The organism is Larkinella ripae, assembly GCF_054780775.1.
The window spans coordinates 861,846-977,188 of sequence record NZ_BAAGVR010000001.1 but is presented as its reverse complement, the minus strand read 5'-3'; the positions used below and the strand labels follow the sequence as shown (position 1 = coordinate 977,188).

General features: G+C 55.6%; 76 protein-coding genes (2 of these 76 cut by a window edge). 49 read left to right on the top strand and 27 right to left on the bottom strand.

From position 1 onward, the window contains the following. The 3 genes from ACYVHX_RS03920 to ACYVHX_RS03910 form a co-directional block, all read left to right on the top strand. A protein-coding gene (locus ACYVHX_RS03920) for a PVC-type heme-binding CxxCH protein (protein ID WP_460670287.1) crosses the window boundary here: on the top strand, positions 1-438 show its 3' portion. The gene continues 2,529 nt to the left of window position 1, outside the view; 438 of the gene's 2,967 nt are visible here — the last part of the coding sequence; its start codon lies beyond the left edge, outside the window; it ends in the stop codon at positions 436-438. Between the two features lie 71 nt (positions 439-509). Beyond that, positions 510-1,421 (top strand): helix-turn-helix domain-containing protein, encoded by a 912-nt coding sequence (locus ACYVHX_RS03915; RefSeq protein WP_460670286.1) that lies wholly within the window; start codon positions 510-512, stop codon positions 1,419-1,421. A 92-nt stretch (positions 1,422-1,513) separates the two neighbouring features. Then, positions 1,514-2,278, top strand: a complete 765-nt coding sequence (locus ACYVHX_RS03910) for an SDR family NAD(P)-dependent oxidoreductase (protein WP_460670285.1) — start codon at positions 1,514-1,516, stop codon at positions 2,276-2,278. A 54-nt stretch (positions 2,279-2,332) separates the two neighbouring features. On the opposite strand, the gene ACYVHX_RS03905 is transcribed toward ACYVHX_RS03910, so the two are convergent. From ACYVHX_RS03905 to ACYVHX_RS03890, 4 genes are all read right to left on the bottom strand, one after another. Next, a complete protein-coding gene (locus ACYVHX_RS03905; RefSeq protein ID WP_460670284.1) occupies positions 2,333-2,773 on the bottom strand; it encodes a VOC family protein in 441 nt (146 codons plus the stop codon). Between the two features lie 119 nt (positions 2,774-2,892). Further along, on the bottom strand, positions 2,893-3,519 hold the full coding sequence (locus ACYVHX_RS03900) for an NAD(P)-dependent oxidoreductase (protein ID WP_460670283.1): 627 nt from the start codon (positions 3,517-3,519) through the stop codon (positions 2,893-2,895). Between the two features lie 76 nt (positions 3,520-3,595). After that, complete coding sequence (locus tag ACYVHX_RS03895) at positions 3,596-4,399, bottom strand: helix-turn-helix domain-containing protein (RefSeq protein ID WP_460670282.1); 804 nt, start codon at positions 4,397-4,399, stop codon at positions 3,596-3,598. Between the two features lie 117 nt (positions 4,400-4,516). Further along, a complete protein-coding gene (locus ACYVHX_RS03890; RefSeq protein WP_460670281.1) occupies positions 4,517-8,584 on the bottom strand; it encodes a two-component regulator propeller domain-containing protein in 4,068 nt (1,355 codons plus the stop codon). 82 nt (positions 8,585-8,666) lie between these two features. Between ACYVHX_RS03890 and ACYVHX_RS03885 the strand changes: the two genes are divergently transcribed. The 3 genes from ACYVHX_RS03885 (at position 8,667) to ACYVHX_RS03875 (ending at position 13,814) form a co-directional block, all read left to right on the top strand. Beyond that, a complete protein-coding gene (locus ACYVHX_RS03885) occupies positions 8,667-11,963 on the top strand; it encodes a SusC/RagA family TonB-linked outer membrane protein (RefSeq protein ID WP_460670280.1) in 3,297 nt (1,098 codons plus the stop codon). Between the two features lie 9 nt (positions 11,964-11,972). After that, the gene (locus tag ACYVHX_RS03880) at positions 11,973-13,475 is read left to right on the top strand and encodes a RagB/SusD family nutrient uptake outer membrane protein (RefSeq protein WP_460670279.1); all 1,503 of its coding nucleotides are present in this window, start codon (positions 11,973-11,975) and stop codon (positions 13,473-13,475) included. A gap of 141 nt (positions 13,476-13,616) precedes the next feature. Next, complete coding sequence (locus tag ACYVHX_RS03875; RefSeq protein ID WP_460670278.1) at positions 13,617-13,814, top strand: helix-hairpin-helix domain-containing protein; 198 nt, start codon at positions 13,617-13,619, stop codon at positions 13,812-13,814. A 29-nt stretch (positions 13,815-13,843) separates the two neighbouring features. On the opposite strand, the gene ACYVHX_RS03870 is transcribed toward ACYVHX_RS03875, so the two are convergent. Continuing rightward, complete coding sequence (locus tag ACYVHX_RS03870; protein ID WP_460670277.1) at positions 13,844-13,984, bottom strand: hypothetical protein; 141 nt, start codon at positions 13,982-13,984, stop codon at positions 13,844-13,846. On the opposite strand from ACYVHX_RS03870, the gene ACYVHX_RS03865 reads away from it, so the two are divergent. The 3 genes from ACYVHX_RS03865 (at position 13,974) to ACYVHX_RS03855 (ending at position 18,681) form a co-directional block, all read left to right on the top strand. Then, a complete protein-coding gene (locus tag ACYVHX_RS03865; RefSeq protein WP_460670276.1) occupies positions 13,974-14,120 on the top strand; it encodes a hypothetical protein in 147 nt (48 codons plus the stop codon). The genes ACYVHX_RS03870 and ACYVHX_RS03865 overlap by 11 nt on opposite strands. 93 nt (positions 14,121-14,213) lie before the next feature. Beyond that, the gene (locus tag ACYVHX_RS03860; protein WP_460670275.1) at positions 14,214-15,176 is read left to right on the top strand and encodes a GntR family transcriptional regulator; all 963 of its coding nucleotides are present in this window, start codon (positions 14,214-14,216) and stop codon (positions 15,174-15,176) included. 19 nt (positions 15,177-15,195) lie between these two features. Next, positions 15,196-18,681 carry a VCBS repeat-containing protein gene (locus ACYVHX_RS03855; RefSeq protein WP_460670274.1) on the top strand — a complete coding sequence of 1,162 codons (3,486 nt, stop codon included), beginning with the start codon at positions 15,196-15,198 and terminating at the stop codon, positions 18,679-18,681. A gap of 120 nt (positions 18,682-18,801) precedes the next feature. Here the strand turns inward: ACYVHX_RS03855 and ACYVHX_RS03850 are convergent, their stop codons facing one another. From ACYVHX_RS03850 to ACYVHX_RS03830, 5 genes are read right to left on the bottom strand one after another with little or no spacing between them, the layout of a single operon-like run. Beyond that, positions 18,802-20,466: a sensor histidine kinase gene (locus tag ACYVHX_RS03850; RefSeq protein ID WP_460670273.1), complete on the bottom strand. Its 1,665-nt coding sequence runs from the start codon at positions 20,464-20,466 to the stop codon at positions 18,802-18,804. Between the two features lie 4 nt (positions 20,467-20,470). Continuing rightward, a complete protein-coding gene (locus ACYVHX_RS03845; protein ID WP_460670272.1) occupies positions 20,471-21,484 on the bottom strand; it encodes an ATP-binding SpoIIE family protein phosphatase in 1,014 nt (337 codons plus the stop codon). Then, positions 21,477-21,917 carry an anti-sigma regulatory factor gene (locus ACYVHX_RS03840; RefSeq protein ID WP_460670271.1) on the bottom strand — a complete coding sequence of 147 codons (441 nt, stop codon included), beginning with the start codon at positions 21,915-21,917 and terminating at the stop codon, positions 21,477-21,479. The genes ACYVHX_RS03845 and ACYVHX_RS03840 overlap by 8 nt, the downstream gene beginning before the upstream one ends. Beyond that, on the bottom strand, positions 21,871-22,275 hold the full coding sequence (locus ACYVHX_RS03835) for an STAS domain-containing protein (RefSeq protein WP_460670270.1): 405 nt from the start codon (positions 22,273-22,275) through the stop codon (positions 21,871-21,873). Before ACYVHX_RS03835 ends, ACYVHX_RS03840 begins: the two co-directional genes overlap by 47 nt. Positions 22,276-22,287: 12 nt before the next feature. Beyond that, a complete protein-coding gene (locus ACYVHX_RS03830; protein ID WP_460670269.1) occupies positions 22,288-23,142 on the bottom strand; it encodes an STAS domain-containing protein in 855 nt (284 codons plus the stop codon). A 229-nt stretch (positions 23,143-23,371) separates the two neighbouring features. On the opposite strand from ACYVHX_RS03830, the gene ACYVHX_RS03825 reads away from it, so the two are divergent. Next, positions 23,372-25,105, top strand: coding sequence for a family 43 glycosylhydrolase (locus ACYVHX_RS03825; RefSeq protein WP_460670420.1), 1,734 nt, complete (start codon positions 23,372-23,374; stop codon positions 25,103-25,105). A 61-nt stretch (positions 25,106-25,166) separates the two neighbouring features. Here ACYVHX_RS03825 and ACYVHX_RS03820 read toward each other — a convergent pair whose 3' ends face one another. Further along, positions 25,167-25,457 carry a hypothetical protein gene (locus ACYVHX_RS03820; protein ID WP_460670268.1) on the bottom strand — a complete coding sequence of 97 codons (291 nt, stop codon included), beginning with the start codon at positions 25,455-25,457 and terminating at the stop codon, positions 25,167-25,169. A gap of 126 nt (positions 25,458-25,583) precedes the next feature. On the opposite strand from ACYVHX_RS03820, the gene ACYVHX_RS03815 reads away from it, so the two are divergent. Beyond that, positions 25,584-26,267, top strand: a complete 684-nt coding sequence (locus ACYVHX_RS03815) for a 3-keto-disaccharide hydrolase (protein ID WP_460670267.1) — start codon at positions 25,584-25,586, stop codon at positions 26,265-26,267. A gap of 187 nt (positions 26,268-26,454) precedes the next feature. On the opposite strand, the gene ACYVHX_RS03810 is transcribed toward ACYVHX_RS03815, so the two are convergent. Beyond that, complete coding sequence (locus tag ACYVHX_RS03810; protein ID WP_460670266.1) at positions 26,455-28,653, bottom strand: bifunctional alpha,alpha-trehalose-phosphate synthase (UDP-forming)/trehalose-phosphatase; 2,199 nt, start codon at positions 28,651-28,653, stop codon at positions 26,455-26,457. A gap of 129 nt (positions 28,654-28,782) precedes the next feature. Then, the gene (gene treS, locus ACYVHX_RS03805) at positions 28,783-32,094 is read right to left on the bottom strand and encodes a maltose alpha-D-glucosyltransferase (RefSeq protein WP_460670265.1); all 3,312 of its coding nucleotides are present in this window, start codon (positions 32,092-32,094) and stop codon (positions 28,783-28,785) included. Between the two features lie 162 nt (positions 32,095-32,256). Between treS and treF the strand changes: the two genes are divergently transcribed. After that, positions 32,257-33,813, top strand: coding sequence for an alpha,alpha-trehalase TreF (gene treF, locus ACYVHX_RS03800; protein WP_460670264.1), 1,557 nt, complete (start codon positions 32,257-32,259; stop codon positions 33,811-33,813). 140 nt (positions 33,814-33,953) lie between these two features. Further along, positions 33,954-35,393 carry a pyruvate kinase gene (gene pyk / locus ACYVHX_RS03795; protein ID WP_460670263.1) on the top strand — a complete coding sequence of 480 codons (1,440 nt, stop codon included), beginning with the start codon at positions 33,954-33,956 and terminating at the stop codon, positions 35,391-35,393. 79 nt (positions 35,394-35,472) lie between these two features. Here pyk and ACYVHX_RS03790 read toward each other — a convergent pair whose 3' ends face one another. Further along, positions 35,473-36,762, bottom strand: a complete 1,290-nt coding sequence (locus ACYVHX_RS03790) for a DUF5690 family protein (RefSeq protein WP_460670262.1) — start codon at positions 36,760-36,762, stop codon at positions 35,473-35,475. Positions 36,763-36,919: 157 nt separating this feature from the next. On the opposite strand from ACYVHX_RS03790, the gene ACYVHX_RS03785 reads away from it, so the two are divergent. Then, positions 36,920-37,522 (top strand): YqgE/AlgH family protein, encoded by a 603-nt coding sequence (locus ACYVHX_RS03785; protein ID WP_460670261.1) that lies wholly within the window; start codon positions 36,920-36,922, stop codon positions 37,520-37,522. Positions 37,523-37,762: 240 nt separating this feature from the next. Then, entirely contained in the window at positions 37,763-38,341 is a 579-nt protein-coding gene (locus ACYVHX_RS03780; RefSeq protein WP_460670260.1) for a porin family protein, read from the top strand. A 12-nt stretch (positions 38,342-38,353) separates the two neighbouring features. On the opposite strand, the gene ACYVHX_RS03775 is transcribed toward ACYVHX_RS03780, so the two are convergent. Further along, entirely contained in the window at positions 38,354-39,265 is a 912-nt protein-coding gene (locus tag ACYVHX_RS03775) for a metallophosphoesterase family protein (protein WP_460670259.1), read from the bottom strand. A gap of 108 nt (positions 39,266-39,373) precedes the next feature. Here ACYVHX_RS03775 and ACYVHX_RS03770 point away from each other — a divergent pair, with 108 nt between their 5' ends. Further along, positions 39,374-39,904: a 3'-5' exonuclease gene (locus ACYVHX_RS03770; protein WP_460670258.1), complete on the top strand. Its 531-nt coding sequence runs from the start codon at positions 39,374-39,376 to the stop codon at positions 39,902-39,904. 15 nt (positions 39,905-39,919) lie between these two features. Here ACYVHX_RS03770 and ACYVHX_RS03765 read toward each other — a convergent pair whose 3' ends face one another. Continuing rightward, a complete protein-coding gene (locus ACYVHX_RS03765) occupies positions 39,920-40,585 on the bottom strand; it encodes a M15 family metallopeptidase (RefSeq protein ID WP_460670257.1) in 666 nt (221 codons plus the stop codon). 174 nt (positions 40,586-40,759) lie between these two features. On the opposite strand from ACYVHX_RS03765, the gene ACYVHX_RS03760 reads away from it, so the two are divergent. From ACYVHX_RS03760 to ACYVHX_RS03735, 6 genes are all read left to right on the top strand, one after another. Beyond that, entirely contained in the window at positions 40,760-41,995 is a 1,236-nt protein-coding gene (locus ACYVHX_RS03760; protein ID WP_460670256.1) for a nucleoside recognition domain-containing protein, read from the top strand. Positions 41,996-42,068: 73 nt separating this feature from the next. After that, positions 42,069-42,239: a hypothetical protein gene (locus ACYVHX_RS03755; RefSeq protein WP_460670255.1), complete on the top strand. Its 171-nt coding sequence runs from the start codon at positions 42,069-42,071 to the stop codon at positions 42,237-42,239. A gap of 12 nt (positions 42,240-42,251) precedes the next feature. Next, complete coding sequence (locus ACYVHX_RS03750; RefSeq protein ID WP_460670254.1) at positions 42,252-43,583, top strand: APC family permease; 1,332 nt, start codon at positions 42,252-42,254, stop codon at positions 43,581-43,583. Between the two features lie 86 nt (positions 43,584-43,669). Next, positions 43,670-44,830 (top strand): trans-sulfuration enzyme family protein, encoded by a 1,161-nt coding sequence (locus ACYVHX_RS03745; RefSeq protein ID WP_460670253.1) that lies wholly within the window; start codon positions 43,670-43,672, stop codon positions 44,828-44,830. Between the two features lie 44 nt (positions 44,831-44,874). Further along, positions 44,875-47,871: a glycoside hydrolase family 3 N-terminal domain-containing protein gene (locus ACYVHX_RS03740; RefSeq protein ID WP_460670252.1), complete on the top strand. Its 2,997-nt coding sequence runs from the start codon at positions 44,875-44,877 to the stop codon at positions 47,869-47,871. Positions 47,872-47,927: 56 nt separating this feature from the next. Then, complete coding sequence (locus ACYVHX_RS03735; protein WP_460670251.1) at positions 47,928-48,374, top strand: DinB family protein; 447 nt, start codon at positions 47,928-47,930, stop codon at positions 48,372-48,374. A 13-nt stretch (positions 48,375-48,387) separates the two neighbouring features. Here the strand turns inward: ACYVHX_RS03735 and ACYVHX_RS03730 are convergent, their stop codons facing one another. Beyond that, a complete protein-coding gene (locus ACYVHX_RS03730; protein WP_460670250.1) occupies positions 48,388-49,716 on the bottom strand; it encodes a sensor histidine kinase in 1,329 nt (442 codons plus the stop codon). A 55-nt stretch (positions 49,717-49,771) separates the two neighbouring features. Between ACYVHX_RS03730 and ACYVHX_RS03725 the strand changes: the two genes are divergently transcribed. Next, on the top strand, positions 49,772-49,996 hold the full coding sequence (locus ACYVHX_RS03725) for a hypothetical protein (RefSeq protein ID WP_460670249.1): 225 nt from the start codon (positions 49,772-49,774) through the stop codon (positions 49,994-49,996). A gap of 328 nt (positions 49,997-50,324) precedes the next feature. Here ACYVHX_RS03725 and ACYVHX_RS03720 read toward each other — a convergent pair whose 3' ends face one another. Beyond that, positions 50,325-51,704 (bottom strand): sigma-54-dependent transcriptional regulator, encoded by a 1,380-nt coding sequence (locus ACYVHX_RS03720; protein WP_460670248.1) that lies wholly within the window; start codon positions 51,702-51,704, stop codon positions 50,325-50,327. A gap of 333 nt (positions 51,705-52,037) precedes the next feature. On the opposite strand from ACYVHX_RS03720, the gene ACYVHX_RS03715 reads away from it, so the two are divergent. Beyond that, positions 52,038-53,285: an efflux RND transporter periplasmic adaptor subunit gene (locus ACYVHX_RS03715; RefSeq protein ID WP_460670247.1), complete on the top strand. Its 1,248-nt coding sequence runs from the start codon at positions 52,038-52,040 to the stop codon at positions 53,283-53,285. Positions 53,286-53,365: 80 nt separating this feature from the next. Here ACYVHX_RS03715 and ACYVHX_RS03710 read toward each other — a convergent pair whose 3' ends face one another. Continuing rightward, the gene (locus ACYVHX_RS03710; protein WP_460670246.1) at positions 53,366-53,725 is read right to left on the bottom strand and encodes a four helix bundle protein; all 360 of its coding nucleotides are present in this window, start codon (positions 53,723-53,725) and stop codon (positions 53,366-53,368) included. Positions 53,726-53,851: 126 nt separating this feature from the next. On the opposite strand from ACYVHX_RS03710, the gene ACYVHX_RS03705 reads away from it, so the two are divergent. From ACYVHX_RS03705 to ACYVHX_RS03655, 11 genes are all read left to right on the top strand, one after another. Next, on the top strand, positions 53,852-54,529 hold the full coding sequence (locus ACYVHX_RS03705) for an ABC transporter ATP-binding protein (protein ID WP_460670245.1): 678 nt from the start codon (positions 53,852-53,854) through the stop codon (positions 54,527-54,529). 146 nt (positions 54,530-54,675) lie between these two features. Next, positions 54,676-54,873, top strand: coding sequence for a hypothetical protein (locus ACYVHX_RS03700; RefSeq protein WP_460670244.1), 198 nt, complete (start codon positions 54,676-54,678; stop codon positions 54,871-54,873). 28 nt (positions 54,874-54,901) lie between these two features. Continuing rightward, positions 54,902-57,322 carry an ABC transporter permease gene (locus ACYVHX_RS03695; RefSeq protein ID WP_460670243.1) on the top strand — a complete coding sequence of 807 codons (2,421 nt, stop codon included), beginning with the start codon at positions 54,902-54,904 and terminating at the stop codon, positions 57,320-57,322. A 72-nt stretch (positions 57,323-57,394) separates the two neighbouring features. Beyond that, positions 57,395-59,860, top strand: coding sequence for an ABC transporter permease (locus ACYVHX_RS03690; RefSeq protein ID WP_460670242.1), 2,466 nt, complete (start codon positions 57,395-57,397; stop codon positions 59,858-59,860). Positions 59,861-60,071: 211 nt separating this feature from the next. Next, on the top strand, positions 60,072-62,483 hold the full coding sequence (locus ACYVHX_RS03685) for an ABC transporter permease (protein ID WP_460670241.1): 2,412 nt from the start codon (positions 60,072-60,074) through the stop codon (positions 62,481-62,483). A 73-nt stretch (positions 62,484-62,556) separates the two neighbouring features. Beyond that, positions 62,557-64,965: an ABC transporter permease gene (locus ACYVHX_RS03680; RefSeq protein ID WP_460670240.1), complete on the top strand. Its 2,409-nt coding sequence runs from the start codon at positions 62,557-62,559 to the stop codon at positions 64,963-64,965. 203 nt (positions 64,966-65,168) lie between these two features. Then, positions 65,169-66,359 (top strand): formaldehyde dehydrogenase, glutathione-independent, encoded by a 1,191-nt coding sequence (gene fdhA / locus ACYVHX_RS03675; protein WP_460670239.1) that lies wholly within the window; start codon positions 65,169-65,171, stop codon positions 66,357-66,359. A 213-nt stretch (positions 66,360-66,572) separates the two neighbouring features. Then, positions 66,573-68,948 (top strand): ABC transporter permease, encoded by a 2,376-nt coding sequence (locus ACYVHX_RS03670; RefSeq protein WP_460670238.1) that lies wholly within the window; start codon positions 66,573-66,575, stop codon positions 68,946-68,948. A gap of 60 nt (positions 68,949-69,008) precedes the next feature. After that, positions 69,009-71,459 (top strand): ABC transporter permease, encoded by a 2,451-nt coding sequence (locus ACYVHX_RS03665; protein ID WP_460670237.1) that lies wholly within the window; start codon positions 69,009-69,011, stop codon positions 71,457-71,459. Between the two features lie 74 nt (positions 71,460-71,533). Further along, positions 71,534-73,966 (top strand): ABC transporter permease, encoded by a 2,433-nt coding sequence (locus tag ACYVHX_RS03660; protein WP_460670236.1) that lies wholly within the window; start codon positions 71,534-71,536, stop codon positions 73,964-73,966. Positions 73,967-74,058: 92 nt separating this feature from the next. Then, positions 74,059-74,352, top strand: coding sequence for a hypothetical protein (locus ACYVHX_RS03655; protein ID WP_460670235.1), 294 nt, complete (start codon positions 74,059-74,061; stop codon positions 74,350-74,352). Positions 74,353-74,437: 85 nt separating this feature from the next. On the opposite strand, the gene ACYVHX_RS03650 is transcribed toward ACYVHX_RS03655, so the two are convergent. After that, complete coding sequence (locus ACYVHX_RS03650; protein WP_460670234.1) at positions 74,438-76,015, bottom strand: SusD/RagB family nutrient-binding outer membrane lipoprotein; 1,578 nt, start codon at positions 76,013-76,015, stop codon at positions 74,438-74,440. Between the two features lie 57 nt (positions 76,016-76,072). Beyond that, complete coding sequence (locus tag ACYVHX_RS03645) at positions 76,073-79,195, bottom strand: SusC/RagA family TonB-linked outer membrane protein (RefSeq protein ID WP_460670233.1); 3,123 nt, start codon at positions 79,193-79,195, stop codon at positions 76,073-76,075. 395 nt (positions 79,196-79,590) lie between these two features. Between ACYVHX_RS03645 and ACYVHX_RS03640 the strand changes: the two genes are divergently transcribed. The 4 genes from ACYVHX_RS03640 to ACYVHX_RS03625 all read left to right on the top strand — a co-directional run bounded on the left by ACYVHX_RS03640 (position 79,591) and on the right by ACYVHX_RS03625 (position 86,269). Continuing rightward, on the top strand, positions 79,591-80,088 hold the full coding sequence (locus tag ACYVHX_RS03640; RefSeq protein WP_460670232.1) for a hypothetical protein: 498 nt from the start codon (positions 79,591-79,593) through the stop codon (positions 80,086-80,088). A gap of 152 nt (positions 80,089-80,240) precedes the next feature. Then, positions 80,241-81,137, top strand: a complete 897-nt coding sequence (locus ACYVHX_RS03635; protein WP_460670231.1) for a winged helix-turn-helix domain-containing protein — start codon at positions 80,241-80,243, stop codon at positions 81,135-81,137. Between the two features lie 60 nt (positions 81,138-81,197). Then, the gene (locus tag ACYVHX_RS03630) at positions 81,198-83,621 is read left to right on the top strand and encodes an ABC transporter permease (RefSeq protein WP_460670230.1); all 2,424 of its coding nucleotides are present in this window, start codon (positions 81,198-81,200) and stop codon (positions 83,619-83,621) included. 239 nt (positions 83,622-83,860) lie between these two features. Then, positions 83,861-86,269 carry an ABC transporter permease gene (locus tag ACYVHX_RS03625; RefSeq protein WP_460670229.1) on the top strand — a complete coding sequence of 803 codons (2,409 nt, stop codon included), beginning with the start codon at positions 83,861-83,863 and terminating at the stop codon, positions 86,267-86,269. 63 nt (positions 86,270-86,332) lie between these two features. Here ACYVHX_RS03625 and ACYVHX_RS03620 read toward each other — a convergent pair whose 3' ends face one another. Beyond that, complete coding sequence (locus ACYVHX_RS03620) at positions 86,333-88,294, bottom strand: glycoside hydrolase family 97 protein (RefSeq protein WP_460670228.1); 1,962 nt, start codon at positions 88,292-88,294, stop codon at positions 86,333-86,335. A gap of 509 nt (positions 88,295-88,803) precedes the next feature. Here ACYVHX_RS03620 and lepB point away from each other — a divergent pair. The 5 genes from lepB to ACYVHX_RS03595 all read left to right on the top strand — a co-directional run bounded on the left by lepB (position 88,804) and on the right by ACYVHX_RS03595 (position 93,430). Continuing rightward, positions 88,804-89,967 carry a signal peptidase I gene (gene lepB, locus ACYVHX_RS03615; RefSeq protein ID WP_460670227.1) on the top strand — a complete coding sequence of 388 codons (1,164 nt, stop codon included), beginning with the start codon at positions 88,804-88,806 and terminating at the stop codon, positions 89,965-89,967. An 81-nt stretch (positions 89,968-90,048) separates the two neighbouring features. Beyond that, on the top strand, positions 90,049-90,351 hold the full coding sequence (locus ACYVHX_RS03610; protein ID WP_460670226.1) for a DUF1330 domain-containing protein: 303 nt from the start codon (positions 90,049-90,051) through the stop codon (positions 90,349-90,351). 273 nt (positions 90,352-90,624) lie between these two features. Next, positions 90,625-91,473 (top strand): hypothetical protein, encoded by an 849-nt coding sequence (locus ACYVHX_RS03605; RefSeq protein ID WP_460670225.1) that lies wholly within the window; start codon positions 90,625-90,627, stop codon positions 91,471-91,473. Between the two features lie 23 nt (positions 91,474-91,496). Continuing rightward, a complete protein-coding gene (locus ACYVHX_RS03600) occupies positions 91,497-92,357 on the top strand; it encodes an alpha/beta fold hydrolase (protein WP_460670224.1) in 861 nt (286 codons plus the stop codon). A 152-nt stretch (positions 92,358-92,509) separates the two neighbouring features. After that, entirely contained in the window at positions 92,510-93,430 is a 921-nt protein-coding gene (locus tag ACYVHX_RS03595) for a bestrophin family protein (RefSeq protein WP_460670223.1), read from the top strand. Positions 93,431-93,448: 18 nt separating this feature from the next. On the opposite strand, the gene ACYVHX_RS03590 is transcribed toward ACYVHX_RS03595, so the two are convergent. The 5 genes from ACYVHX_RS03590 to ACYVHX_RS03570 all read right to left on the bottom strand — a co-directional run bounded on the left by ACYVHX_RS03590 (position 93,449) and on the right by ACYVHX_RS03570 (position 104,082). Continuing rightward, a complete protein-coding gene (locus ACYVHX_RS03590) occupies positions 93,449-94,747 on the bottom strand; it encodes a vanadium-dependent haloperoxidase (RefSeq protein ID WP_460670222.1) in 1,299 nt (432 codons plus the stop codon). A 58-nt stretch (positions 94,748-94,805) separates the two neighbouring features. Beyond that, on the bottom strand, positions 94,806-98,168 hold the full coding sequence (locus ACYVHX_RS03585; RefSeq protein ID WP_460670221.1) for a VCBS repeat-containing protein: 3,363 nt from the start codon (positions 98,166-98,168) through the stop codon (positions 94,806-94,808). 117 nt (positions 98,169-98,285) lie between these two features. Then, the gene (locus ACYVHX_RS03580) at positions 98,286-98,996 is read right to left on the bottom strand and encodes a hypothetical protein (protein WP_460670220.1); all 711 of its coding nucleotides are present in this window, start codon (positions 98,994-98,996) and stop codon (positions 98,286-98,288) included. A 90-nt stretch (positions 98,997-99,086) separates the two neighbouring features. Next, a complete protein-coding gene (locus tag ACYVHX_RS03575) occupies positions 99,087-100,949 on the bottom strand; it encodes a RagB/SusD family nutrient uptake outer membrane protein (protein WP_460670219.1) in 1,863 nt (620 codons plus the stop codon). 13 nt (positions 100,950-100,962) lie between these two features. Then, on the bottom strand, positions 100,963-104,082 hold the full coding sequence (locus ACYVHX_RS03570) for a SusC/RagA family TonB-linked outer membrane protein (RefSeq protein WP_460670218.1): 3,120 nt from the start codon (positions 104,080-104,082) through the stop codon (positions 100,963-100,965). 823 nt (positions 104,083-104,905) lie between these two features. Between ACYVHX_RS03570 and ACYVHX_RS03565 the strand changes: the two genes are divergently transcribed. The 5 genes from ACYVHX_RS03565 to ACYVHX_RS03545 all read left to right on the top strand — a co-directional run. Then, the gene (locus ACYVHX_RS03565; RefSeq protein WP_460670217.1) at positions 104,906-107,365 is read left to right on the top strand and encodes an ABC transporter permease; all 2,460 of its coding nucleotides are present in this window, start codon (positions 104,906-104,908) and stop codon (positions 107,363-107,365) included. 106 nt (positions 107,366-107,471) lie between these two features. Further along, positions 107,472-109,874 carry an ABC transporter permease gene (locus tag ACYVHX_RS03560; protein WP_460670216.1) on the top strand — a complete coding sequence of 801 codons (2,403 nt, stop codon included), beginning with the start codon at positions 107,472-107,474 and terminating at the stop codon, positions 109,872-109,874. Positions 109,875-110,129: 255 nt separating this feature from the next. Continuing rightward, positions 110,130-112,484, top strand: a complete 2,355-nt coding sequence (locus tag ACYVHX_RS03555; RefSeq protein WP_460670215.1) for an ABC transporter permease — start codon at positions 110,130-110,132, stop codon at positions 112,482-112,484. Between the two features lie 91 nt (positions 112,485-112,575). Further along, positions 112,576-113,169, top strand: coding sequence for a hypothetical protein (locus tag ACYVHX_RS03550; RefSeq protein WP_460670214.1), 594 nt, complete (start codon positions 112,576-112,578; stop codon positions 113,167-113,169). A 182-nt stretch (positions 113,170-113,351) separates the two neighbouring features. Beyond that, positions 113,352-115,343: the 5' portion of an ABC transporter permease gene (locus ACYVHX_RS03545; protein ID WP_460670213.1), read on the top strand. The gene runs 474 nt beyond the window's last position; 1,992 of the gene's 2,466 nt are visible here — the first part of the coding sequence; the start codon lies at positions 113,352-113,354; its stop codon lies beyond the right edge, outside the window.

Below are 115,343 nucleotides of genomic sequence, written 5' to 3'. Positions count from 1 at the left end.
CTGCCACCGGTTTATCTGCTTGTGCACGAAAAAGGCGTGGTGAGCCGCGGGCGGGCGGTTTTTGTTCAGAATTGCCAGCCGTGTCACCGGGTGCAGCAGTCGGGCGTACTGTTCGGGCCGGAACTGTCGAAAATCGGGGCCAAATTATCGAAGGAAGGATTGTACCGGGCCATTTTGTATCCCGACGAGGGCATCAATCACGGTTACGAAACCCACCAGCTTCAGACGCAGGATGGGGGCCAGTTGAGGGGGCTAATAGGCAGTGAATCGAACGACGAGCTGGTGTTGAAATTACCCGGCGGGTTGACGCAGAAAATCCGTAAAGCCGATATAAAAGCGCGAAGCCAGGCCCCGCAGTCGATGATGCCGCCGTTTGGCGAAGTGCTGTCGAAGCCGGAACTGGTGGACCTGGTCGAATACCTCGGAACGTTGAAGTAGCGGTTTTTCGCGGTCCGCTCGGACGGGGTGCGCTTTTTGCCTACATTTGATTTTTGCAAATCAGCGCGAAAATGGAACCAACGACTCTGGAACGGTTTTACACGGAAACGGCGGCCCTGGTGCCCCGGGATATCAACAAGGAAATCGGTCATTTCAACGTCTTCAAAATTGACGAGTTACACGCAAAAAACCGGAAAAATCCCAAACCGGTGATGCCGTACAACCGGCGGGCGTACTACAAAATCAGTCTGATCAGCGGGCGGAACCGGGCCGAATACGCCGATAAAGTGATCGACATTGAAACGAATGCCCTGCTGTTTGCGACGCCCAAAATTCCGTATCATTACGTGCCGCAGGATGATAATCAGACGGGGTACTTCTGCATTTTTACGAGCGATTTTCTGGTGCAGAGCAAAAGCGGGGTGGTACTCGACGACCTGCCGATCTATCATCCCGGGGGCTACCCCATCTTCCTGCTTTCGGACGAGAAAGTGGATGAGCTGACGTCTATTTTCCAGAAAATGTACCGGGAGCTATCGTCCGAATACGCCTATAAATACGATTTGCTGCGAAATTACGTCCTAGAGGTGATTCATTACGGTCAAAAATTGCAACCCGCAACGGCCTTGTACCCAACGCATAATGCGTCGGCCCGGGTTTCGTCCCTGTTTGTCGAACTGCTCGAACGGCAGTTCCCGATTGAGTCGCCCCAGCAGAAACTAAACCTTCGCATGGCCCGGGATTTTGCCGACCGGCTGGCCGTTCACGTCAATCACCTCAACAAAGTTTTAAAGGAAAATACCGGCAAAACCACCACCGACCTCATTCGCGGCCGGATTGTGCAGGAAGCCAAAATCCTGCTGAAACAAACCGACTGGAACATCTCCGAAATTGCCTATTCGCTCGGTTTTGAAGAAGTGGCCCATTTCTCCAACTTTTTCAAAAAGCAGACTTCGTTCGCTCCGTTGGCTTTTCGTGCCTGATCCGGTTTGAATTTTGCAAATCCTGGATTGATCCTTGCAAACAACCCGCTGGCCGGCTGCGCTACTTTTGTGTCATCACAATTTGATAAAAAATGATGCACACTAGAAAGATTGCCTTAGTTACCGGCGGTAGCCGCGGCCTGGGGAAAAACATGGCCTTGCACCTGGCCCAAAAAGGAATCGATGTCATTCTGACTTATAACAGCCAGCGGGAAGACGCCCGGGCGGTGGTTGCCGAAATTGAAGAATTGGGACAAACCGCCGTGGCTTTGCAACTCAACACCGCTGACAACCGCCAGTTTGACGGTTTTTTTCGGGAGGTCGCTGCGGTTTTGAAAGACCGTTTTAAAGCCGACCGGTTTGATTTTCTGGTGAACAACGCCGGAATCGGAGTGCACGCTCCGTTTGCCGAAACGACCGAAGAACAATTTGATCAGTTGATGGATATTCACCTGAAAGGCGTTTATTTTCTGACCCAAAAAGCCCTGCCGCTGCTCAACGACGGTGGGCGGATCATCAACCTGTCAACGGGTCTCGCCCGGTTTTCCACGCCCGGTTATTCGGCCTACGCGGCCATGAAAGGGGCCATTGAAACCCTGACCCGCTACCTGGCGAAGGAATTGGGCAGCCGGGGAATTGCCGTTAACGTGGTGGCGCCCGGTGCCATTGAAACCGATTTTGGCGGGGGTGGGGTTCGCGATAACGCCCAGCTGAATCAGTGGGTGGCCGGGGTCACGGCTTTGGGCCGCGCGGGTTTGCCCGACGACATCGGCGGGGTGGTGGCTTTCCTGTGTTCTGAGGAGGCCCGCTGGATCAACGCGCAACGCATCGAGGTGTCGGGCGGGATGAATCTGTGAAAAAAACCGGCTCCCGTTTTGCATTCCAGACCGGGAGCCGGTTTTTAATCTGAATTACAGATCATCGATGTTGTGGTGCGTAACGACATTGCGGACTTCATCGAGCGGAATATACGGGTTGTAGGCGATCTCCAGAACGTTGCCCTCCACATCCGAGAAGTAGAAAAAGTAGCCCCCAAAAAAGGTTTCCGTCGGTTCCTGGTGAATCGAGACGCCTTTCGCTTTCAGGGTTTCAAACCAGTCGTCGACTTCCGGTTTGGTCGGAACGTTGTACCCGAATGTAAAGGAGCGAAAACCGGTTCCGTCGGGCCTGACACCAATCAGCGGGGCGAGTTGTTCTCTTTTCCCGATGCTGAACAGAAATCCGTTGCACTTGAAAAAGATGATATCCCCATTTTCGGCAACAGGCTGCCAGCCCAAGGTTTCGACGTAAAATTCGCGCATGGCCGACAGGTTGTCAGCGGCTAACGTGATCACACTGAGTCGTTGTTCCATTGTTCAATTCGTGATTTGTTGCCAATGTAACCCGCTGGAGCACCCGAGGGTTTTGCCTTGCGGTTGAACTCCTGGTGGTAGTACAAGGCGCATCCGGCCTGGACAATGCCCCGTTGGTTTCAATACGAAAGTCCCGGCGTTTTTTTCAGGTAATCGGTGGTGGACAACTGGCGCAGGAGAAATCCGGCCACGTCGGCGCGGGAAATCTTTAACGTCAGCGATTCGGCATCCGCCGAAAAACCGTGTTGGTAGTGTCCCGTTGCCCCGCCGTTCGTAAAAGCCGCCGGCCGAACGATGGTCCAGTCGAGCCGGCTTTGCTGCACATACTGCTCCTGGAGTTCGTGGTCTTTCATGGCGTTTCGGAGCAGAAAACCGAACATGACGTACTTCCAGAAGAAATTCAGGTTGCCCTTGCTGTCGCCAGCCCCCAGCGTTGTCTGGCAAATCAGGCGTTTAACCCCGGTTTTTTCCATTGCCCGGATGATGTTCTTCGTGCCTTCGGCGCGCACCCTTCCCTTGCTGCCAGCCCCCAGGACGCACAAAACCGTATCGTGTCCGGTTACCGCCCGCTCCACCGATGCCGGATCCAGAACGTCGCCCTGATGGATTTGTAAATGAGCGTGCTGCAACGCCTGAAGCGCGGCCGGATGGCGGGCAAACGCCGTAACGTGATGACCTTCTGCGAGTGCCTGAACGACCAGCTGGCGGCCGATGCTTCCTGTTGAACCGAAAATGAGGAGTTTCATCGTGTTTGTCTTTTTGGTTGAGACAAAACTAGGGCGACTCCACCGCCCAAAATAGAACGAAACCGACAACGGGATGCTAATACGCAAAAGACCGGTTTTCGGCAAACGGGTCGGGGTTCTGGCGAAGTTTAAGCGGAGAAAAACCGGTGAATTCCTTGAAGGTGCGGATAAAATGGGACTGGTCGGCGTAGCCGTTATCAAACGCCAGATCGGAAAGTTTTCCGTACTGACGGTTTTTCAACTGGGCCAGCGTGGACTGAAACCGGCAGATTCGGGCCAACAGCCGGGGTGAAATGCCGACGTATTGTTCAAACCGCCGTTCGAACGTCCGTTCCGAAATTTGCAACGTCTTTTGCAGTTCACTCAGGGACACATCGCCCTGGGCCGCCAGAATCCGGCTGACGGCAAAATCGAGCGCCCGATCAGCTTTGGGGTGATTCAGCCGCAGCATTCGCAGCAAACAGGACGTGATACTTTCAACCTGATCGGTTACCGAATCCGTATGGAGCAGCTGCTCCTGCAACGAACAACCGGAAACCGTCGGCAATAGGTTTAAATCGAAGCAGTTATCGGTCAGTTCGTCGGCTTTAATCCCCAGCAGGGGCCTGATGGCGTGCGGGTACAGGAAGAAAATTACCATCCGAAACCGGCCTTTGGGAACGATGTGAACCGGTTTTAGGGTCTGGCCGTACAGCAGGATGGACGTCTGCGGGTACGCATGTTCATTCAGCAAAATTCCCTGCGTCGATTGCTGAAACAGAATGCCCGGGCAGCCGTCGGCGAAAAACCGGAAGGATTCCGAGGAGCGGACCTGCTCGCAACCTTCCAGCACCAGAATGTCTTTCAGATAGGGCCGTAAAACCGGGTGACGAAGGATCATTTGCTGTACCATAGGCTTCACACGAATGTTTCCAAAATTACATAAATGAAAACGTCACCGCAACGGATTCGGGTTAAACGGTGGTTTTGGTAGCCTGGTGTTACGCAGGCTATCCGCTTACACCCGCGTCAGAAATTCCTGGGGTGACTTCCCGAATTCTTTCCGGAAACAACGACTGAAATAGGCCGGATCGTTGAAACCGACCTGCCAGGCGACTTCCGACACGTTGTAGTGGCCGCTTTCGAGCAACTGAACCGCCCGTTTCAGCCGAACCTGCCGGATAAATTCGGTGCCCGACAGGTTAACGATGCTTTTCAGTTTCCGGTAAAACTGCATCCGGCTCATGTTCATGGCCTGTTCGAGTTGCTCGGCGTCAAAATGGGCGTCGTCGATGTGCGCTTCGATGATGGCAATGGCTTTCTGAATAAACTGTTCTTCCATCGGCGGAAGCTGGAGTTCGGAGGGCGAGGTCAGCAGCTTTTTGCTCCATTTTTCGCGCAGCAGCTGCCGGTTTTGAATCAGGCTTTTCACCTTTGTCTCCAGAACCGCCAGGTTGAACGGTTTGGTCATGTAATCGTCGATGCCGGTGCCGAACGCGCTGATCTGGCTTTGGTTGGCCGAGCGTGAGGTCAGCAGCAGAAACGGGATGTGGCTGGTTTTTTCGTTGGTCCGAATGGCCTGGCAAAGCTCCGTTCCGTCGATTTCGGGGCCGGTCCCCGACTGGACGGGCATCAGCCAGTCCGACAGAATCAGGTCGGGAATGTGCTTCTGGGCCAGCGAAATAGCCTGCTGGCCGTTGGCCGCCGTCAGGATGTGGTACGAGGGCGCGAAGCTTTCTTTCAAGTACTGCCGCAGTTCCTCGTTGTCTTCCACAATCAGCAGAATGGGTAGCGCTTTGGTCGGCAAAACCGTCGGTCGCTCCGGGACCAGAACCGGCAAAACCGGCTGAACGGCCTCGATGGGCAGGTCGGACGGCTGCGAAAGCCATTCGGGCGGGAAGGCGGTTTCGCCCAGCGGCAAGGTTACCGAAAACGTTGTGCCGACGTTTTCGGTGCTTGCCACGGCAATGGTGCCCCGGTGCAATTCGACCAGTTCGCGGGTCAGCGCCAGGCCAATGCCGCTGCCCGATTTTTTCGGTGTGTGCTGCTCGTTCACCTGATAAAACCGTTCGAAAATATGGGCCTGGGCTTCTTCCGAAATACCGATACCGGTGTCTTTCACCGTAAACAAAACCTTCTTGTCGGCGGGATCGATGGTCAGGCTGACGCGAATTTCACCACCGGCTGCGGTAAATTTGAAGGCGTTCGACAGCAAATTATAAACGATTTTTTCAACCATATCCGGATCGAAAAAACCGTCGAACGCGTCAAAGTTAGCCCAGAATAGCAAGCCGATCTGTTTATCTTCAGCCAGTTCAGCAAAAGAGTCCACGATTCGGTCGACAAAGGGCACCAGGTCGTTGCGCGTGATGTCGGGCTGCAAACTCTGGCTTTCGAGTTTCGATAAATCCAGCAATTGATTGATCAGCCGCAGCAGTCGCTGGGCGTTGCGTTGCATGGTCTGAAACTGGTGCTGCAAGCGGCCGTCGTGGGACCGGCCAGCCGCCGTGGGTTCGGCAATCAGCTTGTCCAAAGGCGTCAGAATCAGGGTCAGCGGAGTTCGGAACTCGTGCGAAATGTTGGTAAAAAAACTGGTTTTGGCATCATCGAGCGCCTTGATGGTGTCGGTTTCCAGTTGCTTGATCCGAATGTCGGCTTTCAGGCGTTCCCGGATCAGGATAATCCGGCGCAGGGCGAAAAGCGCGCTTAAAAACAGAAAACCGTAGAGGACATACGCCCACCAGGTACGGTACCAGGGCGGCAAAACCGTAATCCGCACGGTTTTGGGCTTACTCCAGCCGCTGTTACCAATGGCCGCTTTGACCAGAAACGTATAGTCGCCTTCGTGCAGGTTGGTGTAGGGAGCCGACCGTTGCGAGCCGACGTAGTTCCAGTCGGCATCGAACCCGACCAACTGATACGCATACTTGATGTTCCGGTGGGGCAGAAAGGCCAGCGCCGTAAAGTCGATGGTAAACACCGACTGAAAGGGTTGAAAAACCAGCTGCGTTGCGTCGGTCAGATTCACCGCCGACGGCGCATCCGGATCCGTCGGGCTAACGGGCCGGTTAAACAGTTTCAAGTCCGACAAATACACCTGGGGCGGGGCGGTTTTTTCGCGAACACGCTGGGGCTGAAACACCACCAGGCCCTGCATGTTGCCGAACGCCAGCTCCCCCGACGGCAGCCGCAGGCAGGCATCGGGCAGAAATTCCTTGCCAATCAGGCCGTCGTTCTGGTCGTAATTTTCGATGGTTCCGGTGGCCGGATTGAAACACGAAATCCCGCCGTTGGTCGAAAGCCAGAGGTTGTGTTGGGCATCTTCGACGATGCCGGCAATGAAATTATTGGCCAGTCCCTGCTTGGTCGTCAGGGCGCTAAACTGTTCGCTCTGAGCGTCGAACCGTTGCAAACCGCTGCCGTTGGTGCCAATCCAGAGCTGTTTCCGGCTGTCTTCGAAAATCGTGGTGATGCTGTTGCTGCCCAGTGCCCCCCGCTGGAGACTGCTCGTAAAATGGCGAATCCGGCCGGTTTTCGGGTGCCAGCGCAGCAAGCCCGAGTTGTAGGTACCAATCCACAGGTTGCCGTACGAATCTTCGTAGAGCGTGTTGAGGTCCAGCCGCTGGAAAAAATCCGTCAGCGGTTTGGCCGAAACCGAATGCAATTGTCTTGTTTTTTCGTCAAACTGGTACAGTTCCCGTTCGTGCGTACCGACCCAGACGCGCCCGGATGGCGAGCCGGCAAACGCCTTCACCGACTTGCTTTTTCCAATCGAAAAGGGGATAAACTGCTGGCGTGCCGGATCGTAAAAGGCAAAACCGGCGGTCCAGGTGCTGATGAGAAGATTGCCGTTGGGGGTGGTGTGCAGGGCGTTGATGTCGTTGGCCGCCAGCGAAGAATTGCTGGTGGTGAACCGTTGAAACTGCCGCCGATCGGCCGAAAGGGCCGTCAGCCCTTTGGTGGAACTGGCCCAGAGATTGCCCCGCCGGTCGTAGGCTACGGCGGTAACGCGGTCGGTCAGCAGGCTTTGCGCGTGGTGGGGCTGGTGGCGAAAGGCGCTGAAGCGGTCGGGCTGGGCATACCGGATGTTCACGCCCCCCTGCCAGGAGCCCACCCACAGATTGCCGCTGGCATCGCAGATTCCTTTTTTCAGCGCGTGCGTGCTCAGGCTGTGTTCATTTTCGCTGTCGGGCAGCAGATACACCCGCTTTTCCCGCTTCCCCTGCGGATAAAACCAGGCGCCAAAGTCCGTCAGGATCCACAAATTACCCGCTTTGTCGTCAATGACATCCGTAATGACGTTGACGGTTTCGTAGACGCCCGGTTTGACCAGTTCCTGCCGGAAGGTTTTCTGGTACGGATCAAACTGAAACAGTCCCTGTCCGCCGGTTCCGACCCAAAACCGGCCCTGGCGGTCTTTGTGAATGACGTTGATAGCCCGGTGGTGGGCCGCTACCTCATCGGAAAAGGGCAGCGGAGTGGTGGACAGAACGCCCGTTTCCGGTAAAAAAGACTGCAATTTCCCGTCGTTGGTGCCAATCCAGAGCAGGCCCCGTTCATCCCGGTACAGGGCGGTTATGGACGTGCCGATCGCCGGATCAGGCCACCGCTTTACCCGTTTGCGGGCGTAATCGAACTGGAACAACCCCTGTTCGGTGGTGCCCATCCACAAGTGGTTTTCGTCTTCCGCAAAACAGGAAATGCTGAGCTGTTCGGTTTGGTTTTTTCCCGTATAGAGAGGAAAATGGTCGAAGGTTTCGCCGTCGTCGCGGAGCCGACTCAGGCCGTTGTTGCGCGGCCCCACCCAGAGGGTGTTATGCCGGTCGGCATAGACGGCCGCGATGTTGCTGATGGGCAGGCTGTTTTTCTGGCCGGGCTGGTTGCGAAACACCTTGAAGGTGTAGCCATCGTAACGGTTCAGGCCGTCGGAGGTCGCCATCCAGATAAACCCTTTCCGGTCCTGCACCAGTTCCCAGACCGTGCTTTGCGACAGCCCGTCGGCGGTGGTCAGGTGCCTGAAAACAACTTGGCTACGAGCCGGAAAGGTCAGCAACAGGACCAGCAGAAACGGTTTCAGGATGTGCATACCTATGACAGAATAGGACAAAGTTATCTCTAAATGATCCCACTTTTAACAGGTGAAACCTAACTTTTACGATAACGTTTGTATGAATCGTCTTTACGCCCGTTTTAAGGCGCTGGTTACGCTGGTGGTCATGGTGCTGTGGTTTGCGGGCAGTGCCTACGCCCAAAACCGGACCATTCGAGGGAAAATAGTCGACGGCGGCACAAATTCGCCACTTCCCGGGGCCAACATCATCGTGGCCGGCTCAACGCAGGGAACAACCAGCGACGCCAACGGAAATTTTACGCTCTCCATTCCGAATGCGACCGAGCGGGTGGTGGTGTCGTTTGTGGGCTACACCCGGAAAGAAATTCCGGTCACCAATGCTGCGGACTATACGGTTTCGCTCACGCCCGAAGAAGGATCGCTGGGTGAGGTGGTGGTCATTGGGTACGGGTCACGCGAGAAAAAAGACCTGACGGGCGCCATCGCCACGGTTTCATCCAAGGAAATCAGCAAGAGTGTGGCGCAGGCCCCCGAACTGGCGATGCAGGGCCGGATGGCCGGGGTTTTTGTGTCGACGCCCGGCGGCAGTCCGCTCGCCCGTCCGCAGGTCCGGATTCGGGGGGTCAGCACGTTTGGCAATGCCGAACCGCTGTATGTGGTCGACGGCATTCCGCTGACGGAATACGGAACCGGAACCGACAACGCCAGCGGGTCGGTGACGCGCGACATTCGGGGCAATGTGAACGTGCTGTCGATGATCAATCCAAACGATATCGAGTCCATTTCGGTCCTGAAAGATGCGTCGGCGGCTGCCATCTACGGCGTTCGGGCGGCCAACGGGGTGGTGCTGATCACGACCAAAAAAGGGGTGAAAGGAACCCCCAAAGTCGATGTGTCGATTTCGCACAGCATCCAGAACGTGACGAAAAAACTGGACGTGCTGAACGTCGAGCAGTTCACGGCCCTGTACCGCGAAGCCTACGCCAACAACCCGAACGAAGCGGCCAACCTGCCGGTGCAGTTCAATCCTTCCAATCCGGCCTACCTGGGCAATCAGCCCACCACCGACTGGCAAACGCCCCTGCTGAACCGCAACGCGCCAAATACCGACTACAGCCTTCGGGTGTCGGGGGGCAACGAAGCCACGCGGTATTATGTTTCGGCGGGCTATACGAACACCGAAGGACCGCTGATTGCCAACAGCCTGAAGCGGTACTCGCTGGCCACCAACGTCGATACGAAGATTTCCAAATACATTTCGGCGGGCCTGACCTTCCGGTTTGCCTATTCCGACGCGGTGGATCAAACACCGAGCGCCCTGCAATATGCCGCCGATACCTCGCCCTGGCAACCCATTTACGACCCGAACGGACCATTGGGGTACGCGCCGTCGATCAGCATGAAGTTCCGGCCCAATCCGGAGCTGGGAACGGCCATTGCCTCGCGTCCGCAGTATCTGCCGCCCATTCCACCCTACGTCATCGACGGCAATTTTACGCCACTCTGGGGGCCGGAAACCAACAACAATATTTACGGCATCAATGCCACCATCGACCGGACCTACGCGCTGCTGCGCAACATGGGAACGGCGTTTATCCAGCTCGAACCCATCACCGGTTTGAAGTTTAAAGGAACGCTGAGCGCCGACTGGTATTACAACCGGCGCAACGACTGGACGGCGCTCGATAACTACCTGTTTCTGCAAAACCCGGGGAATCCGTACGCCGTGGGCGACGGTACCTCGAAGGGGGCCTACGGCGAGCGTCACGCCCGCAACGCCAACCTCATTAAGGAGTTCAGTATTAATTACACCCGCTCATTTGGCGATCACAACATCGACGTGCTGGCGAACGCGATGGACCAGCGGTACGTCTACGAGTTTTTGCAGAGCAGTTCGTCGCAGATTCAGTTTGCCCAGCCCGAATTCCGGAATATTAACAACGTCATGCCGTACAGCAATGCGGGATCGTTCCGCGACATCAACGCCCTGCAGGGCTACCTGGGCCGGGTGAGTTACAATTACGGCAGCAGGTATTATATCGATGCCACGGTCCGGCGCGACGGGGCGTCGCGCTTTGCGCCCGGGTACAAATGGGGCACGTTTCCGGCGGTTTCGCTGGCCTGGCGGATCAGTGCCGAGCCTTTCATGAAACCGGCTACCTTCATCGACGACCTGAAAATTCGCGGGGGCTGGGGCAAACTCGGAAACCAGGAGACCCGCTCGTTTGCCTACCTGTCGCTGATTTCCAACGGCCCGGACTACGCCCTGGGGTCGGGCAACGGCAACGGCATCGGGACGCTGCTGAACGGCATTTCGCTGCCGGATTTCCCGGTTGAAAACCTGACCTGGGAAATCGGAAAAACCACCAGCCTGGGCTTTGATGGCTCGTTTCTGAAAGGCAAGCTGACGGCCACGGTCGAGTATTACAACCGCCTGACATCCGGTATTTTGCAGGCTTCGAACCTGCCCGCCAGCGTGGGCAACCAGAACCAGCCCATCCTGAACATTGCCTCGGTGCGCAACAGCGGCATGGAGTTCCAAATTGGCTACAACGGTTCGGTCGGCGACGATTTCCGGTATACGGTTTCCGGCAACTTGACGACGGTGAAAAACCGGGTGGAGTCGACCTTCCAGAACCTGCCGTTTGGGGGCGAGTTTGGCCGCATTGAAGTCGGGCAGCCGATCAATTACCTCTGGGGCTACAAAAAAGGCGGTATTTTTCAGAACCAGTCTGAAATCGATGCCTGGAAAAGCACGACCCAGGATGTAACCAACAACAACAATTTTGCCCCGGGCGATATGTACTTTCAGGATGTAAACGGTGATCCGAAGGAAGCCGGACAAATCATTTCCGAAGGCGCCGACGGCAAGGTGAACACGAATGACCGAACGTATCTGGGCAGCACCATTCCGGGGTATTACTACGGCGTCAACCTGGGCGGCACGTACAAAGGCTTCGATCTGTCGATTTTCTTCCAGGGCGTGGGCGATGTGTACCGCTACAACAGCTGGCGGGCTGCGGGCGAAAGCATGAGCAGCACGGGCACCAACCAGTGGACCACCGTACTGGACCGCTGGACCCCGCAAAATCCGTCGACCACCCTGCCCCGGGCCGTGCGCTCCGATCCGGCGGGTAACAACCGGTTTTCGGATCGCTTTGTCGAAAGCGCGGCTTTCCTGCGGCTGAAAAATGTGCAGCTCGGCTACGCCCTGCCCGCTTCGGTAACGCGCTCGCTGGGCTTCATCAACGGGCTGCGGGCGTACGTGGGAGCCACCAACCTGTTTGTGTTTACGCCCTGGACCGGGCCGGACCCGGAAGATGTCGACCGGGGCGGTTCCGACCTGATTCCGCCGGTGCGTTCGTTCACGATGGGTATTTCCGCTACGTTTTAATCGCTGATCATGAAACAATACACGATAATCGTTTTTTTGACCGTTGTTTTCAGCACGGTTTTTTACGCCAGTTGCAGCGAAAAGCGGCTGGATCTGCAACCCCTGACACCCACGGAAGCGTCGTATTTTACGGAAGAGTCGGACTTCAACAAGGCGGTTTTGGGCGTTTATGCCAAGATGACCGACTGGTACTGGTTCAATGCCAATGCGCCCATGCACGGCGTCTGGCAATTGCCCGGCGATGACATCACCTCAACGGGCACGTATGCGTTTGAAATTTTCGGTACACTGCAACCATCGACCAACGACAGCCGGAATTTCTACCGGGTCACGTATCAGTTGATTAACCGCGCGAACACGGCGCTGCAAAAACTGGACGCCGAAAACGGCGCCATCAAAACCGCTAACCTGAAGAACTGGCTGCGGGGTGAAACCTTGTTTTTGCGGGGCTACGCGAATTTTCTGCTGTGGAATTTCTACGGAACCGCCCCGCTGGTGACCGAACGGATTCAGTCGCCGGACCAGATCACCCCCCCGAGTTCGAAGGATACCGAACTGCTCGATCAGGCCATCAAAGACCTAACCGAAGCCGCTACCTTGCTGCCGGCCAGCTGGGATGCGGCCAACCGGGGGCGGGTAACCAACAATTCGGCCAACGGGATGCTGGGAAAAGCGCTGGTGTTTCGGGCGTCGGCCAAAAAGGCTGCGGCTGATTACACGGCCGCCATTGCGGCTTTCAACAAAATTACGGGCGTGAGTCTGGTGCCGAAGTTCAACGACAATTTCGACGTCAAAACCGAGAATAACGCCGAATCACTGTTCGAGTTTCAGGCATCGCAACCCAGCTTCGACAACGTGTGGCTGGCCAACGATTTTGAGCAGGGTGGGGTGGGTTCGACGTCGGCGTTCTGGGGCTGGTACGAAGGTGTGCCGCAACTGGGCGGCCAGGCGCCGTTTATTGCGTCCCAGAAACTGGCCGATGCCTTTGAACCGGGCGACCCGCGCCTTGCGTCGACGCTCGATCCGAAAACCCGCCAGTTCTACAAATACTGGCACACCGGGGAGCAGAAAACGCAGTCGGGGGTGGCTTCGCTCAACAACCCGCGCATTCTGCGGTATGCCGATGTGCTGTTGCTGAAGGCCGAAGCGGTTTTGGAGTCGGGCGGGTCGACCGCCGAAGCCATCGGGTTGATCAACCAGGTGCGGACCCGGGCGCGCAATGCGGTAGCGGGGGGCACGGTTCCGGCCAATTTTGCCCCGGCCGAAGCCGATAAAGCCAAAATTTTCGACTGGATCATGATGGAGCGCCTGCGGGAGCTGGCCGGTGAGGAGGGCGCCCGCTGGCTCGATCTGCGTCGCTGGCACTTGGGCGGAAAAATCAACCTCACCAACTGGAACTGGAGTTCGGCCCGCACCGATGTGACGTTTGATGTGAAAAAACACCTGTATTACCCGATCCCGGATAATGAAACAAACCTGAACCCGAACGTCGTGCAGAATCCGGGGTATTAAACCAGCAATGATCCGGTTTAAAAAGCCGATGCCTGTCAAACCAATCCGGACTGGTTTTGACAGGCATCGGCTTTTTGGCTATTTTTACCCAACCCCACGAAAGAACCCGCGGCTGGTGTTGACAAAACCAATGGATTTACGGTGAAAAAACTCAGCGATCTGTCCCTTAAATTAGGCAAACCGGCCGAGAGGGCCTTCGCGGCTGCCGGAATGACAACCCTCGACCAATTCGCCCGGTTTACTGAGAACGAAATTGCGGGGTGGCACGGCGTCGGCCCCAATGCGCTGGGCAAAATCAGACAGGCGCTGCTGGAAAATGACCTGCGTTTTAAAAAATAAGTTGCCGGTTTTTCTGACTGCTAAACCGATCAACCGTTGAGAATCCGGTTTTTTTCGCCAAAAACCGCCCCGCTGTAATTCCCGTCCAAGTATTTGCACGAATCGTCCAATACGGTTTTTTGGGGCCGGGCTACCTTCGTTCCGGCATCCCGCTCCGCTATGTTACTCACCAGATTGATCCGGTATTGCGGCCAGAAAGTGAAGCAGTCCCTCGAAACGGTTAGCGAAGACCAAAGCTACCTGCTCGAATTGCTACTCGTTCTGCTGCTGATCGGGCTGGTGATCCTCGGCATCGGCTGGATGTGAAAAACGCTAACCGGAAAAATCATGATGGGGGGAACTGCTGTCGGACCCGAGCGCTTTTTGCGCATCGATGAAACTGAAAAAACGCCTAAGTTCTTGCAGATCGTTAACGGCATCATTGCGCAGATCGAAACCGGGGTGTTCAAGCCCGGCGACCGGCTGCCGTCGATCAACGAAACCAGCGCCGAATATTACCTGGCCCGCGCCACGGTCGAGAAAGCCTACTGCAACCTGCTGAAGAGCGGACACATTACGTCGCTCTACCGCAAAGGTTTTTTTATCGCCAACGGCAATCCCCTAAAGCGGGTGCTGTTCCTGACCGGTAAGATCAACGAAAGTAACCGGGCCATTTTCAACGCCGTCAGCGACCAGTTGGGCAAATCCTACAAGGTTGATATTTATGCCTACGAATACCAGCGGTGCTACCTGCACGATGTGCTGGAAAAGCAGGCCGGCAATTACCACCATTTTGTGCTGATGCCGCACCACCTGGCCGAAACTGAGGAGTTGAAAAAGGTGCTGAAGAAAATCCCGGCCGAGCGACTGGTGTTGCTCGATGGCTCCCTTTCGACCTACGCCCGGAATTGCGCGTCGGTTTCGTTTGGCTGCGGGGATCATTTTCGGAGCATACTCGAGCAAAACGCGGCTCTGTTCCGCAAATACCAGACCCTGAATTTTGTCACGACCGACAACGAATACATTCCCGCCGACTGGTACAGCGCTTTTCTGGCGTTCACCGAATCCCACGGCCTGAACGGCCGGGTGCTGGATGCGGTCGATGAAATGCCCCTGCGGGCCGGCTCGGCCTACCTGCTGTTCGACGACGAAGATCTGATCCTGGCGATTCAGGAAGCCAACCGGAAGCGGCTGGTGCTGGGCGAAGAAGTGGGCGTGGTGTCGTTCAACGACGCCAGTTACAAGGCCGTGGTGGCCGGGGGGATTTCGGTGCTGAAAACCGACGTGCCGAGCATTGGCCGCAGTCTGTACGAGATCATTGTCCAGAACCGCAAACAGGCCCTTCGGATTCCGATGCAATTCATCCAGCGGGCGTCGCTCTAAAAACGAAACGTCACGGGCCATGCAACGACTTCTTCTCGTCCCGGTTTTTCTTTCGCTGTTCTGGCTGATTGGCTACGAAAAATCGCCGACTACCTTGTTTCGACGGCTTCCTTCGTCGCAAACCGGGATTGCATTCAACAACCGGCTTCAGGAGTCCGACTCCGTCAACGTGCTCCGGTTTGAATACTTTTACAACGGCGGGGGCGTCGGCATTGGCGACTTCAACAACGACGGCTGGCAGGACGTTTTCTTCACCGGCAATCAGGTTTCCAGCCGCCTGTATCTCAACAAAGGACCGGCCGACAACCGCCCGTTGCAGTTTGAAGACATCACCGAATCGGCGGGCGTGACAACCAGGGCCTGGTGTACGGGCGTAACGGTGGTGGACCTCAACCAGGACGGCTGGGCCGACATCTACGTCAGCGTGGCCGGTTTTGATTCGGATACCACCCAACGCGCGAACCTGCTGTTCATCAACCAAACGAAGCGCAAAGGCGACCCGGTTTTGTTTCGGGAACAGGCCCGCGAGTACGGTTTAAATGACATGGGCTACAGCACCCAAACCGCCTTTTTCGATTACGACCACGACGGCGATTTAGACGCTTACGTGCTCACCAACGCCCTCGACCGCGAAAACCGCAACGCCCTGCGCCCCAAAAGGACCCACGGCGAAGCGCCGTCCAATGACCGGCTTTACCGGAATAGGACCAAAGAAAGAGCGAAAGAGAACCAGAGCGAAAGACCAGACAAATCACTCTCTCCCCCTTTCGCTCGTCCGCTCTTTGAAAACGTCACCCACGCAGCCGGTATTTCGACCGAAGGCTACGGACTGGGCCTGGCCGTCAGTGACCTGAACGGCGACGGCTGGGAGGATGTGTATTGCGCCAACGATTTTCTTTCGAATGACCTGATCTGGATCAACAACCAGGACGGCACGTTTACCAACCGGGCCGCCGAGTACCTGAAACACCAGACGCACAACGCCATGGGCGTCGATATTGCCGACATCAACAACGACCAGTTGCCCGACATCATGGTGGTCGATATGCTGCCCAACACTAACGAACGCCAGAAAATGATGCTGCCGGGCTACAATTACGACCGGTTTCGGATGGATTTGCAGATGGGCTACCAGCCACAATACATGCGGAATACGTTGCAGTTGAATCGGGGGGGAGAGGAGGATGGGAGGAAAGGAGAAGCGGGCCCAATCAACCCCCTTTCCTCCCGTCCTCCTTTCATTCCTTCTGCCTCTTTTTCTGAAATTTCCCAACTGGCGGGGGTCGATAAAACCGACTGGAGCTGGGCGCCTTTGCTGGCGGATTTTGACAACGACGGCTACCGGGACCTGCTGATCACCAACGGTTACCGGCGCGATGTTACCAACCTGGATTTTACGGCCTACCTGGCCGATCTGCACGCGGGCGGTTTTGGCGATATGACCCAAAAGCAGGGCAAAGCCTACCAGCAATTACGCGAATTGCCGGAAGTGAAACTGGCGGATTTCTGCTACCGAAACCGGGGTGGCGAGGGGAGTCTGGCGTTTGAGGACGTGTCGGCCCAATGGGGTTTTGACGCCCCCAATTTCTCGAACGGTGCCGCGTACGCTGATCTGGACAACGACGGCGATCTGGATCTGGTCATCAACGCCATTGACGAGGAAGCCTTCGTGTACGAGAACACGGTAAACGGGGGCCATCAGGCAGGAGAGGAAGGGGGGGGAGGAAATGCCTGGCTGCGGCTGGGCTTTGACCGGAATCCGGCGTTTGGTACAAAGGTTAATCTTTACTACGGTGGAAAAACGCAGTCGGCGGAGTTCAACCCGACGCGCGGCTATGTCTCGTCCGTTGAACCGTATCTGCATTTTGGGTTGGGCGCGGTATCGCGGGTGGATTCGGTGGAGGTGATCTGGAACAACGGGCAGTACCAGGTTTTGCGCAACGTCCGACCGGGGCAATTGCTGGCCGTTTCGTACCGGCCAACGGGTCCGTATCGGCCGCCCAAAAACCGCCCGTCGTATTTTCAGGAAGTTTCGGCGGAGGCTGCGGGCCTGGATTTTGTGCATACCGAAAGGGAGTTCAACGACTTTGCCCGGACTCCGCTGCTGCCCCACAAACACTCGCAGAACGGGCCGCCGATGGCCGTGGCCGACACCGATGGCAACGGCCTGGACGATGTTTTCATCGGCTCGGATTTCGGGCAGCCGAGTTTCCTGTATCTGCAGCAGCCAGACGGCGGTTTTCGTAAAATGATCCTTCCCAAAAACGCCGATCAGGAGGACACGGGGGCTCTGTTTTTCGATGCCGACTCAGATGGCGACCTGGATTTGTACGTGGTCAGCGGAGGGAGCCACATCGAAGGCGCGTCGGCTGCCTACCAGGATCGGCTGTATACCAACAACGGCAAAGGCGGTTTTGCAATCGCTGCCGGTTTTTTGCCCCGAATTGACCTCAGCGGTTCCTGTGTGGTGGCCGCTGATTTCGACCACGATGGCGATCTGGATCTGTTTCGGGGAAGTCGGCTGGAGCCGGGCCGGTATCCGATGCCGGTGAAAAGCTTTTTGCTAAAGAATGAGAAGGGGCGATTCACCGACGTCACCGCCCAACTGGCGCCCGAACTGCAAAACATCGGTCTGGTGACGGCGGCTGTCTGGGCCGATTTCGACCGCGACGGCTGGCCGGATCTGGCGCTTTGCGGAGAATGGATGCCCCTGATGCTTTTTAAGAATATTTCCGGCCGGCAATTCACTCATTCGCTCATTCACTCATTCACTCATTCCCAAGGCTGGTGGAATACGCTCGTTGCCCACGATTTTGACCAGGACGGCGATTTGGATCTGATGGCGGGGAATCTGGGCCTGAATACCAAATACCGGGCCTCCGAGCCGCAGCCGGTTGAGCTGTATGCCGCGGATTTCGACAAAAACGGGCACCTTGATCCGATCATGACGTACTACAACGGCGGACGGAAGTGGCTGCGGCCCACCCGCGACCTGCTCACGTTTCAGATTCCGTCGATGAAGCGTCGCTTTCCGGATTTTCAGACGTACGCCCGGACGACCTTCGACGAGTCGTTTACGGAAGAGGAACTCCGGCCGGCCTATCACCTGCGCTGTACCGAATTTCAGTCCTTGTATTTTGAAAATACCGGCCTGGATTTCAAACCGCACCCGCTGCCGCAGGAAACCCAGTTTGCGCCGGTTTTTGGCATTCTGGTGGAAGATTTCAACCGCGACGGCCACAAAGACGCCCTGCTGATCGGCAATTCCTACGCGCCGGAAACCATCGGCGGCTGGCAGGATGCCTCCCGGGGAACGTTGCTGCTGGGCGACGGAGAGGGGGCGTTCCGCGTTGACCGAAACAGCGGGATGCGGGCGGATAAAGAAGCAAAAACCGTGGCTACTCTCCGGCGGCCTGACGGCTCCGTCTGGGTGTTAATTGGGAATAATGGGGCCCGTTTGCAGGTTTTCCGGACCACGGCTTCGGCAAAAACCGCCCTGCCGTAAGCGAGCTGTTGTCGGTTCGGGCCGGAGTGATTCGAGGCTTTGAAAAGCTCACGGATGACTGACTTTAGGGCGCTCTTTTACGGTCCAGTGGGTAGGGACGGGTAAGGCGGGAGCGGTTTTTTACACCAGGACGCTCGTGGGAAGATACACCGTGAAGGTGGCTCCCTGACCGGGATGGCTCCGGGCGGCAATGGTTCCGCCGTGCATCTCGGCCACTTTCTTGCAGATGGTCAGCCCGATGCCGGTGCCCGCGTATTGATCCCGGCCGTGCAGGCGCTGAAAAAGCTGAAAAATCCGGTCGTGATACCGTTCGTCGAAGCCAATGCCGTTGTCCTGAACACTGATGGCCAGATACGAGGGTTCCCGGTTGCGCATGGCCACCGGAATGTCGAAAATATTCACCTGCTGGGCGCTGACCTGCACGTGGGGGGCGTGGTCCGGGCTGCTGAATTTCAGGGCGTTGGAAAGCAGGTTCTGGAACATCTGCCGCAGTTGCAACGGATTTCCTTTGACGGTGGGCAGCGGATTGAGGTCGATCTGAGCGCTTTTATCCTGAATGTTATATTCCAGATCGCCCAGCACCTCGCCGACGAGCGTATTGAGATTGACGGGCCGGAACGGCTGGTGCCGGGTGTTCAGGCGGGAATAAGCCAGCAGATCTTTGATGAGCACGTGCATCCGTTCGGCGGCTGCGTGCATCCGCTGAATAATGTCCTGCGCCGGGGGGCTGATTTCGGGGGCAAACTGTTCGAGCAGCAGGGTGCCGAACGACTGAATTTTACGCAGCGGCTCCTGCAAATCGTGCGAGGCCACGTAGGCAAATTCGGCCAGCTCCTGATTACTCCGGTTTAATTCGCCGATGTTGGCCTGCAATTCGTGCTGGTATTGTTCCAGCTGCTGCTTGGTTTCGGTCAGTTCCCGGTTGTCTTTCAGGGCTTGCTCAATCATTTTCTGGGCGTGAATATCGACCAGAAACCCGTTCCAGGTGAGCAATTCGTGCTGTTCGTTCAGAATGGGCGTGGCATTGATCAGGTGCCAGGTGTAGTCGCCGGCGGCCGCATTCCAGATTCGGATTTCGTTGCGGAAATTGGCATCCTGGTGAATGCGCTCGCGCCATTTCCAGTCCTGAGCGGCATCTTCCGGATGAATGACCGCCCGCCAGCCCTTTTCATTGAGTTCGGAGAGCGAGGTTCCGGTGTATTGTTCCAGCCACTTGTTGGTATACAGCAGATTGCCGTCGTCCGAGGCCGTAAAAATCATAAGCGGCAGCGAATCAGTCAGCACCTGGTATTGTTTTTCGCTGTCGCGAAGGCGTTCGGCCATCTCCTGCAGTTGCCGGTTTTTACGCCGGATTTCCTCGTAGGGAGAAATGGGCGGCTCGTCGCGAAACTGGGCCTTCCAGACTTCTACCTTGGCCTCGCTGATCCGGTAATTTGTCGGAAACCGGAAAAAAAGCGTAATCTCTGACCCCCGTTCGTTTTCCGACACCGCCAGGTGATCGACCAGCCGCCGGGCGTACTGAACGCCTTCGTTGCCCGTGCCGTTGATCCGGCGGTCTTTGATCCGGGCCAGCAGGTGCCGTTCCTTCTCCTGCGAAACGCCCAGGGTCAGCATGGCCCCGATCCCAAACGTGATGGCATCCCGGGCCACTTCCGAAACCGCGGTTGCGAACGTGGTCTGGGCGGCCAGCGAAAGTCCCGCCAACTCCGCCAGCTTCATGGTGTTTTTGTGCGCCAGAATCAGGTCCAGTTCGTTGTCTAAAGCGACTTTTGCAATTTCGTTCATGGTATTAACCAATTCGTGCCACCACCACCGATGTGTCGTCGGTCCGGCGGGCATAATCTTTGTACAAAGCGGCTGCCAGAATGGACAGATCGTACTTGGCAATCGCCGGATATTTTGAAAGGTCCCAGCGCGATTTAATCCCGTCGGAACACATAATTAGCTGCTGACCACTCTCAAAAGCCACCTCCTGGTCGTTCATCGTTCCCGGAATGTTCAGGCCGATGATGCCGTTGTAGGCCATGTGGTTTTTCGACAGGATCCCGCTCTGAAGGCGGGTCGCGATGTTTCCCACCCCACAGAGTTTCCAGCACCGGGTTTTGTAATCGAACGTAACCACCGTGCCGACCAGCCCCCGGGTTTTTTTGACGGCCTGGTGAATGGACCGGATGATGCTGGCGGGGTTCGGTTCCGGACAAAGCTGGAAAGCCCGAATGGCTTCCTGAACCGCGTGGCTCGCTTCCGGGCCGTGTCCCAGCCCGTCACCCAGGAAGAGCTTCAGGCCCGTCGGGGTGGTTTTGGCGAAAAAGCCGTCACCGCAGGCGGTTTCACCGGGTTTCGGAACAATGACCGGCCGAATCTCCACTTTTTGCAAAGCCCTGAAAGCCGGTGGATCTTTCGTATAAACTCGTGAGAGCAGAATTGTTCCCCATTTTTTTAAGGAATACAACTGGAAATAATCAGACAGGCGCTTGATGGCTCCCAGCCCCTGCCCTAAGGTCTGGGTGGTCGACATACCGTCTTCCAGCATCCGGATGGGGTCATTGATGCCCGGTCCGTTGTCGATGCTGATGAGTTCAATGCCGGTTTGTTCTTTTTCTTGAATTTTGCGGACCAGCACTTCGCCACCGCCCGCGTGTTTCACCAGATTGGAAGCAATCTCCGCCACGATGATATCAAGCTCGGCCAGTTTGTGGGCGTTAAATTCAATCTGAGCGGCATAGGAACGGATTTCTTTTTTTAAAATGGCCAGGTAACTTCGATCGGAGGCATTAAAAACCGTATGGTGCGAGCTATCCATTTTTCCACTTGACAATCGTGATTACTGTGCCTTCACCTACTTTGCTTTTCAGATCGAATTCATTGACGAGCCGTTTGGTGCCCGGTAGGCCCAGCCCCAAACTTTTGCCGGTGGAATAGCCATCCTGCATGGCCTGTTCCACGTTGGCGATGCCCGGCCCTTTGTCGGTAAAGGTGAGCCGGATGCCGTTTTCGCGGATTCGACTGACCACCTCGATGGCCACTTCGCCCCCGTTGGCATACCGCAGCATGTTGCGCACCAGCTCGCTGGCGGCCGTGATCAGTTTGGTCTGGTTCACCAGCCCCATGCCAATCTTGACGGCGTATTCCTTGACGCGGTTGCGGAACGGGACAACATCCTGGTCTTTCTGAATGACCATCCGGTCTTTACTCAGCACCAGCATCGTCGTCCTCGTCGTCCAGTTCGGTGTCATCCGGCCCCAGTTTTGTCTTGAGTAACTCCATTCCCTTTTCAACGTTCAGCGCCGTATAAACGCCATGCAGTGGCAGGCCCAGTTCGATGAGGGTGATGGCCACGGCGGGCTGCATGCCTACGACCACCGTTTCGGCATCCAGAATCTTCGACATGCTGGCGATGTTTCCAATGATGCGCCCCATGAATGAATCGACAATGGAAACCGCCGAAATATCTATCAGAACGCCCCTGGCGCTGGTTTTGTTTATCATTTGAATCAGGTCGGCTTCCAGATTCAGGGCCAGCCGGTCATATAGGTCAACCTGGATCGTGACCAATAAAAACCGGCCCATCCGGAGAATAGGAATTTTTTCCATGGTTGCGCAGAATTACAGGGCCTGTTTTTTTCGGACTTCTAACTTCTGAATGGCAAACGCATACTTCAACGCGCTGGCCAGGGTGGCTTTGGTCACAATGTTCGACAGATCAATGCCCAGGTGAACGATGGTTTGCGCAATTTCGGGCCGGATGCCGCTGATGATGCATTCGGCACCCATTAAGCGCGTGGCACTAACGGTTTTGATCAGGTGCTGCGCCACCAGCGAATCAACGGCCGGAACACCGGAAATGTCCAGAATGGCAATGTTGCTGCTGGTGTCGACAATCTCCTGCAGCAGGTTTTCCATCACCACCTGGGTCCGTGAACTGTCCAGGGTGCCGATGATGGGCAAGGCCAGAATACCGTCCCAGACGCGGATGACGGGCGTGGAAATTTCCGTGATTTCGTCGGTTTGCCGCAGGATAACTTCTTCGCGGCCCTTGATGAAGGTTTCAAAGGTGGTGATGCCAAAAGCGTCGATCAGCTTGCTGACCTTGATGCTCTCGTTGTAAAGGTGCAGCGGATCGTCGTGGATCTCCTGCCGCAGCACTTCCTGCATGGCGTTTTTCAAACTGAAAATATACAGGCCGGTTTCGCGGGGCGAATAGCCCTGCCGGGCCCGGGAAATGGAAATGCCGCTTAAAATCTCGAAAACCGGGTCAAAGTCGTAGGACTCGGGTTGCGTTATATTTGTTTCGTTCAGGCTTTTCAGAATGACGTCCAGCAGTTCGTCCGATTGAACCTGTAACTCATCGTTGGTCATCAGGTCTTCGCGCAGGCCCGCGTCGTCCAACTGGTTTTTCATCCAGAGTTCAAGGACCTGTTGCTTCTTTTTCTGAAGGGCTTTAACAGCTGTAATATTCATGAGTCGCTTGTGGTTAAAAAAACAAATATAGGATTGGGTTGGTGGAATGTGTTGAATTATGAAAAGATTATCCCCGGGAAATCTACTACGTCCGGTTGGTTGGCTCAAGAAAATTTCTTGTCCTGCCGCGAAAATTGTTAAATTAGCAGATTTCGAAGAAATAATTGAAAGGACAGCGGATATGAACCTTTACCAAGTCGGCGCTTTTTTGGGGGGTATTCTGGCGTGGATGGCTGCGCCCGGTTTTGCCCAGCAGCAAACGTACTGCAATCCGATGGACATCAGCTACCGGTATAATTTCGAACAGTTGAACGAACGGATTTCGTACCGCTCCGGCGCTGATCCGGTTATTATCAACCACAAAGTAGGCAACAAACCGGGGGAGTATTTTCTGTTCGTGACGATCTCGGGCGGCTGGTGGAAATCGAACGATCTGGTGAGCTGGCAGTACGTCGTGCCCGACAAGTGGCCGATGGAAGACATGTGCGCGCCGGCGGCTTTGTCGGTGCGTGACACGCTGTTTCTGTTCCAGTCGACCTTCGAACAGCGGCCCATTTTTTATTCGACCGAACCGGAGAAAGGCAAGCTGAACTTCTACAACCGCTGGTTGCCGCGTCTGCCCAAAGACATCGGTCCCTGGGACCCGGCGCTGTTTCACGACTCCGATACCGACCGCTGGTACATGTACTGGGGTTCCTCGAACGTCTACCCGATTTTCGGGGCCGAACTCGACCACGGCCGCCGGTTGACCTACAAGATTCCCGAACCTGCGAAAGCCTACCAGCCCATGTTCTGGCTCGACCCCTGGCAGCACGGCTGGGAACGCTTCGGGCCGAACCACTCCGATCCGATCAAACCGTTTACGGAAGGCGCCTGGATGACCAAACACAACGGCAAATATTACCTCCAGTATGGCGCTCCGGGTACCGAATACAACGTCTACGCCAACGGCACCTATGTCGGCAAAGACCCGCTGGGGCCGTTCGAGTATGCGCCCTACAACCCAGTTGCCTACAAACCGGGTGGGTATGCCACCGGCACCGGCCACGGCAATACCTTTCAGGATCATTTCGGAAATTACTGGAATACCGGCACCACCTGGCTGGGCATCGTCTGGGGCATGGAACGCCGGATTGTGATGCACCCCGCCGGTTTTGACAAAGACGACCAGATGTATGCCAACACCCGTTTCGGGGATTTTCCGCACCGGCTGCCAACTAAAAAATGGGACACCAGCACGGAGTTGTTTACGGGCTGGATGCTGTTGAATTACAAAAAACCGGTCACGGCGTCCTCGACCCTCGATACGCTGCGGGCCGAACTGACGGTGGACGAAAACCCGCGCACGTTTTGGGTGCCGGCGAAAAACAAACCGAGCGAAACGCTGACCACCGACCTCGGTGCCGAACACGAAGTGCGGGCCGTGCAGGTCAATTATGTGGATTACAAAAACAAGGTTTTTGACAGTGATTCGACGGTTTATACGCAGTTTCGGCTGTATGCCTCGAAAGACGGCAAAAAGTGGGATAAAGTGGCGGACCTGACCCAGCAACCCAAACGCGACCGGGCCTGTGCGTACGTCGAATTACCGGCTCCGGTGCGGGCGCGTTTTGTGCGCTACGAGCACGTTTACACGGCGGGGCCGTATGTGGCCATCAACGGGTTTCGGGTGTTCGGAACCGGCTTGGGCAAGGCCCCGACGACGCCTAAACTGACGGCAGTGCGGCAGAAAGACCAGCGAAATGCCGACCTGACGTGGCAGAAAGTACCCGGTGCGGTGGGGTATAATATCCGGTGGGGAATTGCGAAAGACAAACTTTACCAGACCTATCAGACCTGGAACGACCAGCCGAATCAGCTGGAACTGCGGGCGCTGAACGTTGGAGTGCCGTATTATTTCGCCATCGAGAGTTTCAACGAAAACGGCGTTTCCGCGGTAAGTGACGTACTCGGACCCCGTTAAAACAAAACCGGGTCGGATGCCATCAAAGCATCCGACCCGGTTTTGACGGGTTCATTTTAGGTTAACCAGCCGATTCTTCGGTTTCTTCTTCAACACCCAGGTTGTTGGCTTTCGCGAAGTTATCGCGGGTGCCTTCAAAGTGGCTGAAAATATCATTAACCGTATCGACATTGTTCGCGATTTTGGCGTGCATGTCGTCCAGTTGTTTTTCTAAATAGGAGTCGTTCAGGCCGTTCATGTTGTCAACCTCGATCTGGCTAATCTTGGTAATCAGCGCCGTCTGGCTGTTTTGGAGGTCTTCCAGTTCACGAACGACTTTATTCATCAATTCAAATTTTTGCGCCTTATCCATGTTGTTCAAACGTTGATTGGTTCTTACATAAACCATCATTTACCCGAATGGTTTGCGAAAACTTTTCTTTTTCGCAAAAGACCGGCAATTTCGCAGTGCTAATCTATTTTGAAATCAACCCCCTCCATGAACCGAATTTTATTTTTTTTCGGCTGCTTTCTGACCAGCCTGGCGTTTGCCCAAACCCCGCAGAAACATCCCGACACCGCCGGACCGGACTGGAAACCGCTGTTTGCCGCCGACCTGTCCGACGCCGGTTTTCCGAAAGGAATCTGGTCCGTTGACGAGGGGGTGCTGAGCGCCACCCAGGACATTCCGATCTGGACCAAAAAACCGTACAAAAATTTCATTCTGGATCTGGAATTCAAGAACGCACCCGGTACCAACAGCGGGGTTTTCGTGTATTGCAGCGACACGGCCAACTTCATTCCGAACTCGGTGGAAATCCAGATCGCCGACGACTACAGCGATCAGTGGTCCAAAGCCCCGGCTTCGTGGCAGTGCGGAGCATTTTTTGGCCATAAACCGGCCATTCAGCCCAAGGTGGTCAAGTCGGCGGGCGAATGGAACCGCTACACCATCACCTGCCAGGGCAAGCACATCACCGTCCTGCTGAACGGCCAGCTTGTCAATGAGATCGACATGAGTTTGTGGACATCCGGCAAGACCAACCCCGACGGCTCGGCCATTCCGAACTGGCTCAACAAACCCTGGGCCGCGCTCCCGAACGAAGGCCACGTCGGTTTTCAGGGCAAACACGCCGGAGCCCCGATCTATTTTAAGAACATGAAGATTAAGGAATTGAAATAGAGGAGAAAAGGAGGGAAAGGAGAAAAGGAGGGAAAGGAAAAAAGGAGAAAGGGACGATTCCGTTACTGACGTCTTCCTCTCCTCCTTTTCTCCCTTCCTCCTTATACAGCTACCCCGGTTTCCGTTTGGATATATTTCAGAATGTCGCCCGGCTGGCAGTCTAGGTTTTTACCAATCAATTACCTCCCTAAAAGGCTGCGGTTTCGGACGAAAAGTCTTTTAAAAGGCCCAGCACTTCCTGAACGTTCTCAAGCCGGAAAGCCGCATTGGTCGTGCCGGGGCCGACTTTCACGGTATACTGGTTTTCCAGCGTCAGGGCCGAAAACATATCTTCGTCGGTGCGGTCGTCGCCGATGGCCAGCACAAAATCGTAGGGCCGGGCCAGGGATAACTGCTTGGCTACCTTGCCTTTATCGGTTTCGGTGCTTTTGATTTCGACCACACAATTGCCGTCGATGACCCGCAACTGGTACGGCAGCAGATTTTCCAGGGTGTTGATCAGCTCGCGGGAACGCACAAAACCGGTTTCCGATTCGGCGCTGCGGTAGTGCCAGGCCAGCGAGTGGCTTTTTTCTTCGACAAACGAACCGGGGCAGCGCGTCACGAAGTCGATCAGCACCGGACTCACGATCTGTTTCCAGGAACCGTCGTCCAGAATGTCGCGTCGCCACAGGCCCTGCTGTTTGATGTACGAACCGTGTTCGGCCACCATGTCGATGGGCAGAAACCCGAGCCATTCGTCGAGCGTTTGCTGATCGCGGCCGCTGATAATCACCACGTAGTTCTCCCGGCGGCTCGCCAGTCGTCCCAGCACGTTGATAACTTCGATGGGCGGAGCGGCCTGTTCCGGTTTGGTTTTGTAATTCACCAGCGTGCCGTCGTAATCGAGCAGCAGCAGCCGTGAGCGGGCCTGGGCGTAGCGTTCCCGGAGCGAAAAATCAACGTTCGAATTCAACAGGGGCGCGGGTTCGGTTTGCTGGGTTGGCATGGTCAGGAGGGACTCAACGAAGCTGTTGGCCCATTTTTTTACGTCGTATTCCTTGAGTCGCCGTTGCATGATGGCAATCCGCCGGGCCTGTTCCTCCGGTTCCATTTCCAGCGCCTGCTTCATCTTATCGGCCACTTCATTTTCATCCAGCGGATTGATGTGCAGGGCCGTACTGAGTTCGTTGGAGGCTCCGGTCATCTCGCTCAGGATCAGGACGCCCTGGTGGTCTTTGCGGGCGGCCACAAACTCCTTGGCGACCAGGTTCATCCCGTCGCGGATGGGCGTGATCAGGGCCACATCGCAGGCCGTGTACAGGGCGACCAGTTGCGGGAACGGCACGGACCCGTAGCGGTACACGATCGGTCGCCAGATGAGCGTACCGTATTTTCCGTTGATGCGCCCGACGGTCTGTTCGATCATCACCTTCCGTTCGCCGTATTTCAGAATTTCGTCGCGCGAAGGCACCACCACCAGAATAAACGTCAGCCGCTCGATCCATTCCGGGTATTTCTTGAAAAAGGCTTCCAGCGCATCGAGCCGCTGCATGACGCCCTTGGTGTAGTCCAGCCGGTCGACGGAAAATATGATCTTGTTGTCGGTATAGGCTTTCTTCAGGGCCTCCCGTTCTTCAATAACGTCCGGGTTGTCAAACGCATCGTGGTACAGCGAATAGTTGATGCCGACCGGAAAGGCAGCCGACTGAATCAGCCGGTTTTGGTAGTTGATCTTCCAGATTTTGTGCTGGATGCCCAGATTGATCTGGATCGATTGCAGAAAGTGAATGTTGTAGTCGGTGGTGTGAAAGCCGATCAGGTCCGCACCCAGCAAACCCGTCAGCAGGTACTCTTTGCACTTGTACGGTAAAATCCGGATCAGCTCGTAAGACGGAAACGGAATGTGCAGGAAAAAACCGATGGTGGCGTCGGGCTGTTTGTCCCGAATCAGCCTGGGCAAGCCCATGAAATGGTAGTCGTGTACCCAGACGATATCCTGTGGTTTCAGCAGTTGCGCCACGGCTTCGCTCACCGTTTCGTTGGCTTTCTGGTAGGCAATAAAATCCCGCTCCTGGTAATCGACGTAGGTGGTGAAATAGTGAAAAAGCGGCCAAAGCACCGAATTGGAAAAACCGTTGTAAAAATCCTGCTGAATTTTACGATCCAGAAAAACCGGCACATAGTCGAAGTCATCATTGACCAGATGCTGATTTTTTTCCCAGGTTCGGCGGGAAAAATCGGCGCATCCCACCCAAACCGGTTTTTCGGTCGCTTCGCTGAAATCCAGGGATTTCATGGCGGTGACCAGGCCTCCGGCGGAGTTTTTTACCGTGGTCGTACTGCCTGCCGTTTCGAAGGTGAAAGGCAGGCGATACGATACAATAATGAGTCTATTGTTCTTCATAACGTGTGGATTTGCGGTTTTCGGTTATCAGTCGGAATTCTGACTGGTAACCAAAAACCGTATCATAAATAAGGCTGTTCGGCCGGGAATGGTTCGCAAAACCGCCCAATTAGAGAAATTCTAATCCGTTTACTCCACGATCGTATTGATGATTCGGACGGGTGCCAGCACGCGCTCCGGGCGATTTGCCAGGTCATAATTCAGGTCGAAAATGGCGCGCTCCAGCAAATACGTTTCCAGCATCATTTGCAGATCCGCTTTGTCTTTCGGATAAAAATTACTGTCCTGAACAGTGTCCAGATACGCCTTCAGGAAGATTTCGCTGATCTGGAAGGCCCACAGGTCGGCAAACGGCAGCAGATTTTTGATGTCTTCCTTCGGAACCTGGTTGGTGGCCAGAAATCCTTCGTAGGCCACGTAATAAAACGAGCGAATCATGGCCGCTACATCGCGCAACGGCGACCGTTTGATGCGCCGGGTGCTGAACGTCCGCAGCGGGTTGCCACCAAAATCCTGAATGGCAAGGTCTTTGCCCGTCAGCAGAATTTGCCCCAGGTGGTAGTTGCCGTGAATCCGGATTTTGAGGGCGTCCAGTTTGTGGTCGTAGATGCGCTTCATCGTTTTCAAAACCGCCTGTTTTTTGTCCAGTATGGCTTCAATCTCCGATTTGCTACCGTCCGGCAGGTTTTTCAGGCTGCGGTTCTGGCTCTGGTAACTCTCCCGCACGAGCGACTGCATACCCGCAAAAAGCGAGCGCTGGTAGTGCAGGGAAAATTCTTCGGGCGCAAAGTCCTTGTTCGTCGTGGCCGCCAGCGCCAGGTGCATCTGGCCGGTCCGGATGCCAAGCTGACGGGCCTGCTCCGAAGCCGATCCGCCGAGCAGTTCGCGGCAGTTGTCCGACAGATCGTCGTAGCCCTGCGGATCGCCCAGGCTGCCCTGCCGGCATACGGTCGCCAGCGTGTCCTTGCTCCGCGCCAGAATCCGTTCGATGTAATTATGAATCCGTTCGAGCATGAAACTGTGGCCGTCGCCGTGGTTTTCCACCATTGCTTCCACCATGCCGAGCGAAATCAGCCCCTTTTCCGACTGCCACTCGATGGTACCGAGAAATTCCGGAATATACTCGAATTTCGCTTCTTCGCTCAGGTACCGGCTGATCTCAATGTCCGGGTTGAGGTTCCAGTCCACCTTGCGGTACATCTTCAGGAAAAACCGGTTGTCGTAGGTAATGGCCGTGTAGTCCCGATCCGAAGTGTGCATTTTGGACTTGATCTCGTCGGTATCCTGGCGGTATTTTTTCAGTGATTTGTCGCCCGCAAAAACCAGCTTTCCGTTTTTCGCCGGGATGGACTGACTGGCCGCCAGCTTGCCAAACAGCAACTGGTGCAAACGGTCGGTGAAAAAGGCATCGCAGAGCAAACCGTCTTCGTCGCCGAGTTTCATCTGCGCCAAAACCGCCTGCGGACAGCTCGCGGAAATCTGGCTGGCCCGGTCACCCTGCACAAACGTCACCGGCACCTGATACAACTCGGGCAGCCCCTGCTCATACGTCACTTCCACCAGCAGCAGCGACCCCCGTTTGTCATCGAGGTCGATCATCGCCTGATCGGAAATCGAGAAGCTGTCGATTTCGCGGCCTTTGCCAATAAACCAGTTGGCTTCCGTGATGTAATTCGGCAGAATGTCGTTTTCGAGTTGCGACCGGGTCTGGGCCTGCATCAGGTCTTCCCACTGCGCCAGCGTTATCTGCGGCAGTGCGCTTTCCGGACTGATATTCGGATGCGTTTTTTGCAGCGCAAACCACTGATAATCATACGGGGCCAGCGTAAACCGGTAGGGGCTGTTGTCGGTAATGGCCGGAAACCGGTTTTTGCTGAACAGCTCCACGAGCCGGTAGCCGACAAAACCGCCCAGGTCCACTTCGGCGGGTTGCGAATGTTTCGACAGGTTGACCACAATCAGCAGCGTTTCGTCTTCGTAGGTCCGGGTAAACGCCAGCACCTTCGGGTTTTCGACGTTCAGAAACTTCAGATCACCGCGCCCGAACGCCTTGTAGCGCTTCCGCATGTTGATCATCCGTTTCGTAAACCACAGCAGCGACGAGGTATTCTGCCACTGCGTTTCGACGTTAACGGCTTCGTAATGGTAAGCCGGGTCGAGAATCACCGGCAGGTAGAGTTTCTGCGGATTGGTCACCGAAAAACCGGCGTTCCGGTCGGGCGACCATTGCATCGGCGTCCGAACCCCGTCCCGGTCGCCCAGGTACACGTTGTCGCCCATGCCAATTTCGTCGCCGTAATACAAAACCGGGGTCCCGGCCAGCGAAAACAGCAGGCTGTTCAGGAGTTCGATTTTGCGCCGGTCGTTGTCCATCAACGGGGCCAGCCGGTGCCGAATTCCGAGGTTAATACGCGCTTTCGGGTTTTTGGCGTACATTTTATACATGTAATCCCGCTCGTCGTCGGTCACCATTTCAAGCGTCAGCTCATCGTGGTTGCGCAGGAAAATGGCCCACTGGCAGGTCTCCGGAATGTCGGGCGTCTGGTCGAAAATATCGGTGATCGGATACCGGTCTTCCATCTGCACGGCCATAAACATCCGGGGCATCACCGGAAAATGGTAGTTCATGTGGCACTCGTCGCCGTCGCCAAAATACGAAGCCGAATCTTCGGGCCACATGTTGGCTTCGGCCAGAAAAACCGTCCCCGGAAAGTGCTGATCGACGTGCGCCCGCAGTTTTTTCAGGTAGGCGTGGGTTTCGGGCAGGTTTTCGCCGTTGGTGCCTTCGCGTTCGTAGAGGTAGGGCACCGCATCGAGCCGAAAACCGTCGACGCCCATGGCGCACCAATAATCCAGAATTTTATAAATTTCCTCCTGCACCAGCGGATTGTCGTAGTTCAGGTCGGGCTGGTGGTGGAAAAACCGGTGCCAGTAGTATTGCTGCGCCACGGGATCCCAGGTCCAGTTCGACGCTTCGAAATCCTGAAAAATAATCCGCACGTCCTTGTACTGGTTCGGATCGTCGGTCCAGACGTAATACGCCCGCTCGGGCGAACCTTTGGGCGCTTTGCGGGCCCGCTGAAACCAGGGGTGCTGGTCGGACGTGTGGTTGATGACCAGCTCCGTAATGACTTTCAGGTTCCGCTTGTGGGCTTCCTGCAAAAATTCCTGAAACTGCTCGACGTTGCCGTAAGAGGGGTTGATGCTGTAATAATCGGCAATGTCATAGCCATCGTCGCGCAGCGGAGACGGGTAAAACGGCAATACCCAGATGGCCGTTACGCCCAGGTCCTGGAGGTAATCCAGCTTTTCCAGCAGCCCTTTGAAATCACCGATTCCGTCGCCACTGCTGTCCCGAAAAGCCTTGATATGAAGTTCGTAAATGATGGCATCTTTGTACCAATGAAGTTTGTCGTCTAAGCCTGCTTTCTTCGTCGCCATATTTTTTTCGTCAAAAAACCGGTCAATCTGAATGAATCCCGCAGCCGGCCAAACCGGCGCCTTACTAATTCTAACCCTTACGGCTGCGAGATGTTTGACGAACCCAGCGAATGCCCCACCCCCGCCCTAAACCACGACGGCCCTTCCGGAGTTGATAAATGCATGAAGCAAGCTGAAACCGTTACCCCACCCGCGTACCAGATGCCCCCCGCGCCGGATGAATTGTTTGGTGATTTTTTTCGGGAAGTGCAGTTGAGTCAGGTCTTTCCGGACTCGAAAACATTTGTCGATTGCGTGCCACGGATGGCGCCGGAGGCCATTTTGGCCCAGTATCAAGCCCAGAAGGATAAACCGGATTTTCACCTGAAAGCGTTTATCGACGCGCATTTTACGCTGCCCGATTCGCCCACGTCCGGTTTTTCGAGCGATGCGTCCTTGCCGACCACGACCCACATCGAGAAGCTCTGGGATGTGCTCACGCGGACCCCGGATGTGCCGGTCGAGGGCAGTTCGCGGCTGCCGCTGCCGCATCCGTACGTGGTGCCGGGCGGGCGGTTTCGCGAGATTTTTTACTGGGACAGTTATTTCACGATGCTGGGCCTGAAGCAGGCCGGCCGGACGGGTCTGATCCGGAACATGATCGAAAATTTCGCGTACCTCATCGATACGTACGGTTTTATTCCGAACGGAAACCGCACCTATTTCCTGAGCCGGTCGCAGCCGCCGGTTTTTGCGCTGATGCTGCACCTGCTGGCCGAACTCGACGGTCCGGACGTTCTGATCCGTTATTTGCCCCAGCTGGCGCAGGAATACGCCTTCTGGATGCGCGAAACCGCTGAGGGCGAAACCCGGGCCGTTCGGCTCGAAGGCGGTTTTGAACTGAACCGGTATTACGACCCGACCCCGCGCCCCCGGCCCGAAGCCTACCTGAAGGAATCGCAGCTGACGGAACCCGCCACGGCACTCGGCATTGAACCCCAGGCGCTTTACGGCCACCTGCGGGCGGCCTGCGAGTCGGGCTGGGATTTCAGCAGCCGCTGGTTTAGCGAGGGCGAGTCGCTGGTGAGTACCAACGCGGGCAACCTGCTGCCGGTTGACCTGAACTGCCTGCTGTATTTTCTCGAACAAACGCTGCGGGATGTCTACCGCCAGACCGGCGACGGAGCGCAGGCCGACCAGTTTGCGCAAGCGGCCGAAAACCGGAAAACCGCCATCGACCGGTTTTTCTGGGATGATCAGCGGCAGTTTTACGTGGACTACGACCTGGGTAGCCAGCGCCAGACCACGGCGCTGACGCTGGCGGCTGCCTTTCCGTTGTTCTTCGGGCTGGCGACGCCCGACCAGGCTGACGCGGTTCATAGCCGGCTGCGGAAGGATTTCTTACAAGCCGGCGGCTGGGTGACCACCCTGATCCGGTCCGGGCAGCAGTGGGATTCGCCGAACGGCTGGGCACCCCTGCAATGGATGGTGTATAAAGGGCTGATGAACTACGGTTTTGCGGAAACCGCAATCGAAGGACGCGACCGCTGGCTGGCCCTCAACGACCGGGTTTTTCGCGAAACCGGCAAAATGATGGAAAAATACAACGTGGTGGACGACACGATCACCGCGGGGGGCGGGGCGTACCCAAATCAGGACGGCTTTGGCTGGACCAATGGCGTTTACCTGCAATTCATGCACGAGAAAACCGCTTCGGCGCCACAGGACGCTGCGGAGTGAAACCGGCGAGCGGCTTGATTGGCGGACGATCCGGGCGGTTTTTATCGTTCATTACACAACCTTTACAGAAAATTCGCTGATATGTCGGAAAGGGTTGCTTATTTTGCACTTGTATGGTCTACTGACTACCGTCAAATTCTATGTCATTGAAAAAAACCAAGATTGTTGCCACGGTCGGTCCGGCGTCCGAGAGCAAAGAAAAGCTGTTGGCTTTAGCCCGCGCCGGTGTTAATGTTTTCCGGTTGAATTTTTCCCACGGCACGCACGAAGAACACCTGGTTCGTATTCAGCGAATCCGGGAAATTAACGAAGAATACGGTCTGAATCTCGCCATTTTGCAGGATTTGCAGGGGCCTAAAATCCGGATCGGGAAAGTAGAACGGGAAGAAGGGGTCCAGATTCTGCCCGGCAATAAGCTGGTTTTTACGAATGAAGAAGTCGTTGGCACCGCCGAGCGGGTCAGCACGCCCTACAAAGGCATGTACCGCGACGTGCGGAACGGGGAGCGCATTCTGCTGGATGATGGCAAACTGGAAGTCCGGGTGATTGGCACGGAAGGTACGGATGTGATTACGGAAGTGGTGTATGGCGGGCCGTTGAAATCAAAAAAAGGCGTCAATTTGCCCAATACGAAGGTTTCGATGCCGTCGGTAACGGAAAAAGACTTTGAAGACCTGGATTTTGGTCTGGAACATAACGTCGACTGGATTGCGCTGTCGTTTGTGCGGCAGGCATCCGAGATTCTGGAAATTAAGGAATACATCCGGGCGCGGGGCAAATCGAGCCGCGTGATTGCGAAACTCGAAAAACCGGAAGCCATTCTGAACATCGACGAGATCGTGGCCGCCACCGATGGCGTCATGGTAGCGCGGGGTGACCTGGGCGTTGAACTGCCCGCCGAAGACGTGCCGATGATTCAGAAAATGATAGTCGAAAAGTCGAACAAGGCCGCCAAACCGGTGATTGTGGCCACGCAGATGCTCGAAAGCATGATCGACGCGCCCCGCCCCACCCGGGCCGAGATCAACGATGTCGCCAACTCCGTGCTGGATGGCGCCGATGCGGTGATGCTCAGCGCCGAAACTGCGTCGGGAAAATACCCCATTCTGGCGGTTGAAAACATGACGCACACGATTCAGAAGGTGGAAGAGCTGAGCGATAAAATATACTACCGTTACCACGCGTACGTCAACGAAAATCCGGGCAAAAACGTCCTGAACGACAACGTGGTGATGAGCGCCTGCCGACTGGCCCGCGACACCAAAGCGAAAGCGATTATCGGCATCACGACCTCGGGCTACACGGCGTTCCGACTGGCGCACCACCGTCCGAAAGCCGGTTTATACGTTTTTACGGCCAACAAAGCGATGATGAATACCCTGGCGCTGTACTGGGGGGTCAACGTTCTGCCGTATGAGCCCAATCCGGCGAATACCGTGGATCAGACGGTGGCCGAAATCAAGGAATTGCTGGTGAAGCAGGGTGTGCTGGAAAAAGGCGATATTTTTATCAATACGCTCAGTATGCCGTTGCTGGAACGCTCGAAAACCAATACCGTGAAGTTGAGCGTCGTGGAATAGACGAGTGGTTTCGCGGAGTTGAGCGAAGAAAAAGGGAGTTGAGCGGAGGTAATTCTCTGTTTAATTCCCTTTTTCTTTGCTAAACGCTGATGCGCTCCGCTAAACGCTGCGAAACAGTTTGTTTATATTTCCGCTGAAAATAGCCGAAGGAAACGATCACCAGCGCGCCGTAGACGACCGACACCACGTACGCCGAATACACGAAGAAATCCAGAAAACTGATGTTGGGCTGGCCGAAGTTTTTGTAGAGCGTTATGGCCACGCTGCCCATGTAGCCGTAGTAGTCGGCCAGCGTCACGATAAAACCGACCGTGCTGACGTAACGAAACGAAGCCACCAGCCGCTCGAAATACAGTCCGTTGCAGGGAACATACGCCCCGTATAAGCCCATCCCGACCAGCGTAAACCAGGCCCCCGGCGACAGCGCGCCCTGCTGAAAAAACCAGGTACTGACCCCAATCAGGGCAGCCGCCAGCAGCATCACCAGATTAATCAGCCGGAACGCCAGAAAGTTGTCTTTGACGACCTGCAACATCCCCATCACCCCCAGAATGCCGACGGCTACCGTGGTTTCCGTTTTCGTAAAAACCGCCGGATTTTTGATGCCGACCGCCGAGAGGATTTCGGGGGCAAAATTGTCGCGGAAATCGCGGAACGCCGACAGCAGCACGTAGGAAATAATCAGCGTGGTGAGGCCGACCGAAAAAGTTTGCAGAAAGTGACGGCGTTCGGCCTGGTTCATGGGCCGCCGTTCGGTGCGCAGGGCGCGGTCTTCGGCGGAAGGCGGGGGCAGCAGCGTCATCATCCAGACCGACCCCAGCAGCGGAACCACGAACAGCAGGCCCGTGACGAACGGAAGCCAGAACTCCGAAATGCCCCAGGCGGTTTTGATGGTCAGGGCAACGGTTTTGACGAAACCCGACGCAAAAATAAACGAGGCCGTTAGCCCCGCCACCAGCGCATCGGTCTGCCGGCGGCCTTCCAGAAAACCGAGCATAATGCCGTAGACCATGCCCAGCGGCAGGCCGTTCAGAAACAGAAAAACAATGTTGTAGGGCGGAGGAACCAGGGCAAAACCGAGCAGCGCCAGCTCCGAAAGACCGATGAACAGCAGCACGTAGAGCGCCCGCTGACCCGGTTTCATTTCCGAAACGACCTTGACGCCAATCCGCTTCGAAACCGCGTAACCGAGAACCTGCGCCGTGATGAGCCAGATTTTGTAGCTGACGCCGGCAAAACTCAGGCCCTCAAAAATGACGGCCGTGATTCCTTTGCGGAAGGCATACATGCAGGCGTAGGTGCAGAACGCGGCTACCGCGCCAAAAAGCACGAAAACGACCGGATGGCGTAAAAGAGATTTCTGGGACATTCGGAACGGTTTGCAGACAAAATACGCATTCTTCCGGAAGAATGCGCTCCCGGGCCTAAAAATCAAAATTCGGAACGGTTTCCGCCAAATACTGATTTTTGGTATTAAGATTGTGTTACGGAACTCTAGAAAACGTTATAGCAAAGAGAAGGACCCTTTGTGTAGATTTCTTTCCATTGATCACAACCTGAATACCACCGATATGGGCACGCATCCGATCACCAATGGCTGTCTGTTGATTGCTGAACCGTTTCTGGGCGATCCGAATTTTGAACGAAGCGTCGTGCTGGTGTGCGACCACAACGATGAAGGCACGTTCGGGCTCGTCCTGAACCAGATCGCGCAGGTAAAACTGAACGATGTGCTGACCGACGAGATGTACCACGACTATTCGTTGTACGTCGGTGGCCCGGTTCAGCAGAACACCCTGCACTACATTCACCGGCTGGGCCACGCGCTGGAAGAATCCATCGAACTGCCCAACGGCCTTTTCTGGAGCGGAAATTTCGACCGGCTGCGGCAACTGATCAACGCCGGGGCGGTGAAGGAAACCGACGTGCGGTTTTTTGTCGGCTATTCCGGCTGGTCGGGCGGGCAGCTGGCCGACGAAATGGCCAAAAATGCCTGGATCGTGACCCAGGCCGATTCCGGCTTTATTTTCGACACCCCTTCCGATCAGTTCTGGCGGGGCATTCTGCGCCAGATGGGCGGGCAGTACCGCGTTCTGTCGCACTACCCCGTCGATCCGCGCTTGAATTGATTCGTGGAACAAGCGGAAAAAATACGAGCGTAAAGCCGGGAAAGGGAAGGGGAGAAGGGCCGGTTTTGCCGGATTCCGGCATTTCCCGCTGGTCGGCGCTCGCGGGTCTGATCTCTTAATTTTTGTGAAAATGCCCCGAAACTTCGGACGGTATCCGTAAGATAACTGAAATTCTCCCGTTATTTGTCTGTTGGTTCGTGGGAACGTTGGCGAATCGACCGGGTTATTCACAAAAACAGTATGTTGAAAGTCAGATTACTTCTACTTGTTGCGTTTTCGTTCGCTTCTTTTTCTTCCTTTGCTCAGCTTCAGGGCGTGTTTGGTCTTAAAGTGGGTGCCAGTACGTCCCGGACCGCCCAGGAAGGCATCACGCCTTACATTGAACGCTACAAAACCGCCTTCCATCTGGGCGGTATTTACCGGCTGCGGTACAACCGGTTTGTGGCACAGCCCGAGTTGCTGCTGTCGGTGAAAGGAGGGACGCTGAAACGGCTGGGCACCAATCCGCAGACGGTCCGGAATAATTTCAACTACATCAGTGTGCCCCTGCTGCTGGGCTGGATACCCACCGAAGGGCTTGTGCTTCAGGCCGGTCCCGAATTCAGTTACGCCATCGATACGCCCTACGGCCCCGGCAAAAAACAGGACACCGGCATTGCCGTCGGCGCTCACTACGATTTTCTGGATATGGCCGATAAATTCAGTCTGCACCTGCGCTACATTCACGGGCTGAACAACGTGTCGTCCAACCCGATTGTGGAGTATCACAACCGCACGTTTCAGGTCTCGATTGTCTACAATTTCTACAAAAAGAAGTAAGCCAGTAACCGCTCAGCAGCCCACGTACGTTCGCTCCACCCAGCCATCGTCGAACAGGTCGATGAGGGCATACCCGGCGCGGGTGTGGTGGTAGGTCGAATGGTCCCACCAGTCGCCACTGAGGGCGCCGTTGTTGAGGTACGTCACGCCGTTGTAATCCACCCGGTCGAGCAGGTGCGTGTGGCCGCTCAGGCAAACGTTCACGTTCGGGCGTTTGTGAAACAGGCGGATCAGATCCGACGAATCGGTGTGCAGCAATCCGCTCCCAATTTCCCGCCGACCGGTTTGCGGTTTGTTGTGATCGTACAAAACCGATGCGGATAAAATCGGAATGTGCGACAGGATCAGAACCGGTTTTTTACGGTCGGTTTTTCGCAGGTCGTTTTCCAGCCAGTCGCGTTGTTTTTCATCGAGCCGGGCCACGTACCAGCCGCCCTCGGGCGTCGGTTGCGTGCTGTCCAGCACCACAAAATGCCAGCCGCTGTGGTCGAAGCTGTAGTAGCGGTTCGGCAATTTTAGCTGTTCCACCGCCCAGGCTTTGCCGTAAAGCGGGTCTTTTTTCGAGCCGTTGTAGCCCCAGACGTCATGATTTCCGATGCAGTGGTAGATGGGCAGGCTGTTTTCCTGCTGCAAAATCCGGTTCCAGACGTTCCACTGCCGCCGAACCGTGCTTTTGTCCCGCGAGAGGGCATCCATGATGGCGTCACCCCCGTTCAGAATAAAGGCCGGGCGGTCTTTCATGGTTTGCAGGTGGTGCAGGCAGGTCGCCAGCGACGCTTCGGCTTTGGGCCGGGGCATCATGTGAACATCCGTCAGGTGCGCGACCCGCAGAACGCGTTTTCGCCCGTACGGGGTGGTCAGTTCGGGCCCGGGCAAACCCGTGGTCAGGAGCCCGAGGGAGGCTAGTGCTTCGCGACGATTCATTTCAGGTTGGTTTGCTTGAGCGAATGATCGCTCCTTATGAAAACGTATTTTTCGCCATCGGGTCCCGAAAAACTTACTGAACAGGAAAAAAGTGTATCTTGCAAAACGATGTTTTCAATTGTTGACGTAGAAACGACGGGGGGAATCGGTGGACAAACCCGTCTGACAGAAGTGGCGGTTTTTCGGTATGATGGCGTCGAGGTTGTCGATAGCTTCCACTCCCTGCTAAATCCGCATTGCCCGATTCCGCCTTTTATTGCCCGCATGACCGGCATTTCGGACGAAATGGTGCAACTGGCCCCCGATTTTTCCGACGTGGCCCACGAAATCGCCCGCGTGACGGAAGGGGCGGTTTTTGTCGCCCACAACGCCCCCTTCGACTACGGTTTTCTGAAAAAGGAATTTTCCTGGATTGGCCAGCCCTTCGAGCGTCACCGGCTTTGCACGGTGCAGCTCAGCCGCCGGATTTTTCCGGGATTGCCTTCCTACAGCCTGGGCAAATTGTGCCGATCGCTGGAAATTCCGGTCAGCAACCGCCACCGCGCCCACGGCGACGCAGCCGCCACCGTCCAGCTTTTCGAGCGGCTTTTGCTGAACGACTTTCAGGGCCTGATCCGGACCCGGCGGGTGCCGGTTTGACCCTCCGGACCGGATTTACTCCACAATTTTATATTGCTTTTTGGCCTCGGCCCGCGACAGCGCGTTGAAATGCCACCACTCGGCTTTCAGGGAAGAAAAACCGGCTTTTTTCATGACGGCCCGCAGCAGGCGCCGGTTTTCGACCTGTTTCGGGCGCAACTTCCCCTGTTTGAGCAGCTGATCTTCTTTTTCCGGATGGGCCAGTTCGCCGAAGTAATCGAATGGGGTGCCCATGTCGAGCGGTTTTCCGTCTTTGGTCGCCAGGGTCAGATCGACGGCGCAACCGTAGTTGTGCACCGAGCCGTTGCGGGGATTGGAAACGTATTTGCCGCGCTCGTTGACGGGCAGATGCTTGAGCGTGTTCCACAAAGCCCACTGCGCCGAGCGCGGGCGGGTGGCGTCGTAGACCAGCAGCCGGAGGTCGGGGCGCCGGTGTTGCAATTCCCGGCTGGCTTTCGCCAGTTTCTGGGCGGCCAGCGGTTGCAGGTAGGCCCGGGTCAGGTCGCCGTAGACATCTTTGCCGACAAAATTATCGGTGGTCGAGTACTTCAATTCCACCAAAACCGCCGGATCGACTTTCTGAATATCCACCAGCCCCTGCCGGATCATCACCTGCTCCAGTTTCCCCTGCGCCAGAAGAAGTTGCGGAAAGAGGAGAAGTAGTAAAACCGTATTTTTCATTTTGTAAATCTGTGCTTGACTCTAAAATCCTCCGCTCAACTCCGCGAACTAACTCGTTTTGTGGCCTCGCGGAGGTGAGTCAAGATGAGCCAGCGTTAAGCGGAGAGTGAGGTAGTTCGTTGCGAAATAACGAAAAACCCGCTATTTTGCTACGAATAACGTGTTTCCCTTACTATGGCCCTTAACTACATTTGGGTAGCTTTTTTTCTGATTGCCTTTCTGATTGCGCTCTTTAAACTGATTTTTCTGGGCGATACCGAAATCTTCAAGACCATTGTCGAGGGCTTGTTCGATTCTTCAAAAACCGCCGTAATGGATATTGCCCTGCCGCTGGCGGGCGTGATGACTTTCTTTCTGGGCCTGCTCAACATCGGCGAAAAAGCCGGGGCCATCAACTTCCTGGCGCGGATCATCGGCCCGTTTTTCAACAAACTGTTTCCGGAAGTGCCCAAAAACCACCCGGCCAACGGCCAGATGATCATGAACTTTTCGGCCAACATGCTTGGGCTGGACAACGCGGCCACGCCCTTCGGCCTGAAAGCCATGCAGAGTTTGCAGGAGCTGAATCCGCAGAAGGACACCGCTTCGAACGCCCAGATTATGTTTCTGGTGCTGCACACCTCCGGGCTGACCATCATTCCGCTGGGCATCATGGCGCAACGGGCGATTCTGGGCGCAAAAGACCCGTCGGACATCTTTATTCCCTGCCTGATTGGAACCTACGTCGCTACGGTTTTCAGTATGTTCATCGTGGCCCTGAAACAGCGGATTAACCTGTTCAACGGGCTGGTGATGGGCTGGCTGGGCGGCATTACGGCGTTTCTGGCGCTGGCGTTGTGGTACCTGTCGTCGCTGCCGAAGGAAGAAATCGAGCAGGTATCCAAAGTGGTGGGCAACGTGACCCTATTTGTCATTATCGTGGCGTTTTTGCTGGGCGCGATGCGGAAGAAAGTCGATATTTTTGATGCGTTTATCGAGGGCGCAAAAGGCGGTTTTGAAACGTCCGTCCGGATTATTCCGTACCTGGTCGGGATGCTGGTGGCCATCAGCGCCCTGCGGAATTCGGGCGCAATGGCCTACATCGTCGATGGCATGAAATACCTGATCGGTTTGATCGGCATCAATACGGATTTTACGGATGCGTTGCCGGTCGCGCTGATGCGCCCCCTGAGCGGCAGTGCGTCGCGGGCGCTGATGATTGACGCCATGAAAGAATTCGGGCCGGACTCGTTCGTGGGCCGCTTGTCCTGCATTTTTCAAGGAGCCGCCGACACCACATTTTACATCGTTGCGTTGTACTTCGGCTCAGTGGGGATCAAGAAAACCCGGTACGCCATTGTGGCCGGTTTGATCGCCGATGCCGCCGGTGTGCTGGCCGGTATTGCGCTGGGGTACTTCTTTTTCCACTGAGCAAAAGCCGGAATTGTAATTCCGAGTTATCCATAGTCAAGCCAGTAGGGCTTGCAAAAAGCATAGATTTACCATGAACATTGACCAAATCCGCGAACAACTGCACCGGCTTATCGACGAAGTCGACGACGTTTACGTTCTGAACGGCCTGTACCGGAACTTGTCGGCCGAGAAGCGTCACCGCGAAGCCTACGAAAAAGAACAGCGGGAGAAGGCACAGGCCGCTAAAAGCCGGAAAAAATAAACGGTTGCGCCGATGATTCAGCCCAAGCTTACGGTTTTTGATGTTGCCATGATCGTCGTCAGTCTGGTCATTGGCGTGGGTATTTTCCGGACCCCCGCCATTGTAGCCCAGTCGGCGGGCTCGGCCCCGGTTTTTTTTGCCGCCTGGGTGGCCGGTGGCTTCGTGAGCCTGTGCGGGGCGCTGACCTACGCCGAAATCGGGGCGCGGTATCACTTCCCGGGCGGTTTTTACAAACTGATTTCCACGGCCTTCCACCCGGTTTTTGCCTTCATGCTCAACTGGGTCATCGTGCTGACCTACGGTGCGGGCCTGGCCGGCGTCGCGCTCATTGGCGCCGAATACATCAATCCCTTGTTGCCGGTTTTTTTACAAACCAAAGCGGGTATTCAGGGAACCGTGGTGATCACGGTTCTTTTCTTTTTCGGGGTCAATTACCTCGGCATCAAGTCCAGCGCCCGGTTGCAAAACCTACTCAGCAGCCTGAAAATCGTCCTGATGGCGGTTTTATGCCTGGGGGTCATCATTGCTCCAAACGCCGAAACCGCATTCGATTCAACGCATCATGCAGCACCGAACGGCGGCCCGGTCATCATTCCTAATTTCTTCTCTGCTTTTGCCCTCAGCCTGATTGCGGTTTTTTACACCTACGGCGGCTACCAGCAGACGCTGAATTTTGGGGCCGACATCAAAGACCCGGTGCGCAACACCCCCCGCGGTATTCTGATCGGAATCGGGCTGGTCATTGGCCTGTACCTCTGCATCAATTACGCCTATTACCGCCAGTTGGGCTTCGACGGCCTGGCTAACTCCAAACTCATTGCCGCCGATCTGGCGCGGGCGCTGTTTGGCGATTGGGGCTTTGCATTTGTGTCCGTCGCAATTTTTATTTCGGTGCTGGGTTACATCAACGCGACGCTGTTGTCGCTGCCCCGGGTTTTCTACGCGATGGCCGACGACGGGGTGTTGCCGCCGGTTTTCAAGAAGGTCAACGAGCGGACGCAGGTGCAGGAGTTTACGCTCATCTTCATTACGGTCGTCGTGCTGGCGTCGCTGCTGGTGCTGGGCACGTTCGAGAAAATCGTCAGTTACGTGATGTCGATTGACAGCCTGGCGCTGGCGAGTGCGGCCGCGTCGATTTTTGTGTTTCGGCACCGCGTCCGGGGCAACGATCCGCATACGGGCTATAAAATCCGGTTCTACCCGTGGATTCCGGCCCTTTTTATCCTTTTTCTGCTGGCGGTTTCGGTCAACGTGATTGTGAGCGATCCGGTTCCGGCGGCCATTGGCTGGGGACTGTTTTTCAGCGGAGCGCCCTTGTACTGGTTGCTCAAAAAGGTTTTTTAATCAGAAAAGAACGCTTGAGATGTTGTCATTCCGACGGTAGGAGGGATCTCAAGCCGGTACGATCCTCCTGTCGTCGGAATAACCACGTGGATATTTCATACATTCTCAACGAACTCGGGGAAGAACACAGCCAATACTACAACGCCGTTGCTCCGCCCCTCATTCAAACCAGTAATTTCATGTTTCCGGACGTCGAAACGATGCGCCGGATGTTTCCCCACGAGTTTGAACTGCCGATCTACACGCGCGGCAACAACCCGACGGTCGAAATTCTGCGGAAAAAACTGGCGGCTCTCGAAGGCTCCGAAGACGCGCTGGTGCTGGCCAGCGGCAGCGCGGCCATTGCCACGGCGGTGATTGCCAACGTCAACCAGGGCGACCACATTGTTTCGGTGGCCAAACCGTATAGCTGGACGGTCAAACTCATGGAGAACTTTCTGCCCCGGTTTGGCGTCACGACGACCTTCGTGGATGGTACGGATGCGAGCCAGTTCGAAAAGGCCATCCAGCCCAACACCAAAGTTATTTTTCTCGAGTCGCCCAACACGTTCACGTTCGAGTTGCAGGACCTGGCGGCCGTGGCACAACTGGCGAAAGCGCGCGGAATTGTGACGATGATCGACAACAGCTACTCGACGCCTTTGTACCAAAAACCGGTCGAACTGGGCATCGACCTCGTGCTGTATTCGGCTTCCAAGTACATTGGCGGCCACAGCGATCTGGTGGCGGGGGTAATTTGTGGCACCCGGGAAATGATGCGCAAAATCTTCTACTCGGAGTACATGACCCTGGGCGGCATCATCTCCCCGATGAACGCCTGGCTGATGATTCGCGGACTGCGTACCCTGCCGCTCCGGCTCGAACGCTCGGCCCGGACAGCCGCCGAAGTGGTGGCCTACCTCGAAACCCATCCGAAAGTCCGGCGCGTCTATTTTCCGTATTCCAGGCAAAACCCGCAGCTCGACCTGGCCCAACGGCAGATGTCCGGCTGTGGCGGTTTGCTCACCATTTCGCTGGAAACCGACCAGATTGAAGTCGTTGACCGATTCGCCAATTCGTTGAAACGGTTTTTGCTGGGCGTCTCCTGGGGTGGGCACGAATCGCTGGCTTTTCCGGCCAGTTCGGGCTACGCCGACGGCACCGCAAAACCGGGTGACACGGGTTTCAATCTGATCCGGTTGTACATTGGTCTGGAAGAACCGGGCGTGTTGATTGCGGACCTAAAGCAAGCTTTTGAGCACATTTAGCCCTTGATTTCGTTACTTTTGTGTAACCATTGAATCTGCTACCTATGCGTTTTACCGTCCGTCTGCGTTCGTTGGCCTGTGCCTTCAGTCTTTTCCTGTGCCTCCATGCGGCTCATTCCCAGACTGTTCCGTCGTTTCTGAAAGCGAATCCGCGTTGGGTTGACTCGGTGTTTAACGCCCTGACGCCCGATCAGCGAATCGCCCAGTTGATTATGGTGGCGGGGTTCTCGAACCGGAGCAAAGGCTACGAAGATTCGCTGATGACGCTGGTGCAGACGCATCAGATTGGCGGAATTGTGTTCTTCCAGGGTGGCCCGATCCGGCAGGCCCGGCTGATCAACCGGTTGCAAACCGTGACCAAAGTGCCGATGCTGGTGGCGATCGATGGCGAGTGGGGGCTAGGGATGCGGCTGGACAGCACCGTGCGGTTTCCGTACCAGATGACGCTGGGCGCCATTCAGGGTCGCGATGATCTGATTTATAAAATGGGCGCTTCCGTGGCCCGCCAATGCCGCCGGATGGGCATTCACGTCAATTTTGCCCCGGTGGCCGATGTGAACAACAATCCCAATAACCCCGTTATCAACTTCCGCTCGTTTGGCGAGGACAAAGAAGCCGTCGCCAACAAGGCGCTGGCGTACATGAAAGGAATGCAGGACAACGGGTTGCTGACGTCCCTGAAACACTTTCCCGGCCACGGCGATACCGGCACGGATTCGCACTACGACCTGCCCCTGATTTCCAAAAACCGGCAGCAACTGGAGGACCTGGAATTGTATCCGTTCCGGAAGCTGATCGACGCCGGGGCCGCGGGCGTGATGATTGCCCACCTGAACATTCCGGCGCTGGATGCCACGCCCAACCTGCCCAGCACGCTTTCCCGCAGGGTGGTTTCCGATCTGCTCAAAAACGAACTGGGTTTCGGCGGTTTGGTGTTTTCCGACGCGATGAACATGAAGGGCGTCACGAAGTATTTTCCGTCGGGCATTGCCGACCGCATGGGACTGGAAGCCGGAATGGACGTGCTGGAATACACGCTCGATATTCCGCGGGCCATTGCCGAGGTGAAACAGGCCGTGGCCGACGGACGGCTTTCGCAGGCCAGTATTGACGCCCGCTGCCGCAAGGTGCTGGCGGCCAAAGCCTGGGCGGGGCTGGATCGCTACAAACCCGTGAACCTGATGAACCTCGTCCGGGACCTGAACGAGCCCGAATCCAACCTGATCAACCGGTTGCTGAGTGAAGAAGCCCTGACGGTTTTGAAAAATGACCAGGAAGAGTCGGGCGAACCGCTGATTCCGCTGCTGAATCTGAGCACGAAAAAAATTGCCACGGTTTCGCTCGATGCCGCCCAGGAAACGTATTTCCAGAAAATGCTCGCCAATTACACGACCGTCAAGCATTTTAATGTTGCGGCCACCACGGCCGATACGACACTCGAACGGATTCGGAACGAACTGAAAGACTACGATCTGCTGCTGGTGGGCGTTCACCTGAGCAACATTCGTCCGGCGGTGCAATACGGCGTTACGCCCAAAACCGTGGCGGTTTTAAAGGAACTGTGCGAAACCGGTAAAGCCATCGTCTCGGTATTTGGCAATCCGTACGCCCTGGCAAAACTGGAAGGACTGGACCAGGCGCGGGGTCTTGTGATGGCGTACCAGTTGACCCAGTTTACGGAAGAGCTGGCCGCTCAACTGATTTTTGGCGCGATTCCGGCGAAAGGAAAACTGCCGGTGACGGTTAATGAGCGCTATAAACGGAACGATGGCATTCCAAGCTCGTCGATTGGCCGGTTGAAGTACACCATTCCGGAAGAAGTGGGCGTGGACTCGTATTTTCTGACGGCGAAGATCGACTCGCTGATGCAGGTGGCAATCCGGGAGAAAGCGACGCCGGGCGGGGTGGTAGAGATGGCCAGGGATGGGAAGGTGATTTTCCGGAAAGCCTACGGAACCCACACCTACGAAGGACTTACGCCGACGAAAGAAGACGACCTGTTCGATCTGGCGTCCGTGACGAAAGTCAGCACTTCGACGCTGGCCCTGATGCGGCTGGTCGATGAAGGCAAGTTTAATCTGGACGCAGCGGTGGCGGAGTACCTGCCGGATTTTAAGGAGTCGAACAAGGCCAACCTGATCTGGCGCGATGTGCTGACGCACCAGGCCGGTTTGAAGGCGTCCATTGCGTTCTGGACGGAGACAAAAAATCCGGATGGCACCTGGAAGGACAAAACCTTCGACGACGAAAAACACGGTCCGTATAAAGTGCCCATCACGGACAACCTGTTTATGCACCGGAAATACCGGAAAACCATTTTCGATACGATTCGGGATTCGCCGGTGAGTGCCAAGAAGGAGTATGTTTACAGCGATTTGTCGTTTATTCTGTATCCCCAAATCGTTGAAAAAATCACGCACGACGATTTTGAAGCGTATCTGAAAACAAACGTCTACGAACCGCTGGGCGCAACGACCCTGACGTTTAACCCGATGCGGTTTTATCCGCTGCCCCGCATTGTCCCCACCGAATACGACTCGGTGTTCCGCAGGACGCTGGTCTGGGGCCGGGTGCACGACGAAGGAGCCGCCATGCTCGGCGGGGTGTCGGGCCATGCCGGGCTGTTCGGCTCGTCCAACGACCTGATGAAGCTGGTGCAGATGTATTTGCAGAAAGGCTACTACGGCGGCAAGCAGTTCATCAGTCCGCAGACGGTGACGGAGTTTACGCGGTATCAGTTTCCGGAAAAAGGCAACCGGCGGGGGATCGGTTTTGACAAGCCGACGTTCAAATATTCGGGAAATGCGCCGAAATACGCCAGTCCACAGAGCTTTGGGCACTCCGGTTTCACCGGAACGTTCATCTGGATTGACCCGGAGTACAACACCTCCTACGTCTTCATGTCGAACCGGGTGTATCCGAGTCGTACGCACACCAAGCTCATCACGCAGAACGTCCGGACGAACGTGGCCGATGTGCTGTACGAGGCCATCCGCCGGGGACCCAACTCCAATCTGGCCAGCATTCTGGCGACGCCATAAGCAAAACCGTGTTTTCGTATGGTTGCAACGTTCATCCAATCGACTCTGGGCTACCTATGAAAGACTACCTGATTCGCCTGATCGACTACGAACAATGGGCCAACCGATCCGTGATCGATGCCCTGGCCAGCCTTGAAAAACCGCCCGGACGCGCCGTTCAGGTGATGGCGCACGTGCTGTCGGCGCAGCAGATCTGGCTTTCCCGGTTGACGGGGGAGGTCAGTTACGTGGCGGTTTGGGAAGACATTCCGATTGCCTGGATGGGCGAAACGTCGGACCGGAATTTCCGGCGGTTAAAAAGTTTTCTCGACGCCGAAGAAAGTCTGGAGCGGGCGATTTCGTACAAAACGTCGGCGGGTCAGTCCTACACCAGTTCGGTGATCGACATTCTGACGCAGTTGAGTCACCACGCGGCTTACCACCGGGGCCAGGTGGTTCAGTTGATCCGTCCGCAACTGGCCGACGCGCCGACGACGGATTTCATCGTCTGGGCCCGGGCCTGAAAAAGCCGGTTTTTCAAAAAATCATCGAAAACGTACTGCCTTGTCCCGGTGTTGAAGTCACTTTCAACTGGCCGTTGTGAAGTTGCATAATCTGGCGCGAAAGACTCAGACCGATGCCGGAGCCGGTTTTTTTGGTGGTATAAAACGGAATGAAAATCTTCTCGATGGCTTCCGGTTCGATGCCGGGCCCGTTGTCGATGACGTAGATGCTCAGGCGGTTATCCTGCGATTTTACCTCGATTTTGAGCTTCGGTTTGCGGTGGCCGTCCAGGCTCTCCATCGCGTTTTTGATGAGGTTGATGAGCACCATTTCGATCTGGCCGGCGTCGGCAAAAATCATCAGATACGACGGTACGGGCGGGGCCTGCAAAATGATGTGCCGCTGCTGGAGTTCGGTCTGAACCAGGGCCAGCACATTTTTCAGCAGGTTTTCCACGGAGATTTCGGCCAGGCGCGGCTGCGGAATGGCCGTGAAGTTGCGGTAGGCATCAACAAACCGCATGATTCCGCGGCCCCGGTGTTCGATGGTCGTCAGGGCTTCGCGCAGGTCGTTGACGGCTTCGGCATCGGCCCCGGCCAGTTCCGTATTGACAATCTGCTGCATGGTGCCGACCAGCGAAACGATGGGCGTCACGGAATTCATGATTTCGTGGCGCAGAACCTTCGTCAGGTTCTGCCAGGCTTCCAGCTCTTTCTGCTGTAATTCGGAGCGGATGTTCTGAATTGACGCCACCGTCACCGGGCGACCGCGCAGGCTCACCGTGGCGCACCGCACGGAAAGCTCCTGCTCAAAACTGGTCTGGTAAATGGCGGGTGTGCTGCTGGGCGTTCCGGTCAGAATGTCGTACAGGCCGGCGTGAACATTTTGTAAATCGGACAAACTACGAAGCCGGTAAATGCCCAGCAACCGCAGAGCCGCCTGGTTGCTCATCTCAACGTTGCCTGCTGCATCGAACGAAATCAGCCCGACGCTAACCTGTTGAACGATGGTGTTGAGGTAGTGCAGATTGGCTTCCTTTTCGGCCCGGGCCTGCCGAAACGCTTCCAGTACTTCGTTAAACTGCTGGTTCAGTTCCTTAAAACTCGGCCCCAGCTCATTATCGGCTTTGAACGCCACGGCAAAATCCGAATACCGGACCGACTCCATAAACCGGGTCAGTTTGCGGTTCAGGCTGGTGATGTAACGGTGCAGGTTGGCGGTCTGGATGGTCAGGACAATGATGCCAACCCCAACGAGCAGCGACCGGCTGGCCGGAACCGTCCACCAGGCGTAGGCAATCAGCAGGCAGGTCAGCAAAATAATGGCAATCCGGATAAAAAGCCCGGTGGCGAATCGTTTCATGGTTTAGATTGTTATTCTACCTGTCAAGTGATAAATTGAGAAAAAAACCGATCCCATGAGAACGATAGAAGTCAATATTCTGGCTGATGATGATGAGGAATTTGTCATGAATATCTTGAATGCTCTGGCCCAAAAACGAATCATTGCGATCAATACACCAAAAGAGACGGTTCGCCCCGGTAAACCGATGACCGTCAATGAACTGAATTGGATGATTGATGAAAGCGAGCAAAGCCGCTCCTATTCGGTGGAAGAAGCTAAGGCAATGCTTGGGATATGATTGTTGAAGGACGTGAGGTCATTCTGACAAATCTTTTTATCACACAGTTGGCGGCTGTTCAGGAGTATTTTAATGAAATCCATCCCGTGCAGGGGCGAAAAGTAAGCACTGGCCTCCTTAATTTCATAACAGATACGATTCCGCTGAATCCGTATATGTTTGTCGAATACAGCGGAAAGCCCACTCCCGAACATGCTTACCGACGCGCCGTTTATCGGAGAAACTACTTCATCATTTATAAAGTTACGGAATTCAGATTAAGTTTCTTGTCCTTTATCACGTCAGCCGAAATCCCGATTCGATGGAAGTGGATGAAGCAGATGCGTAATTACAACCCGTATTTCTCCAGCCGCCGGTATAAGGCCTGCCGTGAAAGACCCAGCTCACGGGCGATGTCGGTGATGTTGCCGTGGTATTTCTGCATGGCCTGCTGAATCATCTTTTTCTCCATATCCTCGATCTGAAGATTTTCCTGGAAAGGCAGGTCCTTGTCCGTCGGGATGGCGGCCGGGGCGTTGGTGCCGAAGTAAAAATCTTCCGGTTCCAGCACGTTGCCCTGCGCCAGAATAACCGCCCGCTCGATGGCGTGCTGCAATTCCCGGATGTTGCCCGGCCAGCGGTATTGCTGCAACTGCCGCGTCAGGGCCGGACTGATGGTGGCCACTTTGCGGTTATACTGCTTGCGGTATTGTTTCAGGAAATGCTCGGCCAGCGGAAGGATGTCTTCCGAGCGTTCGCGCAGCGGTGGAATGTGAATCTCGATGGTGTTGATCCGGTACAGCAAATCCTGGCGGAATGAACGGTCGCTGACGTGCTGGTAGATCGGTGAGTTGGTGGCGCAGATCAGACGAACGTCGATGTTCTTCGGTTTGTTGGAACCCACCCGCGTCACCACGCGCTGCTGCAAAACCGTCAGGAGTTTGGCTTGCTGGGGAAGCGAGATGTTGCCAATTTCATCCAGAAAGATCGTGCCGCCCTGGGCTTCTTCAAACCGCCCGGCGCGGTCTTCGCGGGCGTCGGTGAAAGCGCCTTTGACGTGACCAAACAACTCACTTTCAAACAAACTGTCGCTCAACGCACCCAGATCGACGCTGACGAACGGTTTGTCGCGCCGGAGCGACCGCTGGTGCAACGCCCGGGCGACTACATCTTTCCCGGTTCCGTTTTCGCCCAGAATCAGCACGTTGGCGTCGGTTTCGGCCACCCGTTCGATGGTTGCAAACACCTGCCGCATGGCCGGGCTGACGGCAATGTAGGTGGGTCCCTGGGCGGACGGTTTGGGGCCGGTGGCCTGGGTCCGGGCGGTTTTGGATTCCGCGCTCTCGCCGTTCGGGCTTTTTTCCAGGGCGCTGTGCAGGGTAGCCAGCAGTTTGTCATTTTCCCACGGTTTCAGCACAAAGTCGCGGGCGCCGGACTTGATGGCCCGAACCGCCATTTCGACGTCGCCGTAGGCCGTAATCAAGACAACCGCCGTGGTGGGCTTGATGTCCAGGATGCGGTCCAGCCACAGGAAACCCTCCCGGCCGCTGCTGTTGTCGCGCTGGAAATTCATATCGAGCAGCACCAGGTCGTAGCTGCCGTTGGTAATCAGAAAAGGAATCTTTTCGGGATTCTTCTCAATATCAACCTGCGGATAATGGCGCTTGAGCAATAATTTAGCCGCGCTCAACACATCGACATCGTCGTCAATAATCAGAATTTTCGACATAAACTTTCAAGGCGGTGCCGTAAACCGTGGGACTTTGCGAGTGGGAATAATCGTTTAAACCCCTAAATATAGGCAGCCGGATGCTACGCTGCAAAGTGGCTTACACATACGGTTTTTGACCGGGAGAGACGGTCGTTTTACCCGTGTCCGAAAGCGGACAAAACCTGTCCGCATGTGGACAGAAAAATCCTTTCAAAATCATTATAAGTATCTGATTTACAACATAATTACAATACTGGCACGTCAATTGGCATTAGAGTCTGCAGATGAGTAATACAGACAAAAGGTTATTCGTCTTTTAATTATTCTACCAATCAACACTTATCAGAAGTAATGGATCGCGTATTACCTAAACGATTTTGGACAAACCAGCGGATTGCGCTTGCAGTCGGTGGAGCAGCCATCGTGGGATTGCTGGTTTACAATTTTATATGGGCTGATCACCGTTCGAAGCTGAACGTCGAGAAGGATAAAATTACGGTGTCAACCGTTTCGACCGGAACGTTTGATGATTTCATTGTCGTAACCGGCGTTGTCCAGCCGTTGAAAACCATCCGGCTCGATGCCATCGCGGGTGGGTATGTAACCGATAAATTAGTGGAAGGCGGTGCGATGGTAAAAGAAGGGGAAACCCTGCTGCGGTTGGAAAACCAGAACCTGCGGCTCAACTTCCTGCAATCGGAAACGGAAGCCAACCGACTCGTCAACGACCTGCAAAACACCCGGCAACGGCTGCGCGTCGAACGTTATACCTTGCAAAAATCACTTTCCGATCTGGATTTTCAACTGGATAAAGCCAAGGACGCTTTTGATCGGCAGGCCAAACTGTATAAAGACAAAGCCATCCCCGAGCAGGATTACCTGACCGCCAAACGGGATTACGACCGGCTGGTGGAGCAGCGGAAAATTGAAGTCGAGTCGCAGAAATACCAGCAGGAAAACGCGATGATTCAGATCAAGCAGTTGGAAGAAACGCTGGCACGGACGCAGAAAAACGTGGCGCTCTGGCAACAGACGCTGAACAACCTGGTGGTAAAAGCGCCGGTTTCGGGCCAGCTTTCGTCGATGGATGTGGAGGTCGGTTCCAACATCAACCAGGGTCAGAACATCGGTCAGATTGATGATTTGAACGGTTTCAAAATGCGCGTCGGCATCGACGAGCACTACAACAGCCGCATCTTTGCCGGTTTGAACGGTTCGTTTGAATACAGCGGGGGCAACCACGCCCTGCAGATCACCCGGGTTTATCCGGAGGTTCGCAACGGCCGGTTTGAAGTCGACATGATCTTCACAAAAGGGGCGCCGACGGGTATCAAACGCGGTCAGTCAACGCCGATTCAACTCGAACTCGGGAAAGCCTCGAAAGCGACCCTGTTGCCGGTGGGCGGTTTCTTCTCCGACACGGGGGGCAACTGGGTGTACGTGATCGACAAAGCGGGCAACCGGGCCGTGAAACGCAGCATCACGCTGGGCCGCAAAAACCCCGAATACTTTGAAGTGCTGACCGGCCTCGAACCGGGTGATGAAGTGATCACGTCGTCGTACGAAAACTTTGGCGACAACGAAGTATTGGAATTTTGAGAAGAAGAGGAATGACAGGAGGAGAGGATGAAGGGACGGCATTCTGAAGTTTTCCGCTCTTTCATCCCTTCCTCCCGTCATCAAAACTTTTCCAATCTTGTTTTTATTAAATTTTGCAGCATAGCGGATAGGAAGCGGGTCTTTTCCAAAAGCTGCTCACCTGTTGTGTCGGAGACCCTGCCAACAGCGATCAAGAGATGAATTTGGGTGCGCAATTCACCCGTTGATCCCTTGGCGATTCGAAGAAACCGGATGAATTCTTTGTTGGAATGACGTTCGAAACCTTCGGCAATATTGGAAGAAATAGAGACGGAAGACCGGCGGATTTGATCTCTTAAGCCAAAATCCTGACAAGCAATTAGTATTTTATAAAGCGAAATGGCCAGATCAAGCCCTTCGCGCCAAACGACTAAATCTTCAAACTTTTCAATTTTAGGCATGATTAAAAAAAGGAGGAAAGAGTGAAAGAATAAAAGGATATGGATTTCTATTAGACGCAAACCCGTCTGAAAAGCAACAACTTTCCTTTCTTCCTTTCTTCCCTTTCTCCTCTAATCCTCAATCAAATGATACGTACCGTAAATCTACAAAAAGTTTTCGCGACTGAAGAAGTCGAAACCACCGCGCTGCACGGCATCTCAATGGATGTCAAAGACGGCGAATTTGTGGCCATGATGGGCCCGTCCGGTTGTGGAAAATCCACGCTGCTGAACATCCTCGGTTTGCTCGACAACCCATCGGAAGGGGAATATCACTTCTACGGTACGGAAGTCTCGAAAATGTCGGAACGTCAGCGCGCGCAGTTGCGGAAAGGCTCGATCGGGTTTGTCTTTCAGAGCTTTAACCTGATCGATGAACTGACGGTTTACGAAAACGTAGAATTGCCCCTGCTGTATCTGAAAACCCCCGCCGACGAGCGCAAAAGAGCCGTTGAGGAAGTGCTGGAGCGGATGAACATCATGCACCGGCGCAATCACTTCCCGCAACAACTGTCGGGGGGCCAGCAGCAACGGACGGCCATTGCCCGGGCGGTGGTTGCCAAACCCAAGATGATCCTGGCCGATGAACCGACCGGTAACCTCGACTCGACGAATGGCGAGGAAGTGATGAAATTGCTGAACCAGTTGAACACGGAAGGAACCACCATCATCATGGTGACGCACTCCCCGTACGATGCCGGTTTTGCCCATCGCATCGTCAATCTGTTTGACGGCAAGATCGTAACCGAAAATTTCCACGTCTGATCGTCTGAACTCGGATGAAACCGGGCCGCCGGAGTGGGATTAACCAGGATGAGCTAGCGCAACGCATCTTTTAGATCCTGTAAATCCCGCTCCGGCGGCCCGGTTTCATCCGCGTAATCTCGGTCCAGACTATTCCGATTTTCTCTATGAAAAAGCTGATCCTCTTCTTGGTACTGGTTTTGGGCGGTCGTCTGTCGGCTTCGGCGGTGGGGCACCCGCATAACCTGTTTTCGGCGCACCAGAAGGTGAAACAATACGCTCCGAAAGGCAAAGAAGGCCAGCGGTCAGCTTGCCGCCTGTCCAAACGGACCCTGGCCCAATACGTTCGGTCGCTGGCGAGTTAGCGGTTTCTTTCTTCTAACTTTTCTTTTCATGCTGCTTAATTACATCAAAATAGCGCTGCGGAATCTGTGGAAACACAAAACGTTTGCGCTGGTGAACGTCATTGGCATGTCGGTAGCTTTTGCGAGCTGCCTTTTGCTGTTTTTAACCGCCTGGAACCAACTCTCATTTGATAATTTTCACGTCAACCGGGATCGGTTATACCAGGTGTACGAGCAGTCGGGACCAACGGAAAAATCGTCGGCCATGCCCGCTCCGCTGGCGCCCACGCTTCGGAATGACCTGCTGCCCGAGGTCGAGCACGTCACGCGCATCGTCAACGGGGGCGGACTGGTGCAATACCGTGATCAGGAGTTCGACAAAAGCGTTCAGTTTGTCGATCCCGGTTTTTTCGACATGTTCTCGTTTCCAATGCGAAAAGGAAACCCGGCCACGGCCCTCAACAGCCTGAGCAATGTGGTGATCAGCGAGAATACGGCTCAGGCTATTTTCGGAAAAACTGATCCGGTCGGAAAAACCGTGCTGCTGCGGCTGAACGAAAACTGGAAACCGTTCGTAGTGTCGGGGGTTGTGGCCGATGCGCCGGAGAATTCCAGCATCAAGTTTGACATTCTGGCCCGGTTTGAAGCCTATCCGGAATACCAGCCCAACAAAGACCGCTGGGACAATCAGTTTCATGCCGTCTACGTCCAGCTCAATAAAAAAAGCACGGAAGCCGCCTTTGAGCAGCGTCTTCGGCCTTTTGTGACGAAATACTACGCCAATTCGATCAGAGACCGGAAGCGCGACGGTAGACCGCGCGACGAAAACGGCGACCTGACCAGTTTGCGGTTGCTGCCGTTCCGCGATCTGCATTTCGACACGGAGATTGGCGGGGGCAACAGCTCGCCCGTCAAGCGCTCGTACCCCATTCTGCTGCTGGTCGTCGCCGGTTTTATCGTGCTGATTGCCTGCATCAATTTCATCAATCTTTCAACGGCCCGCTCGATGACGCGCTCCCGCGAGGTGGGCATGCGGAAAGTGCTCGGCGCCCTGAAACAGCAGTTGATTGTCCAGTTCTGGGGAGAAGCCTTCCTGCTTTGCCTGATTGCGCTCGTGTTGGGGAGTGGACTTGCCATGTCGCTGCTGAGTCAGTTCAACGCCATTTTCAGGAGTAAAACCGCCCTCGGCGATCTGTTTACCCCCGAACTGCTGCTGGCAACGGTCGCGGTTTTTCTGGTCATTACCTTCGTGGCTGGCGGTTATCCGGCCTTGTTTGTCTCCCGACTCAATACCACCCAGATTCTGAAAGGAAAAGTGTCGCTGGGCAAAACCGGGGTCGTCCGGAACACGCTGCTCATTGTGCAGTTCTCCATTGCGACGTTTCTGATTGGCTGCACGATGATTGCCTGGCAGCAGGTAAACTTTATGCGGAACATGCCGCTGGGCTACAACGAAAGCCAGGTGGTCAGTATTCCGGTGGGTGACCGGATCAACGGGCGGCAGGCCCTGAATCGTTTTCGGGATAAACTGGCGCAACAGCCCCAGGTGCTTAGCGTGACGGGGGCCTACAAAAACTTTGGCCGGGGACGGGATGGCTCGAACTTCACGTCCATCCTTGGCTTTGATCACAAAAACCGGACGGTTCGGAGCCACTGGCAACCCGTTGAGTATGATTACCTGAAAACCCTCGATATCAAACTGCTGGCCGGGCGCGATTTTTCCCGGCAATACGCCACCGACACCACCACCAGCGTCATCATCAACGAAACCATGGCGAAACAACTGGGCGAGAAAAACCCGGTCGGAACGCTGCTGAACGTGAGCGATGGCGAACCGCCGATGCAGGTGATCGGAGTAGTGAAAGATTACCACCACGAATCGCTCAAAAAAACCGTTCAGCCAAATACGCTGCTCATCAGCCACGACTGGCCGATTGCCTACATTCTGGTTAAAGTGGCGCCCGACAACATGCCGGCAACGATGACGGTGCTGGAAAAAGCCTGGGGCGAAATAGCCCCCCAGACCGAATTTCAGGGCAGCTTTCTGGACGAAAATGCCGACCGGCAGTACCAATCGGAGGAGCGAATGTCGAAGATGTTCATCAGTGCCGCCCTGATTGCCATTCTGCTTTCGTGCATGGGCCTGTTTGCGATTGCCGTCATGGTGATGGCGCAGCGGACCAAGGAAATCGGGGTGCGGAAGGTGCTCGGGGCGAGTGTGGGCAGCATTGTGGCGCTGCTCTCGAAGGATTTCCTTAAACTGGTCTTCGTGGGCATTGTGCTGGCAACGCCGGTGGCCTGGTGGATGATGGATCAGTGGCTGGAAGAATACGCCTTCAAGATCACAATTGAGTGGTGGATTTTTGCCCTGGCCGGTTTGCTGGCGGTTTTGATCGCCTTTGCAACGGTCAGCTTCCAGAGCATCAAAGCCGCCCTGACGAATCCGGTGAAGAGTCTGAAAACGGAATAAGCGGAGGAGGGGAATAACGAAGAAGGCAACGATTTTCCTCCGTCCTTTCTTTCCTTCTTTAAACTGCTTCTTATGCTGACGAACTATCTGAAAATCGCCGTCCGGAATCTGCTGAGAAGCAAGTCGTTCTCGTTCATCAACATTCTCGGGCTTTCGGTGGGCATGACGTGCTGCATGCTCCTGTTGCTTTACATTCGCAGCGAATGGTCGTATGATAAACATCAGCAATACGCTGATAATCTGTATTTACTGGGTCAGGAATTGCTCAGTAATGGCAAAGACAGCGGTGCCGGCAATGAACGAAGTCCAGTGGCGTCGGCACCTTACGCCTTTGCGTTGAAGTCGGAGTTTCCGGAGATCGAGCAGGTGGCCCGGCTGTTTGTCAACATCATTGATGACAAGGCTTTGCTGCAGGTTCGGCAGGGTGGTAAAGCCCTGAAATCGTTTTACGAAACGAAAGGGTACCAGGTTGACTCGACTTTCTTCGAACTGTTTTCGTACGAATTTACCGAGGGCGACCCCCGCACGGCCCTGAACGACCGGAACGCCGTGGTGTTGTCCGAAGAGGTGGCGCATAAACTGTTCGGTTCGGCCCCCGCGCTGAACCGGCTGGTGCGGATCAACGGAACGACCGGCAACGGCGAAGACTTCAAGGTAACCGGCGTATACCGCGACGAAAGCGCCCGCTCGCACATCGACGCCCGGTTTTTTGTCCCGGTTTATGCGGGCTGGGTCGGGAATTATCTGCGGGAACAACGGCTGGATTTCTGCTGCAATAACCTCTTTACCACCTACCTGAAAGTACGACCCGGCGCCGATCTGAACCAGTTGCAGGCCAAGCTGCCCGCGTTCATGGAAAAATACGCCCGGGGCGATTTGAATGCGGCCGGTTTCGACAAGAAGCTGTTTCTGGTGGCGGTGCCTGATCTGCACCTTTACAACCCCTTCAGGCGCGTCATCACGCCGACCAACTCCCGGACCTATCTGTACATTCTGGGGTCGATTGCGGTTTTTACGCTGCTGATTGCCTGCATCAATTTCATGAATCTGAGCACCGCCCGCTCGGCCAAACGGGCTGCGGAGGTCGGCATCCGGAAGGTCATGGGCGCGGAACGCGGTTCGCTGATCGGTCAGTTTCTGGGCGAGTCGGTGGTGCTGTCGCTGATCGGCCTCGCCATTGCGCTGATGCTGGTTGCCCTGACCCTGCCGGTTTTTAACCAGGTCGCCGACAAAATGCTGACGGTTTCTGAAGTATTCGAACCGAAAATTGCCGCGAGTTTCGGGGCGCTGGCCTTGCTGACGGGTTTGCTGGCGGGCAGTTACCCGGCGTTTTTTCTGTCGATGTTCAAGCCGGCTCAGGTCTTAAAAGGCAAATTTGCCAACAGCCTGTCGGCGGCTACGCTGCGCCGGGGGCTGGTGGTGTTTCAATTCGTGATTTCCATCGGACTCGTGCTGGCCACCTTTGTGATTCAGGAACAGATGCGGTTTTTGCGCAATCAGTCGCTGGGTTTCACGCAGGATCAGCAGATTGCCATCCCGTTCCGCAGCAGCGAGTCGCGCGGCATTTACACGACCTTCCGCAACGCAATTCTGGGCAACAGTCAGGTCGTGGCGGCCGCCGGAACGCAATACTATCCCGGCATCAACAACCCCACGGATTTTGGGCTGTACCGGCCCGAGCAAGGCGTAAAGATGAGCCACAATGTGAAAACCAACTGGGTTGATGTTGATTACCTCCAGACCATGGGCTTCAAGCTCAAAGCCGGCCGGGTGTTTTCGCGCCAGTTTCCGGGCGACACCAACAACCGGATTGTCGTCAACGAAGCGATGTTGCAGAAATTCCAGATTCCCCTTCAGAAGGCTGTCGGGCAGCGCTTGAATTTCGACTGGCAGGGCCAGACGCATCAATACGAAATTATGGGTGTCCTGCAGGATTTTCACTTCGAAAATCTGCACCAGGCCATTGAACCTTACACGTTTCTGCTGAATAATCGGCCGGATTTTAATTACATCATCGTCCACGTCAATACCGCCGACATGACGAAGGTGCTGGATTTTCTGGAGCTGAAGTGGAAAACATTGCGCCCCGACGACCCGTTCGAGTATACTTTTCTGGACGAAGATTTTCAGAAAAACTACCAGGCCGAAGTGCGTACTTCTCAGCTGGTCAGTTACTTTACAGTTATTTCCATTCTGATTTCGTGCCTGGGGTTGTTTGGGTTGGCGGCTTTTGCGGCCCAGCAGCGGACCAAGGAAATTGGCGTGCGGAAGGTGCTGGGGGCCTCGGTGACCAGCATTGTCCTGCTACTCTCGAAAGATTTTCTGACCCTGGTGGTGATTGCCATTCTGATTGCCTCGCCGATTGCGTGGTGGGCCATGCAGCAATGGTTGCAGGATTTTGCGTATCGAATTGCCATTCCGTGGTGGGTCTTCGTGGCCGCCGGTGGCCTGGCCTTGCTGATCGCTTTTGTAACGGTCAGCTTCCAGAGCATCAAGGCCGCGCTGATGAACCCGGTTTCCTCACTGCGCGCAGAATGAGGGGGTAGACGGCTCACCCGTCTTAACGCAAAAACAGGTCCAGCCTGGTTTTCGGGAAAGGTTCGAGCGTGATCGTGACGGGTATTGAGTTTGCTGGTGACCCGCTGGTGGTCTTTCAGCCCGTAAATCGCCATTTCGTCCTCGTGGACGTGGGGCAGATCGTGTCTGGCGCGGTCCATTAGTGGGAAAGATTAAAATAGAGTCAAATAAGATGCTGCGTAATTACTTGAAAATCGCCTGGCGAAATCTGATTAAATACCCGACCACAACGGCGATTAACGTGGTGGGCCTGACCCTGGGCCTGGCCACCTGCCTGTTGATCGGATTGCTGATCCGCAATGAGTTGAGTTATGATGAGTACCACAGCAAACGGGATCGGATTTACCGCGTCAATCTGATCCGGACCACTGGCGAGGAGGTGGATCGTTCGGGCCTCACCCCGTATCCGCTGGCTCCGGCCCTGCGCACCGACTTTGCCGACCTGCCCAAAATTGCCCGGATTCACGCCGACCGGGACCTGACGGTTCTGGTGTCGCCGGACAAAATTTTTGCGCAGGATAACGTGGTTTTTGCCGAACCGGAGTTGCTGGATATCTTCGATTTTGAGATCCTGACCGGAGACGGTCGGGCGGTTTTGAGCCAGCCCAATCAGGTCATTCTGAGCGAGAGCACCGCCCGCAAATACTTCGGTACGGCTTCGCCCATTGGTAAATCGTTCCGGCTGGGCAACGACCTGACGGTGCTGGTGAAAGGCGTCATGCGCGACATTCCGACCCAGTCGAACCTGCCCGCCAGCATGCTGGTGTCGTTTGTCTCCATGAAAACCTTTTTTTCGTTCGGGATCGATCAGTGGGGCCTGCGCTCCGGCGGGAGCGTGTTTGCGGTGCTGCCCGAAAACCGCTCGCCCAACGACTACATGACCCGGCTGCGGCAGGCCGAGAAAAAGTATTTTTCCATGCGCAACGGGGAAACCAGCGAACTGGTGCTCCAGCCGTTGTCCGATATTCATTTCAACCCGGTTTACGAAGGCACCATTCTGACGCCCGCCATTTCCACCACCTATCTCTACGTTTTTGGGGCGGTAGGATTGTTTGTGCTGCTGATTGCCTGCGTAAACTTCATAAACATGTCGACGGCCCGTGCGATGCTCCGCGCCAAAGAAGTTGGGGTTCGCAAGGTGATTGGCGCTACGCAGGGGCAACTGATTACCCAGTTTCTGAGCGAAGCGTTCTGGATTACGGTTTTTTCGGCGGCTCTGGCGCTGACATTGACGTACAACGTGTTGCCGCTGGTCAATGATTTTATGCAGAAACAGGTGGTATTTGCCTGGCCCGAAACAACGGTTTTGTTGACGGTTTTAGCCCTGCTGACGGGTCTGCTGGCTGGTTTGTACCCCGCGTTTTTCCTGGCGCGTTTTCGGCCGGCCCGGGCGCTGAAAACCGCTGCCGATTCGGGTCGGGGGGAAGCCGCCTGGCTCCGGCAGGGTTTGGTGGTGTTCCAGTTTACGATCTCGCTGGTGTTGGCCGTGGGGGTTCTGGTGGTTTACCGGCAGATGAGTTATTTTCGTCAGAAAGACCTGGGATTCAGCCAGAAAGCCATTGTTTCGGTCGGGGTGCCGGTGCCCGGGAATCTCAATCCGCTCGGGGAGTCGCTGCGGCAGATTCCGGGCGTCGAGCAGGTTTCCTTTGCGCTCGGCGCACCCACATCGCGCAACAATTTTGGGACGGATGTGCGCCCGGATCTGGCGAATCCGGATAAAAAAATATCGATTGCGCTCAAGCTGGCCGATGCCGACTACCTCAACACCTACGGACTGAAACTGGTGGCCGGGCGCTTCTTCGAACACCGGGATACGCTGGGATTCGCCGGGAGCATTCCGGAAGAAAAACGCCGGTATGCCTTTGTGGTCAACGAAAACCTGGTGAAAGTCCTGGGCTATTCGAAACCCGAACAAGCCGTCGGACGCAAAATTCGGTTGGGCCTGAACGACATCACCGCCGAAATCATTGGCGTTGTCCGCGATTTCCACACCAGTTCGTTGCGCGAACCGATGATGCCGATGGTGATGATGAATTTCCCGTCGTTTTATTACTCGGTGGGTCTGAAGCTGCAAACGGGCGATTACGCAAAGACCCTGGCGGCTGTTGAAAGCGTCTGGAAAAAGTACTATCCCAACGCCTTGTTCGAAGCCAAATTTCTGGATCAGAGCCTGCAGGAGCTGTACGAAAACGAGCAGCGGCAGTTTACCCTCCTGCGGATCTATGCGGGACTGGCGCTGGTCATTTGCTGCCTAGGGCTGTGGGGGCTGGCCAGCTTCATCATTGAACGGCGCACGAAGGAAATTGGCGTCCGGAAAGTGCTGGGCGCGTCCATTACCGGCATTGTTGCCCTGCTCTCCCGGGACTTTCTCAAACTGGTGCTGGCCGCGCTGGTGCTTTCCACGCCGATTGCCTGGTTTGTGATGGAAAGCTGGCTGAACGAATTCAGTTACCGCATTGATGTGGAATGGTGGATTTTTGCCCTGGTAGGAGCGGCCGCCATCGGCATTGCCTTCCTGACGGTTTCGTTCCAGAGCATTCGGGCCGCCCTGATGAACCCGGTTCGCTCACTACGTTCAGAATAAAAAGATGAACGAGGTGCAGTGAATGAGTGGATCAGGCTGTTCAGTGTCAATTTTTCATTTTCCATTGAAAATTATGCTACGCAACTACCTCAAAATTACTTTTCGAAACCTGTGGAGAAACAAGGTTTTTTCCGGTATAAACGTATTCGGGCTGGCCGTGGGACTGGCGTCGTGTCTGTTGCTGTTCCTGTATATTTCGCACGAGCTGAGCTACGATACGTTTCATCAACGGGCGGACCGGATCGTACGGGTGGTGATGGAGTACGGCATGGAAGGGGTGGTCAACAAAGTTCAGCAAACCGGTACCAAAGTCGCCCCGGAGTTTGGGCGGCAGTTTCCGGAGGTCGAATCGGGTGTCCGGCTGGAAAACCGCCCCGCCGTGGTGAGTTATGCCGACCGGCAATTCAGCGAGAAACGGCTGGTTTACGCCGATTCGGCGCTGTTTACGATCTTTTCGTTTCCACTCCGACAGGGCAACCCGAAAACCGCCCTGGCCGGTCCTAATCTGGTGGTATTGTCAGAGTCGTCGGCGCAAAAGTATTTCGGTAACGAGAACCCGGTCGGAAAAACCGTACGGATCAACGCGGGCGGGGGCGATAAGGAGTACGCCGTAACGGGGGTGGTGGCCGATTGCCCGGCCAATTCCCAGATCAAATACGACTTGCTGGCGTCGTTTACAACACTCTCCGCGTCCAGAGAAGAGCAGTGGTTCTCGGCCAATTATGCCACGTATTTGTTGCTGCGCCAACCGGAGCAGATCCCGACGCTGCAGGCCAAAATTCCGGGCTTCATGAAGACGCAGTTCGGCCCCGGCGAAATGACCGGCGGCAGCTACCTGACCTACTTCCTCGAACCGCTGCGCCGGGTACACCTGTATTCGGAGGTGGAGGGCAACTTCGAGCCCAATGGCGACCTGCTCTACCTGTATATTTTCGGATCGGTGGCGGTTTTAATTCTGATCATTGCCTGCGTCAACTACATCAATCTGGCGACGTCGCGGGCCGTGGAGCGGGCGCAGGAAGTGGGCGTCCGGAAGGTGTTGGGCGCCCAGCGAATGCAGCTCTTCGGGCAATTCATCGGCGAATCACTTCTGGTGACCTTTACGGCCCTGGCGTTGAGCCTGTTGCTGGTTTACCTGAGTCTGCCATTTTTCAACGCCTTGTCCGACCGCTCGTTTTCGTTCGATGCCCTATTGCAACCGAATCAACTGCTCGGTTTACTGGGCATTGGCCTGCTGGTCAGTCTGGTTGCGGGCGGTTATCCGGCCCTGGTGCTGGCCCGGTTTGAGCCGGTGCGGGTGTTGAAAGGGCATTTGAAAACCGCCGGAGCCGGGCAATTCCGGCGGGCGCTGATCGTGTTTCAGTTTGCCGTGACGGCTTTTCTGATTGTCTGTACACTGCTGGTTCGCAACCAGTTGGCGTATATTCAAAACAAAAAACTGGGCTACAGCAAAGACCATGTGCTGGTGCTGCCCGCCGATCAGCAGGTCAACGAAAAAATCCGGGCCTTAAAATCCGAGTTCAGACAAAATGCCGAGGTGAAGCAGGTCGCCCGCGCTTACGAATCGCCGGTTTACATCAATGGCGGCTACAGCATGCACCGGACGGGGACGCCGGACGATCAGTACAAATCGGTGGCGGCTCTGCCCATCGATGAGGATTTTGTCAAAACCATGAATGTGCGGCTGGTTGCGGGCCGCGACCTAACCCCCAACGACCTCGAACGGGCGACCGTGCCCGGCCGCGACAGCCTGCGGCATTTTCATTTTATCCTGAACGAATCGGCGGTGAAGGCCCTCGGCTGGAAATCGCCCCAGGAAGCCATCGGCCAGAAAATGGACATGGGTCGCGGGCGACCCGGCGAAGTGGGCGCGGTGATCGAAGATTTTCATTTTGCCTCCATGAAGCAGAAAATCGCTCCGCTCGTGCTGTTTCCGGAAGACGGCGGGCACACGCTGCTGGTGAAATTATCCGGAAGGAATCTGCCGCGTACGCTGCAATTTCTGGAAGAAAAGTGGAAAACCATCGTGCCGTCGCGGCCGTTCGAGTACGAGTTTCTGGATGAAGAGTTCAACCGGCTTTACTCCGCCGAAACGCGCACCGGGCAGATTTTTACGGTTTTTTCGTCCCTGTCCATTCTGCTGGCCTGCCTGGGTCTGTTCGGCCTATCGGCGTATACGACCGCGCAGCGCACGAAGGAAATCGGGATTCGTAAAGTGCTGGGGGCCTCGGTGCCCGTCCTGGTTCTGCTCCTGGCCAAAGACTTCCTGAAGCTGGTGCTGCTGGCAATCGTGCTGGCGTCTCCGCTGGCGTGGTGGGCCATGAACCGCTGGTTGCAGGATTTTGAATACCGCATCGGCGTCGGCTGGTGGGTGTTTGGCGTCGCGGCCTTCATCGCCCTTGGCATTGCCTTCCTGACGGTTTCGTTCCAGTCAATCCGGGCCGCCCTGATGAATCCGGTGAAGAGTTTGCGAAGTGAATAGTCCTGGATTATGCGGCCCGGTTTCATTCGCCCTCAGGACCGTTCAGTGCGCTTTCGTCGCTCAATAAGAAAACCGGACAAAAATATGATTTAATGGTATTTTAGTGTAAATAGGCACCAGCCATTTCCTAATAGCGCGGATTCATCTAACTGAATCCGCGCTGTTTTTAAACCAATCCTAAACCTTCTAAACCCTCAAATCGTATGTGTCAAAACCACGGCGTTGCGTACATCAAACCCGGTGTGGTCGAAGTACAGTCCATTGAATATCCCAAACTGGCGCTCGGCGACCGGAAATGCGAACACGGTGTCATTCTGCAAATCGTGTCCACCAACATCTGCGGCAGCGATCAGCACATGGTGCGGGGCCGGACCACCGCGCCGGCGGGTCTGGTGCTGGGCCACGAAATCACCGGGCTGGTCATCGAAGCCGGACGCGATGTGGAATTCATCAAACCCGGCGATCTGGTGTCGGTGCCGTTTAACATTGCCTGCGGACGCTGCCGCAACTGTAAAGTCGGGCAAACCGGTATTTGCCTGAATGTCAATCCATCGCGGCCCGGCGCGGCTTACGGCTACGTCGACATGGGCGGCTGGGTCGGCGGTCAGGCCGAATACGTCATGGTGCCGTATGCCGACTTCAACCTGCTGAAATTTCCGGATAAAGATCAGGCGATGGCCAAAATCCGGGATCTGACGCTGCTCTCCGACATTTTCCCGACGGGTTACCACGGGGCGGTTTCGGCGGGCGTCGGGCCGGGTTCGATCGTCTACGTGGCCGGGGCGGGTCCGGTTGGGTTGGCCTGCGCGGCTTCCTGCCATCTGCTGGGCGCGGCCGTGGTCATTGTTGGCGACATGATTCCCGAACGACTGGAGCAGGCCCGGAGCTTTGGCTGCGAAACCGTCGATCTGCGAAAAGATACTCCGCTGGCCGATCAGATTGCCGCTATCGTGGGTGTACCGGAAGTTGATTCGGCCGTCGATTGCGTCGGTTTTGAAGCGCGGGGGCACGGTTCAGAAGCCGGCACGGAACATCCGGCCACGGTTTTGAATGCGGTGATGAGCGTCACCCGGGCGGGCGGAGCCATCGGGATTCCGGGTTTGTACGTCACGGGCGACCCCGGCGCGAAGGACGACGCGGCCAAAGAAGGCAGCCTGAGCATTCGGATTGGGTTGGGCTGGGCCAAATCGCACTCGTTCTACACGGGGCAGTGCCCGGTTATGAAATACCACCGGCAATTGATGAACGCCATCCTGTACGATAAAATCCAGATTGCCAAAGCCGTCAACGTTGAGGTCATTAGCCTGGATAAAGCGCCGAAAGGCTACCAGGATTTCGACAAGGGAGCCGCCAAGAAATTCGTCATCGACCCGCACGGCATGATTCCGAACTAGGCGGTATAAATCAGGCGTTAGGGCGATGAGTTTGAATCGCTCAGGTAGCACCGAAATACCGCCCGAATATCTCTGTCCGTAAATGTACGCCCGGCGTCCGTTTACGGACATTTTATTTTATTTTAAATCGGTATAAAATTGATAGTCAATGGGTTGAAAAACTGGTATGCGGTTTGGGCGGGCTAAAAAGCTACCTGTGTCTTTCCACCAATTATGCTCCGTAATTACGTCAAAATAGCGCTCCGGAACCTGGCTAAAAATAAGGTTTTCTCGCTGATCAACATCCTGGGTCTGGCCGTGGGAATGGCCGTGGCCATGATGATCGGGTTGTGGATTTACGACGAACTGTCGTTCAATCAATTCCACCGGAATTACGACCGGCTGGCGCAGCTTTACATCAACCAGACGTTCAACGGCACCACGGGCAGCAGCCGGGCGGTTTCCATTCCGTCGGCCACCGAAATCAAAACCAAATACGCGTCGAATTTCAAATACGTGTCGCTGGCATCCTGGAATTACGGCCATCTGCTGGTGAACGGCGAGAAGAAAATCAACCAGGAAGGCATGTTTGTGGAGCCGACCTTCCCGGAAATGCTTTCGTTGAAGATGCTCCGGGGAAGCGCGGCTACGGCACTGAAAGAACCCCGGTCTATTCTGCTGTCGGAGTCGGTGGCTAAATCCCTGTTTGGCGCTGCCGACCCGATGAACAAAATCCTGAAAATGGATGCCAAAAACAACCTCAAGGTGACGGGTGTTTTTGCCGACCTGCCGTTCAATACGGATTTTTATTCAGCTAAATTCTACCTGAGCTGGAGCGATTACCTGGCCGATGAGGATTGGGTAAAACAATCGCAGCAGCAATGGGATAACCACTCGTTTCAGTGTTTCGTCCAGATTGCGGACCGGGCGACGATGGAAGGGGTTACGGCCAAAATCCGGGATGTGGAAAAAGCCCATTCGACGGCCCACGATAATCCCGAACACTTCCTGCACCCGATGAGCCGCTGGCACCTGTACTCCGACTTTAAAGAAGGGAAAAACATCGGCGGGGGCATCCAGTTTGTCTGGTTGTTCAGCATCATCGGCCTGTTTGTGCTGCTGCTGGCCTGCATCAATTTCATGAACCTGTCAACGGCCCGTTCCGAAAAACGCGCCAAAGAAGTGGGCATCCGCAAAGCCGTCGGTTCGCAACGGCGGCAATTGATCAGCCAGTTTCTGAGCGAATCCCTGCTGGTGGTTCTTTTTGCGCTGGTGCTGGCGATTCTGATGGTGTTGATCTCCCTGTCGCCCTTCAACGAGCTGGCCGGAAAACAGGTCCGCTTCCCGTATCAGCACCCGGTTTTTTGGGGATTGCTGGTGTCGTTTTCGGTGCTGACCGGTTTTTTGGCCGGCAGCTACCCGGCTTTTTACCTGTCGTCGTTCAACCCGCTGAAAGTGCTGAAAGGAACCTTCAAGGTGGGGCGCTGGGCGTCGCTTCCGCGGAAGGTGCTGGTGGTCATCCAGTTTACGGTTTCCATTACGCTGATCATCGGCACGATCATCGTGTTCCGGCAAATCCAGTACGCCAAAAACCGCCCCACCGGCTACGACCGGGCGGGCCTGCTTCAGATCTCCGTCAGCAGCTCGACGTACGGGAAATACAACGCGCTGCGCGACGATCTGCTGAAATCGGGGGCGGTTTTTGAAATGAGCCAGTCGTCGAGCCCGACCACCGGCGTCTGGTCCAATCAGATTGGCTTTGAGTGGGACGGGAAAGATCCGGAGGCAAAACCGCTGTTTGGGGTGGTGGGTTGCAGCCACGATTTTGGCAGAACCATTGGCTGGCAAATCAAGGAGGGACGCGATTTTTCCCGTGACTATTCCACCGACTCCACCGCCTTGATTCTAAACGAATCCGCCGTGAAACTGACGGGGCTGACGAATGTGGTGGGCAAAATTATTCGCTACAACGAAAAACAGTGCCGGGTGGTGGCGGTGGTGAAAGACATGGTGATGGAGTCGCCGTACGCACCCTTCAAGCCCACGATTTTTGTCCTGAATTATGGGTGGTCGAACGTCTTCAACATCAAGCTGAAACCGGCCACTCCGGTCGAGGACGCCCTTAAAAAAGTAGAAGCGGTTTTCCGGAAATACGATCCCGACAGCCCCTTTGATTTCCGGTTTGCCGACGCCGAATACGACGCCAAATTCCGGACGGAAGAGCGCGTGGGGAAGCTGGCCCGGGTTTTTGCCGTGCTCGCCATTTTCATCAGTTGCCTGGGGTTGTTCGGCCTGGCGTCGTTTGTGGCCGAGCAGCGCACGAAGGAAATCGGCGTCCGGAAAGTGCTGGGCGCGTCGGTATTCAGTTTGTGGGGCCTGCTCTCGAAAGATTTTGTCCGGCTGGTTATTGTGTCGTTTCTGATTGCCTCGCCCATTGCCTGGTATTTCCTGAGCGACTGGCTGCAGCAGTACACCTACCGAACCGATATTACCTGGTGGATTTTTGCCGTCTCCGGTTTGGGAGCGGCCCTGATTACTTTATTGACCGTCAGTTTTCAGGCCATCAAAGCGGCCCTGATGAACCCGGTCAAGAGCTTACGATCGGAGTAATTCTGAACCGGGAATCCCGGTCCAGGACCGTTGAGTCATTTCCAAACCTATCCTATGAGTATGATAAAGAATTACTTTAAAATCGCGTACCGAAACCTGCTCCGGCAGAAGACCTTTTCACTCATCAACATCATTGGTCTGACGGTCGGGCTGACGTGTTGTTTCCTGATTCTGCTGTTTGTCCGGCATGAGCTCAGTTACGACACGTTTCAGTCGAAATTCGAGCGGATTTACCGCGTTACGTACCTGCCCAAATTTGCCGGACTGGAGCAGCCGCTCGCGCTGACGCCCCCGACCGTGTCGCCGGTTTTGCCGTCTAATTTCTCGGAAATCGAAAAAACCGCCCGGATTTTCAACAGCAGTGCCACCATCGAGCTGAAGGAAAACCGGCAATCGCAACCCGTCAAATACGATGAAGAGCGGTTTTTCTTCGCTGACTCCACCCTGCTCGATATTTTCTCGTTCCGGTTTTTACAGGGCGATCCGCGGACGGCCCTGAAAGACAAATTCACGGTGGTGATTACCGACGAAATTGCCGCGAAATATTTCGGCCCAACCAGCCCGATCGGCAAGACGCTGCTGTACGAAGGCCGGCATCCGCTGCGGGTGACGGGGGTGATTGAGAAACTGCCCGCTAACTCGCACCTCCACATCGATCTGCTGTCGAATTACGAGACCATGTACGCGACCGAAAGCGAGGCCGTCCGGCAGAATCTGCCCCAAAACTGGATCATCTCGCACGGTTACACCTACGTGTTGCTGCGGCCCGGCCAGTCGCCCGAAGCGGTCAACGCCCGGTTTCCGAAGTTTTTGCAGACCTACGCGCCCAAGCAGTTTGCCAAAGACATCGAGTACAAGCTCGAACCGATGAAGGATTTTCACCTGCGTTCACCGGCGCAGGGTGCACCGGAAGCGCCCGGCAGCATGACCTACATCTACGTTTTTCTCGGCATTGCGGGCATCACGCTGCTGATTGCCTGCATCAATTTTGTGAATCTTTCGACAGCCCGTTCGCTGAAACGGGCCAAGGAAGTCGGGATTCGGAAGGTGCTGGGCAGCGAAAAGAAGCAGTTGATTGCGCAGTTTCTGGGCGAATCGCTGCTGCTGAGCGCCATTGCCCTGGCCATTTCGTTTGTCCTGATTGCCGCGCTGATTCCGGTTTTAAACAACCTGACCGGCAAGGAGCTGACGATTTCGTATTTTCTGACCGATGGCGCGCTGGTGCTGGCGTTCGTCGGTATTGCGCTGGTCACCGGTCTGCTGTCCGGCACCTATCCGGCGTTTTTTGTTTCCGGTTTTCAACCGATCGCAACCCTGAAAGGCAGTTTTGTCAGCGGCAAAGCCAAAGGCGGGCGGTTGCGGCAGGTGCTGCTGGGTGCGCAGTTTGTGGCGTCGATTGCGCTGATCATCGGGGCGATGGTGGCCTTCCGGCAACTCAATTACATGCAAAACCGGCCGCTGGGCTTTGAAAAGGATTTCATCATTACGGCCAATACCCGCAACGAGAAAATTACCAACGTGTTTGCCAACCGCACCGACAGCGCCTATTACCGCCTGCGGACGTTCCGGGAAATGCTGCTGAAGAATCCCGGCATCCGGCAGGTGACGCTCTCGACCCAGCAAATGGGTACGGGATCGGTTCGGCGGAACGTGGTGGCCGAAGGGCATTCGCCGGACGAGAATATTTTCATAGGAACGATGGGCGTCGATTACAACTTTGCCGCTACCTACGGGCTGAAATTTGTGGCCGGCCGTGATTTTTCGGAGTCGTTTCCGACCGACAAGGCCGAAGCGTTTGTGATCAACGAAACCGGCGTGAAACAAATGGGCTGGAAATCGGCCGCCGAAGCCATCGGGAAGGCCGTCAACATGGAAGGAAAACAGGGCCGGATCATTGGCGTTCTGAAGGATTTCCACAACCAGTCGCTGCAACGGCCCATCGAAAGCGTGCTGCTGACCATCGACCAGCCGTTGCTGCGGTTGTTCTCGATCAAAATTCAGTCGGAAAACCGGGCCGAAACACTCAAATTCATTCAGCAGGAGTGGGACCGGTTTTTTCCGGAAAAAGGCTTCGCCTATGCGTTTCTGGACGAGAGTCTGGCGCGTTTGTACGAAAGTGAACAGCGGCTGAGCAAGCTGATCGGCTACTTCGCCGGGCTGGCGGTGTTGATTTCGTGCCTGGGCCTCTACGGGCTGGTGTCGCTCGTGACGCAGCAGAAAACCAAGGAAATCGGCATCCGGAAAGTGCTGGGCGCCACGGTGGGCAGCATCGTCGGCCTGGTCTCGCGGGACTTCATCATTCTGGTCGTGATTTCGCTCGTCATTGCCTCGCCGATTGCGTGGTGGGCCATGAACAAATGGCTGTCGGAGTTCGCCTACAAAATCGACATCGAATGGTGGATGTTTGCGCTGGCGGGCGCTCTGGCGGTTTTCGTAACCCTGATCACCGTCAGTTTCCAGAGCGTCAAAGCCGCCCTGACGAATCCCGTAAAAAGCTTAAGAACGGAGTAAAGGAAGAGAGGAGAAAAAGATTCAACCCTTTCCCTCTCCTCCCTTTTCCTCTCCTCCTTTAATCCTTTCTTCCTATGTTTCGCAACTACCTCAAAACCACCCTTCGCCACCTGTGGCGGCACCGTTTGTTTACGGTCCTGAACGTTGTGGGGCTGGCCATCGGCATCAGCAGCTGCTGGGTCATCTACCGGATCGTGAGCTACGAGTTTAGCTTTGACCAGCAGCAGCCCAACCGCGACCGGATTTACAAGGTGGTGAGCCGGTTTAAGCATGATGACACCGAAGGCGCCAATGCGGGTGTTCCGAAACCGCTGGCGGAAGCCATCCGGCGGGACGTTCCGGGGGTGGAGAAGGTCGTGCCGGTTTGGGATCACTGGAAGCAGAGTGTGCGCGTGCCGGGCGCCAAAACCGGTCAGGACCTGTTTTCGGAGCCGAAAAAGCTTATTACCACCAACCGTCAGTATTTCGAACTGGTGCCGTATCGCTGGCTGGCCGGCAGTGCGGCTACGGCCCTGGAGGCCCCGAACACCGTTGTGCTCACGCAGAGCCGGGCGAAGCAGTATTTTCCGGATCTGGAAGCCGCGAAGGTGCTGGGCAAAACCCTCCTGTACGACGATACGGTGGCCGTTCGGGTGGCGGGTGTCGTGGCGGATCTGGATTTTCCGAGCAGTTTTCAGGCGCAGGAGTTTTTCCCGATGCCGACCCACGAGGATTACAGCACCCGCTGGGGCGGGGTGAGTTCCAATGACGGACTGTATATTCAACTGGCGGAGAACGGCTTTACCGACCCGGTTTTAAAGCAGATCAACGCCATTTCGCTCCGGAACGGTGCGGAAGACATGAAGAAATACCACTTCAAACGCTGGCACGCGCTGGTGCCGATGCCGGACGTGCATTTTGCGACGGAATACGGCGAAAACATGCGGAAAGCCGACCGGAATGTGCTCTACGGTTTGATGGGCATTGCGGTTTTTCTGCTGGTACTGGCCTGCATCAACTACATCAACCTGACCACGGCGCAGGTGCCGCAACGCGCCAAGGAAATCGGGATTCGCAAAACGCTCGGCAGTTCGCGCTGGCATTTGATCCGGCAGTTTCTGGGCGAAACGCTCGCCATCACCACCCTGGCCGTCGGCCTGTCGTACGGCCTGTCGTACTGGGCCCTAACGGCTTTTCAGGAATTGATTCCTGAAGGGCTGGATCAGCACATCAATTACGGGCAGATTGCGGTTTTTCTGCTGGGGCTGGTGCTGGCGGTTACGGTTTTGTCCGGTTGGTATCCCGGCTGGCTGATCACCCGCGTACAGGCCGTGAGCATCATGCGCGGGCAGGCCACGGTGCAGGTGGGCAAAAACCGGCTGACCCTGCGCAAAGGCCTGATTGTGTTCCAGTTTGTGGTGGCGCAGCTTTTCATTGTCGGCACGATGCTGGTGGGGCGGCAACTGCATTACCTGCTGCACAAGGACCTGGGCTTCGACCGGGAAGCGGTGGTGCTGGTTGGGGTGCCCTGGAAGTTCAGGGACAATCCTGCCTACAAAAACCGCCCCTTTACGATGCAGCAGGAGCTGGCGAAACAGCCCGGTATTGCGCGCGTCGCGCTGGGCAGTCCGCCGATGAGCAACTCGTTCAGCAGCAACAGCTTTCAGTATGTAAACAAAAAGGGCGACATCACCGAACGGAGCGTCAACCTCAAATTCGTCGATACCACCCTGCTTTCCGTTTATAAAATTCCGTTGCTGGCGGGGCGCAATCTGCTGGCTTCCGACACGGTCAGGGAGTACGTTATCAACGAAACCGCCCTGCGCGAGTTCGGTTTTTCGTCACCCCAGAACGCCATTGGCAAGTTTCTCCGGCGGCTCGACGGAAAGCCGATGCCAATCGTCGGGGTGGTCCGGGATTTTCACATCGGGAATTTTTACCGGAAAATCGAGCCGGTTTTGCTGATGAGCCAGAAAGACAACTTGACGACGTTCAACATCAAACTTCATTCGTCGAACCCCGAACAGTGGCAGGCCGCCATCAGCCGGGTTGAAAAAACCTGGAAGGCTTTTTACCCCACCGAAGCGTTCGAGTATAAATTTTACGACAGCTCGCTGGAGGAGATTTACACCCGCGAGCGCAACATGGTCCGGGTCATCAACCTGGCCACCGCCGTGGCCGTCGTCATCGGTTGCCTGGGCTTGTTCGGGCTTTCGACGCTGATCGCCTACCAGCGCATCAAGGAAGTCGGCGTCCGGAAAGTGCTGGGCGCGACGGTTCTCAGCCTGGTGGGGTTGCTGACCAAAGATTTCCTGAAACTCGTTCTGATCGCCATTCTGATTGCTTCGCCCATTGCCTGGTATTTCACCGACAAATGGCTGGAGGATTTTGCGTACAAGATTGACATTGAATGGTGGATTTTTGCCGCCGGAGCCGCGGCCGCCATTGTCATCGCGTTCATTACGGTGAGTTTTCAGAGCATCAAAGCGGCCCTGATGAATCCGGTAAAAAGTTTAAAAACGGAATAAAGGTGAAAGGGAGGAACGGAAGCAAAAGTTTATGCCTCTCCTCATCCCTTTCTTCTCCTCGCAAAAGCAATTAACTCCAATCTCCGATAATTATGGCTCATATCGCTATTCCCATTCCGACGATGCCCGGAAAACAGGACATCGAAATAGAAGTCACGATCAACGGCCAGAAACAGGCCCTGCATTACCGCGTCGAGTTGTTCTACTGGGAAGACTGCAACATTCCCACCATCGACCGCGTGGATTGCATCCGGCAAATGCTGGCCGGTTACGATCAGGACTGGACGCTCTACTACATCGGCTCGCCCACCGACCAGTTTGTCCCGATCACGTTTGTAAAACGGGAGGATTTGGTGAAACAACGGAAGCTGTTGGTAGAATCTTGAAAGGAGCAAAGAGGAGAGGAAAAGAGGAGAATGTTTTTGATCCTTCCTCCTTTCTTCCTCTCCTCCCTTTGCTCCTTTTTAACCGTTAATTTTTATCCCACCACAACGGTGTCGAGGCTTTGTCGGGACCGTTCAGCAGGGCTGCGGCTGCTTTAACGGCTTCGGTGTTGGATTGCTGTTCCAGCAGCAGGAACGGAATCCGGCGGGGGGCCGCCGTCGTCGGTACATCCGTATTGACGGAATTGACGACCGGGTAGAGCCTGGGAAACCGGGTCCGGCGAACTTCCGCCCAGGCTTCGATGCCGTCGGGGTAGATGGCCAGCCACTTCTGGGTGCCGATCTGTTCCCGCTGAACGGCGGCCGTTGCACCCCATTTTACGGTAATGGTCGATAAGGCGGGTGATTTCTGCTGGTCCTGCGGAGCCACCGGCGTTTTGGTGCTGGCAATATAAGCCTCCGTCAGCGCGTTGCTGATGCCCCAACCATCCATCGATGCCTTGATCCCTTTTTCGTACGCCTGTTGCGCGGTCGTACCACCGACGTTCCAGCCGTTGAGGGCGGCTTCGGCTACCAGGAAGTACGCTTCGGCGGTGTGCATAATGTCCTGCCGGACGGCCAGCTGCCGATCCCAGGCCGAACCGGCTCCGGTGTTCCGAATCCAGAGCGCTCCGATGTTGGAATTGTTGTCGTTGGTGTTCAGCGGTTCGATCAGTTCCGTGGGTCCCAGGCCGTTGCGCAGTCCTTCGTAGGTTTTGGTGTTGAAGGCGGGCTGGTAATAAATTCCAATGCGCGGATCTTCAAAGCCTTTCATCACCGACTCCATTGCCGCACTCATCCGAAACTCGCCCCAGCCGGAAATCGTCGCCAGACCGTTGTTGTCGCCCCCGTCGAGGCTTTTCACCATGTAGGCGTTGTCGCCAACGTCGGTCAGCAAACCGCCCGCAATGGCGGCTTCAGCTTCGGTTTTGGCCCGGGCCGGATCCACTTTCGAAATTCGCAGGGCCAGCCGCAGGCGCAGCGTGTTGGCAAACTTGATCCACTTGTTCACATCCCCCGCGTAGATGATGTCGTAGGTGCCATACGGTTTTTCGGCCGTTTTTCCTTTCAAAACCGTTGTGGCTTCGGCCAGCCGCTTAAAAAAGTCGTCGTAGATTTTGTCCTGAGCGTCGTACTTAACGCTGTTGGCCGGAATCCCGGCGTCGAAATACGGCACCGGACCGTAGTAATCCGTCAGGCGGTGGAACGCAAAAACCCACCAGATGTTGGCCAGCGCGTACTGCGACGACGCCTTGTCGGTTTGTTCAAACAGCGTTTTCAGCTGCGGCACCACCTGCGTGTAGATCGGATTCCAGTGGGAGTTGATCCAGGTGGGGTGCATGAAATACCGGTCCGACTGAAAGTTGGGCGTTGTGGTGGCAAAATACTGGGCGTACAAATCCGCAAAGAGGTTCTGGGCGGTCTGGTACGTACCGGCGGCATACGACGCCTGTTGCTGGGCCCGCGAAAACAGGTACGGCAATTCCGTGGCTGTCAGGGTCGTGATGGCGGTTTTGCTGGTGTTGATTTCGTCAAAATCGCTCGTGCAACCGCCCCAGATTCCGGCCGAACCGGCGATAAGGCCGACCACCGACCGGCGAAAAAATGTATTGATGACTCGTTTCATGGTTTGTTCAATCGTAGTGTTTGATTCCAACATGGCGTTGGTTTCCGGTGAGGTACTTTAGAATCCTAATTTTAAGTTAAGACCAACGGTGCGGGTTGAGGGCAGGGCGCCGTATTCAGAACCCTGGTAGTTGGCCGCGCTCAGGTTCACATCCGGGTCAAACGGCAGCTTGCGGGTTTTCAGGCCCGGAATGTCCATTGTGGCTTTGCCGCGGTACAGGAAAAACAGGTTGCGGGCCGTGAGCGACAAGCGGGCGTTTTTGATAAAGAAATTCGAGGGGAACGGTAGGTTGTACCCCAGCGACAGTTCCCGCAGGCGGATGTTGGTGGTCGAATACGCGAAGAAATCGCCCCAGGTATAGCGGCCCTGCGAGACGGTTTGCCAGAATTGCTCCGCCGTCACGGCTTTGGTGTTGGTTTCGCCCGTTGCGGTTACGCCCGGCAGCACCCAACCGCCTTCGCGGTGTTCGAGCGTATACTCGGCGTTTCCGTCGTAGGCCAGGTTGCCGTCGGTTCCCGACACCATAATGCCGCCCACCCGGCCGTCGACCAGGAAGCTCAGCACAATGTTTTTATAGGCGAACGTGTTGTTGAACCCGAGCGTCAGTTTGGGGTTGTAATTGCCGATGGTCTGGAACGCGCTCACCACCGGCAAACCGTTGGCATTCACCAGCAAACGGCCCTGCGCATCTTTGGCCCAGGTATAGGCCTGCAAATCGCCGTACGAACCGCCTTCCGTCACAACCGCCGTTGTGGTCCGGGTGTTGCCGCCCAGCGTGGCCGTTTTGATGTTGGGGTGCAGCTCGACAATCGTGTTGACGTTGCGGGCCAGGTTGAGCGACGCATCCCAGGTGAAGCGACTGCCCTTCAGCGGTGAAGCCGTCAGCGTCAGCTCAAACCCTTTGTTGTTGATCTTTCCGGCATTGACGAACTGACTGGCAAAACCGGAGGCCGGTGCCAGACCCAGCGACAGCAACTGGTTGACGGTGTTGCTGTTGTAATAGGTAAAGTCGATCCCTAGCCGGCCGCCCAGGAAACGGAGATCGGCTCCGAATTCGGTCGAGGACGAAATTTCCGGTTTCAGAAATTCGGCGGGGCGCTGCGTACTGCGCGAGATAAAACCGCCCGTTCCACCCTGCGAGAAGGCATACGTCTGCAACAGGCTGTAGGGGGCGGCATCGTTCCCCACCTGCGCCCACGAACCCCGGATTTTGGCGAAGCTGATCCAGGTGGGCAGCCGCACGGCTTCCGACAGAATCAGGTTGGCCCCGAACGATGAATAAATGTAGGAATACGGTTTTGGCAGCGTCGACGACCAGTCATTCCGCACCGACGCATCGACGGTCAGGAAGTCGCGGAACGAAACCGAAGCCGTTCCAAACGCGTATTGCAGTTCTTTCTGGCTGAACGCACTGTTGTGGGTAATCGCTTTGGCAAACGACAGGTCAAAGCGGTTGGCCACCGACAGCCCGCCGTTGCTGCTGCCCCCCACCTGCGAGTAGCGGTTGAAGGTGGAACCGGCCCCGACGTTGTAAGTAATGGCCAAATCTTTTCCGAAAGCGTTGTTCCCGGAAATAATCACGTCCATGTTGCGCTCCAGCTGGTCGCCCGTGTAATCCTGATACGAACCGCCCGCTGCGGCAAACAGCAGCGTGTTGTTGTAATATCCGAAGTTGTAGCGGTCGGCGTACCAGTCGTAGCTGAGCCGCCCCTGGATGTTCAGCCAGTCGGTGATTTCGTATTTGGCCGATCCCAGCGCAATGACCCGGTTTCGTTTTTCGAGCGCGAACGTGCGGTTCAGCGTCCAGTAGGGGTTCATGTAAATTCCGGAGCTGGTCCAGTAGGTCGGTTTGCCGGTGGCGTCTTCAAACGCGCTGTATTTCCCGTTCAGATCCACGCTGCGCGGCACTTTGTAGAGGTTCATCGTGATCGAGCTTTCCTCCCCCGAGCGCGGTTTGTTGTCAATTTTCTGGTTGACGTACGTGATCTTGGCGTCGGTCGAAAACCGCTTTGAGATCTGCGAGGTGATGCGCAGGTTCAGCGTGTGCCGCATCAGTTCGTTGTTGGGCAGAATCCCCTGGTTGTAGTTGTTGGTGTAGGAAGCGTAGGTCTGGATTTTGTCGGTCCCGGCCGCAATACCCACGGAATTGTTGGTCGAAACGGCATTCCGGAAAAAGTCCTTTACGTTGTCGGGATAGGTGGCGGTGGCGGCTCCCCAGCTCCCGGCGGCATTTTCGCTGGATTTGCCGCCCGCGCCCTGTCCGTACGTATTTTGCAGTTGCGGCAGCATAAACGGCGATTCCATCTGCACCCCGGAGTTCACATCCACCGCCACTTTTCCGGCTTTTCCTTTTTTCGTCGTGATCATCACCACGCCATTGGCCGCGCGCGAACCATACAGCGCCGAAGCCGCCGGCCCTTTCAGCACGTTCATCGACTCGATGTCGTCGGGGTTGATGTTGTTGGCCCCGTCGCTGCCGTTGATGCCACCGAAATCACCGGTCACCTGACCGCGCACCGTGTTGTCGACCGGAACGCCGTCGATCACGAACAGGGCGTTGTTGTTTCCGGTAATGGAGCGGTTGCCGCGCAGCACGACCCGCGTGGCCGAACCCGGTCCCGAAGCCCCCTGCGTTACCACCATCCCGGCCACTTTACCCGACAGTGTATTGACGAAGTTGGCATCCCGAACATCCACCAGCTTTTTTCCGTCGATCTGCTGCGTGGCATACGTCAGCGTTTTGGCGTTCCGCTCGATTCCGAGGGCCGTCACGACAACCTCATTCAGCTGCTTCGAATCTTCCAGCAGGGTGATGTCGATCACCGAGCGGTCGCCGACCGTGATTTCCTGCGTCAACGAGCCAATGAACGAAAAGATCAAAACCGTCGCGCTGTTGTCGACGCTCAGGGCGTACTTGCCTTCGCTGTTGGTGGTCGTGCCCCGGGTAGAGCCTTTGATCAAGACGTTGACGCCCGCTAATCCGGCACCGTTTGCGTCTTTGACGGTCCCGGTGATGTCTTTTGCCAGCGGGGCCGTCACGTCGCCCGTTCCCGGTTTTCCGTAAACCGGAATCGGGGAGGGGAAAAACGCCAGACAAGTAGCGAATGATAAAACCGTTAAACCGGCTAGCCCGCGCCTTTTGAGGGACGGGTAGTTTGGAAAGCGTACTGGTTTTTGCATGGAACGTGATGGAGTTAGAAATGGTAATTGGTTATGGAATGGAAGGTGTGAAAACGTCAATAATTTGGCGAAATAGTCATACGAAAGTATTTAATTTCTCATCTGGTGCTTAAATTAGTATTTAGTTGGGCGATTTTGCAAAAAGGCGCCTGAAATATATTAAAATTTTTAAACTAGCGGATGTTGTTCTGAATACGCCCATTTTGCCGGGATCGGGGATGGCCCCGGAAGGATTTGCAAAGAGCCAGGGGTTTGGTCAATTCGCTGAAAAACCGCCTGCACGGGCTTCATACAAAGCTTTTACAATTCCTTTACAATCTTTTACCGGTGATTTTCGGCGGGGTTTACGGCAACGGATACCTTTGACCTGTGCTCATTTAAACAGGACTGTCATCATGTCAACAATCAGGATTTCAATCGTCGCAATTTGTTCCCTGCTGCTGGGCTTGTCGGGCCAGAGTACGCCGAAGGAGCGTTCAGAAAACCGGGTCGCAACGCTGAACCGCGGGCTGACCGGTGAAGAGGAAAAGAGGGTTTTCTACGGAAATCCCTTGCTGGTCGACGGGTTTCCGCTGGATTATACCTGGTTTTCGATCCAGAGCCGGGGGAAATTATCGGTCGTTGCGGGTGACCCCAGTGAACCCGATGCCGTCAAAATACCCATCCGGGTTTACCTCCGGCGCGAAGGGGTCAATGTGGGTCCGGATGGGTCGGGTATGTGCCGGGGCGCGGTTGACGTCAATCTGGCGGAAGTCATGAGCGGAGCCCGGGCCGGCGACGAACTGGTGATTGAACCCCTCCGGAAAGAAGACGCGGTAGCCAGGCGCGTCATCCGGTTGAAACTTTTCTGGTTCCTTCCGAACCCCATGGGCCGAAAAGGCGACGGTTGTTAGGCCGCCAGCGCTGCGCCATAAGCGGTTTTTGCGCGCAACGGGGAAAAGGCCGGACCCAATCGGACTGCCTGACCCGGGAGACGCTTGACGAACTGTGAAGAATTGGCGAAATTGAAGACCGATCCGGTTTTTCGGGATAAAACGAAAGGGATATGAAAAAAACGACGCCACTCCTTGCCGTGGTCGCGGTTCTGCTGATCGCGCTGCTCTTTGTGCAGTTTGCCGTTCGCTCGACGCCGGTTGATGATTCGGTTTTTGCGGAAAAAGTCAATCTTGCCCTCCGCCGAACCGCCCACCAGCTGCTGGTGGCGGTGGGCGATTCCACGTCGAAAATACCGCCGGTGCAGCAAACCGATGCCCATACGTTTCTGGTCCGCTTCAACCGCTCCTTTCAGTACGGCCAATTACCGGGTTTGTTGCAAAAATCCCTGGACGTTCACGGCATCAAAACCGGCTATGATGTGGCGGTTCGGGATTGTGCCAAAGGCGAGCTGCAACTGGGCTACACCTTTCTGGACCTGAGGGAAAAAGGCGGGGTTGCCTGTGTGAATCGCGAGCAGGAAAAAGGCTGCTACACCCTGCAGGTACGGTTTTCCGCGCCGGAAGCCGGATCGCAGCCGGTCGTTGTCTGGTGGCTGGTGGCCGTCGGCAGCCTGGTCGCGGGCCTGATTTTTGTCGTCCGGCGCACGCTAAAACCGGTGGAGGAACCGGCCGGGGGAGCAGTCCACTTGCCGCAGTCGGAACGGCTTTCCTTCGGTACGTCCAGTCTGGATGTCGCCAACCAGCTTCTTTATTCGGGACCCAACCAGCACAAGCTGACGTACCGCGAAACCAAGCTCCTGCGCCTTTTCGTCGAGCATCCGAACCAGTTGCTGGAGCGTGATTTTATTCTCAAATCGGTTTGGGAGGACGAAGGCATCATTGTCGGACGGAGCGCCGACGTGTTTGTGTCGCGCCTGCGCAAACTGCTTCAGGGGGATCCGGGTCTGCGGATTTCGGCGGTTCACGGTGTTGGCTACCGGCTGGAAATCAGTACAAACGCGCTTTAAGCTGCCATTGATCACAGGTTCTCAAACCCAGGCTTACGCGGACTAACCGTTCGTGCGATTATGCTTCAAAACTATTTTAAAATCGCGTTGCGGCACCTGTGGCAAAACCGCCTGTATTCGGCCATCAATGGGCTGGGGCTGGCGGTCGGCATTGCCAGCGTAGTGCTGGCGATCCTGTACATCAAGGATGAACGGAGTTTTGACCGGTTTCACGAACGAAATCCGCACCTGTACCGCATCACGACGACGCTGACCGAAAGCAAGGGCGGGCAGGCCGAAACCAACGGCGGGACGGGGCAGGTGCAGGGGCCCGCGTTCAAAGCCGAGGTGCCGGAAGTCCGGGATTACGTGCGGGTGATGGGGGGCGACATCCAGGGAATGTTTGTGGTTGACCAGAAAGCGTTCATTTTGCAACCCTTCTTTGTCGATTCGACGTTCTTCAACGTGTTTTCGTTCAGGCTCCTGAGCGGAAATCCTAAAACCGCCCTGCGGGGCGCCGGAACGGTCGTCGTGACCGAACGGACGGCGCGGAAATTGTTTAACAGCCTTGATGTGATCGGCAAAACGCTGCTCGAAGACGGGCCTTCGGGTCGGCGGTTGGGGGCTTCCATCATCACCGGAGTGGTGCAGGACCCGCCCAAAAACTCTTCGCTGCAATTCGATCTGCTGTTTCCGTTTCAGTTCATGAAAGCTTCATTTGACGATACCGCCTGGCTGAACTCGTACCTGAGCACGTTTGTGGTGTTGCATCCACAAGCGGACGCGAAAACCGTTGTTCGGAAATTCGGTCGGGTCTACGCCGTTCACGCCCGGCAGCAGGTGGCCGAAAACCGGAAAAATTACGGGTTTGATCCTTCGATCCGCTACGGTTTACAGCCCATGACCGACATTCACCTGAATCCCTTATACCGGCGCGAAGGCAACCGCGAAGGGGGCGTCATCAACGGCAGCAACCCGGTTTTTTCGTACCTGTTTCTCGGCATTTCGGCCTTCATTCTGCTGATGGCGTCCATCAATTTTATCAACATCAGCCTGGCCAGTTCGCTGAAACGAACCAAGGAAATCGGGGTTCGGAAAGTGACGGGGAGCAGCCAGCGAATGCTAATTGTGCAATTCATGGGCGAATCGGCGATCCTGTGTTTACTTGCTTTTGGGCTGGCCATTCTGATCGCTCAACTGAGCCTGCCGGTTTTTAATCAGTTGGCCGAAAAAGCGATTGTGTTCAGTGAAATACTGGACGGCGAGTTGCTCGTCTATCTAATGATATTGCTGATCGTCAATGTGATACTGACCGGTTTTTATCCGGCTTTGGTGCTGTCTGCTTTCAGGCCAACCGAAGTTTTATACCGCAAACCGCAACGCTCGGGCCGGAACGGGTTCGGGCAAACGCTGGTGATGATTCAGTTTGCCCTGTCGGTTTTTCTGATGATTGCCACCACGGTTTTTTACTACCAGATGAAGTATGTGCGCACTAAAGATTTGGGCTACAATCCGGACCAGGTGATTACCACCTACATTCCCTACAGCGATGACCTGAAAGCCGCTCAGGCGTTTCTGCGGGCCGAACTGGCGAATGAACCGTCGATCCGGGAAATTTCATTCCATGGGGATTTAGGGGGTGGAACGTACGGGACGCGCGTGGGCGACCGCAAAATTGAAAGCAACTATCAGTACATTGACGAGCACTACCTGCCGGTTTTGGGCATTCGGCTCCGGGCCGGGCGTAATTTTTCATCTTCTTTCGGGTCTGATAAAACCGGCGCGGTACTGGTCAATGAAACGTTTGTGAAAACCGCCGGGTTGACGAAGCCCATCGGAAAAATGATCCGGCTGCACGAGAATTATCACCAGAAGTCCCTGATCATCGTCGGGGTCACCAACGATTTTCACGCCCGATCGTTGCGGGAGCGCGTTCCGCCGATGGCCCTGTTCATGCGGAACGATCAATCCAGTGGGGTTTTGGTGAAAATTGACAAAAACCGGCAGGAGGAAGCGATCGCGGGGTTGAAGAAGGCCTTCGGGAAAGCGTTTCTCAGGATGGAGATGGACTACGATTTTCTGGACCAGTCGAACGCCAAAGGGTATGCACTGGAGCAGAAATGGCAGCAGATTGTGGGGTACGAAACGGGGCTGGCGATGCTGATCTGCGGACTTGGGGTGTTCGGCCTAACCAAACTTGCCGCCCGGCAGCGCACCCGGGAGATCGGCGTTCGGAAGGTGCTGGGCGCGTCGGTTTTGAGCATCATCACCCTGCTGGCAAAAAGCTTTCTGAAACCGGTGCTGCTGGCGATGCTGATTGCCTCGCCCCTGGCGGCCTGGGCCATGAACCGCTGGTTGCAGAACTTCGCCTACCGCATTGATATTGAGTGGTGGATGGTTGCGCTGGCCGGTTTTTTGGCCGTCGGAATCACGATGGTGACGGTTTCGTTTCAAGGTGCCAAAGCCGCTTTGACAGATCCGGTGAAGAGTTTGAGAAGTGAATGAGGGGCGCTGGAACACAGCGTTTATCAGAGGTTCTCCGCTCAACTCTGATGTGCTCGGATTAACGCTGCGTAATAACCTTCTCTACCTTGTCCGGCTGCGAACGAAAGGCCGTCCGTTTGCGGACAAATGAATGATCAAAAACTAGCTGATTCGGCTGTTAATCAGTCAATTAGTAATTATGGTATATTGTTTGATCGTCTAAAAACCGTACCTTGACTGGACAGTGAACGACGAACTGTATGCTACGGAATTACCTGAAAATCGCCTTTCGAAACCTGCTGAAACACAAAACCTTCGGCTTTATCAACATCATCGGGGTTGCCATCGGGCTGGCGTGTTTTCTGCTGATTGCCCTCTACGTGCGCGACGAAATCAGTTACGACCGCTTTCATACCAAAGCGGACCGAACCTACCGGGTGTTGCGGACCTTTCTGAATTCCAACGACGGAACGGTTGAACTGAAACTAGGCACCGTGGCTCCCCCCTTCGGGCCGCTGATCAAGCAGGATTTTCCGGAAGCCGAGCAGGTAGTCCGGACGCTCAATTCGAGCGCGGTGCTGAAATACGGCGAACATACCTACAACGAAAACCGGGTTCTGTTTGCCGAAGAAAATATCTTCAAGGTGCTGGATTTCAAGGTTGTCAGCGGGAATCCGGTTCAGGCGCTGGTGCAGCCGTTTTCGATCATGCTGTCGCGGCCGGTGGCCGAAAAATACTTCGGAAAAGAAAACCCGATGGGAAAAAGCCTGCGGGGTGAAGGACAGTATGAGCTGATGGTAACGGGCGTGTTTGAACCCCTGCCGGCCCAATCCCACATCCACCCCGACATTCTGATCTCCTTCAATACCCTGAACGACAACCGGTTGTACGGCGCCGAAGGGCTGCGTACGAATTGGAGCAACAACTCCTTTCTGACGTACGTTCTGCTGGCCAAAGGGGCCGATCCGGAAAAACTGGTGAAGGCGTTTCCGGCTTTTCAAAACCGGCGCGTCGAACCCAAAGCATCAACGTATTCGGTGCTGGGTCTGCAAAAACTGACCGATATTCACCTGCGTTCGGATACGGACGATGGGCTGGAGGCCGCCGGAGATGTCCGGTACGTGTATCTGTTTTCGGCCATTGGGCTGTTTATCCTCCTGATTGCCTGCATCAACTACATGAACCTGGCCACGGCGCGCTCCGCCCTGCGGGCCAAGGAAGTCGGGATGCGGAAGGTGGTGGGCGCTCACCGGGCGCAACTGATTGGGCAGTTTCTGAGTGAATCCATTTTGCTGGTGGTTTTTGCCCTGAGCCTGGCCGTGGGGCTGGTGATCCTGTGCCTGCCCTTCCTGAATAATTTTACCCAGAAGGCCCTGACGATAAACCAGTTAATCAACCCGGTTTTCCTCAGTATTGTGGTGGGCATTACGCTGCTAACCGGGCTGGTGTCCGGAAGCTATCCGGCGTTCTTCCTGACCTCGTTTCAACCCGTTAGCGTGTTGAAAGGGAAAATCGCGTCGGCCCTGCGGACCGGGCGGCTCCGGCAGGGGCTGGTTGTCACCCAGTTTACCATTGCCGTGGTGCTGATCATCAGCACGGTGGTTGTCTACAGCCAGATGGCCTACATCCGGAACTACAAGCTGGGCTACCAGAAAGACCAGATCGTGCTGCTGCGGTCGGTCGAGGATTCGACGGTTGATTACGAAGCCCTGAAACAGGAACTCAAGCGCAACAGCGCCGTTCTGGCCGTGGGGCAATCGTCGCGGGTGCCCTCGGGGCGGTTGCTGGACTCCTGGGATGCGTACGTCGCCAAGGGCGACAGCATGGCGCCTACCAAGGTGATTCTGAAAGCGTTGACGATCGACCATGACTTCATCCCGACCTACGACATGAAAATGGCAGCCGGGCGTAATTTCTCCCGCTCGTACGCTACGGACGATACGGCGGCTTTTGTGCTGAACGAAACCGCAGCCCGGATGCTGGGGTGGAAGGATCCCACGCAGGCCATCGGGAAAGCGTTTGGGTACGGCCAACGGCGCGGACAAATCATCGGCGTCACCAAAGATTTTCATTTTGAATCCCTGAAACAGTCGATTCCGCCCATTGCCATGTTCCTTGAACCGGGCCGGCACAACTGGATTTCGGTGCACGTTGCGGGGGGAGCCGGTTTACAAAACAGCCTGGCTCACATTGAATCCATCTGGAAACGGCGGTTTCCGGCCCGGCCTTTCTTTTACGAATTTCTGGATCAGCGGTTTGGTCGCTTATACACCACGGAGCAAACGCAGCAGACGCTTTTCGGCATTTTTGCCGGCATCGCGATCCTGATTTCCTGCCTGGGGTTGTTTGGTTTGTCGATGTTTATCGCCGAGCAGCGCACCAAAGAAATCGGCATTCGTAAGGTGCTGGGCGCCACCACGCCGGGACTGGTCGCGTTGCTCTCCAAAGATTTGCTGAAACTGGTCCTGATCGCGCTGCTGCTGGCGTCGCCCCTGGCCTGGTGGGCGATGAACAAATGGCTGGAAGGATTCGTCTACCGGACGAGCATCAGCCCCTGGGTGTTTGTGCTCACGGCCGTGATCGCGCTCCTGATTGCCTTCGCCACGGTGTCGTTCCAGTCCATCAAAGCCGCCCTGATGAACCCCGTTCGCTCCCTGCGCTCGGAATGAGTGATGCGTGATCAATTATGAATGCTGAGTTATGAATGCTGAAGTAAGGCAGGACCGCCCGTCTTACTTCAGCATTTTCAGAAAAACCGCCTGACCGCCGGAGGCCAGCAGTTTGATGGGGAACTGATCCCGGGCCGTCACTTTTCGGACGGTTTTTCGGATTTTGCCCGTTCCGTCATCTTCGTGGCATTCGGCGGTATAGGTTTTTCCCGGTTCCAGAAACGCCAGCGGCAGCGAAACCGCCCGGGCTTCCGTGTTGGTGATCGTGCCCAGGTACCAGTCGGGACCTTTTCGCCGGGCCACCGACACCCATTGGCCGGGGCTGCCTTCCACCACTTTCGTATCGTCCCAGACCGTCGGCAGGGTTTTCCAGAACGCAATTTCGGCCCGATCCGGATAATGTTCTGGTTTACCGTACCAGTAGAGGTATTGCAGCGGACTGAAATAAATCACCGGCAGGGCCAGCTGGTGGCCTTTCGTGTTTTTCAGCCGGGCTTCGTTGAAGCAAAAAGTGTAGTCGGCGGCTCCGGCCACAAACCGGGTGAACGGCAGGACGGTGTTGTGCGTGGCATTCGGAAATTCTTCATTGCCCCGGATGCCTTCCTGGGTCAGCAGGTTCGGAAAGGTCCGGCTAAAACCGGTCGGGCTGTATTCATCGTGAATGTCTACCACCAGTTGGTGCTGGGCGGCTTTTCGGACGGCTTCGTGCACCCAGACCGTCCAGTGGTGGGAGCCGGTATGGACAAATCCAAACTTGACGCCACTGACGCCCCAGCTTTTGAACAGCGGAAACAAGGTGTCCAGTTGCCGTTCGAGCGCCCGGTGGTTGACGTACAGAATCACCTTTCTGCCTTTGGAGCGGGCGTACCGGATCGCTTCGGGTAATTCCAGGTCGCCTTTCGGATTGCGCCGGGGATCGACCGAAACCGTGGTGGCATCGGAAGCAATTTCGTATTCGTGCCCGTACCAGCCCGCATCAAAGTGGATGTAGTCAATGTTTTGCTCAACGGCAAAGTCAACCAGCTTTTTGGTCCCGCTGGTCGAAAGCGTCACTTCCCGCATCACTTTCCCCGGCTGAATCCAGCTCACATCTTTCAGCGGAGTTGGCGGATTGAGGTTCTGGATCAGGTAATTATGTTCCAGCAGTTCGCCCGGCCGCTCGCCGACCAGCACCACCCGCCAGGGCAGCGCATAGGGCGAGGTTTCGGTGACCGGGCCAAACAGCCGACTCACCAGCTGGCCGCTGGTGGCCGTATGCAGCCGGATGCGGGGATAATTGGTCTGCCCGGCCTGGGCGATGCAGGCCCACGACCCGTTGTTCAGTTTCAGCGTGACGGGCAGTTCCGCATCCCGGGTCCAGTTTTCGGGCGTCCGCTCTTCGTAACTCCCCTGCGCGTGGTCGGTAAAATAGGCTTTGGTGCCGGGCGGCAGCGCAAAATGCGTTTGTTCCTGCCCAATGTCCAGAATCTGCGTTCGCATGTTTTCCGGGAAAAAATACCGGAAAGCGACCCCTTCGTCGTAGGCCCGCACTACGACCTGCAACGCCCCCCGGTCGGCCGCTTCGTGCCGCAGGGTGATGACCAGTTCGTTGAACCGGTCGGGAATAATCGAGCGTTCTCCCCAAACCGGTTTCCAGGTGGTGTCCCTGCGGCTGCGGCTGACGGAAACAACCCGAAGGTTCCGATCCCAGTTTGGCGACCAGCTGTTCGGATTGGGACTCAGACCGAGGGACGAAGGCAGAATAACGGGCCGGTCGCGGTCCTGAATCTCGTAAGTCGGCACGCCCTCCGCCCGGATCGAAAACGCAAACCGGAGCCGCCCGTTGGGCGACCGGACCTGCAACGAATCGGGCGTCTGGGCCGTTAAACCGGCGCTGAACAAAATCAAAAACAAGAGAAAGAAAGAGGTACTGCGCGTCGGATACTGCATGCGGAAGTGATCTACGATTTTGGTTGAGAACGCGGTTGGGACGGATTGAAACGGATTCGAGCCGCTCCATCCGTATTCCGGTGGCGAAGGGGCCATCGGTTCACAACGCACGAAAACCGCTTCTCCCGGTAAAAGAATCCATTCGGATTTTAATACCCCGGATTCTGTTCAATTTTAGAAAAAAACTTCTTTTCGAGTCCAATCTGATGGGGGCCTGCCCACCGAAACGGTCCGCATCGAAGACGAATCCAGTCCGTATTACGTCCGCAAACTGCAACGGCTCAGTCCCAAACGGTCCCGGCGCCAGCAGGAAATCATCTACCTGCGGTTTTACGGAAACCCGATAATCAGGCGATTGCCGAACGAATGGCGCTCAGCCGGCAGGGCGTGGCCAACCTGCTCTGGCGCACCCTCCGGGAACTGAAAGAGTACGGGTACGTTGGGCTGATTCTGTGGATGCTGCCCGAATTCTGAGCCGGCCCCAACCATTCAGCAAACGAAAAGACCATTCCTATAAAATCCGGTTCGGGCCGGACGACGGAGCCGTATTTTACACCGGGTGCTGCGGTTTTCCGGCAGAACCGTGTTTTCAATCCCTGATCGTCATGCGCAAACAGCCAACCGGCAGCCCAACTGCCAAACCTAAAAAATCCTTCCTGCGGGAGTGGTTCGATTCCCTACTGTTTGCGGTTATTGCCGCGACGCTGATCCGGTTTCTGACGTTTGAAGCCTACGCCATTCCGACGCCATCGATGGAAAACAGCCTGATGGTGGGCGATTTTCTGTTTGTCAGCAAATTGCATTACGGCATTCGCACGCCCAAAACACCGCTGCAGGTGCCGCTCACGCACCAGACCATCTGGGGGACGAAAATCCCGTCGTACAGCGACCTGATTCAACTGCCGTCGTTTCGGCTACCCGGTTTTACGCAGGTGAAAAACGGTGATGTGGTGGTGTTCAACTTTCCGCCCCCGAAACCCGGCGAGCCCGATCATCCGGTCGATTTACGCACCAACCTGATCAAACGCTGCATCGGCATTCCGGGCGACAAACTGGAAGTCCGGCAGGAAACGGTCTACATCAACGGCCAGGTGTTTCCGGCCCCGGCCCGCTCGCAAACCACGTATTTTATTCGGACGACGGAGGTGCTGAACGAGCGGTTTTTCCGGAAATACAACATCGTCAACGATTACGTATCGGCGGAAGGGCCCTTCGTCAACTGGCAACCGGTTGAAGCCGCCAGCGAAGCGAATCCGGCGCCGGCGCTGGTGGGTTATCAGGTGACAACCACGGCCGAAACCATCGCGAAGATCCGGGAACTCGACTGGGTGCAATCCGTCGAACGGCTGACGGAGCCCGCCGGACAAGCAGAACCCGGTATTTACGGCGGGGCCGCCCAAGCCTGGAACCGCGACAATTTTGGCCCGCTCACCATCCCGAAAGCAGGGATGACGATTCCGATCAACGCGAAAACCGTTGCGCTGTACGGGCAGGTCATCAGCCGCTACGACGGCAACGAAAACGTCGTCGTTACGCCGACGGGCGTTACCGTCGACGGAAAACCGCTTAGCTCGTACACCTTCGAACAGGATTATTACTTCATGATGGGCGACAACCGGCACAATTCCGACGACTCGCGCTACTGGGGCTTCGTGCCGAAGGACCACATTGTGGGCAAGGCGGTTTTTGTCTGGATGTCCATTGACCCCACCCCCGCGACGGCCTGGGCCAAAATCCGCTGGAACCGGCTGTTTCGGGTGATTGAGTAGTGCGCTGATTGGGGCCGGCTGGCTCCGTTGCAAAGCCTGACCCGCCGATCCGGCCAAGAAAGCTTGAAAATGACTAAACCGATGCTTTACTACACCCAAATTCTGTTCATAAAACCGGGTCAGGAAACCGTATTCCATACTTTCGAAGACCACGTCCTGCCTTTGCTTCAAAACCACAACGGCGAGTTGCTCTACCGGGTCAGACCGCCGGAAGCTTCGGTGGTGGCCACCACCCTGGGTCATCCCTACGAAATTCATCTGGTGACGTTTGCGACCCGGGCCGATTTTGAAGCCTACCGCGACGACCCGCAGCGGCTGCACTATCTGGAGCTGAAAAACCAGTCCATTGAGCGGGTTTTGCTGATCGAAGGCACCGCTCTGTAAGCCGTTACCCGGGGTCGTTGATTCGGCCATTCGGGAGAAAACCGGGTGGAACCGATGCCCTCGGGAGCCAGTGCACGCCACTGTTCAGGCGTCATTTCTGCATGTTCAGCCCGCCCAATCCGCCGTTGATGACAAACCTGTCTGGACGGTCAGGTCACTGCGCGTAGTTTTGCCTTTGTAAACAAGTCCCGGAAAAGCGATACACACGACTGGTTTCTGGTCAGCGTTGCGCTCTTTTTGCCGGGGTCCATGAACGGGCATATGACTAGCAACATGAAAAAAACCGTATTTTCAAGGCTTCTTTCGCCGGCTTTCTTCGTGGGCGCGATGGCTCTGGGGGCGCTCACCTGGTCCTGTGATTCCAAAACCACTCACCAGCCGGAGCCCAAACCGCAACCGGAAACGCTTCAGCTTCAGAAAATCACGTCGGGTGAAAAAAGTTTTCAGAATTTCGGCTACAACGCCCAGGGGCAACTGGCTAATTTTCAGTCGTACTGGATTTATACCGATAGTGCGTCGACGGTTTATAGCCAGAATGCGGAATTTCAGTACGACGATCAGCAGCGGCTGAGTCAGATTTCCAGCAACGGAAAACCGTACGTGAAGTTCTTTTATGAAGGCAAGGTGCTGGATCGGGCCGAGGAGTATGACCACCGAAATCGGCTGGTGATAACCCACACCTATCTTTTTAATGCCGAGGGCCGGATCGTTGAGCTGCTGGATCTGATTCATGATCCTTACGAACCGACCTCCGACCCGGTTTCGTACCTGAAATCCCGCTATGAATACGATGGTCGCGGAAATGTGCAACGGGTTCAGTCCTTCACCCGGCGGGTGGGCGACCCGGCTGCGAAAGCCTGGCAAAATACGTACTACGAAGGATATGATGACAAAAAGAATCCGCAGCTTCCCGAAGTTAATTATCCGTTTCTTCCGCAGATGCGAACGATGGTGAATAATCCGGGAAAAATTACCGTAAAAAGCGCCGACAACAACACCGTTCTGGTGGAAGAACGCAATACGTACGGGTACAATGAGCAGGGCTACCCCGTCCGAAGAACCCAGCAGGTGACGACTACGAAACCGTTGCCGACCACAACCGTAAATTATCACTATAAATAAAATGCAACTTGATGGACGCCAACATGAAAAATGAAGGGAGTGTTGACATTCAGGGTTTTAGGTTAAACTATCGCATCGAAGGAGCGGGCGTTCCGGCGCTGGTCATTGGCAGCGCGGTGTACTATCCCCGAACTTTTTTGGGCGACCTTCGCCAGCAGTTGCAGCTGATTTTTATCGACCACCGGGGATTTGTTCCGGCCCCGGCCGGCCTTTGGCAGGACGACGATTTCTCGCTGGCGGTTTTGCTGAACGATATCGAAATCATTCGAAAGGCGTTGATGCTGGAGCGGTTTATCGTGATCGGCCATTCGGGCCACGCTTTTTTAGCGCTCGAATATGCCAAGAAATACCCGCAGCACGTTTCGCAGATCGTGATGATCGGGGCGAGTCCGGATTACAGCGCGGCCACGACGCAGGCCCGCTGGGCGTATTTTGCAAAAGAAGCTACGCCGGAACGCAAAACCGCCTTCGAGCAGAGCATGGCCCAACTGCCGGAGCGCCTTGCCGCCGATCCCGACCGGCGGTTCGTGCAGCTGTGTCTGTGCGCGGGCCCCGCCAGCTGGTTCGATTACCGGTTTGACGCTACGGCGTTGTGGGAGGGGGTTTATACGAACATGCCGGTGATCGACCACGTCTGGGGAGTGGTCTTTCGGGATATTGACATTACCGCCGGGCTGGCTCAACTCGACATTCCGGTTTTCCTGGCCCTCGGACGCTATGATTACCTCACGGGTCTGCCTTTTCTGTGGGAGGAGGTGCAGGCCCGGTTCAACGATTTGACAATCCGTATTTTTGAAGAAAGCGCGCACACGCCCCAGTTCGAAGAACCGGATGCGTTCAATCGGGCGTTGCTGGCGTGGATCACCGCAAAACCGCACGACTGACCGGTTTTTGTAAAAACCGCCTGCGGGATGCCGGGCCGAAGCGGCAGCGCCCGGCCAGTCGGGAAGCGGAAAACGTTTGGGTATTCTAGAAATTCTTCCTCTATTTTGCAGCCGTAACGCCGGTTTTCGGAAAATGGCGGAGCTGAAATGGAATGATTGTACGCCCTAAATACAACTGGTTTCGAATGCTTTTTGTCTGGCGAGGATCGGTTTTGCCCGCGCTGATTCCCCGCCTGATTCCCCTGTTTCTGCTCTCGTGCCTGATCGTGGCCCTGCAGGGGCAGGTGTTTCTGCACAAGATTCCGCTGACGCCCGCGCCCTTTACGCTCATCGGCATTGCCCTGGCTATTTTTCTGGGTTTTCGGAACAACGCCAGCTACGAACGGTTCTGGGAAGGGCGGAAACTCTGGGGCTCGCTTCTGATCGATTCGCGCTCACTCGCCCGGCAGGCCATCACCATGAGCGGTCTGCCCGCCGATTCGCCCCAGACGGCCCAGTTTGTCAATCTGTTGATTGCGTTTGCGTACGCCCTGAAACACCAGCTCCGGCAGACCAGTCCGGCCGCCGATCTGGAACGCCTGTTGCCCGCACCGCTGGCCGAAACCCTGCAATCCGTCCGGTTTAAACCGGTCCGGCTGCTGGTTGAGCTGGGAAAATGGGTGCAGCAGGGGCAACACGACGGGCGGATCGACACCCCCACCAGCCTGGCGTTTGATCAGAACCTGAATCTGCTTTCGGGCGTGGTCGGCGGCTGCGAACGCATTGCCAATACGCCGATTCCGTATACCTACAGTGTCCTGATGCACCGAACGGTTTACATCTACTGTTTCCTGCTGCCGTTTGGACTGGTGGACAGCATCGGCTGGATGACGCCCCTGATTGTCGTCTTTATCGGCTACACGTTCATTGCGCTGGAAGCCATTGGCAACGAGATTGAGGAGCCCTTTGGGGTGGAGCCCAACGACCTGGCGCTGAACCAGATGTGCCGCACGGTGGAAGTGTCGCTGCTCGAAATGATCGGCAAAACCGCCCCGGTCATTGCCGAAAAACCGGATCCGGCCTTTGTCGACTAGCGCCCGGAAAACCGCCTTTCAGTGGAGCTTCTTCACTACCCATTCGCCCACTTTCAGGCCCTGCGCCCGGCCGTTGTCGATGGCGTCCATGAAGTGAATGCCTCCGTAAAACCGCGACAGTCCGGCTTCGACGGCGGCTTCGCGGAACGAGCGGAACGAGCGCGCTTTCAGGCCGTAGCGTTCCTCGACGGTGTCGGTATACTGAAAATTATCCCCGAAATAATGGGTCAGAATCACTTCCGAAGCCGATGAAATGGTGGAGTGGCCGCTCAGGTATTCCGGAAACGGCGGGGTTTGCAGAAACGGTTTCCAGGCCGGATCAACGAGCTGACGAATGGCGGTTTCGGGCCGGATGCGGTCGCTGCGGTATTTTTCGTCCCAGCAGGCCAGGAAACTGTCCATCAGTCCAATGGCCACCGCCGTATGGATTTTCAGCGACTCCGCAAAGCTTTTTTTGGCCCGGGCGCAGGCAATGCCGGTGATGCCCATCCAGTGCGCGCCCGGCGAAATTTTCTTCAAGCCCACCAGCATATGCCCGTTGTTTTCGAGCGCAAACGGATTGCAGTCCCAGAAAGCCGCAATCAGGCGGTGTTCGTCGCTCAAACTCGCGGCTCCGGTTTGGTGATTCTGTTCGAGCAGCCGGTAAAACGCAGACGTTTTATTTCGGGAAAAAGCCACCGGCGGCACGGGTTTGAACTGCGAAGCGGAGTCAAGCGTAAAGGGCCGTACGGTGTTGAAATGCGGCTCGACCGGCGCAAAATAGCCCGGGGGTGTCGGGTACCAGGTGCCTTCCTTGCCGGAGGGCGTATAACGCGGATAGTTGCTGATCCTGTTGTACCGATCGGCTTTGGCGTATTTCAGCATCTGCTGGCTGATGGCGACCGCATAGGCCGTGGAGCTTTCAATGGCCGCTTCGGAAAAACCGATCGTCCGGCACGAATCCAGCAAGTGTTGCTCCAGTTTTTCCAGGCGCTTGCCCGAAGGCTGCATTTTCTGGGCGGTTTTGACCATCGCCAGCACCGCACTCAGATCGGTGGAAAAACCGTCGATGGCCTGCGGTTTTTCCATCTTCGGGTAGTCGTTCAGCACGCCGTGCATCGGGCGGTAGGCCTTGTCGTTCTGGGCGAGAACCTCGTAGCCCGCCAGACAGGCGTAGGTGAAAAACCGGGCGGCCAAGGGTGGATTCGTCACGTCGTGAATCATCACCTCGGTCATCGCGTCAACGACCTGGGTGATCTCCCGGTTGTTGAGCTCCGGCGCCTTTTCCGTCTTACAGCCGATGAGAAAGACGAAAAAAAGGAGAGTTAACCTTTTCATGATCATTCAAAAAGCTATTTCGCAGAGACTCCGCTTAACGCTGCGAAATAATCTCTCCTTAAAATTTGTACGCTTTAATACCCATTTGATTTATTCCAAACAAAACCGTGTTGCCGATCGGCAGGATGCTCCGGACATCGCCTTTGACCTGAAAACCGGATTGCCGTTGCGGCACGGTTGTGAACTGTCCTTTTCCGTTGCCCTTCAGCAGCAGGCCGTAGTTGGCGTCGGACTTGCCAAACCGCAGCCGCGCCCGGTTGATGTTGCCGCCCACGAGCAAATCCTTTTTGCCGTCGTGGTCGTAATCCAGAACCGTCAGCGCAAAAACCGGCGATGCCTGTGCGTCAATGGGCAGCGGTTTTTCCCGGAATTTCCCCTGGGCGTTGCTTTCAAAATAAGCGGTTTTCAGGTAATTCGCTTCCAGCCGCGTGGCGCCGTTCCGTTCTTCGTCCGTAAAAATTTCCTGCATCGTGGCGTCGGCGTAGCTCTTGTAATCCGGGAAGCGCGTGCGCATGATGCTGAGCTGGTCGAGCAGTTCGTCGCGGGACACGTAGGGGTAGCTTTTGCCCCGAATGTAGAAACACAAAATCGGATCGACCGAGCCGTTGTCGTCGAAATCCTTGTAAAACAGTTCGGCGGGCTGCTGATCGCTGGCTTTGCACTGCGTGTTCAGGCCCTGATTGCCGATAACGAGATCCGGTTTGCCGTCACCGTTCAGATCATCGACCAGCAGTTTGTTCCACCAGCCGCGGTAGGTTTTGTCAAAATAGGTCTTCGTCTGATCCTCCCATTTCCCGTCGCTGCTTCCGAAAACCGTCACCGGCATCCATTCGCCCACGACCACCAGCTCCGGTTTCTGGTCGCCGTTGAGGTCGGTCCAGGCGGCATCGCTCACCATTCCGATTCGTTGCAGCGCCGGAGCAAGGCTGGCCGTCTGGTCGCTGAATTTCCCCCTGCCGTCGTTGATCAGCAGAAAACTGGGCGGGGTTTCGGGATACCGCCCCGGAATGACCCGCCCGCCGACGAACAGATCCGGTTTGCCGTCGCCGTTCACGTCCGAAACCCGGACGCAGCTTTTGCTGGTGCGCAGGTTGGGCAAAGCCGCCGGATTTTTGGTGAAATTTCCCTTACCATCGTTCAGATACAGCCGGTCCTGCAACTTCGGATCGTCGGGCAGGAAATTGGCGTAGCCTCCGCTGCACACGTACAAATCCTGGAACCCGTCGCCGTTGGCGTCGAAGAAAACCGCGTCGGCATCGTCGCTGCCTTTGTCGGCTTCGAGCGCGGGCTGCGGTGTGGGCAGAAACTGCTGATTGGTCTGTTGCAGGTAGAGGACGCCGGCCTGGCCGTTGCCGCCCCCCACAAACACGTCTTCCCGGCCGTCGCCGTTCACATCGGCTTTGGTCATGCACGGCCCGACAAACGACTGTGGCGTGATCAGCAGCGGCTGGCGTTTGAAATCGTTCAGGTTGTTTTTAACCGCCTGATAGGCGACCGGCGGCTTAATTTCGGTGAACAGGCCAGCAGGGTCAGACGACGGACGCGGGGCGGTCCGGGCGTTTTTCTCGGACAAAACCAGCGTTTGATTGGCCTTCATGGCGGTCAGAAGCTGTTGGCTGCCACCCGGCCAGACCACCCGCAGCGAATCGATGGTGGCGTTTTTCCCCAGCCCAAAATGGAGCACGGGCGATACGCTCGACTGAAAACCGCGTGACGGCATCTGTTCCAGCAGCTGCTGCTGGCCTTTCTGATAAACCGTCACTTTCGCACCCAGCCCGAAGCGGTTTTTTTCGCTGCCTTCCAGCCTGACCGTCAGGTAGTTGTTTTTAAGTTGGACATTGGCTTCGTTGCGGTAGATAAACGCCGGTTTGTTGAGGTTGTTGACCACCAGATCCAGGTCGCCATCGTTGTCCAGATCCGCGTAAGCCGCCCCGTTGCTGTTCGAGGGCAGCGCCATGCCCCAGGCCTTGCTGACATCCGAAAACGTCAGGTTGCCGTTGTTTTTGAACACGTAATTATTCACATCCGAAGCCGGAATCTGGTAGACCAGTTCGAGGATGTTCTGCCGCCGGACGTTGCTCTGGTTGTTCTGCAAATAATCGTTCATGTACTTCGTGAAGTCCATGTTCGTGAAGTCGCGCACGTAGCCGTTGGTCACAAACAGGTCTTTCCAGCCGTCGTTGTCGTAATCGGCCAGCAGCGGTGCCCAGCTCCAGTCGGTATTTGAAAGCCCCGCCAGCTGCCCGATTTCGCTGAAGCTGCCGTCGCCGTTGTTGAGTTGCAGCATGTTCCGCATGTACTGGTAGTGGAACCCGGTTTTCAGGTTGAGGTCGAATTTTTCGTAGTTATCGGGGGCAAAAAGCAGCTTTTGCCGGTGGTTGTCTTCGGGCAGCATATCCAGCGTGAAGACGTCCGGTAAGCCGTCGTTGTTGACATCGGCCACGTCGTTGCCCATCGAAAAATGCGAGAAATGCCCCAGGCTGGATTGAATTTTATCCGAGAAGGACGTTCGGTTTCTGAGGTTGATGTAGAGGTAATCCGGAATCGTGTAGTCATTGGAAACGTACAAATCCGGCCAGCCGTCACCGTTCAGGTCGGAAATGCCCGCACCCAGGCCGTACGACAGGGCGGTGTTGCGTAAACCGGCCGTTCGGGTGATGTCCTGATAATGCGGTTTTCCGTTCTTCGGATCGTTCCGGAAAAGCCGGATGCCGGTTTGCAGATCCGGTTTTTTCAACCAGTCCGCCGTACTGGCTTCGTCCAGCAGCGGTAGCGATTTGGGGTTGTGGTTCAGGAGAAAAAGGTCCAGATCACCGTCCTGGTCGTAGTCGAAAAAGAAACCCTGCGTACTGTTAACAGCGTGATTCAGACCGTATTCAGCGGTTTTTTCGGTGAAATGTGGAAGGCCGCCCGCTTTGCTGCCCTCGTTGATGAAAAGTTGATTGATCCGCTTTTCGGGCGACAGATTTCCGGAGTAACACACGTAGAGGTCCAGCCAGCCGTCGCCGTTGACGTCGGCCATGGTCACGCCGGTTTTCCACGGTCCTTCGCGCCCGGCCACCCCGGCCGAGTCGGTAACGTCTTCAAATTTCAGGTTGCCCCGGTTGAGGTAGAGTTTGTTGGCAACCATGTTTCCGGTAAAGTACAAATCGTCCAGCCCGTCGTTGTTGAGATCGCCAACGGCCACGCCCCCGCCGTTGTAAAAGTATTCGTACATCAGCACGTTGGTGTTCAGGCCTTCCGTCAGGGTGTTGGCAAAAAGGACCTGGGTTTCTTCCGGAGCCAGCAGCGTGAAGAGCGGAGGACCGGTATTTTCGACGGCGGTTTTTTCTTCCCGCGAGGAAGAATCCCGGCAGCCGGTCAGGGTGAGGACGACGAGTAGGAGACAGGATGAAAAAAAAGGTAAAGAAAGCAATTTCATGGAATCAGAATGCGAAATAGGGTGACGGTTTACGGTTTTCCGCTTATGGTTGGCTGACGCATTTTGGGTACAGCGCGTAACCGTAAACGGAAAACTGTAAACCGAACCCCTTTAAAGTTAACTGGTTAACGTACTGCAAAATTGCAGCAATCGTTTCAGATCCTCTTCTTTTTTGAAATCAATGGATTCGGCTTTCAGGTAGTCTTCGATGGCCGATCTGGATTTTGAAAACAGCTTCAGAACGGCGCTTTTGCTGATTCGGTAAAACCGGTTGTTCTGGTCGATCATCAGGTATACCACGTCTTTTTCCAGCAACAGATCGCCTTCCTGTTCGAGCCGGGAAAGCTGGCCGCTGCCGCCGATAAACGATTTATACTGGGTGATGGACGAGGTGCCGGACGACTGGTTGTACGCGCCGTTTTTTTCGGCCCGCAGCGTTTTAAAGATCGGCTTGAACGCCAGCCTGACCGCACTGTAATCGGCCAGCAGTTCGACAAAACCGTATTTTGGATCGTACCGGTAGCCGGTTTCGGCCAGTTGAACCGATCGGACCAGCGTCTCGTTGGCCAGCGACAGCGTGTCGCCTTTGGGGTCGATGAACTGCATCTCGCCGATCAGGATGTTGTAGTTAAAGCGTCCGGCCGCCGACTGACCGTTGCGGTACTCGACTTTACCTTCCCGAAACTGGGGATACCGGTAGCGGTCCGGCATCGGAACCGAGTGTTGCCAGTTGGGGCCTCCTTTGATCCGGAGGATTCCGTTTTTTTGCGCCTGCAATTCAGAAACACCCAGCAATCCAATCAGGGCGATGACTAACACGGCTTTCATGACGCCAGGGGTTACGGTAAAAAGTGGCTAAAAAGCTGTGCCAGCCCACTTGGGCTGGCACAAATTCTATCGCATGTAAAACCGCATGGCTTAGTAGCCCGGATTCTGAACCAGCTTGTTGTTCCGGTTCATTTCGTCGCGGTTAATCGGCAGGTAGTACATCTTGTCGGCCCAGGACCGGTTTTCCTTTCCAGGATCGATGTCGACGACTTTGTACGTGTAATCGTAGCTGGTCGGATCGTATTTGTAGAGCGATACCGACTTACCCGCTTTCAACGTACCGGTGACGCTGATGGTGTTGGCTTTGCGGCCCAGGGTGGTCGAAGCAATCATCCAGCGACGGGCATCGTGGTAGCGGTGTTCTTCGAAGACCAGCTCAATCCGGCGTTCGTTGCGATACCGCTCCTTCAGGGCCGCACCGGTTTCGGTCAGCGCGGGCATCCCGGCCCGGTAGCGAATGCGGTTCAGCCAGATTTTGGCTTCGGCATCCTGACCCAGTTCGATGCAGGCTTCGGCGTAGTTCAGGGCAGCTTCGGTATACCGGAAGAACGGCCAAGGAATTTGCTGGTACGTGTTCTGGTCAACGATAGCCGGGTTGGGATCGGTGAATTTCCGCTGGTAATAACCCGTATAGCTACCGTTCCAGTCTTCCACCGAGCTCTTGCGGGTATCCAGACCGGCGATGACGGTTTTGGCTCCGTTAGCGCCCGTAACCTCGTAGCTACCCGTCTGAATCTGGTTCACCGGATCTTTCGCGGCTACATCGGCCGTGCGGGGTTTCCAGGGTGAGCCATCGTACAGGATGGTTGCATACAAACGGGGATCGCGGTTGACATACGGCGTGGCCGCTTTCTTCGGATCGGTCCAGCTAAATTTGGTACCGTCCATCATTTCGTAGTCATCCACCAGCAGCGAAACCGGCGTATTTCCGGCCCAGTTGTGATACCCATTCGGTCCGTTGTGCAGACCTACCTGACCGCCCGCTTCCTGTTTGTCGTTGATAAACGAGCGCGTGAACAGGACGTCACGTTCACCACCACTGCGCGACAGGGCGATGTTCATGTAGTTGGCCGTACCGTCTTCTTTGGTAGCCGGCGCCGTCAGGTTCAGCTGAAAACCGTAAGCCGTCATGTCCAGAACCGCTTTGGCCGCGTCCCGGGCTTTGGTCCAGCGTTCGGCGCGGGTGCCCGCAACATACCCCAGCAGCGCCGGGTTAGCAAAAGCGGCATGCGTCGAAGATTTGGCTTTGGCCGTGGTCGCGTCGTACAGATCACTGGCTGCGTACGTCAGAATGCGGGCTTTCAGCGCCAGCGCCGAAACGTCGTTCGCCCGGCCTTTGGCCATTGAGAGGCCTTTCAGGGCGGCAGCGGCATCGTCGCAGTCTTTTACGATGAAGTTGATACACTCCTCCATGGTATTGCGGGTCACCAGGTAATCGGCTTCCCCTAACTCATAAGGACGGTCCACAATAGGAACCCCACCGTAATACCGGACCAATTGATGATAATAGTAGGCCCGCATGAACTTGGCTTCACCGGTCAGCCGTTCCACAATTTTGTTCGTGTTCGTGAAGTTCGGCTTCGCCAGATTCGCCAGCGCCAGGTTACAGGCCCGGATGCGCAGGTACATCTGGTTCCAGTCGATCGTTTCGTTGACCCAACCCGGATCAGCCGGGTTGGAACGGGATTCGGTGATGGTGGTAATGTTCCGACCGGGGTGCGTGAAGATGGCTTCATCGGTCAGCGACGAGAGTTGCTGTTCGTAAAGTCCCCCAAATCCCAGCCCGGCATAGATACCGGTAACGAAGGCTTCGGCCAGGGCCGCATCCGACCAGACCGCCGTTCCGGACACCTGATCCAGCGGCTGGGTATTCACGAAGTCGTCGTTACAACCCGTGACGGAAAAGGCTGCAATTCCGACTGCTAAACTTATGGTTTTAAATTTTCGTAGCATGTTGAATTAATAATTAGAAACGAAGCGATAGTCCCGTGTTGATAATCCGTGCCTGCGGATAGTACTGTCCGGTGGAGTTGTCAGCTTCCGGGTCAAACGAACCCAGTTTGTTGAGCAACGTGAACAGGTTCAGACCGTTGGCATACACGCGCAGGTTGCTGATACCGACTTTTTTGCCGATGTTGTCCGGAATCGTGTAGCCGATCTCGAAGTTTTTCAGGCGGATGTAATCGGCCGAACGCAGCCAGTAGGTGTTGCCACCCGAGAAATACTGGTCGCTCCGGTTGGCAATACGTGGGTGTACGCTGCTCGGGTTTTCAACCGTCCAGCGATCCGTGTAGATCTCTTTCAGGTAGTTACCGATGTTGCCGGACTCGCCAAGGCTGATGTACTGCTGCGCACCGGCTGAGCCCTGAAACAGAATCGTCAGGTCAAAGTTTTTGTACGATGCCGTGATGTTCATCCCACCCTGGAACAGCGGCAGGTTCGTGCGGGTGTTCCGGACGCGGTCGTCGGGGGTGATTTTACCGTCGCCGTTGTAATCCTTGTACTTCATGTCACCCGGACGGATGGTTTTTACGATGGCGGAGTAATCGAGCGTGTTGGCGTCGATGTCGGCCTGATCCTTGAACACCCCGTCGTACTCGTAAGCAATGTATCCGTTGATCGGCATACCGGTGGTCCGCTGCCACTCGGGTGCGCCCGGGGCTTCATCCCAGAAGATGATCCGGTTTTGGGCGTACCCACCGTTGACGCTAACCGTAAACTTCAGATCCTGAACCTGGCCGTTGTAACCGATCTGACCATCGAACCCTTTGTTGCGAACTTTTCCGATGTTTTCCGGAGGCAGCACCAGACCCGTCGTGCGGGGAATCGATGCGTTCCGCGGATACAGAATCGAAGTCCGCAGGTTGTTGAAGTAGTCAAATTCAAAGTTGATTTTGCCGTTGAACAACTGGCCTTCCAGACCGATATCGGCGTTGTTGGCCACCTCCCACGTAATGGTTGGGTTCGGAATCCGGGCTTCCGTCAGCGTTTTCTGCTGCTGGTTATTGATGATGTACGTGTTGAAACCGTAGGTCGCCAGGTACTGATAGGTTGCCAGGTTGGTGGTTCCGGGCAGGTAAATCTGGTCGTTACCCAACTGCCCCCACGAACCGCGCAGTTTCAAGTAGTTGATCGACGGAATGGCGTTTTTCAGGAAGTTTTCTTCGGAAATTACCCAGCCAGCCAGGAAGCCCGGGAAGAAACCGTAGCGGGTTTCCTTCGGGAAAATGTCCGAACCGTCGTAGCGCCACAGGAACTCGGCCAGGTATTTCTCCTTATAGTTGTAGGCTACCCGCCCGAAGTAGTTGATCCGGGCGCGTTCGAAAGCACCCCCGTTGTTGTTTTTCTCCAGGTCACCACCGGCAAAAAGCTGGTCGATGGACGCCGAGATAAAATACCGCCGGAAGGCTTCAAATGCGTCACCCGTGATGGTTTCCCGGTTTACCCCGGCCAGCACCGTCAGGCCGTGGTCTTCGTTGAATTTCCGCTCGTAGTTCAGAATACCGCCCAGCAGAATGTTCAGCTGGTTTTCGTTGTAGAGGTTCAGACGGGGTTCGGCGGGTCCGCGTTTGCTGGCAATCAGGTTCGGAATGCCGTTGGCATCAACGCCGGTTCCGCGTTCGTACAGCGTCCAGGGCGTTTGCCACAGTTTCCGGTTGCGGATGTATTTATCGATTGCCGCCGTTGCCGTAAATTTCAGCCCTTCGACACCCGGAATTTTGATGTCCAACTGGCCATTCGTCTGGAAATAATCCCGTTTCTCCTGGTCGTAACCGGTATCGTTGGTCGTAATCACCACCGGGTTTTCACCGTTTTCGATATCCGGACCCGGGCGACCGTCGGGCCAGAAAGCCGGCTGGTTCGGTTTGCCCCGCATCTGCATCCGGAAAATGGCACCGGCGCCCCGCGTCGGATAAAACCGGAATTCTTCGCGACCCAGCAAGCCCACCGCCAGGTGAACGTACTTGTTGATGTCGGCATCGAGGTTAACGCGCAGATCGTACTGTTTGTAACCGGTTGCGGAGCGTTTGTAGTAAGCATCCTGGTTCTGGTAGCCCAGCGAAGCCACATACTTGAACTCCGGCGTACCGCCCGTCACCTGCAGGTTGTGCTGCTGTTGCGGTGACCAGGTTTTCAGCGTCGATTTATACCAGTCGGTGTTCGGGTGGCCCCAGGGGTCCGAACCGTCGTTGTATTTGGTGATGTCGTCCGGTGAATACGGCGCTGTCCGGACGGTGCCGTCCGGGCGGGTATACTTACCGGTAGCCGTATACGCCTGCGTGGCGGCCGACCATTCCGAAACCGGAAGTTCGTACACGTTCAGGTCATTGAGCATCTTGGCGTATTCGGCGGCATTGGCCAGTTTCGGCACCACCGTGGGCTGTGCAAAGCCCTGGTTGAACGAATACGACAACTGGGGTTTTCCGGTTTTACCCCGCTTGGTGGTGATCAGGATAACCCCGTTGGCAGCCCGTGATCCGTAGATGGCGGCCGAAGCATCTTTCAAAACCGAGATGTTTTCGATGTCGGCCGGGTTGATCCGTTCCAGACCCCCGGACCGCGCCGGAACACCATCGACAACGACCAGGGCGTTGTTGTTCCCCAGCGTGTTCGTTCCCCGAATCCGGATGGCCGAGCCATCGTAACCCGGTTCTCCACTGCGGTTGACGGCCACAACACCCGGCAGACGGCCCGCGATGGAGTTAGACAGGTTCGTCGTTGGTGATTTCACCAGGTCGCTTCCCTTGACCGAAACCACCGAGCCGGTTACGGTTTCTTTTTTCTGCACCCCGTACCCTACTACCACGACTTCGTTCAACTGGCTGACATCATCCAGCAGTCTGACATCGACCGTCGAGCGACCACCAATGGCAACTTCCTGGGTGACGTAACCGATGAAAGAAAAAACCAGCGTGGCGGTTTTACTCGGTACATTGAGCGAATACGTTCCTTCGGAATTGGTCGTGGTTCCCTGGGTTGTTCCCTTCACCACAATACTGACCCCGGGCAGAACGTCGCTTTGTCCGCCGGTCACTTTTCCCTTAATGGTTACTTGGGCGAAAGCTCCGGAGACAGAAACTAGCATTAGATAAAGTACTAAGAGATACCTGTTTTTGGGAGGTATCTGATGAGTAGACTTTTTCATACAGATAAGAAGGATTGGTTTAATTGAGATTAAGATTGGGCACTGGTTACTTAGTTAAAGTTTTTGACAGAAAAATTGGGACAGTGGGGATGTAGACAGCAATCAATTCGCTGACGGGTGAGACATACAACCGACGTCTGGACGCATAAAAAGTGTGGGGACTACTAGCAAAGAGGGGAAACGCAAAGAAATGTAGTAGTTTTTTATCATAATTAATAGAGATGGTTTTGGAACAAATTGAACTATGCAAAGAAATGCTTTTTTTGGCAAAATGTATTAGTTTGTGACTTATTACCAAAAAATAGTATCATTCTGTTAACGGGCACTTCGGTCGAATTCTGATAAAGCATTTGATCCGCTTTTGCCAGGTTGCCGTAACTTTAAAAATAGGATTTTATTTAAATAGTTACATTTCGTATCCGCCTGTTCCCAGAATTCTTACGTTAAATTAATAACAGAATATTAATTATTAAAATATTAAAACAATAATAGTTAAAGAAAAGTCAAAACCGGTTAAAAAGTAGTCAACAGCGCGGCTGTTCGGGAACATCCCGTTAAAAATGCTGCCAGATTGCAGTCAGGCAACAAAAATGGCCTGTCCGCCATCGTACAAAAATATGTCCGCAAGCGGACAGGTACCCCGGTAATGTATTAGGTATGTATCTGGTATTCAGTGATATATCAGGCTGGCACACGCTTGGCAGGAGCACAACCATAGTCTAATTGGTCTGTGCGTAAGGTCAAATTCTTTTCTCCGATTCCGATGATCCTGAACTATCTTAAAATCGCGCTCCGAAACCTCCGTACGCATACGGTTTATTCGTTCATCAACCTCTTTGGCCTGGCGGTAGGCGTCGCAAGTTGTCTGCTTATCGTTCTTTTTGTCAAAGACGAGCTGGCCTTCGACCGGTTTTTGCCCAATGCCGACCGCATTTACCAGATCAACACCGCGGGAAATTTCGGCGGGAGCGATTTTACGTCCAGCGGCACCCCGCCCCCGCTCGGAAAAACGCTGCTGAGCGAGTATGCCGATGTGGAAGCCTACACGCGCCTGTTCAAGGTGATGGATGTGGTTGTTCAGCGGGAGCAGAACGGAAAGGCGAACCGCTCGTTTACGGAATCGCAGGTGATGGCGGCCGATTCAAATTTTTTCCAGGTCATCCGGTTTGCCACGCTGGCCGGGAATCCGGTGACGTGTTTGCAGGAACCGAACTCGGTGGTGATCACCGAAAAAATGGCCCGGAAATACTTCGGAAAACCGGAAGTGGTCGGCCAGGTGCTGAAAATCAACAACGACCCGTTCCGGATTACGGCGGTGCTGGCCGATCTGCCCGCGCAGTCGTCGATTCAGTTTGATTTTCTGACGCCGATGAAAAACTACGGCGTCGTGCAGTATTTCGACTGGAGCTGGGTGTGGCTGAACGTGGCAACCTACATTCGGGTCAACGAGCAGGTGGCCGGCCAGCCCGGGCGAATCCGGGCGCTGGAAGCCCGCTTTGGGGAGATGGTCCGGAAACACGCCGATCCCACCTTCAAACGCATCGGCCAGCCCGACTTCCTGAAAAACGGCGGGCGCTGGCTGTTTCAGCTTCAGCCGCTGACCGACATTCACCTGCATTCGAACGACATCTCGAGCCACTACCCGAATCTGGGTGACCGTCGGCAGGTGGAAACGTTTGCGGTGGTGGCGGTTTTTATCGTCATTCTGGCCTGCGTCAATTTCATGAATCTGTCAACGGCCCGCTCCGTCAAACGGGCGAAGGAGGTGGGCGTTCGGAAAGTGCTGGGCTCGTACCGCAGTACGCTGATTCGCCAGTTTCTGACCGAATCGATGCTGTACAGCCTGGTAGCAACCCTCATTGGGCTGGCGCTGGTGGTCGTTTTTCTGCCCTTTTTCAATCAACTGGCGGGAAAAACGTTTTCGGCCGATGTGCTGTTTTCGGCGGATCTGTTGCTCATCACCGGTGCGCTGGCGTTGCTGGTGGGGCTGCTGGCGGGCAGCTACCCGGCGTTTTATCTGACCTCCTTCAACCCGGTGCAAACTCTTAAAAACGGGATTCTGAAAACTTCGCTGAGTCAGCGCCTGACCCGCAACGGGCTGGTGGTCTTTCAGTTTGTGGTGTCAACGGTGTTGATCATCGGGACCATCGTGGTGTTTGCGCAGTTGCGGTATGCCCAGACCAAAGACCTGGGGCTTACCAAAGAAAATGTGCTGGTGATCCGAAATTCGGATCGGCTGGGGAAAAACGAACAAGCGTTTCGGCAGGAGCTGACCCGGCTGGCCGAAGTGACGAACGCCAGCATTTCGAGCAGCGTACCGCTGCGGGGCGGTTTTGGCGATTTTTACAATCCGGTTCAAACCGCCGAAAAACAAATTGCCAAAGACCTCACCCTGTATTCGTTCATGACGGATTATGATTTGGTGCCGACGCTGAATATCAGGCTGAAGCAGGGGCGGAATTTTTCGCCGGACCATTCGGATTCGCTCTCGGTGATTCTGAACGAAACGGCGGTGAAACAAATCGGCTGGAAGAACCCGATCGGGCAGCAGCTGGTCTATCCCGGCGGTCGGCAGGAATCGTATAAAGTGATTGGTGTTATGAAGGATTTCGACATGGAATCGGTTCGGTCGGCAATGGCGCCGTTTGCCCTGTTTCATACGTCTTCCCACAGTTATCAGGAACCGATTTCCTACGTGCTGGCCCGCATCCGGCCCGGTGAGGTCGAAACCGCCCTCAAAAAAATCGAAGCCAACTGGAAACGGTTTTCGCCCGACACGCCTTTCGATTACACCTTTCTGGACAGTGAATTTGCCAAAGCCTACCGCACGGAACAGCAAACCGGCCGGGTGTTCGGCACGTTTACGGCCCTCGCTATTTTCATTGCCTGTCTGGGGTTGCTTGGCCTGACCACCTTTGCCGCCGAGCAGCGGACGAAAGAAATTGGTGTCCGGAAGGTGCTGGGCGCATCCGTTGCGAGCATTGTTTCCCTGCTTTCCCGTGATTTTCTGAAACTGGTGGCACTTTCGATCGTGGTGGCAACGCCCATTGCCTGGTACATCATGAACCGCTGGCTGGCCGACTACAAATACCGGATTGCCATCGAATGGTGGATGATTGCCCTGGCGGGTGGACTGGCCCTGGTGATCGCTTTCGCAACGGTCAGCTTTCAAAGCATTCGGGCCGCCCTGATGAATCCGGTGAAATCGCTGCGGAGTGAGTAGCCGTCCCGGTTCATCCTTTAACGTTTATTAACACCCCCCGAAAACCGGGTACTGGTGAAGGCTATTACCTTTGGGGCAACGCAGAACCCGTTGCTGACCAGAGTTTATGCTGCAAAACTACTTTAAAATCGCCTGGCGGAATCTAACGTCCAACCGGAGTTACACCTTGCTGAATATCCTCGGTTTATCGGTGGGGATGGCGGGTGGCTTGTTGCTGTTTTTGTTTATCCGGTATCACCTGAGTACCGACCGGCACCACCCTAAATTCGACCGCATTTTTCGGGTGGTGACGGATTTGCACCTCGACGACGGTTCGGTCGAATACTACCCCGAAGCCCCCCTGCCGATGGCGCAAACCTTGCGGACGACGTATCCGCAGGTTGAGCAGGCGGCTTTTCTGATCATGAACCGCGAATTGCTGGTCAGCTACCGAAAACCGGGACAAGCGGCCACTACCCGGTTTCAGGAGCACCAGGGCACCGGGCTGGTGCAGCCGGAACTGTTTGAGATCATGGAGTACCGCTGGGTACAGGGCAATCCGAAAACCGCCCTGCACGCGCCCAATACCGCAGTTATTACCGAATCGTGGGCCCGGAAATACTTTGGCGAAGCCGACCCGATGGGCCAGACCCTGACGCTGAACCACACAACGGGCGTCCGGATCACCGGCGTTTTGGCCGACCCGCCCCGGACCACCGACGTGGACTTGCAGTGGTTTATCTCGATGGCGACCCTCAGGGCGCTGGACCCGAAATACGATCAGTCGAACTGGTACCAGTTGAACAGCAACTACCGGCTTTTCTGTACGCTGAAAAATCCGGAATCGGTCGCCAGCCTGGAAGCGGCTATGCCCGCGCTATCGAAAAAACAGTTCGGCAAAGACGCCCGGTATATTCAGTTTCATTTCCAGCCGCTTCAGAATGTGCATTTCGACGTCCGGCGGCTGGCCACGGGTGCCACGGCCATTCGTCCGTCGCTGCTCTGGTCGCTGGGTTTGGTGGGTCTTTTTCTGGTGCTGACGGCCTGCATTAACTTTGTCAACCTGGCCACGGCGCAGGCGCTGCGTCGGAGCCGGGAAGTGGGCATTCGCAAAACGCTGGGCAGTACGCGGGCGCAACTGGTCCGGCAATTTATCCTCGAAACCGCCCTGATTGTCCTGACCGCTGCGGTTTTTGCCCTGCTGCTGGCGGTTTTGAGCCTGCCGCTTTTCAACCAGTGGGTCGGTATTCGGTTATCGGTAGACCTCGACGGACTGACGCTGGGCTTCGTGGCCCTGCTGATCGGGGTTGTCATTGTACTGGCGGGCGGGTATCCGGCTGCGGTTTTGTCCGGCTTTAGTCCCTGGGCGGCTTTGAAAGGTCAACTGCCGGCGAGGTCGGTGGGGAGTTACACGGTTCGGCAGTCGCTGGTGGTGGTGCAGTTTGTGATTTGTCAGGCCCTGATCATCGGGTCGCTGGTGGTGGCAACGCAGGTTCGGTACCTTCAGAACGCTGATCTGGGGATGAATAAAGAAAACGTGGTGGTGGTGCCGCTGCCCAAACCCGGGAAAACCCAGCGGGAAACGTTTAAAAACGAGTTGCTGCAATACCCCGAAATCAAAACCGTCAGTGCCAGCTACCGGCCGCCCTCGGCGCAGATGATGAACGGCGGCTCGTTTAAGTTTGAAAGCCATGAATGGGCAAATTTCCCAATTCGGGAGCGGCTGGCCGACGCCGATTACCTGAAAACCTACGGGCTGCAACTCATTGCCGGACGGAATGTTTCGGAGAGCGACACAATTCGGGAATACGTGGTCAACGAAGCGTTTTTGCGCAAAATGAACATCCGAAATCCAGAGCAGGTGCTGGGCCGCCGGATGCAGTACCATCTGTCGCCGGTTTTGCTGCCCATTGTGGGAGTCGTGAAAGACTTCCACCAGCGTTCGCTGCGCGATGAGATTGGCCCCTGCCTCATCACCACGTATGCCGATCAGTTCAAAACCGCCGGCATCCGGATTGCGGGCCAGAACCCCCAGCAAACCGTTCAGCGCATTCGCACCATCTGGGAAAAAACGTATCCGGATGAGGTGTTTGAATACGAATTTTTAGACGACCAGCTCGCCCGGTTTTACGAAACCGAAAGCCTGATTTTCCGGCTGGTCAATACGTTTTCCGGGATCTGTATTCTGATTTGCGGGCTGGGTTTATACGGTCTGGTGTCGCTGGTGGTGGTGCAGCGCACGAAGGAAATTGGCGTCCGGAAGGTGCTGGGCGCGTCGGTGGCCAGCATCGTCCGGCTGCTTTCGAAAGACTTTTTGAAACTGGTGGTGCTGGCGCTGGTCATTGCATCGCCGATTGCCGGATACGCCATGAGCCAGTGGCTAAACGAGTTTGCCTATAAAATTGCCATCGAATGGTGGATGTTTGCCCTGGCGGGCGGTTTGGCGGTTTTGGTAGCGCTGCTGACGGTTTCGTTTCAGAGCATCAAGGCGGCTTTGGCCAATCCGGTGAAGAGTCTGCGGGCGGAGTAAAAAAGGAGGAAGGAATACGTGCCTGCCTGTATCCGCTCACAAAAATTCGTTCAGATCGAGTTGAAGGAGGTCGGAGTAGGAGGAAGCAGTCGTGACGGCCCCGTCGCCCAGGCCGACCGTTAGTTTGGAAATAAGGCGTTGGTGAGCTGCGGGTGCCCAAACCCCCAGTCTTCATGAACAACGGAAGGAAGATTGATCGGTGGGAAGTACATAATTCATCCTGTTTTAGTTTAGTCAAATTTACCCCCATAAACGATGCTGAGCAACTACCTCACAATCGCCCTGCGTAACCTCTGGCGCAACAAATTGTACACCGGTTTGAACCTGGGCGGGCTGGCCATCGGGCTGGCGGCCTGTCTGCTGATGGCGCTGTATGTCACTCATGAGTTTTCGTACGACGGTTTTCACCCCCGGGCCGACCGGATTGTGCGCGTAACGACCGAGATGAAAACGCCGGAGTCGCCCCTGTCGATTGCCTCCAGCCCGGTGCCGCTGGCCGACGCGCTGAAACGCGATTACCCGGAAGTGGAAACCGCCGTACGGTTTTTGCCTACTTCGGCGGTGGTCCGGCACGGGGAAAAGCTACTGCAGGAATCGGATGTGTATTATGCCGACAGCGACGTTTTTACGGTTTTTTCGTACGCCTTTCGGGCGGGCAATCCGGCGACGGCGCTAAGCAGTCCCAACAGCGTGGTGGTGGCCGAACGATTTGCCCAGAAGTATTTCGGAACGACGGACGTACTCGGAAAAAGCATCGAGTTTAATCAGCAGCCGGTCCGGATCACGGGCGTTATCGCCGATGCGCCGAGCAATACCGATCTGCCCGTTAACGCCCTGTTGGCGAAGCAGTTTGTCGGCTCCCGGTCGTGGGTGGAAGACGATTTTCCCTGTTACACCTACGTCCTTTTTCGGGAACAGCCCAACCTGGCGGTTTTCAGCAAAAAGCTGGACCAGCTGGCCGGCAAATACGCCAATCCGGAGCTGAAGAAAATGGGGGCGGAAGGCTATTCGCTCCGTTTTCCGGCCGAACAACTGAAAGACGTGCATTACAGCCAGGGAAAAATGGCCGATACGCCGAAGGGCAGCAAACAATACGGCTACCTGTTCGCATTTCTGGCGGTTTTTGTGCTCGCCATTGCGCTGCTGAATTACGTCAACCTGCTGACCGCCAAAGCCACCGAGCGGGCCAAAGAAGTTGGCATCCGGAAGGCCAGTGGCGCGCAGCGCGGGCAGTTGATCCGGCAGTTTCTGCTGGAATCGGGGCTGTTGAGTGGGTTTTCCGTCGGTATTGCGGTGATGCTGGTCGGAATGGCCCTTCCTTTTTTCAATGCGCTATTGCAGATCCGGATGCAAATTTCCGGCTCCGAAGCGGCTCTGCTGCCCGGTTTTACGTGGCTGCTCATCACCCTGCTGGGCGGTTTGTACCCGGCCCTGGTGTTGTCTGATTTTCGCCCGGTTGAGGTGCTGAAAGGAAGGCTGGGAACGTACGGCAAAGGCGCCTGGCTGCGCAAATCGGTCATTGTGTTTCAGTTTGTGCTGGCCGTGGGGATGATGGCGGGCGTGCTAGTGATCCGGCGGCAGATGAACTTCCTGCAAAACCACGATCTGGGCTTTACGAAAGAACGCATCCTGACCCTGCACCTGCCCGACGATTCGACCGCCCGCGCGGGGGCACGGGCATTGGCAAACAGCCTGAACGACCAGAGCGGCATTGCCGGGGTCACGCTGGGCTCGGGTTTGCAACCGGCGGCCCTGGTGCCGATGGCGTCGACGACCATCCGGAGCACCGGCCGGAAACGGGAGCTAATGAGCAATTACCTGTTTGTGGATGAGCAGTTTATGCCACTGCTGGGGATGAAATTGAAAACCGGCCGGAACCTATCGGCGCAATCGAAAGCCGACCAGAAAGGCGGTTTTCTGGTCAACGAAGCGTTTGTGAAAATGGCGGGTTGGAAAACCGCCCTGGGGCAGCCCATCGACGGATTTGGTCACAAAGGCGAGGTGGTGGGCGTGGTAAAGAACTTTCATTACCGCTCCCTGCACAACCTGATCGAACCGCTGGTGCTGGTCTACAACACGATCCCCGCCAGCAGCCTGATGGTGAAGATGAAACCGGATCAGCTGCCGGTGGTAAAAGCCATCTGGGAGCGGCATTATCCGATGGCCCCGTTCGATTATGCCTTTCTGGAGCAATCGTTTGAGGCCCAGTACCATAAAGATCGGGTCATGATGACGGTTTTTAACGGTTTTGCGGCCCTAACCATGCTGGTTTCTTGCTTGGGATTGTTTGGTTTCGTTACCTTTACAACCGGACAGCGAACAAAAGAGATTGGGATACGCAAGATTCTGGGTGCCTCCGTCGTTAACGTGGTGTTATTGCTCTCCAAAGATTTTCTCAAGTTAGTTCTCATTGCCATTTTCGTTGCTGCACCGCTGGCCTGGTACGCCCTGGATCGCTGGTTGCAGGATTTCGCATACCAGGTGGGGTTGGAAGGATGGATTTTCGCAACGGCGGGTGGTCTGGTGGTTCTGATTGCGTTGCTGACCGTGTCTTTCCAGTCGATGAAAGCCGCCCTGACGAACCCGGTGAAAAGCTTGAAAAATGAATAAAAGGAGGAGAGGTGGAAGGGAAGAAAGGAAAAATGCGCATCCTCTTCCATTCCTCCGTTCCTCCTCTCCTCCTTAAAAACAGTAAACACGCATGAAAACAGCACTTACTCTCGCCCTTTTAGGAATCAGCATGGTCGCCGTCGGGCAGGAACGCTCGTCAATTAGCCGGAACATCAGTGACAATGGCAAAACGTTGCGGATCAGGATTGACGTTGAGCAATCCAGCCGGGAAATTCATTACGACGAGGAGTTCGACGCGACCGGCATGAGCAAGGAGGAGAAAGAGTATCTGGTCAGCCACATTCAGGACTCGCTGGGCGTACACGTTGCGGTGAGTCCGCCCCGCCCCCCGAAAGCGCCCACGTTCTCCCGAAGCACCCGGCCACCCCGGTACGAGTCGGGCGAGGTCGTCGCCGTTAGCCGGACCGCCGGAAACCGCCCCAAAAACGAGGAGAGCCAGCTTCCCAAAAACGTGATTGTGGCCCCGGACGGAACGCCGTATACCAAAACCGTCACCGAAGATGCGGAAAATAACCGCCTGAAGTTGAAATACGAGTACAGGCTGGACGGCGAAGAGCACGTTTTCGAACGGACGCTCAACGTGCAGGGTAAAAGTGAGGCCGAGCGGCAACGGCTCATTGCCGATACTGAACGCAGTTTGGGCTTGTCCAACGCGCGGAAGTAAACCCGGAAAACCGGATCCATTTACTAAAAAACGGAAATTCCCAGCCGAACGCCAGGTCGCTTCGGTTGGGAATTTTATTTTTCACCGACCCGGTGAGGCTGCAACCTTGGATCAACGAGGGTGTCTTTTGGAAAAACCGGCGGCATAACGCAAGGCCGTTAGAGTTCCAAACCCTCCTGACCATGCTTCAAAATTACCTTAAAGTGGCCTTCCGCGCGCTTCGGCGGGACCCCGTTTATTCCACCATCCATCTTGCCGGTTTGTCGGTTGCCCTGGCCTTCGGGCTGCTGACGTACGCTTTTGTCAACCACGAACGCTCGTTCGACCGCTTTCATGCCGATGCCGACCGGATTTACCGGTTTGAGATGACCGACCTGTTCGATTTTGACGGAAAACCGGCGCAACGGCCGCTCAACCTGCCGTTTTTTCCGGCGGAAGAACACCGGAGCTTTGTTTTTCCGGTAATTTTTAGCGTGGAGCTGAAGCCGCAGGTTCCGGAAATTCAGGACCTGATCCGGCTGAGCCGGGCGCAGGAAAGCATTGTAAACTACGGAACCCATTCCGTTTACGAAAAGCAGATTCTGCGCGCGGATTCCAATTACTTTAGTTTTTTTTCGCTGCCGCTGACCATCGGCCGGCCGGAGCAGGTGCTGGCGGACTTGCACAACGCGGTGATTTCGGAGCGGTTGCGCGCGAAATTGTTTGCCAATGACCATCCGGTGGGGAAAGCGATCCAGTACAACGGGCAACGCTACACGGTTTCGGGCGTCATGCAAAACCCGCCCTCGAACACGACCCTGAGCGCGGAACTGGTGGTGCGGCTGGACAGCGATCCGGATTACCGCCGGCAACTCGAACAGCGGTATAACACCAGCAATGTGTACACGCTCGGGAAACTCCGTCCGACGGCTTCGCTGCCGCAGGTGACCGCCAAACTGGCGACGCTCGGCCCCCGGCTTTTCGGGGAGCTGATCGACGACATGCGCCAGTCGGCAACGCCGGAGCAGAAAAACCGCCTGACCAACAACCCCTTTCTGCTAACCATCCGCCCGCTGGCGGACACCCATTTTTCGTTTAATGAACGCTGGAACCGCACCGTTTCGCCAACGAATGTTTACCTGCTGGTTTCCATCAGTTTGCTGATTTTGCTCGTAGCCAGCCTGAATTACATCATCATCTCGCTGTCGAGACTGGCGGGGCGTTTGCAGGAAGTGGGCGTACGGAAAGTGGTGGGAGCGGCCCCCCGGCAGCTGGCCGCGCAACTCGGCCTCGAAACCGTGCTGGTCGTGGGCCTGGCGTCGGTGCTTGGGTTGGGGTTGTCCATCCTCCTGCTGCCCACGTTCAATGCGTTGACCGACCGGGCACTGACGGTTTTTGAGGTGCTGCAACCGGAGAATTTGCTGGGCCTGCCGGTGATGGTGCTGGCGATCAGCCTGCTGGCGGGCATCTACCCGGCGCTGCTGTTCGCCCGGTTTCGGCCCACGCTGTTTCTGGGCCAGAACCGGACCTACAAAATCAATCCGCTGGTCATTCAGGGCATGATGGGCTTCCAGTTTGTGCTGTCGCTGGTGCTGGTAACGGCCGCCATCACGATGTACCGGCAGTTGCGGTTTGTTCAGGAAAAAGACCTGGGCCTGACGAAAGAACTCGTCCTCAAAATCAAAAACCTGGAGAAGTCGGAAGAAGGGAGCGGTCCCCGGATTTACGAGCGTCTGCTCCGCTACCAGGCCACGAACCCGCACGTACTACTGGTGGCCAGCAGCGCCGGGGGCTACGGCGAAGACGCTTTCAACCGGAACGGTACCACCATCAAAGGCCAGAAACACTGGGCGCTTCAGCAATCGGTTGATTATAACTTCTTTACCCTGCTGGGCATACAACTGAAACAGGGACGGCTTTTTTCGACCCATTTTCGGTCCGACACGGCCAAAAGCGTGAAGGCCGTGGTCATCAATGAAACGCTGGCAAAGCTGCTGGGCGCGGAACTGGTGTTTAATAAACCGCTGGAAACGCTGGATGGCCGCACGGTCATCGGCGTGGTGAACGACCACAACATGGAACCGCTGACCAAAGCCATTCTCCCGGCCTACTACAAACTGGGGCTGGAGTACCAGGGTGTTTTTTACCTGAAACTGAGGCCCGGCAAGGTGGCCGCAACGGTTGAGCAGATCGCC

Coding starts and splice junctions, on each gene's coding strand:
- ACYVHX_RS03670 (WP_460670238.1), top strand. CDS start 66,573: ATGCTCCGTAATTACGTCAAAATAGCGCTCCGGAACCTGGCTAAAAAT.
- ACYVHX_RS03910 (WP_460670285.1), top strand. CDS start 1,514: ATGATGCACACTAGAAAGATTGCCTTAGTTACCGGCGGTAGCCGCGGC.
- ACYVHX_RS03580 (WP_460670220.1), bottom strand. CDS start 98,996: ATGAAAGCCGTGTTAGTCATCGCCCTGATTGGATTGCTGGGTGTTTCT.
- ACYVHX_RS03725 (WP_460670249.1), top strand. CDS start 49,772: ATGAGAACGATAGAAGTCAATATTCTGGCTGATGATGATGAGGAATTT.
- ACYVHX_RS03900 (WP_460670283.1), bottom strand. CDS start 3,519: ATGAAACTCCTCATTTTCGGTTCAACAGGAAGCATCGGCCGCCAGCTG.
- ACYVHX_RS03855 (WP_460670274.1), top strand. CDS start 15,196: ATGCAACGACTTCTTCTCGTCCCGGTTTTTCTTTCGCTGTTCTGGCTG.
- ACYVHX_RS03915 (WP_460670286.1), top strand. CDS start 510: ATGGAACCAACGACTCTGGAACGGTTTTACACGGAAACGGCGGCCCTG.
- ACYVHX_RS03730 (WP_460670250.1), bottom strand. CDS start 49,716: ATGAAACGATTCGCCACCGGGCTTTTTATCCGGATTGCCATTATTTTG.
- ACYVHX_RS03815 (WP_460670267.1), top strand. CDS start 25,584: ATGAACCGAATTTTATTTTTTTTCGGCTGCTTTCTGACCAGCCTGGCG.
- ACYVHX_RS03585 (WP_460670221.1), bottom strand. CDS start 98,168: ATGAAATTGCTTTCTTTACCTTTTTTTTCATCCTGTCTCCTACTCGTC.
- ACYVHX_RS03640 (WP_460670232.1), top strand. CDS start 79,591: ATGTCAACAATCAGGATTTCAATCGTCGCAATTTGTTCCCTGCTGCTG.
- ACYVHX_RS03825 (WP_460670420.1), top strand. CDS start 23,372: ATGGCTGCGCCCGGTTTTGCCCAGCAGCAAACGTACTGCAATCCGATG.
- ACYVHX_RS03760 (WP_460670256.1), top strand. CDS start 40,760: ATGGCCCTTAACTACATTTGGGTAGCTTTTTTTCTGATTGCCTTTCTG.
- ACYVHX_RS03610 (WP_460670226.1), top strand. CDS start 90,049: ATGCTTTACTACACCCAAATTCTGTTCATAAAACCGGGTCAGGAAACC.
- ACYVHX_RS03905 (WP_460670284.1), bottom strand. CDS start 2,773: ATGGAACAACGACTCAGTGTGATCACGTTAGCCGCTGACAACCTGTCG.
- ACYVHX_RS03570 (WP_460670218.1), bottom strand. CDS start 104,082: ATGCTAGTTTCTGTCTCCGGAGCTTTCGCCCAAGTAACCATTAAGGGA.
- ACYVHX_RS03765 (WP_460670257.1), bottom strand. CDS start 40,585: ATGAAAAATACGGTTTTACTACTTCTCCTCTTTCCGCAACTTCTTCTG.
- ACYVHX_RS03810 (WP_460670266.1), bottom strand. CDS start 28,653: ATGAAGAACAATAGACTCATTATTGTATCGTATCGCCTGCCTTTCACC.
- ACYVHX_RS03740 (WP_460670252.1), top strand. CDS start 44,875: ATGCGTTTTACCGTCCGTCTGCGTTCGTTGGCCTGTGCCTTCAGTCTT.
- ACYVHX_RS03705 (WP_460670245.1), top strand. CDS start 53,852: ATGATACGTACCGTAAATCTACAAAAAGTTTTCGCGACTGAAGAAGTC.
- ACYVHX_RS03890 (WP_460670281.1), bottom strand. CDS start 8,584: ATGCACATCCTGAAACCGTTTCTGCTGGTCCTGTTGCTGACCTTTCCG.
- ACYVHX_RS03650 (WP_460670234.1), bottom strand. CDS start 76,015: ATGAAACGAGTCATCAATACATTTTTTCGCCGGTCGGTGGTCGGCCTT.
- ACYVHX_RS03840 (WP_460670271.1), bottom strand. CDS start 21,917: ATGACACCGAACTGGACGACGAGGACGACGATGCTGGTGCTGAGTAAA.
- ACYVHX_RS03635 (WP_460670231.1), top strand. CDS start 80,241: ATGAAAAAAACGACGCCACTCCTTGCCGTGGTCGCGGTTCTGCTGATC.
- ACYVHX_RS03655 (WP_460670235.1), top strand. CDS start 74,059: ATGGCTCATATCGCTATTCCCATTCCGACGATGCCCGGAAAACAGGAC.
- ACYVHX_RS03665 (WP_460670237.1), top strand. CDS start 69,009: ATGATAAAGAATTACTTTAAAATCGCGTACCGAAACCTGCTCCGGCAG.
- ACYVHX_RS03865 (WP_460670276.1), top strand. CDS start 13,974: ATGTTACTCACCAGATTGATCCGGTATTGCGGCCAGAAAGTGAAGCAG.
- ACYVHX_RS03755 (WP_460670255.1), top strand. CDS start 42,069: ATGAACATTGACCAAATCCGCGAACAACTGCACCGGCTTATCGACGAA.
- ACYVHX_RS03835 (WP_460670270.1), bottom strand. CDS start 22,275: ATGGAAAAAATTCCTATTCTCCGGATGGGCCGGTTTTTATTGGTCACG.
- lepB (WP_460670227.1), top strand. CDS start 88,804: ATGCGCAAACAGCCAACCGGCAGCCCAACTGCCAAACCTAAAAAATCC.
- ACYVHX_RS03885 (WP_460670280.1), top strand. CDS start 8,667: ATGAATCGTCTTTACGCCCGTTTTAAGGCGCTGGTTACGCTGGTGGTC.
- ACYVHX_RS03605 (WP_460670225.1), top strand. CDS start 90,625: ATGAAAAAAACCGTATTTTCAAGGCTTCTTTCGCCGGCTTTCTTCGTG.
- ACYVHX_RS03710 (WP_460670246.1), bottom strand. CDS start 53,725: ATGCCTAAAATTGAAAAGTTTGAAGATTTAGTCGTTTGGCGCGAAGGG.
- ACYVHX_RS03845 (WP_460670272.1), bottom strand. CDS start 21,484: ATGGATAGCTCGCACCATACGGTTTTTAATGCCTCCGATCGAAGTTAC.
- ACYVHX_RS03565 (WP_460670217.1), top strand. CDS start 104,906: ATGATCCTGAACTATCTTAAAATCGCGCTCCGAAACCTCCGTACGCAT.
- ACYVHX_RS03595 (WP_460670223.1), top strand. CDS start 92,510: ATGATTGTACGCCCTAAATACAACTGGTTTCGAATGCTTTTTGTCTGG.
- ACYVHX_RS03695 (WP_460670243.1), top strand. CDS start 54,902: ATGCTGCTTAATTACATCAAAATAGCGCTGCGGAATCTGTGGAAACAC.
- ACYVHX_RS03820 (WP_460670268.1), bottom strand. CDS start 25,457: ATGGATAAGGCGCAAAAATTTGAATTGATGAATAAAGTCGTTCGTGAA.
- ACYVHX_RS03630 (WP_460670230.1), top strand. CDS start 81,198: ATGCTTCAAAACTATTTTAAAATCGCGTTGCGGCACCTGTGGCAAAAC.
- ACYVHX_RS03895 (WP_460670282.1), bottom strand. CDS start 4,399: ATGATCCTTCGTCACCCGGTTTTACGGCCCTATCTGAAAGACATTCTG.
- treS (WP_460670265.1), bottom strand. CDS start 32,094: ATGGCGACGAAGAAAGCAGGCTTAGACGACAAACTTCATTGGTACAAA.
- ACYVHX_RS03560 (WP_460670216.1), top strand. CDS start 107,472: ATGCTGCAAAACTACTTTAAAATCGCCTGGCGGAATCTAACGTCCAAC.
- ACYVHX_RS03750 (WP_460670254.1), top strand. CDS start 42,252: ATGATTCAGCCCAAGCTTACGGTTTTTGATGTTGCCATGATCGTCGTC.
- ACYVHX_RS03770 (WP_460670258.1), top strand. CDS start 39,374: ATGTTTTCAATTGTTGACGTAGAAACGACGGGGGGAATCGGTGGACAA.
- treF (WP_460670264.1), top strand. CDS start 32,257: ATGAAGCAAGCTGAAACCGTTACCCCACCCGCGTACCAGATGCCCCCC.
- ACYVHX_RS03620 (WP_460670228.1), bottom strand. CDS start 88,294: ATGGCCCCTTCGCCACCGGAATACGGATGGAGCGGCTCGAATCCGTTT.
- ACYVHX_RS03660 (WP_460670236.1), top strand. CDS start 71,534: ATGTTTCGCAACTACCTCAAAACCACCCTTCGCCACCTGTGGCGGCAC.
- ACYVHX_RS03850 (WP_460670273.1), bottom strand. CDS start 20,466: ATGAACGAAATTGCAAAAGTCGCTTTAGACAACGAACTGGACCTGATT.
- ACYVHX_RS03780 (WP_460670260.1), top strand. CDS start 37,763: ATGTTGAAAGTCAGATTACTTCTACTTGTTGCGTTTTCGTTCGCTTCT.
- ACYVHX_RS03690 (WP_460670242.1), top strand. CDS start 57,395: ATGCTGACGAACTATCTGAAAATCGCCGTCCGGAATCTGCTGAGAAGC.
- ACYVHX_RS03625 (WP_460670229.1), top strand. CDS start 83,861: ATGCTACGGAATTACCTGAAAATCGCCTTTCGAAACCTGCTGAAACAC.
- ACYVHX_RS03715 (WP_460670247.1), top strand. CDS start 52,038: ATGGATCGCGTATTACCTAAACGATTTTGGACAAACCAGCGGATTGCG.
- ACYVHX_RS03700 (WP_460670244.1), top strand. CDS start 54,676: ATGAAAAAGCTGATCCTCTTCTTGGTACTGGTTTTGGGCGGTCGTCTG.
- ACYVHX_RS03600 (WP_460670224.1), top strand. CDS start 91,497: ATGAAAAATGAAGGGAGTGTTGACATTCAGGGTTTTAGGTTAAACTAT.
- ACYVHX_RS03685 (WP_460670241.1), top strand. CDS start 60,072: ATGCTGCGTAATTACTTGAAAATCGCCTGGCGAAATCTGATTAAATAC.
- ACYVHX_RS03735 (WP_460670251.1), top strand. CDS start 47,928: ATGAAAGACTACCTGATTCGCCTGATCGACTACGAACAATGGGCCAAC.
- ACYVHX_RS03880 (WP_460670279.1), top strand. CDS start 11,973: ATGAAACAATACACGATAATCGTTTTTTTGACCGTTGTTTTCAGCACG.
- ACYVHX_RS03680 (WP_460670240.1), top strand. CDS start 62,557: ATGCTACGCAACTACCTCAAAATTACTTTTCGAAACCTGTGGAGAAAC.
- ACYVHX_RS03775 (WP_460670259.1), bottom strand. CDS start 39,265: ATGAATCGTCGCGAAGCACTAGCCTCCCTCGGGCTCCTGACCACGGGT.
- ACYVHX_RS03555 (WP_460670215.1), top strand. CDS start 110,130: ATGCTGAGCAACTACCTCACAATCGCCCTGCGTAACCTCTGGCGCAAC.
- ACYVHX_RS03590 (WP_460670222.1), bottom strand. CDS start 94,747: ATGAAAAGGTTAACTCTCCTTTTTTTCGTCTTTCTCATCGGCTGTAAG.
- ACYVHX_RS03830 (WP_460670269.1), bottom strand. CDS start 23,142: ATGAATATTACAGCTGTTAAAGCCCTTCAGAAAAAGAAGCAACAGGTC.
- ACYVHX_RS03575 (WP_460670219.1), bottom strand. CDS start 100,949: ATGCTACGAAAATTTAAAACCATAAGTTTAGCAGTCGGAATTGCAGCC.
- ACYVHX_RS03550 (WP_460670214.1), top strand. CDS start 112,576: ATGAAAACAGCACTTACTCTCGCCCTTTTAGGAATCAGCATGGTCGCC.
- pyk (WP_460670263.1), top strand. CDS start 33,954: ATGTCATTGAAAAAAACCAAGATTGTTGCCACGGTCGGTCCGGCGTCC.
- fdhA (WP_460670239.1), top strand. CDS start 65,169: ATGTGTCAAAACCACGGCGTTGCGTACATCAAACCCGGTGTGGTCGAA.
- ACYVHX_RS03720 (WP_460670248.1), bottom strand. CDS start 51,704: ATGTCGAAAATTCTGATTATTGACGACGATGTCGATGTGTTGAGCGCG.
- ACYVHX_RS03790 (WP_460670262.1), bottom strand. CDS start 36,762: ATGTCCCAGAAATCTCTTTTACGCCATCCGGTCGTTTTCGTGCTTTTT.
- ACYVHX_RS03645 (WP_460670233.1), bottom strand. CDS start 79,195: ATGCAAAAACCAGTACGCTTTCCAAACTACCCGTCCCTCAAAAGGCGC.